The sequence below is a fragment of the Pusillimonas minor genome, from assembly GCF_014237865.1.
In the GTDB taxonomy this organism is placed as follows: domain Bacteria; phylum Pseudomonadota; class Gammaproteobacteria; order Burkholderiales; family Burkholderiaceae_B; genus Neopusillimonas; species Neopusillimonas minor.
In genome coordinates, this window is record NZ_JACJUU010000004.1 from 57,112 (window position 1) to 170,432 (window position 113,321).

Sequence of the window (113,321 nt, forward strand, 5' to 3'; positions counted from 1 at the left end):
CCCCCAGGCGAGGCGACAGCAGGCCAGGCGCATATACCCACAACGCAACCGAAATCAGGGCCCAGAGCACACCGGCCGGGTATAACGGCCGAAAGCCCATTTCGAGGAGGGCTTGCCATGACGGGCGGCCGCGTCCGGCAGGCGCGGGTTCGGCGATGTTGAAAATTTCAGGCACGGGCAACCTCGCGCAAGGGCGCGTTGGGGGCGTTGTGCAGCTGGTAGCCGTACCACAGGCTGCGCGCGATGCGTTCGGCAAAGGTTTCGGCTTTTTCGGCCATGGCGCGGTTGGGCAGCGTGGCCAGCGTGCTGTGGAAGAGATCGAGCCAGTGACCAAACAGCTGCGCCGTCAGGCCGGGCAGGGCAATGTGCTTGGGCATGGGGGTGCCTTCGTAGGTGCCCGTGCCCCGCAGCATGGATGACCAGAAGTCAACCATGCGTTGCAGGTGGGTGTCCCAGTCGTGAATGTGATGGTTAAAAATGGGGCCTAGCTGGTCATCTTGCCGGATCCGGTCGTAAAAAAGATGAACCATTTGCCGAATTTCGTCTTCGGTGCAAAGTGTGTCTCGGGTCGACATAAGCAGGCCTTTCTATAAGATAACTATTAAATATATCTTATTGGCGAGTGTGATGAAACGTCAATAGTTTTTTCTGGAATCGATAAACTGTAAACTGGCTGTTTGGCCAGCGTAGCGTTGTCGTCTTCTGAATATGTCGAACCCAGAGTCTATTAGTTGTGTTGTACCTTGCCTGAACGAGCATGCCAACCTTGGAGTGCTGATTCCCGGCTTGATTACTGTACTTAAAAAGCTGACACCGCGCTACGAGATTATTGTGGTCGACGATGGCAGCACCGATGCCACGCCCGAACTGGTCAACCGGCTGGCGGCGGCTCACCCCGAAATTGTTTACCTGCAGTTGTCGCGCAACTTTGGCAAAGAAAACGCTCTTAGCGCCGGGCTCGAGGCAGCGCAAGGCCAGGTGGTGGTCAGTATGGATGCCGACCTGCAGCATCCACCGGCGCTTATCCCCGAAATGCTGGCGCGCTGGCAGGCGGGCGCCGACATGGTCTATGGCGTGCGTGCCAGCCGTCACGACGAATCTGCCTTCAAACGTGTTGGCACCAAATTGTTTTATCAGCTTATGCGTACGCCCGGCGGTGTGCGGGTGAAAACGCGGGAGACTTCCGGCTGATGGACCGCTCGGTCGTTGATGCCTTGCTGATGCTGCCCGAACGCAATCGTTTCATGAAAGGCTTGTTTGCCTGGGTAGGCTTCAAGGCCGAGCCTTTTTATTATCATCCGCCCGAGCGGCTGCACGGCACCAGCACCTTCAAGCCGTTTAAGTTGTTCGGGTTTGCCATAGACGGCCTGACGGCATTTACGACCTGGCCGCTACGCGTATTAAGCGTGGCAGGTATTGTGATTTCGCTACTGGCCTTTGCGTTTGGGGCGTTTACGGTCATCAAGCATTTGTTGTTTGGCGATCCGGTGCAAGGGTTTACCACGTTGGCCACCGTTATTTTGTTTTTTGCGGGTGTCAACCTGGTGTCGGTGGGCGTGCTGGGCGAGTACATCGGGCGTATTTTTGGCGAGGTTAAAAACCGCCCCGTGTACATCGTACGCAAGCGCCACGGGCAGGGGCTTACAACGCCGGGAGATATCCCCGACAGTGAGGTTTAAGGGGCGTTAACTGCGCGCCGCGCATTGCAAGCGTCAAAACCAACAGTGGGCCGGGTGCGTTTAATTGGCATTGCAAACGTGGCGTCGCTTATACCTTTTGCGCGCCCGCCTGCCTGAATGCCCAGAACCGGCCGGCGACAAAGGTCAATACGGCAATTGCAATCAAGATCAGCGCCAGCAGTACGTCGTACCGTATGGGTGTGGCATGCAGCAACAGGGCATAAGCCACTTCGTTAATACCAAAGCCGGCCGCCGACACGGCAAAGAATCGCCGCAGTGCCTGGCCAAGCGGCGCACCCTGGTGCCTGAAAGTCAGGGTATAGTGCCCGGCAAACGATACGCAAAACGCAACCAGCCAACCCGCTACGTTGGCCAGCAATGGGGCTAGCCCCAGTAACGACACCGCAGCCACGACGACCAGCCAATGGGTTGCCGCGGCGGCACAGCCTACTAATACAAACCAGGCCACCTGGCCCATTAATTTCTGCATGATGAGTTCGCAAGACAAGCAGGCCAGCAATGGCGACCTGAAACCGCTCATTGTATGCGCCGACGACTTCGGCATGAACCCTGCCGCCAATCGCGCCATTCTGGCTCTGGCCGACGCAGGGCGTTTAAGCGCCACCAGTTGCCTGGTCGATGGCCCTTGCTTTGCGCAAGGCGCAGCGGCTTTGCGGGCCCGGCAAGTGCAAAAGGGTCTGCACCTTAACTTCACCGACAACCTGGGGCAGCCCGGGCTGCATCAGCCGTTAAAGGCGCTTATTTGCGACGCCTACCTTTATCGTCTTGATGTCGCGGCCGTGCGGGCTCAAATCGTGCGTCAGCTTGACCGTTTTGAAGCCGTAATGGGGCAGGCACCTGACTATGCCGATGGTCATTTGCATGTCCATCAACTGCCGCAAATTCGTGACGAGCTTGTGTTCGAGTTGTCGCGCCGGTACGGACACAAGCCCGGGTTCTGGCTGCGCAGCACCCAAATGCGTTCGCAACCCGCCATGCCGGCAGGCCTGCGTTTCAAGGCGCGCGTCATTCAGGCCTTGGGTGCGGGTGCGTTGGTTAAGTTGGCCCGCGAAAGCGGCTTCCAGACCAATCCGCGTTTTCTGGGGGCGTACGACTTTCAGGGCGGTGCGGCTGCGTATGGCCGTTGGCTCGATGCCTGGGTGTCGGTGGCCCAACCCGGCGACGTCATGATGTGTCACCCCGAACAGGCGCAAGTGGATGATGCGCGCATCGACCCGCAACGCAATGCTGAATTTACCCTGTTGCACGGCCCGGCATTTGCCAACGCGCTTAGCCGTTACGGCGTGCGTGTGCAGGTGTAAACTGGAAGGCGAATATTTATTTTTTGCAGTGGCACACACGCCGCTGCCGTCAGACGGAGCAAATAAAATGGCTGTACCTGTTAACCCCCTTACCGATAGCTTTTCGGTTGCCCCGCAATTGGCGCCCGAAGATATGGCTGCCGTGGCTGCGGCCGGCTATAAAAGTGTCATTATCAATCGTCCCGATTTCGAAGGTGGTGCCGATCAGCCCACGTCGGCCGATGTGATTGCCGCGGCAAAAGCTGCAGGCTTGCAGGTTGAGTATCAACCTGTCGTCAGCGGCGCCATCACGGCCGAAGACGTCGCCCGCTTCTCTCAGTTGCTCAATACCTTGCCCGGCCCCGTATTGGCGTATTGCCGCAGCGGTGCGCGGTGTACCAATCTGTTCCGTGCCGCTACTTCTTGATTCAGCGCAAACTACGGCAGAATCCCGACTTTATTTTTTTAACGTCCGTTCGTACCATGGTGTACCAACATTAATCCCTGCAAAAGGCCCAACCCATGTTCAAGAAAATTCTTATCCCTACCGACGGCTCTGCACTTTCGGCACAGGCTGCCAACAAGGGTGTATGTTTTGCTAAAGAAATCGGTGCCGAAGTTGTTGCGTTGCACGTTTCGCAACCGTTTGCCGCAACGGTCGGGTTCGACGGCATGGCCGCTGCCTACGCCATTACCGACGAAGACTACGATAAAACCGTCGCCGAACAAGCCGAAAAATATCTGCAGGCTGTTGCCGATCGTGCCGATACGGCGGGCGTCAAGGTCAGCAAGGTTGCCACTACCAATTTCAATGTGGCCGACGGCGTTGTACACGCTGCTGAAGAAAACGGTTGCGACCTGATCTTTATTGGTAGCCATGGCCGCAGTGGTTTGTCGCGTTTGCTGTTGGGCAGCGTAACAGCCAAGGTGCTTAGCCTGGCTAAAACAGCCGTGCTGGTTTACCGCGTCAAAGAAGATAAATAACCCGTCGGCGTGCCGGTATCGCGTGTATTGCGGGCCGGTGCTACGGGTGTTGCCGCTTGTGTGCCACATGTTGTGCGGGCACAAGCGGCATTTTTATGCCTGCCTGTCGGGCGTTAAGCAGTCGTGGCGGTTTTGGGCGTCAGGCGGTCGCGATGCTGCGTCAGGGCTTCGAGTGCAATGGCGTTCAGTTCGATGTTCGGGGTTTTGCCATCGGGGTGGGCGGCCAGGTAGTCGAGCAGCGCCTTACGCATGCGAGGTTCCCAAAACTTCTGGATATGGTTGGTCACGCCTTCAATGCCTTCGGCCCGATCGGGCATGGCATTGAAGAAATCGCCAATCCGGTTGGCCAGTTTGATCAAGTGGTCGATATTGTTCACGAGGGGCTTCCTTCGCTGGAAAGATATTCGGGGTGGGCGTACGCGGTAAAAGCGTTTTGCCGGGTAAAACCCACCAGTAAAACATTCAGGTTGTGTGCCATTTGGGCAGCATAGTGTGTGGGCGCAGATACCGCCACGACGGCGCCGATGCCCGCTGCGGCCGCCTTCTGGACCATCTCGAAGCTGGCCCGGCTTGAAATGACGGCAAAGCCCTCGGTTGTATCTTGACCTTGTCGGGCTAGATGGCCAATGAGTTTGTCGAATGCGTTATGACGGCCGACGTCTTCGCGTACCGACAGTAGTTGCCCTTGCATGTCGGCCCAGGCAGCGGCATGCGTGGCGCCGGTTTGTGCATGAACAGGCTGGCTGTCGCGCAGGCGACCTGCTGCGGCCAACACAGCGTTTGGGTTGATGCGTGCCGCGCGACCGGGCAGGGCGGGCAGCTTTCTTTCGACATCGCTCAGGCTTTCAAGGCCGCACAGGCCGCAACCGGTGCGCCCTGCCAGGCTGCGGCGACGTTGTTTAAGGTCGTTGATACAGGCCGAGGCAATAGTGACCTGAACAACAATGCCGTTGTCTTGTTCGTGTGTTTCGATGTCGTAGATGTCGGCCGGCCGACGAATAATACCTTCGGTCAGCGAAAACCCATAGGCCAGGTCTTCGAGGTTTAGCGGCGTGGCCAGCACGGTGGCATGGCTGATGCCGTTGTACTCGAGGGCAATGGCCGTTTCTTCGGCGAGTATGTCGGTGTCGGGCTGCAGCCCGGCTGTGCCCGCGCAGTATCGCCAGACGGCAGACGACACCCCGCCGCCCGTCGCCGGCGTGGGGGCGCCGGTGAAGGTGGGTGCGGGTGTCGAGGCCGGCTGGGTCATGCGGGAGAAGCTCAGTTTGAAGGCGCAGGTTCTTTGATGCGCTTTTCAAGCAGGTCGTGCTGCATATCGGTAAAGCGCGTCCAGTGGGCCTGCCAATCGGACGGTTGCGTGACCCGGCGCACTTGTACTGCAGTGACCTTGTACTCGGGGCAGTCGGTGGCCCAGTCGGAGCTGTCGGTGGTGACGACGTTGGCGCCCGACTCGGGGTGGTGGAACGTGGTGTAAACCACGCCGGGCTGGACGCGGTCGGTGATTTCGGCGCGTAAGGCTGTTTCGCCCGACCGGCTTTGAACGGCAACCCAATCGCCCATGCTGATGCCACGCTCTTCGGCATCGTGCGGGTGAATTTCCAGTACGTCTTCGTGGTGCCACAAGACGTTGTCGGTGCGCCGGGTTTGAGCCCCCACGTTGTACTGAGACAAAATGCGCCCGGTGGTAAGCAGCAGCGGGAACTTGCGCGTACTGCGCTCGTCGCTGGGTACGTACTGGGTAATGACGAACTTGCCCTTGCCGCGCACGAATTGGTCAATGTGCATGATGGGGGTGCCTTCGGGGGCGTCTTCGTTGCAGGGCCACTGAACACTGCCGCCCAACTCGTCGATCCGTTTAAACGAAACGCCTGTGAATGTCGGTGTCAGGCTGGCGATTTCGTCCATGATTTCGCTGGGGTGCTTGTAGTTCATGGGGTAGCCCAGCGCATTGGACAATGCGCAGGTGGCTTCCCAGTCGGCCAGGCCGGCCTGGGGTTCCATGACCTGGCGTACCCGCGAAATACGACGCTCGGCGTTGGTGAAGGTGCCGTCTTTTTCCAGGAACGACGAGCCCGGCAGGAATACGTGGGCGTACTTGGCGGTTTCGTTCAGGAAAATATCCTGGACGATGATGCATTCCATCGCGCTGAGGGCCGCAGTAACGTGTTGCGTGTTGGGGTCAGACTGGACGATGTCTTCGCCCTGGCAATACAGCGCCTTGAACGAGCCGCTAAGGGCCGCGTCGAACATGTTGGGAATACGCAGGCCGGGTTCGGGTTGGATGGTGACGCCCCAGGCCTGTTCGAATTGCTGTCGGACGGCGTTGTCGGATACATGGCGGTAGCCGGGTAGTTCGTGCGGGAACGAGCCCATGTCGCACGAGCCTTGCACGTTGTTTTGCCCGCGCAGCGGGTTGACGCCCACCCCTTCGCGGCCGATATTGCCGGTGGCCATAGCCAGGTTGGCAATGGCCATGACGGTGGTGGAGCCCTGGCTGTGCTCTGTTACACCCAGACCGTAGTAAATAGAACCGTTGCCGTGGGTGGCGAACAGGCGGGCCGCGCCGCGCAAGTCGTTGGCATTGACCCCGGTGATCTCGGCCATGGCTTCGGGCGAGTTTTCGGGGCGCGATACAAATTCACGCCATTCGTTGAAGGCCTTGGTCTCGCAACGCTCGGCAACAAAGGCTTCGTCGATGAGGTTTTCGGTGGCAATAACGTGTGCCATTGACGTGAGCAGGGCGGTGTTGGTGCCCGGCCGAACCGGCAGGTGGTAGTCGGCCTTGATGTGCGGCGAGCTGACCAGCTCGATGGTGCGTGGGTCGATGACAATAAGTTTGGCGCCCTGACGCAGGCGGCTTTTCAGGCGCGAGGCAAACACGGGGTGCGCCGCGCTGGGGTTGGCGCCCATGACGATGACGACGTCGGTGTGCATGACCGAGTCGAAGGTTTGCGTACCGGCCGATTCGCCCAGCGTGGTTTTAAGGCCGTAGCCGGTGGGCGAGTGGCAAACGCGTGCGCAGGTGTCGACGTTGTTGGTGCCGAAGGCGGCACGAACCAGCTTTTGCACGAGGTAGGTTTCTTCGTTGGTGCAACGCGACGATGTAATGCCGCCTACCGAGTCGCGGCCGTATTGGTTCTGGATGCGGCGAATTTGCGAGGCTGCGTAACCGATGGCTTCTTCCCAGCTGACCTCACGCCATGGATCGGTGATTTTCTCGCGAATCATGGGTTTGAGGACGCGGTCTTTGTGTGTGGCGTACCCCCAGGCAAAACGGCCTTTGACACACGAGTGGCCGCGGTTGGCTTTGCCGTCTTTCCAGGGCACCATGCGTACGACTTCCTGGCCTTTCATGTCGGCCTTGAAGGCACAGCCGACACCGCAGTAGGCGCAGGTTGTGACCACTGAGTGTTCGGGCTGGCCCATCATGATGACGGTTTTTTCCATGAGCGACGATGTGGGGCAGGCCTGGACACAGGCGCCGCACGACACACAGTCGGACTCAAGGAAAGTATCTTTCTGGCCGGCGGTAATGCGCGACTCGAACCCTTTGCTGTCGATGGTAAGTGCAAATGTGCCCTGGATGTCTTCGCAGGCGCGCACGCAGCGGCTGCAGACGATGCACTTGGACGGGTCGTACGCAAAGTAAGGGTTGGAGGCGTCGGTTGTATCGTTGAGGTGGTTGGCGCCGTCGTAGCCGTAGCGCACGTTGCGCAGCCCCACAACGCCGGCCATGTCTTGCAGTTCGCAGTCGCCGTTGGCAGGGCAGGTCAGGCAGTCGAGCGGGTGATCCGAAATGTACAGCTCCATGACGTTGCGACGCATGTCGTTGAGCTTTTTGTTTTCGGTGATGACCACCATGCCTTCTTCGACGGGCGTGGTGCACGACGCCGGGAAGCCGCGCCGGCCTTCGATGTGCACCAGGCACAGGCGGCACGAGCCGAAGGCTTCGAGCGAATCGGTGGCGCACAGTTTGGGGATATTGATGCCCGTTTCGGCGGCGGCGCGCATGACCGAGGTGCCTTCGGGCACCTGAACGGCCTGGCCGTCGATGGTGAGGTTGACCAGTTGGGTGCTGACCCGGGCGGGTGTGCCGAAGTCACGGTCGCGTTTGGCAATGGTTTCTAGCATGGTTGGCTCCGGTATCAGGGGTTGGCGGGCGCGGTTGCGTCAAGGCCAAAGTCTTCCGGGAAATGGTTTAGCGCCGAAAGGACAGGGTAGGGTGTCATGCCGCCCAGGGCACAGAGTGACCCGCCCAGCATGGTGTCGCACAGGTCGCGCAGCAGGTGCACTTGCTGTTCGCGCTGGTGGTTGGCCCGGATTTTTTGAATGACTTCGGTACCGCGAACGGCGCCAATACGGCAAGGGGTACATTTGCCGCATGATTCGACGGCACAGAACTCCATGGCGTATTCGGCCAGGTGCGACATATCGGCTGTGTCGTCGAAGGCGACCAGGCCACCGTGGCCGACCATGGCTGATATGCCGATGTAGGCTTCGTAATCGAGGGGGACATCCCATTGCGATTCGGGCAGGTAGGCGCCCAGCGGGCCACCCACCTGAATGGCCTTGAGCGGCCGGCCGCTGGCGCTGCCGCCGCCGAAGTCGTACAGCAGTTCGCGCAGGGTAATGCCAAAAGCCCGTTCGACCAGGCCGCCTTGCTTGAGGTTGCCCGCCAGCTGGAAAGGCAGTGTGCCCATGGAGCGGCCCATGCCGAAGTCGCGATAGTAGTTGGCGCCTTTGGCCAGAATGATGGGTACCGTGGCCAGCGAAATAACGTTGTTGATGACGGTGGGTTTGCCGAACAGGCCCTTGATGGCGGGCAGGGGTGGCTTGGCGCGCACCAGGCCGCGCTTGCCTTCAAGGCTTTCAAGCATCGACGTTTCTTCGCCGCAAATGTAGGCGCCGGCGCCAATACGCACTTCGAGGTCGAAGTGACGACCGCTGCCGCCGATATCGTGGCCCAGCCAGCCGACGGCGCGTGCGTTGTCGATGGCGCTGTTCAGGGCAGCTGCGGCGTGGGGGTATTCGGAGCGCAGGTAGATATAGCCCTGGGTTGCCCCGACTGCCAGGCCGGCAATGGTCATGCCCTCGATAAGCGTGTAGGGGTCTCCCTCCATGATCATGCGGTCGGAGAACGTCCCCGAGTCGCCTTCGTCGGCGTTACAGGCAATGTATTTTTGGTCGGCCGGGGTGTTCAGCACCGTTTTCCATTTGATGCCGGTGGGGAAGGCTGCGCCGCCGCGGCCTCGCAGACCCGACTGCGTGACTTCTTCGACGATCTCGGCCGGCGTCATGCCAATAGCGCGCTTCAGGCCCTCGAAGCCGCCGTGCGCCTGGTAGTCGGACAAACTGAGCGGGTCGGTAATGCCCACGCGCGCAAAAGTAAGGCGTTGCTGGTTTTTGAGGTAGGGAATGTCTTCGGTCGGGCCATGACACAGGGCGTGATCGCGCTTGCTCAGATGCCAGCCAGCGTCGAACAGCCCGGCGACATCGTCGGCATCGACGGGGCCGAAGGCCACGCGGCCTTCGGGGGTGTCGACTTCGGCGAGCGTTTCGAGCCAGAGCAGCCCGCGCGAACCGTTGCGCACCAGTTCGATGTTGATGCCACGGCGGTCAGCCTCGGCCTGGATGGTGTTGGCGACGGCATCGGCGCCCACGGCCAGAGCGGCCGCGTCTTTGGGGACGAAAATTTTCACGGTTGCAGTCATGGTCAGGCCCCCTGTTCGGCCAGCAGGCGGTCGAGTTTGGCGGGTGTCATGCGGGCATGTGGCTTGCCGTTAACCATGACGGCCGGTGATTGGGCGCACAGCCCAAGACAATATACCGGTTCAAGGGTGACCTTGCCGTCGGCGCTGTTTTCGTGGAAGTCACAGCCCAGTTTTTGACGGGCATGGTCGATGAGCGATTGCGCGCCCATGGCCTGACAGGATTCGGCCCGGCACATTTCGAGGACGACCCCGGCCGGCGCCTGAGTGCGAAAGTGCGGGTAAAAACTGATAACGCCATGGATCTCGGCCCGCGACAATTGCAGGGCTTGCGACAGCACCGGCACGGCCTCGTCGGGAATGCAGCCCAGTTCGTGCTGGACGGCGTGAAGAATGGGCAACAGGTTGCCGGGCTGGCCAGAATAGGTGTCGAGTGCGCGTTGCGCGGCAAAGCGGACCGGATCTTCGGGGGTTGACATGGGGGAGTGTCCTTTGCAAGGGGCGGATGCTTTATTATGTTTATTGGTGCATAATAAAAAACGTTTATTTGCAATAATCTACCGCGTTAGTCCCCCCGATTCAATATGAAATAAATGACATATAAATTTCAAGCGCGCCTGAACTCAGAATGGACGCTCGAGTCGCCCGACGGCGCGCGGTTCCCGCTGGGTGATATTTTGCGTTTGCTGGCTGCCATCGAGGCCACCGGCAATATTGCCGGCGCCTGTCGCGAATGCGGTGTGTCATACCGGCATGCCTGGGGTCTGTTGCGTCGCGCCGAGGGCGTTTTCGAGGCCGGGCTGCTAGAAACCAGCCGGCGGCAAGGGACGAAGCTGACCCCTTTTGCGCACCATTTGTTGTGGGCCAACCGGCGCATGGAAGCACGGCTGGCGCCGACGTTGCAAAGCATGGCGTCTGAACTGCAAGAAGCACTCGAAAGCCTGCACCCGGAAATCCGCCCGCGTTTGCGTTTGCATGCCAGCCATGGTTTTGCCGTCGAGGGGTTGATTCAGCAGGCCAGCGCCCACGAAATGTTGTCTATTGAATTGCGCTACCGCACTGCGACCGAAGCGCTGGCGTCGTTAACGCGCAACGAATGCGATCTGGCCGGGTTTCAGGTGCCGGTGGGTGAGTTCGAACACGCCATTCTGGAGCACTACAGCCCTTGGCTAAATGCCGACCAGCACTGCCTTATTTACCTGGCGCAGCGCGATACCGGTATGTTCGTGCAGCCCGACAACCCTAAAAACATCCACTCCATCGCCGATCTGATCAAACCCGATGTCCGGTTCGTCAATCGCCAGATTGGTTCCAGCACGCGTTTTCTGGTGGGGCTGATGCTGCGGCGTCTGGGTATAGACCCGCGTCAGGTCAATGGCTACGACAGCAGCGAATTTACCCACATGGCCATTGCAGCGCATATTGCCAGTGGTATGGCCGATGTGGGCATTGGCGTCGAGACCGCCGCCTGGCGCTGCGGGCTGTCGTTTATTCCCCTGGCCAAAGAGCGCTACTTTTTTGCCGTCAACCGTGACAGCCTGACGTCGTCTTCCATGCGTCAACTGCTGGCATTATTAAACGGTGAGCGGTATCGTAAGTTTGTATCGGGCCTGGTGGGTTACGACGCGGGGCAGATGGGCCAGGTCATGACCCTGAACGAAGCGTTCCCTCAATTGGCGGGAAAGGCGGCCTGAAATCATGAATAACAACCACAAAGACAAAGCAATGAGTAAAGTCATTTTTATGGCCAAGGGCGTGCCCGATGTGCAGGGCGAGCTGCCTTATGTTGACTGGCAGCCCGGGCAAGCGTTGGTCGATACCCGGCAGCGGCCCCTGCGCGATCTGCGCATTTCGGTCACCGATCGTTGCAACTTCCGGTGTACGTATTGCATGCCGCGCGAGGTGTTCGACACCGACTATCCGTTCATGCCGCATTCGTCGTTGCTTAGCTTCGAGGAAATTACCCGGGTGGCCCGTGTGGCGGTGGGTTTGGGTGTGCAAAAAATCCGGCTAACTGGCGGTGAGCCTTTGCTGCGCAAAGACATCGAAAAGCTGGTGGCGATGCTGGCCCAGCTGAAAACACCCGAGGGCAAGCCCCTTGAGCTGACATTAACGACCAATGGCACGCTGTTGCGCAAGAAGGCTCGGGCACTGAAAGACGCGGGTTTGAAACGCGTTACTGTCAGCCTCGATGCCCTCGACCCGACATTGTTCGAGCGTATGAGCGATAGCCAGGTGTCGGTCGACACCGTGCTCGACGGCATCGAGGCGGCCGCCGACGTCGGCCTGGCGCCGGTCAAGGTCAATATGGTGGTGCGCAAAGGCCTGAACGACGATCAGATCATGCCGATGGTGCGCCACTTCCGTCACAGTGGGCATATTCTGCGATTTATCGAATACATGGATGTCGGCTCGACCAACGGCTGGGACTTGTCCGAAGTCCTGACCGGGCGCGAAATGCTCGATCGCATTGGCGCCGAGTTTCCGCTGGCGCCAGTGCAGGCCGATTATGTAGGCGAAGTCGCCGAGCGCTGGCGCTACCTTGATGGTGCGGGCGAAATCGGCGTTATTACCAGCGTGTCTCATCCATTCTGCGGCGACTGTTCTCGCGCCCGCATGTCGCCTGAAGGTAAGTTGTTCTTGTGCCTGTTTGCCGATCAGGGCTACGACTTGCGCACGCTCGTGCGCAGCGGCGGGTCCGACGCCGAACTGGCCGGGCATATTGCCGGCATCTGGACGGGCCGGGCCGATCGCTACTCAGAAGTGCGCGGCAAAGCCGGTACAACGCGGGCCAAAATCGAGATGAGCTATATCGGTGGCTGACACGCTCCCCCCGACACCGGCCAATATCACCGGCCTGATTTTGGCCGGGGGGCAGGCCACGCGTTTCCAGCGCGTGGGCGAACCCTGGGCAGACAAGGGGCTTGCCCTGTTAAAAGGGCGGCCGCTGGCATCGTATGTCCACGACTACCTTGCCCCCAGGGTGGCGCAGGTGTGGGTCAGTGCCAATCGTAATGCCGAGGCTTACGCGGCTTACGGCAACGTGGTGGCCGATGACCCCGTGTATGGCCCCGATGCCGGGCCCCTGGCCGGGGTAGCCAGTGCGTTGGTGGGCGTGCAAACGCCCTGGATGCTGGTGTTGCCGGCCGACACGCCGTGCGTGCCTGCCCATTGGGCTGACCGTTTGGCCGACGAAGCAAGCCGCCATGCCGTGTTGCTGGTCAGCGCGCGTACGCCGTCGCAGTCGTTTCCGTTGTGCATGCTGGTGCACCGGTCGCTGGCCGCGTCGTTACGTGCTTACTTGCTGGGCGGCGACCGCAAGGTGCGGTTATGGCAGCAACAGGCAGGGGGGCGCGAAGTGTGCTTCGATGCGCACGAGCGCGAATTTTTGAATATCAATACCCCCGAGTCGCTGGCGCAGGCCGACCCGGGGTAAAAGTCTTAAGACAGCCAGTGGGCAAAGTCGTAGTAGGCCACGATGTCGTCGTCGCCCACCACCGTATTGACCGGAATGCGCGCCAACCCCGAGGCCCAGGGCAGGGCACTGATAATGGCCGAACCTTGCAGCGCGTAGGGGACCAATACCGGCATGCCTTTGGCGTTGGGTTTGCACTGCACGCGTAAAAATTCTTCGCGGGTTTCGTGAAACTGGCTGTGCGTGCGCAAACGCCCATAACCTACGGGCGGCAAAACATTGGCGCGCCCTTGCAGGCGCCGAACCAGCGGCGATACCAATAAGGCAAACACCACAAAAGCCGATACCGGGTTGCCGGGCAGGCAGACCACCGGCTTGTTTCGTGCTGTGGCCAGGGCCACAGGTTTGCCGGGTTTCATACACACTTTCCAGAGGTCGAGCTTGCCGCCCAGCAGTTCCAGTGTGGGCTTGACGAGGTCTTTTTCGCCCACCGAAACACCGCCCACCGTCAACACCAGATCGCAGTCTTCAAGCAGCGTCTGGAAAGCGGCTTCGATGGCTTCGTGGGTGTCGGCGGCGTGCAGCGTATGCACGACATCGGCGCCCATGTGTTGGACCAGGCCGGCCAGCATGGCGCCATTCGAGTTGTAGATTTGTGCAGGGCCCAATGGCTGGCCGGGGGCGACCAGTTCGTCGCCGGTGGTCAGAATGCCGATACGCAGGCGCGGCCACACCTGAACTTTGTGGATGCCTTGCGAGGCCAGCATGGCCATTTCGGGGGCGCGCACCACCGTACCTGCAGACAGCACAACCTGGTCTTGCTCGACATCTTCACCGCGCAGCCGAACATGAGCACCCTGGGCTGGCGGGGTTGTGATGGTCAGGGTGTTGTCTTGTTCCAGCGTGTCTTCTTGCATGACAACGGTGTCGGCCCCTTCGGGCATGACACAGCCGGTAAACAGACGAATGGTTTGCCCGGGTTTAAGGGCTTGTGGTGACTCGCCCGCAAAACAGCGTTGCTGTATGGGCAGGGCCTTGCCAGGGGCGTAATCGGCGTAACGGATGGCGTAACCGTCCATGGCGCTGTTGTCGGCCGGGGGCAAGTCGACGCGGGCGACGATGTCTTGCGCCAGCACGCGGCCAAACGTTGCAGACAGCGCGCAGGTTTGGGCCGACGCAGGCGCGCTGCCGGCTTCTGAAAGGCGGCGTTGGGCCTCGTCGAAGTCAAGCATGGCGTTATTCATGTCTTGTTTCCGGGCTTAAGATAGTGGGTGGCAAAGTTGCAGGGGCGGTGCGTGCTGTCGAGCTGCTCTTTGATGATGCGCTCCCAGGCGGTGTGGCAGGCACTGGTCGACCCTGGCATGCAGAAAATAAGTGTGTTGTTGGCTGCTCCTGCAAACGCGTCGGATTGCAGCGTAGAGGTGCCAATATCGAGATACGACAAATGGCGGAACAGTTCGCCAAACCCGGCAATGGTCATGTCGAGCAAGGGCGTAATAGCGGCGCCAGTTGATTTCTGATGAGAAAACCCGGTGCCGCCGTTGGTCAGAATAATGTTGATATCGGGGTCGGCGACCCAGTCGCTGATAATTTTGCGAATGTGGTAAATGTTGCCACTGCTGATCTCGCGGCGCACGCACTGGTGGCCGGCTTCGGTCAGGGCATGGTCAAGGTAGTCGCCCGAGGTGTCGTTGTCTGGGGTGCGTGTGTCGGAAATAGTCAGCACCGCGCAGTTCAGGGCAACTTTTGGGGCTTGGGTATCGGCTTTACTCACGATGACTCCTTCGCGTTGTTCGGGGTGTCGTGCGCCCATTGGGCGGTTTTCTCGGCGTCTGATTCGCGCTGTTGCACCCAGAAGCGTTCACCCGAGGCCAGGGTTTCACGCTTCCAGAAGGGGGCACGTGTTTTCAGGGCATCGATGATAAATTCGCAGGCCCGGAACGCGTCGCCCCGGTGTGCGCTGGCAACGCCCACGTAAACAATCTGTTCGCCGTTGTGCAGTTCGCCAACACGATGAACGACGGTGGGTTCGGGCACCTGCCAGCGCTCAATGGCCTGTTGGCAAATGTCGGTAATTTCGCGTTCGCACATGCCCGGGTAGTGCTCAAGAAACAGGGTGTGTGTGCCCTGGCCTTCGGTGTAGTCGCGCACATAGCCGGTAAAGGTGACCAATGCGCCGGCCTGGCCGGCATGGCGCTTGCGCAGCGCGGCTGTCAGTTCGGCGGCGTTGAAGTCTTCGGTTTGGACAATAACCATATCAGCCCCCCGTGACGGGTTCGAACACCGCGACTTCGTCACCCGGGTTGATGACGACCGAATGCTTGACATGAAACTGGTTGACGGCAAGCTTGAGGCGCTGGGCCGGCGCTAACTGCGGGTAACGGGCCTCGAGCTGCTCGAGCCATTGGGCGCCGGAAACAGGTTCGGCCAAGGGCCACGACTCGAGGCGCGTGCCGGTTAGTTCGGCGACCTGGGCGAAATAAAGAACGTTAATTGCTGTGCCACTCACCGCTTTTTCCTCCGGATTTATGAATCAGCCTGATGGTTTCCAGAATGATGCCTTTGTCGGCGGCTTTACACATATCGTACACCGTTAATGCGGCGATGCTGCAGGCTGTCATGGCTTCCATTTCGACGCCGGTTTTGGCGTCGGTGCGGCAGGTGGCCGAGATGGTAATGGTGTGCGTGGCGTCGTCGAGCGCGAAATCGACGCCGGCAAAACTGAGGGGCAGGCTGTGGCAAAGGGGGATGAGCTCGGCGCAGCGTTTGGCGGCCAAGATGCCGGCAACGCGAGCCGTGTTCAGGACTTCGCCCTTGGCGTTGTCTTTGGCGGTGAGCAGGGCAAACGCCTGCGCGCTCATTTTGACGCGGCCTTGCGCGGTGGCGCTGCGTTGCGTGGGTGTTTTATTGCCGACGTCGACCATTTTGATTTGGCCGGATTCGTCGAGGTGGCTCAGGGTGAGCGCTTCGTCTTTGTTCATCGTCTCGGGATTGCTGTCTTTATAAAAGACTAATGATATACGCAATGCCGATATGCTTTGACGACTGCGACTGCGACTGCGACTGCGACTGCGACTGCGACTGCGACTGGGATAGCGATAGCGACTGCCATTGCTAACGTGACGCCAGCTCTGGCTGCGTTGTGGGCGAAGCGCCGCTGTTGCGTCAGCCCGGGGTCAGGGCGTGACGGATTTTGGCGTAGTCGATGACCTTGTCATGATGAAAGCCGCGCAGCAGGTGGTCGTGACGCGGCACAATAATGGCGGCCCGGCGTTTGACCAGCGTTTGGCCTTCAATCACGCCGCGTTCGAACAGCGGGTCAAATTCCTCCAGCGTTAAATTGTGCTCGTCGGCAAAGCGCGTAAAGTTCTGGCGAGCGGTCATGCGGTGCAGGTTGGCATCGGGCAGGTCAGCGCCAAACACGCAGGCCGCGCCATTGGTGGCGCCGGCCATAACCACCCATTGCTCGAAAGAAATGCACAGCTGGCGGTCGGCGGCAGCGTAGGCCGATCCGTAGGTGGCCATCGATAAAATGGCGGCAGAAATCTTGGGCAAGATCATGAGTGTCGTCCGGTTGCAATAACGGGCGTGTATGCTTTTCAAGACCACGATTCTGGCAGGGTTGCGTTACAAGGCCATGACGTGCTGGTATTAGAATGTTTATTTTTTCAATGATTTATCTCGGAGACCGCCATGACAATCAAAACCGGTGACACCCTTCCTGAAGGCACACTGACCGAATTCATCGAAATCGAAACGCAAGGTTGCAGCCTGGGGCCTAACGCGTTTAAGGTTTCCGAACTGACCAAAGGCAAGAAAATTGCTGTGTTTGCGGTACCCGGGGCGTTTACCCCCACATGTTCGGCACAGCACGTGCCCAGCTACCTCGAGCACCACGACGCATTGAAAGCCAAAGGCATCGATGAAATTTGGTGCGTGGCCGTCAACGATGCTTTTGTCATGGGCGCCTGGGGCCGCGACCAAAAAGTCGACGGCCGTATTCGAATGATGGCCGACGGCAGCGGCCTCTGGACACGCGCGCTGGGCCTTGAGCTTGACCTGGTCGAGCGTGGCCTGGGCGTGCGTTCGCAGCGCTATTCAATGGTGGTCGACAATGGTGTCGTCACGCAGCTTAATCTTGAAAACGGCGGTGGCTACGCAGTCAGCGATGCCGCCACCATGCTCAAGCAACTGTAATCTTCTTTTTTTTAAGGCAAGCATGATCAATACGCAAGGAATCAACACGGCATGATGGGTGCCGTTGTCTCGTTTTTTTCGTTGTACTTTGCAACGCTGTTGTTGTTGCTGGGTACAGGTTTGTTCAACACCTACCTGGGTATTCGTCTGGCCGAAGCCCAGGTGTCGGAAGTGTGGGTGGGTGCACTGATTGCGGTGTACTACCTGGGCCTGGTACTGGGGGCCCGAAACGGCCACCGGCTGATTGGCAGGGTGGGTCACATCCGGGCATATGCGTCGTCGGCTGCCGTGGTTACGGTGGCGGTACTGGCGCAGGCGCTGGTCGACAACCTGTGGGTCTGGGTGGGGCTGCGGTTTCTGGCCGGGCTGGCCATGGTGACGCAGTTCATGGTCATCGAAAACTGGCTGAACGAACAAACCGACAATGCCTTGCGCGGTCGTGTCTTTGCGTTTTACATGGTGTTTTCGGGGTTGGGTACGGTGTTGGGGCAGTTTTCGCTCACGCTGTTCCCCGACCTCGACTACCAGCCGCTTATTTTTGCCGCCATGTGTTCGGTGTTGTGTTTGTTGCCGGTGGCACTAACACGGCGGCTGCACCCGGCCATCCTCGAGCCGGTACCCATCATGCCGCGCTATTACCTGTCACGCGTCCCCATGTGCCTGGCGGTGGTGTTCCTGACCGGGGCGCTGACGGGCGCGTTTTACGGGCTGGGGCCGGTATTTGCCTATAAGCAAAATCTGTCCAGCGATCAGGTGGCCATGTTTGTGGCCGCCGCCGTTGCCGCCGGCCTGGTGTCTCAGTGGCCTTTGGGCTGGCTGGCCGACCGCATGAACCGGGCTTCTTTGTTGCGTTTCAATGCCATGGTCCTGCTGCTCATCAGTGTTCCGTTATGGGGCTGGTTTGTGCTGCCTTATTGGGCGCTGCTGGTCATTTCTGCGGTCTTCGGTATTTTTCAGTTCACGCTTTACCCCATTGCGTCGGCATTTGCCAATGACAACGTCGAGCCCGAACGCCGTGTGGGGCTAAGCGCCATACTGCTGATGGTGTACGGTTTGGGTGCGTGCCTGGGCCCGCTGATCGTGGGCGGTGTCATGCGCGAAATCAACCCCAATATGTTCTTTGTGTTTGTGGCGGTGTGTTCGGCCATGCTGGTGCTGTATGTTCGGCCGCAGTCGGTGACCGGGCAGAATCTTAGTCAAGACGCGCCAACGCAGTTTGTACCCATGACCGATCTGCAAACAGCGCCGGTGGTCGCGGCGCTCGACCCGCGCGTCGACCTTGAAACCGATATTTCGCACGAAGTGGGGCCGGAAACCGGGGTAACAGACAGTGCATCGTCGCCTGATGGCGCTGATGCCGGGCCTGCTGATCAGGCCGGGTCGCGATCTGGTCTGGCGATGGAGTCTGGCCACGTTGATTCGGGTGAAGGGCAATCCGAAGCCGAGTCTGCCGACCTTTTGCCGCCCCGTGTCGACCCTAACGTGGCGCACACCAACCTCGAGGTGACTGCGCCCGGGTCAGGCCCGGAAGAGCACCCAGACAGCCCCGACCGCAAGCCCAATCCCTAGTTTGTTCGGGGTCGTTAACCGCTCGCCAAATAGCAGCGCACCAGTGAGCGTTCCCAAAACAATCACGCCGATATTCATCGACGCAAACACCAGGCTGGGGTTCTCGGGAAATGTCTGGTGGGCGCGAATATAAAAGTAAATATTACCGAAGTTCAGCAGGCCCAGCGCTACGCCGCCATTGATGCCGGCTATGGTCCAGGGGCTGCGGCGCACGGCCAAGCCCACAAACATAATGATACCGGCCAGCGCAAAAGCACCCAGAAGGGTTGTGGAGAACGCCTGGCCTTGCCTGGCCAGGGTTTTGAACAAGATGTCGATGGCACCATAGCCCGCCCACACGCCTAGCAGGCAGGCGATGGTGGTCAGGCCGACTGCAAATCGGCCTGCCGGCCGTAATAACAACCCGGCCAGCGCAGCCAGCGCCAGTATCACGCCCATTAGTTTGGTTGTGCTTAACGCCTCGCCGAACCATAAAAATGCCGCCAGCAGCGGCACAACCAATGACAACCGTTGTGCCGCGTCGCTAAGGACAATGCCCGCGTGCCGTACTGCCGCCGCCATGATTAAAAACACTGTGGGCAACACGACACCCAGCGCGCCCAGCAGCCACCACTGGTGTGACGGGGTCAGCAGGGCAGGTATTGAGGGTTTAAGCAGCGCCAGGCACAGTACCGATGCAACCACGTAGTTGACGGCAATAGCCTGGCCAATATGAACCCCGCGGCTGCGGGCTATTTTTAGCAGTACAGAAACCGCCACACTGCAGCAAATGCTCAGGGCAAGGGTAGTCATGGCGTTTTATGGCAGTATGCGGCTTGTTGCCGGATCAGGGCATGATGTTGTGAACCGACGAGCAGGCGTTGACCGCCTGGCTTGTTTGACACGATGGGCGGCGCGGCCTGGAGCGTGTGTGATGCGTTGCATGGTGCACCGCCGGGTGTCTGGAATGACTCGCCGCGCAGTGCAACATAAGGGCGTTTAGTTTAGTTGTGCGGGTGCGAGTGGTGGGTATCAGCGTGCAAGCCCAACCGCTCGAAGAGCTTCTGGTCTTCGACGAACTGCGGGTTGCCCGTGGTGAGCAGTTTTTCACCATAAAAAATGGAATTGGCGCCGGCCATGAAGCACAAGGTTTGCATGGTGTCGCTCATTTCTTCGCGCCCGGCCGAGAGGCGGACATAGGTTTTGGGCATGGTGATGCGGGCAATGGCAATGGTACGCACGAATTCGAGCGGATCGATATCGGGGGTGTCGTACAAGGGGGTGCCTTCGACCTTGACCAGGTTGTTGATGGGGACAGAGTCGGGATACGGCGACATATTGGCCAACTGCACAATAAGCCCGGCGCGTTCGCGGCGCGATTCGCCCAAACCGACAATACCGCCACAACAGACATTGATGCCGGCGTCGCGCACGCGCTCGAGCGTGTCGAGGCGGTCTTGGTAGGTGCGGGTGGAAATGATCTTGCCGTAGAACTCGGGTGAGGTGTCAAGATTGTGGTTGTAGTAGTCGAGGCCGGCGGCCTTGAGCTGTTCGGCTTGGCCGTCTTTGAGCATACCCAGGGTAACGCAGGTTTCAAGGCCCAGGGCTTTGACTTGCCGCACCATGTCGGCAACGGCATCGATATGGTGGGCTTTGGGCGAGCGCCAGGCGGCCCCCATGCAGAACCGCTGTGCACCGCTGGCTTTGGCTTCGCGCGCCGCTTGCAATACCTCTTCGATGGGGAGCAGGTCGTCTTTCTCGACGGGCGTGTCGTAGCGCGAGGACTGCGGGCAGTACGAACAGTCTTCGGGGCATCCGCCGGTTTTGATAGACAGCAGGCTGGACAGCTGCACGGCGCTGGGGTCGTGGTGCTGACGGTGCACAGTTTGCGCCTGATACATCAGTTCGGGAAACGGCAGTTCGTAAAGCGCAAGCACCGATTTGACCGACCAGCGATCGGCGGCGTTGTTTGTGCCCGCGGCTTCGTTACGAGAAATGGCGACAGCTTCCATGGAAACCCACATAAAAATAATTAACCGGACTGTATGTTAGTGAGGGCTTGTGACGCGGGCAAGTGTGGCGGAATTTAAAGTTCGGTTAAGTTGTTATGAAAATTATTCAAATTTAATTAATTTCTTTTATTTTTCATTTAAATTTGATCTGAACAAGGTGCAATTCCATGCCGTCATCAATGGTAAGTAATTGTAAAAATGACGTCGGCCGGGGTTACCCGCTATCATCATGCCTTTTGCTTGGCGGAGATTTGACGCATGAGTTTGTACACGAAAGAGGTCACCATCGAATGGGGTGATTGTGATGAAGCCGGAATCGTGTTTTATCCCAATTATTTCTACTGGTTCGATTGCACGTTCCAGGGGTTGCTGCGTAGCCGTGGCCTAAGCCAGCGCGACATTCGTCACAAGCTCAAGGGCGTTACGCCATTGGTCGACGTCGGCGCCCAGTTCCGTTCGCCCGGGGCTTATGACGACGTCATTACTATTGAAGCCGGTGAAATCGAATGGGCAGAACGTCGTTTTCGTGTGCCTTACACCGTCAAGTGCGGTGACCGCCTGGTGGCCACCGGTCACGAGCTGCGTGCCTGGGCCCAGTACACCGAAGATGGCGGCATTAAAGGCGCCAGCGTACCTGACGAGTTCAAGGCTTACTTTAAATAGCTAATCGTACGACCCGGCAGGGCGACAGGCGCGCAAACCTTGGCAAGGCAGCCATGGCCCGGTGGGTAAATAATTATTGGCTAATGCTTTTTAAGCAGCCAGGGCATCGGCCCAGGGGCGTGCCGGCGCCTGAATAGCGGCCAGCAACTGGTCGGTCTCGGGCAGCAAGTGTTCGATATAAAACCTGGCCGTTTCTATTTTGGCGTTATGCCAAGGGCCAGCGTTGGCGGCCTGGGCTGCGGCAATCGCGCACCGCGCCCACAAATAGGCCAGCACCGTATGGCCGGCCAACCGCAGGTAGGCCACACTCGCCTGCAAGGTCAGCTCGGTGTTTTCGGTGTAGCGCAGGGCCAGATGCCGGGTGGCCGCATCCAGTTTTGCAACGGTGTTCAGGGCAGCCTGCGTAAAAAAGGTGTGTTCGGGGTGTTGTGCTGCGGCCCATTGCTTAATGGTGTGCAGCAGCAGGCCCAGCCGTTGTCCGTTGTCGGCCAGCACTTTGCGGGTTAACAGATCGTGGGCCTGAATGCTGGTTGTGCCTTCGTAGATGGTGGTTACACGCACGTCTCGCACCAGTTGTTCGATACCTGTTTCGGCAATAAACCCGTGCCCGCCGAACACCTGCAACGCGTTGTACGTGCTGGTTTGCGCGTTCTCCGTCAGGAAACCCTTGATGACAGGCGTGAGCAGCCCGACCAGGTTGGCCGTGTCTTGACGGGTTTGGGCGTCGGTGGCCCAGTCGGCCTGGTCAATGAGCAGGGCCACCCAGTGCACAAAGGCGCGCCCGCCCTCGGTAAACGCTTTTTGCGTTAGCAGCATACGCTGCACGTCGGGGTGGTTGATGATGGGGGCGGGTTGCCCGCCGTTTGCAGCACGGCCTTGCCGACGCTCTTGGGCGTAGGCCAGTGCATTCTGGAAGGCCAGATCGCTAATGCCAAGGGCTTGCAGGCCCGACAGCAGTCGTGCTTCGTTCATCATGGGGAACATGGCCGCGAGCCCTTTGTTGGGTTCGCCCACCAGCCACCCTTGGGCCGATTCGAAACGCAAGCTGCAAGTGGCGCTGCCGTGCAACCCCATTTTGTGTTCGATGCCATCGCAAAAAATGGGGTTGGCTTGGCCGTCGTCGAGTATTTTTGGCACCAGAAACAGGCTGAGCCCGCGTGACCCGGCTGGCGCGCCGGCAATGCGGGCCAGTACTAAATGCGCAATGTTTTCGGTCAGGTCGTGGTCGCCGCCACTGGCAAAGATTTTTTGCCCGGTGATACGGTAGCTGCCGTCTGGCGCGGGCTCGGCCCGTGTGCTTAACAGCCCGATGTCCGACCCGGCGTGAGGCTCGGTCATGCACATAGAGCTGGTCACCTGGCCGGTGGCCAGCAAGGGCAGCCAGCGGCGTTGCAGGCTTTCGGTGGCACTATGCCGCAGGCAGGCCGATGCGCAATGATGAATCGCAGCGTACATGACGAAGGCATGGCTGGCGGCCGAGAGGATTTCGTTGGTGATACTGAAGACCAGCCGGGGCAAGGCCTGCCCGCCGTCGGCTTCGTCGGCGCACATCGAGGGCCAGCCCAGTTCGCAATATTGCGCATAGGCCTGTTTGAAGCCTGGGGGGGTGACCACCTTGCCATCTTGCCAGGTGCAACCCGACTGGTCGGCCGTGTGGTTCAACGGCAAGACCTGCTCGGCAGCAAAACGCCCCGCTTCGTCGGCAATGTGCAGCAATACGTCGGTACCCACCCCGCTGTAACGGGGGAGCGCCGACAACACCGCATTGGCGTCAAGTACGTCGTTCAGGATGAACGCAAGGTCTTGCGAAGGGGGCGTGTAGTGCAGCATGATCAGCGGGGGGCCAGGCGTGTTGCGCCGTCAAGGCGGATGACTTCACCGTTAAGGTAGCGGTTGCCAATAATGTGGCTGGCCAGGTCGGCAAACTCGGCCGGCTGCCCCAGACGGTTCGGGAACGGAATCGAGCTGGCCAGCGAGGCCTGGACTTCGGGGCTGGCGGTGTAGAGCAGCGGGGTCAGGAAAATGCCGGGGGCAATCGACATGACCCGTACGCCAAATTGCGCGAATTCGCGCGCCAGCTGAATCGTCAATGACACCAGGCCGCCCTTCGAAGCCGCGTAGGCCGCCTGACCGATCTGGCCTTCGTAGGCTGCGACCGATGTGGTGAACAAGATAACGCCACGCTCTTCGCCGATGGGGTCGCTGGCGATCATGTCGGCCGCCGCGAGGCGGGTCATGTTGAAGCTGCCCACCAGGTTCAGGTTGATGACTTTGGTGAAGTCTTCGAGGGGCATGGGCCCGCTTTTCCCGACCACGCGTTTGCCTGTGCCGGCGCCGGCACAGTTGACCAGCACGCGCGCAACGCCGTGCTTTGCGCGGGCCTGGGCAATAGCGTCTTGCGCGCTGTCGGGGCTGGTGACGTCGCATTCTATAGCCAGGCCACCGATGCGTGTGGCCACGTCGCGGGCGCGATCCATTTGAATATCAAGAATGGCCACCTTGGCGCCCTGGGCGGTCAGGCGCTCGGCCGTGGCTTCACCCAGGCCGGACGCGCCGCCGGTGATGATGACGGGGGTATCTTTCATGTCCATGTTTCAGTTCCTTAGCAGCAGCCGTCTTGTGTAGGGGGCTTGAGGCGCGCATAGCGGCCATACACCGGGTCTTTGTCCAGGCCCAGCAGGCGTACGGCGTTGTCGCGCAAAATAAGCGGCTTGACTTCGTCGCGGATGCCGATTTTGTCGAAATCTTCGAGCCAGCGGTCGGGCGTCATGACGGGGAAGTCGGAGCCGAACAGCATTTTGTCTTTCAGGATGGTGTTGGCGTATTGGACCAGAATGGGCGGGAAGTATTTGGGCGACCAGCCGGACAGGTCGATATATACCTGAGGCTTGTGTGTGGCCACGGCCAGTGCATTTTCTTGCCACGGGAACGATGGGTGGGCAATGACAATGGGCATGTCGGGGAAGTCGACCGCGACATCGTCAAGGAACATGGGGTCGGAGTACTTTAAACGTACGCCGCCACCGCCGCGCATGCGCGCGCCAACGCCTGTTTGGCCGCTGTGGAAAATAGCGGGTAGGCCGGCTTCGGCGATAACTTCGTACAAGTCGTAGGCGGCGCGGTCGTTGGGGTAGAACTCTTGTGCCGATGGGTGAAACTTGAAGCCGCGAATGCCAAATTCGTTGATCAGGCGGCGGGCTTCGCGGGCACCCATTTTGCCGCGCATCGGGTCGATACTGGCAAACGGGATAAGCACGTCTTTGTGCTTGGCCGTTTCTTCGGCGACTTCTTCGTTCGAGATGCGGACTTGACCGTTGGCCCGTTCGGTGTCGACCGTGAAAATGACCGCCATCATGTTGCGTTCACGGTAGTAGGCAGCCGTTTCTGCGATGGTGGGGCGGGGCATTTTTTCTTTGAAGTACTCGGCCATGGCCTTGTCGAAGGCAATGGCCACTTCGTCGGGCGGGTTGCGGGTCGAGACGGTTGCGTGGATGTGGATATCGATCGCAACGAGGGGCTTCTGCTCGGTCATACAGCGTCCTTTCAGGCAGTTACAGAATGAGGTTGGGCCAGCATGACCTGATCGTCGTCAGGTTGCGTGGCGTAAAGTTTTTCGACCAGCGCGGCGCGGGTTTTCAGCATGGTGCGCTGGTTGATCGAGCCCTTGTCGGTCATTTCGCCCAGCTCCATAAGGGCCGGGTCGCGCAGCAGCAGCGCCCGCACAACCCGGTTCGAGCTGCCCGTGCCTTGTGCGGCAAGCTGGTTCAGCAGGTTTTGGGCCCAGGCTTTGACGTCGGGATTGGTGGCAATTTCGGCCAGTGGTGCGCCTTCGGTCAGGGCGGGTGACAGCGCTGTGGCGGTGGGCAAGAGCAATATCATCATGCCCAGCTCGTCGCGGTCGTGGCCGGTAATGACGGCGTCGTGAATGTACGGTGCGCCGGCCGCGATGATTTGCGAACGCATGGCCCCGACATTGACCCAGGTGCCGCTGATCAGCTTGAAGTCTTCGGCAATGCGGCCATTGAAACGCAGGCCGGCGCTGGGGTTTTGGTCGTCGATCATGATGGCGGCATCGCCGCTGCAGAAGAATCCTTCTTCATCGAAACTTTCGGCGGTCAGGTCGGGCTGACGCCAGTAACCCGGCGTGATGTTGGGGCCACGGTAGCGAACTTCGGTTTTGTCGCCGCAAGGCGCCAGTTTTACATCGCACCCGGGTGCCGGGATGCCAATAACGCCGGCTTGCCAGTTGGGGACGTGCGCCGAAATGGCAAAGGGCGCGCTTTCGGTCATGCCCAGGCCAGTGGTCATGGGGATACGGGCGCCCACGGTTTGAATGGCCAGTTCGTCGATGGTTTTTTTAAGCGGTGCAGGCAGTGCAGCGCCGCACGGGAAGATAAGCCGCATTTTGCGGAAGAAGCATTCGCGCAGTACCGGGTCGCGTTTCATTTCGTGGGCCAGTACTTCAAGCCCCTTGGGTACCGAGTAATACATGGTCGACGGGACTTCGCGCAGGTTGCGCAGTGTTTCAACCATGCCTTCGGGCGTGGGCTTGCCTTCGTCGATGTACATGGTGCCGCCGTTGTAAATGACGACGCCAATGTTGTTGTTGCCGGCGGCCGTGTGGTGCCAGGGCATCCAGTCGACCAGTACCGGGACTTCTTCACGCAGGAAGGGGTAGCACTGCAGCAGCATTTGCTGGTTGCTGGTGACCATGCGCTGGGTGTTGATAACCGCTTTGGGCAGCTTGGTCGAGCCCGAGGTAAACAGGAATTTGGCGATGGTGTCGCCGGTAATGGCCTGATGCGCGGTGTCGACCTGGTCGGTGACGTCGGTGGCTTCAAGCGCACTGAAGGGTGTGCATGTGCGCCCGTCGATGCTGCCTTCGACGAAAATCAGTTCAACGTTTTCGGGGATGGCAATTTTAATGGCGTGTTCGTAGCGGGCGGCATCGTAGGCAAAAACAGCGCCGGGCGTGAGCAGGTCGGCGGCATGACGGACGCGTTCGGCGCTTTTTGACAGCAGGGAATAGGCCGGCGAAATAGGCGCGAACGGGATGCCGACGTGCTGTGCAGCCAACGCCAGCAGGCCATGTTCGATGCTGTTCTCAGACAAAATCATGAGCGGCCGTTCGGCGCTAAGGCCACGGTTGATCAGGGCCTGCCCCAGATGCTGCATGCGTTTCACAGCGTCTTTGTAAGTTAAGTGGCGCCACTGGCCTTGCCTGTCGCGCTGCGCCAGCAAGGTGGCGTCGGGGCGCTCGGCAGCCCAGTGCAGCAGGGGTTCGGTATAGCAGCGCGGGTAATCTTGCAGCGGGTCGGTGCTGCGCATAATCGAGCTGCCATCGGGGCGTTGCTCGAGGCTGGCTTCGTGGGGGCCCAACGAAAGGGCGCGAAATGCGGCGTTATCTGTGGTCATGGTTTGTCTCCTTGTCCTGCTTAACCCAGGCTTACTTTGGCGGCGCGTTTTTCAAGAAAAGCATTGACGCGCTCTTTGGCCTCTGGGGCGCCCTGCGTAATCGAGGCCATCAGGGCCTCGGTGAACAGCCCATGCGACATGGGTTGTTCAGCAATCAGGGGTAAAGCATTCATGATAGCGAAATTTGAAAGGGGTGCGTTGCCGGCTATTTTGCGGGCAAGTTCGCGCGCCTTTTCCATGGCCTGACCTTGGGGTGTGACGTAGTGGGTCAGGTTGATGGCCAGGCCTTCTTTGGCATCCAGTACATGCCCGGTCAGCATCATTTCGGTCACGCGTGAAAAGCCGATGAGCTTGGAGACGCGTACCGACCCGCCACCGCCCAGGAAAATACCGCGCTGGCCTTCGGGCAAGCCAAAGTATGTGGTGTCGTCGGCGACGCGCACATGGGCGGCCGAGGCCAGTTCAAGCCCGCCGCCCACCACTGCACCTTGCATGACGCAAATGACCGGGAAGCGGCCAAACTGGATTTTCGAGAACGCTTCGTACCACTTGAAGGAGTGCTGCACGCCCTCGGCAGTCGTCGTTTCAGACAGTTCGGACAGGTCGAGGCCGGCGCAAAAATGCACGCCTTCGCCGGCCAGAATGGCGACGCGAACCGTGTCGGGCAGGTTTTCGAAGGCCTGGCGTAACTGTTCGACAACGCGCAGGCTCAGGGCATTGCGCTTTTCGGGGCGGTTCAGGGTAAGCGTGGCGATGTCGTCTTCGACCTGGACCTTGACCAGAATTTCGGGGTTGGTGTTTTGAGTCATGAGTATTTCCTTTAAATTGGGTTTACGCCGTGACGGGCGCGGTATTCTTTGAGGCAGAGATGCCCAGATAGCTTTCGGCGATTTTCGGGTTCTCGGCCAGCGCGCCGGCTTCGCCTTCCAGCACAATACGTCCGTTCTCTAATACGTAGCCATAGTTGGCCAACCGAAGCGCGGCGCGGGCGTTTTGTTCAATCAGCAAGGTCGAGACGCCGTGTCCGCGCAGGCTGCCGACCACTTCAAGTACTTCTTTGACGATTCGCGGCGCCAGGCCCAGGCTGGGTTCGTCGAGCATGAGCAACCGGGGTTTGCCCATGAGTGCGCGGCCTACGGCCAGCATCTGGCGTTCGCCGCCCGACAGCGTGCCGGCCAACTGGCTGGCGCGTTCGGCAAGTCGCGGAAACAGCGAAAACACCCAGTCCAGCTGATCCATGGGTTGGCTTTCGCGCGCGCGGTGGCGTCGGAAGCTGCCCAGTTGCAGGTTGTCGAGTACGGTCATGTCGGCAAACAGGGCGCGCTGTTCGGGTACCAGCGACATGCCGCCCATGACTCGTGCTTCGACGTTTTTACGGGCTAAAGACTGGCCTTCGAAGCGGACATCGCCAGTGCTGCGGATGACGCCCATGATGGCATTGAGCAAGGTAGATTTGCCGGCCCCGTTCGGGCCGATGACCGTCACGATGCTGCCATGCGGCACATTTAACGACACCTCGTGCAGGGCCGTGACCTTGCCGTAGCCGGCGCTGAAGTTGCTGATTTCAAGAATGGGGGCAGCAGTGTTCATTCGACACCCCCAAGATAGGCTTCAAGGACGGCAGGGTTGGTCTGGATGGTGGCCGGCGGGCCTTCGGCAATTTTCTGGCCAAACACCATCACCACAATATGGTCGGTTAACTGCATGACAAACTCCATGTCGTGCTCCACGATCAAGATACCCATTCCCTCATCGCGCAGACTGGACAGCAGCTGGGCCAGCGCTTCCTTTTCGAAGGCGCGCAGGCCTGCCGCCGGCTCGTCGAGCAGCAACAGCACCGGGTCGCAACACAGGGCACGTGCAATTTCAAGCAAGCGCTGCTGGCCCAAGGCCAGGTTACCCGCTTCGGTGTACATGTGTTCCTCAAGCCCCACGCGCTTCAGGGCATGGGCGGCCTCTTGAAGAATCGAAGCTTCGGTACGCCGGTCGGTGTGCAAAGTGGCAGACACTACACCGACATCGGCCCGCAGATGAGCCCCCAAGGCGACGTTGTCGAGCACCGTCATGTTGGGAATTAATTTGACGTGCTGAAATGTGCGGGCCACGCCCATCGCGGCAATGTCGCGCGAGGTTTGAGTCTCGATGCGTTGCCCCATGAACGACACGGTACCGTCGTTGGCGTGCAGCAGGCCGGTGACCAAATTGAACGTGGTCGATTTGCCGGCGCCATTGGGGCCGATCAGGCCGACGACCTCGCCGGCTTTGACCTGAAAGCTGACGTTGTCGACCGCAACCAGGCCGCCGAAGGTTTTGCGAACCCCCTGGACGTCGAGCAGTGCGGTACCTTTGGCCGTGGGCGCCCGGCGTGGCAGGGCAGGGGCCGTTGCCAGCGGGGGTGGTGTTTTGCGTGGCAACAGACGTGTTATCCAGGGCCACATGCCATCGGGGGCGAAGCGCAACAACAAGATCAAAATCAGGCCAAAGACGAGCCATTCGAAGTTGCCGGCCGTGCCGAACAGGGCAGGCATGAGCACTTGCAACTGGTCTTGGAGCAGCTTGACCACGCCGGCACCCAGGATGGCGCCCCACACGCTGCCGATCCCGCCGACAACCAGCATGATCACGTATTCAAGACTGAAGGTCAGCCCGAAAGGTGTGGGGTTGATGGCGCGTTGCAGGTGGGCAAACAGCCAGCCCGAGACCGAGGCAAACAGCGCGGCGATGACAAAGATGAGGATCTTCATGCGGGCCGTGTTCACGCCCATCGATTCGGCCATTTGCACGCCGCCCTTCAAGGCACGGATGGCGCGCCCGGGACGGGAGTTCAGCAGGTTGAGCATGGCCCAGCAACCGATAGCCAGGCAGGCCCAGATCAGCCAGTACATGGCGCGACCGTTGTCCAGGTCCCATCCAAACAAGGGTATGGAAGGCAGGTTGGCAATACCGTCGTACTTGCCCAGCCCTTCGACGCTGCCGAACAGGTAATACAGGGCAATACTCCAGGCAATGGTGGCCAGCGGCAGGTAGTGGCCCGACATGCGCAACGTAATGGCGCCAATGATGTAGGCGCTGCCGCCGGTAATAAGCAAGCCGGCAAGCAGTGTCAACCAGGGCGAAAAGCCGTACTGGGTGGTGAGTACGGCCGTGGCATAGGCGCCGATGCCCACAAACGCGGCCTGGCCAAACGATGTCAGGCCGCCTATGCCGGTAAGCAACACCAGGCCGACGACGACCAGGGCATACAGGCCGATGTAATTGGCTTGTGTGATCCAGAAGTCGGGGACGGGCAGGAAGGGTACGCTGGCGATGAGCAGCCAGATCAACAGGGTAAGGCGGTTCATTAGTGATCCTCCTCGTGAGTACCGCTGCGCAGCGACAGCCACAGCAGCACGGGGACGACCAGCAGGAAGACAATGGCTTCTTTATACGCACTGGCCTTGAACGACGAGAATGATTCGACGATCCCGATGCCCAGTGCGCCGACGAGTGTCATGGGGTAGCTGACCAGCCCGCCGAAAATCGAGGCGACGAAGCCTTTAAGGCCAATGAGCAGACCCGAGTCGTAATAGATGGTGACGATGGGGGCAATGAGCATGCCGCACAGCGCGCCGATAAAGGCGGCGATGGTGAAGGACAGCTTGCCCGAAAACGACACTGAAATGGCCAGCAACCGCGCGCCGACGTTGTTTGAAGCGGCGGCGCGCAGCGCCTTGCCCCACAGCGTGCGGTTAAATACCACCGCCAGTGCGATGATCAGCAAGGTGGTGACGGCCACCACAATGACGTTCTGGCCATTCATGCGCAGCCAGCCCAGGCTGATAGAGCCATCCCAGAACACCGGCGTACGGTAGCCTTCGACGCCGAAGAAAATAAGGGAAAAGCTGACCAGCACAAAGTGGATGCCCACCGACACAATAAGCAGAACCAAAATGCTGGCATTGGCCATGGGCTGATACACCAGTCGGTAAATAAGCGGGCCCAGGGCGGTTACGATGATCAGGGCAATAAGACACTGAAAGAAGAACGGGAGCTGGCTGGATGCCGCCCACACGGTAAGCGCGGCCAAGGCCAGCGGGGCAACCACGTTTGTCAGCGCAATTCGCCCGATCTGACGGTAGTCGCGGTCGCGGTGGGCTTCGAGGGCGTCGAACAGGCCGGCCAGCAGGGCCATGCCAACCAGCAGCCACACCGTGCCAGGGACTTTGCCCGTGTTGAGCCAGGCCAAAGACAAGGCGCCATAGACGACGAACTCGCCTTGCGCAAAAAACATGACGCGCGAGACGGCAAAGACCAGGACCAGCGCCATACCGAGCAGCGCATAGATGGCGCCCGTCGTGATGCCGTCCTGAATCAGAATCGCGCTGATTTGGAAGGAGTTCATGGTGATACCAGGGAGGATGTTGCCGAAACACCCCGCACAACCCAGTGGGTTGTGCGGGGCCAGAGGACGTGCAAGCCTGGGGTTTTAGTTGGACAGTTTCCAGTCGTTGCCGTTGGGTGTAATGATGACCCGGGCGTCGGGCCCAAAGCCCCAGTGATCTTGCGGGGTGTACTTGAGCATACCCTTGGTGGTGGCAATTTCGCCGTAGTTTTCAAGTGCGTCGCGCAGCGCCGTGCGGAACTCGGGTGTGCCGGGCTTGGCGGTTTTAAGCGCCACTGGTACGACTTTTTCCAGGATCAGGGCAAAGTCGTAAACGTGGGCGGCAAACTGGGTGCGGGTGCCGGCGCCGAATTTGTCTTCGTAGGTTTTCACGAATTTGACGGCGTTGGCCTTGCCGGGATGGCTGTCGGGCAGCTGTTCGGCAACTTGCTCGGGGCCGGAGCTGACCAGGGCACCCTGGGCGTCTTTGCCGGCAAGGCGCAGGAAGTCGGGCGAGACTGACGCGGCGGTATGATAGATTTTGCCTTGGTAGCCACGCTCTTTTAGTGCTTTTTGGGGCAGGGCGGCACCGCCACCTACGGCAACTACCACGACGGCGTCTGGGTTGCCGGCAACAACGCTCAGGGCCTGGCCGGCGACGCTGTTGTCAGCGCGGGTAAAACGCTCGATGGTGGTCAGCTTGATACCGGCCGCCTCGGCCTTTTCTTTGAAAGCCTGCAGGTACGATTCGCCGTAGGCGTCAGACAGCCCCAGGAAGGCGAGTGTTTTAACGCCGTTGGCTTTCATGTGTTCAAGCAAGCCGTCGGTGTAGTATTTGGCGTGCATCACGACGCGAAATGTCCAGTAGTCTTTGCCTTCGGGCAGCTCGGCCGGGGCCGGCGACAACTGGGGTACTTTGGCTTCGTTGGCTACCTGGGCCAGGGCGATGGTTGCCGGTGTGTTGGCGGCGCCTACCATCAGGTCAACCTTGTCTTCTACAAAGCGCCAGCCGTTTTTTGTGGCTGCGGTCGGGTCGCCGGCATCGTCCAGAATGGTAACCACAAGCTTTTCGCCGGCAATTTCGGCAGGCCACAATGTGGTGGCATTGCGTACAGGTACGCCCAACGATGCGCCGGGACCCGTGAGCGAGGTGCTGACGCCGATGGTGATGTCGGCCAAAGCGGCCTGCGACATGAATGCCGAGGCAAGGGCAACCGCGACTGCGCTTTTGAGTTTCATGGTTTGTCTCCTGATGCTGTTTTTATGTGGGTAAAGCAGGTATATTGTTAATGCGGTTAACAATGAACTTATGTTATATATTTGACGAATTCTCTTCTATAAGTGCAAACCCTTGGTTAACGACAACATCTCTAATGACGGCGCGCCAACGACCGAACTTGATCCGCCACTGACGTACGTTGATTTGCAGCGCGATTCGCTGGGCTATGCCATCAAGCGGGCGCAGGTGCGTTCTTACGAAGTGCTGTTTCGGGTGCTCGGCCCCGATTCTTTGACGCCTGGTCGTATGACGGCGCTAAGTATTGTGGCTACCCAGCAGGGCATTAACCAAACGGTGCTGGCCGAAATGCTGGGTATTACCCGGGCGGGTGTGGTGAAGGTCATCGACTCGCTGGAGTCGTTAGGGTATGTTGAACGCCAGGCTATACCTGAAGACCGGCGTAGTTATGCGCTGGCAGTGACGCCGGCGGGGTATGCCGAGCTGAGTCGCCTGAATACGCTGACGCGGGGCTACGAGAAAATGATTGCCTCGAAGCTGACGGCGGATGAGCGCAGGTTGTTGATGACGTTGCTGGATAAGGTGGCAACTGATTAGTGGCGGGCGCGGAGTTTTCGAAATCGACCAGCCCCAGGCTGGTCGAAAACGATTCGCGCAAACAAAAAGCCCTGCATTTTTCAATGCAGGGCTTTGGAATTTCTGGCGGAGCGGACGGGACTCGAACCCGCGACCCCCGGCGTGACAGGTCCGTTATCAAAGTCAATGTTTATGCGGGTTTCGAGCCAAATCGTATTCCAAAAAGTGTCAAAAACGTGTCGATTTCATGCGGGTTTGCAGACTTTTATTCCAAAGTTTTTGACTCGAAACCTTGGGCCCAGCCCTAGGCAGGCTCAAGTACGCGCATCTCAATGTGCAGTCCAGCGGCAGCGGCCATATTGACCAGTGCATCAAGACCAAAAACATTGATTTTTCCACGCATCAGGTCAGAGACGCGGGGCTGGGTCACGCCAAAAATCTTGGCGGCTTCGGCTTGACTCATCTTGGCGTGGACTATGTGGTGCCTAAGCGCCGTCATCAGGGTTGAACGAAGCTTCATGTTTTCCGCGACTTCCTGAGTGTCTTCGATGGCATCCCAGATGCTGGCAAATCGTTGGTTGCTCATTTGCTTAGTTCCTGCAATAGGTCTCGATAACGTTTCGAGGCCAGATCTATATCCGCCTTGTTGGTTTTCTGCGTCTTTTTCTGAAAGCAGTGGATCACATAGACGGCATCGGCGAACTTGGCGATGTAGATGACCCTGAAAGCGCCCTCACTATCGTGAACGCGGATTTCTTTGACACCTTGGCCCACTGCTTTCATAGGCTTCCAGTCGTCCGGCTCCCAACCGTTTTGCACCTGATCGATCTGGTAACCCGCTTCGCGCTTGGCAGAGGGTGGGAAGGCGCGAAGATCATCAAGTGAGGTTCCGAGGAACTCGACAGGCTTGGATGGCGGCATGCGAGATTTATACAATATTTTGTATTTTCTGGCAAGCTCAATGCCATCTCTTTACTGTCGTAGCGGCTGCTGGCTCAAAGATAGGCAGGGAGCGTTCTCTAAGGGGAAGCCCTTGGGAAAGAACTCGCTACCTATCGCAGGCATGTACGGGCCCAGAAACGTCGTTTTTTGTGCATCTGGAATACGTTTTGCGTTCCCCGGCTGAACCCGCACTAGCGACCGGCCGTTTTCGACCGAGGCTGTGTGAAAACGCATCAGACACTGACCTCGGCAAAAAATTGACCTCTCAGATCGCACTGTATGCGTTTTTCTTGACTAGGTTAATGGTGAGAAGACCCCTGAATGTCATACTTCAACGAGTTTTCACACAGCCTCGACCCGAAGCGGTCGTTGGGCGTTGAAGAAAGCTGTCGTTCAACGTAGGTGTCAATGCCGGTTGAAATCTGACCCGGTGGGTCAGTACTACACCGGCGCTAACACATAGACGCGAGAAGGTAGGGAACCAGCTTGGTGCTGACCATGCATGAAATATCTCCCTGATTTGAGTGTGTTAATGGATTCAGGGCTTGTGGCGCCGAGCAGCGGGTGGGGGCGCTCTCTGATGGGAGGCGTTTGCGAAAAGGGCCGCTATGTTTCGCAGGCATGGCAGGGTCGTCTGAACGTCGCTCGTTGTGCTCCCGGAGTGGGTATTGCGCATTGCGCATCGCATAATGAGCGGAGTGTAATGCGCACCCATTCGGGTGCATAAATCAGTAGGGGAGAGGGGGTAAGAATACCGGCGGCATGGGCCGGTATTCTTTAAGGTGACCCAACTCGGAAAGCTACGCCTGGCGCGGCTTTCCAGCCAGCCCGAAAGTCGGATAGTCCAAACTTTGGAACGAAAAACCCGACTTTGGAATATAAATCAAGACGAAAAAAAAGCACTTACATTACGTAAGTGCTTGATTTTATTGCATTCTTTGGCGGAGCGGACGGGACTCGAACCCGCGACCCCCGGCGTGACAGGCCGGTATTCTAACCAACTGAACTACCGCTCCGCAGCGGTTTGGTGCCTAACCAATGCCAAAAAACTTGGCGTCCCCTAGGGGATTCGAACCCCTGTACCCACCGTGAAAGGGTGGTGTCCTAGGCCTCTAGACGAAGGGGACAGGACAATTTTGCGTTGCGCAGTATAACATAAAATTTTACGGCGCGTTCTTTGCGGGTTTTTGGTGGAGGTAAGCGGGATCGAACCGCTGACCTCTTGCATGCCATGCAAGCGCTCTCCCAGCTGAGCTATACCCCCTAAAACCGGCCAACACTTTGTTTAACTTTCGTTAAAACTTGGTGCTGTCCTGCAAAGAAGTGAAATTATGCACGAGTTTTTTTTGTTGTGCAAGTCGGTTGGCGAAATTTTTTTAAAAATCGTTATTTTTTTACGTCGAGGCACAGTATGTGCGGATCTCGACACAAAAAACGCCGGCTTCTGGTACAGGCCCGTGTTGTGCCAAGTACCGCTGTGGGCCACCGGGTATCAGGGCGAGGGTGGTGTCGTAGCGACGGCTTTGCTCGGGGTGGGCATTTGTTTGCATGTGCGTTGACCAAAAGCAAGCGAATGCACTATTACTCGTTCATAATTAAAGGTTAATTTTTTTGATTCTCCAGGTTATGTCAGAGCTATTAATGCAGGCGCCCGCCGCGTGTACCGACCCGCTTTCTGAAGAAAGTTCTTTGTTCAGGGGGCTGGCCGAGAACGCCATGGTGGGCGTCTATGTGGTGTATCAGGGCCGGTTTTTGTATGTCAATGCCAAGCTGCTCGATATGCTGGGGTATACGCGCGCCGAGATGCTGCAGCGTATGTCGTTGTTCGACATCGTGGCCCACGACGAAAAGCACCTGGTTGAAGCGCACCTTAAGCGAACGATATCGGGCGAAATCTCGCAGTTTCATTACGAACGCAAGGCACTGAAAAAAGACGGCTCGTTTATTGACGTCGAAGTGTATTGTTCGCGCATGGTGTTTGGCGGCCAGGTGGTGCTGGTCGGTTTGATGCTTGACATCACCCAGCGCAAGGCCGACGCTGAATCGGCCCACCTCGCTTCGCTGGTGTACAAGCACAGCAGCGAAGCCATGGTCATTACCGACGCTAATGGGGTCATCATTACGGTTAATCCATCGTTTACCGATATCACCGGGTACTCCCTCGACGAGGTCTTGGGGCAACGGCTCAATATTCTTAGCTCCGGTCGTCACACCGAAGCCTTCTACCGCGAAATGTGGGGGCAATTGGCTAAAACCGGCAAGTGGCGGGGCGAGATCTGGAATCGCCGTAAAAATGGCGAAGAATACGCCGAAAGTCTGGTGATCAATACGTCGTATAACGACGACGGCTCGGTACGGTGTCGTATCGGAGTTTTTTCCGATATCACCACCAAAAAAGAGAGCGAACAGTTTATCTGGCGCCAGGCTAACTACGATTTCCTTACGGGTTTGCCCAATCGCAAGCTGCTCGAAGACCGTCTGGCCATCGAACTGGCCCGCGCGCACCGTTCAAAAACCGAGGTTGCCCTTATTTTTCTTGACCTGGACTTTTTCAAAGAGGTCAACGACAGCATGGGGCACGCCATGGGCGACGAGCTGTTGCGGCAGGTGGCTCGCCGGCTGACGCAGTGCGTTCGCGAGGCCGATACGGTTGCCCGCTTGGGCGGCGACGAGTTTGTGATTATTGCCGGTGGCCTGGCCGATCACGCGGTGGTGCGTCGTATTTGCGAGCAGGTGCTGCAATCATTGGCCAAGCCGTATCGACTTAAAGATCAGTTGGCCTATGTGTCGGCCAGCGTAGGCGTTGCGTTTTACCCGGGCGACTCGAAAGACCAGGAACAGCTGATGCGGCATGCCGATCTGGCCATGTATGCGGCCAAAGATGCCGGTCGAAGCCAGTTTCGTTTTTACGACATCAAGATGCATGAGGCGGTGCGCGAGCGCTGGCAGTTGTCGCGAGACTTGTTGGGTGCCCTTGAAAAAGGCCAGTTCGAACTGCATTACCAGCCGGTTATCGACCTGGCCACCGGCCGTATTGCCAAAGCCGAGGCGCTTATCCGCTGGCGTCATCCCGAGCGGGGCTTTGTGAGCCCGGCCCAGTTCATTCCGTTTGCCGAAGACAACGGCATTATTATTGGTATTGGTAACTGGGTGTTCGACGAGGCCACCCGCCAATTGATGGCCTGGCGCGATATGGGGTTTGAAGACTTCAACGTAGGCATCAACGTCTCGCCCGTGCAGTTGCGTGGCGAGGGGCTCGACCACCGTCAATGGTTGCAACGTTTGCAAGACCTGGGCCTGCCGCCAGGCCAATTGGTGGTCGAACTTACCGAGCGCGTGCTTATGGACGTGGCGCCCATTGTTACCGAAAAACTTCTGGCGTTTCGCGACGCTGGCGTTCAGGTGGCGCTCGACGATTTCGGTACCGGCTATTCGTCGCTGTCGTATCTTAAAAAGTTCGACATCGACTATCTGAAGATCGACCAGTCATTTGTGCGTAATCTGGCCGAAGGTTCTGAAGATATGGCACTGTGCGAGGCGATGATCATGATGGCCCATAAGCTGGGTTTGCAAGTCATTGCCGAAGGCGTCGAACTGGCTCATCAGCGCGATTTGCTTAAAGGCATCGGTTGCGACTTTGGTCAGGGGTATTTGTTTTCCAAGCCCGTACCCGCCGCCGCATTTACCGAACTACTGAAGTCGGGCCTTCCGGCCAACTAACGCGGCCGCGGCCAGGCACAGCAGTGCCAGCAGCAGGGCCGGCGTATTGCCCCAGCGCACATAGGGCGTAATGCCCTGGGTGCCTTGCACTTCAACATCAAGTACGCCCGGTTGCCGGGGCGTTAATACGGCCCTGACCTTGCCGTCCGGGTCGATGGCGGCGGTCATGCCGGTGTTGGTGGCGCGCAGCATGGGGCGCGCCGTTTCAAGTGCGCGCATGCGGGCAATTTGAAGGTGCTGCTGTAACGCCCACGACTGGCCAAACCACGCCAGGTTGCTGACATTAACCAGCAGGCTGGCGCCTGGGTCGGTACCGTTTGCCGATCGTACGCCTTCAATAATTTCTTCGCCGAATACGTCTTCGTAGCAGATGTTGGGCGCAATATATTGCCCGGCAATATTGAAAGAAGACTGCCGGATTTGCCCCCGGTTGAAGTCACCCAACGGGATATTCAGGGCGTCGACAAACCAGCGGAACCCGGGCGGAATGAATTCGCCAAACGGCACCAGGTGATGCTTGTCGTAGCGGTAGCCTGCCGTGCCTGCTTGCAGGCTGGCCAGCGGTGTTGCCCCGTTAAATGCAATGACGCTGTTGGTGTAACGATCTTCGCCATTATTCGTGTGTAGCGGTATCCCCATCAACAGGGTGGCCTGCCGGGCGTTGGCCACGTCAAGCCAGCGTTGCCAGGTTTGCGGCGCGATGCGGTTCTGGAACAAGGGCATGACGGTTTCGGGCAAGATAATCAATGCCGGGTTGGCACCGGCCTCTTTTGGGGGCAGGCCCGCCAGATGCAGGTAGGTGTCGATGCCTTGCTGCAAATGATTGGGGTCGAACTTAAGCGATTGCTCGATATTGCCTTGCACCAGCCTGACCAGCATGGGGCTGCCCAACGGCTGCCACCAGCGAATTTGCGCCAGGCCAAGGCCCCCAATGACCAGCCCGATGGCGCAAACAACTGTCATGGCCGCAGGTGATTCGTTGGGTGATTTCTGGGCCTGCATCAGTAAGGCAATGGCCCCCGCCGCAAACGCTGCAACCCAAGCGACGCCATACACCCCCAGCACCGATGCCCACCCGCTGAACGGGCCGTCGGCGTGGGCATAGCCAATGTTCATCCAGGGGAAGCCGGTGAACAAGGTGCCCCGTAGCCATTCGGCAAGCATCCAGAGCGAGGCCCAGGTGGTTGCGGTGAGCAGGAACATTGCAAAACCAGCAGAGGCAGAAAGCGCCGGGGATTCAGTCTTTGAGGCGGGCGTCTCGGCCTGCTTGGCATGGCTTGGCGCGTCGATATGTTCTGCCGCAGCAGGCGCCTCTGTTCGCTGTGTGGCGTCGGGCTTGGCGATGGCCGTTATTGCGCGCGGTGCGGCCAGGCGCGTTAAAAACGGTCGGCAAAACTTATAAGTAAGACCGGTGGCCAGCGCAATAAAGAGCGCCTTGCCTGCTGCCAGTACCAGTACCGCCAGCCCCGACAACACGGGGTGCAGGCCACCGTAGGTGTGCAGGCTGATGTGTATCCAGTACAGCCCCAGGGCAAAATTACCCAGACCAAACAGAAAACCGCTGAAGGCGGCCTGGCGTACCGTGCCGCAGCGCCATACCCATAAGGCCAGAAAGGTGAGCGTGAGTACTTGCACGTAAGGCAGTAGCCAGGCGGGCAGGGGGCCGTCGGAGAAACTGAAGGCATGGGCCGCGCCAATCAGTAACGGCTGCAGAGTGCGCCGGGCCCGATTCAGCCCGGCGAAAAAGTTACTGCGCATCGGAAGGGTTCAGCAGGGAGGTTTCGTCGTGTTGAATGTTAAGCCACAGCACGCGCTTGGCGTCGGCGCCGACCACGGTGATGTTGAGACCCTCGCGGTTAATGGTGTCGCCCCGGCGGGGAATATGCCCCAGCTCTGCCGTGATCCAGCCCCCCAGGGTGTCGTAGTCGTCGTTGGGCAAAGTGGTATTGAAGGCCCGGTTGAAGACGTCGATTTCGGTGATGCCCATGGCGCGCCAGTTATTGCTGCCCGTCTGGAAGATGGTTTTTTCGGCTTCTTCGTCGAACTCGTCTTCGATGTCGCCGACGATTTGTTCCAGGACGTCTTCCATGGTGACCAGGCCCGCAGTGCCACCGTGTTCATTGATGACAATGGCCAGGTGGTTGCGATTGTTGCGGAACTCGTGCAACAGCACGTTAAGCCGTTTTGACTCGGGGATAAACACTGCTGGCCGCACCAGCGGGCGCAAGTCAATAGACGGGTTGGTGATGGTGAGCAACAAGTCTTTGGCCAGCAAAATGCCCACAATGTTGTCGCGATCGTTCTCGTAGATTGGAAAGCGCGAGTGACCGGTTTCGATGATTTCGGGCAAGAGCTCGGCCAGCGGCTTGCTGATGTCGAGCATGTCCATTTTGGAGCGCGGCACCATGATGTCGCCCGCAGTTTGGTTGGCGACGTCGAGGGCGCCGGAAATCATGGAAAACGAATCGTCGTCGATGACATGCCGGTCGTGGGCCGTTTCGAGCAGCGCACGAATGTCTTCGCGGTTTTCGGGTTCGGGACGGATGCGTGAGACCAGACGGCCCAGCAAGGATTTTGACGCCGGTTTACCCGGTCGGGGTTCTGTTTCGGGAGGTTGTGAGTCTGACATTGTCAGGAAGACGAGTTGATCAAGCCCCTAGCATAACGGAAATTTGTGACGATTTCAGGGGGCGGATGCCCTAGGTGTTGTATGGGTCCGGAATGTTCAGCCGCGCCAGCAGTCGGGTTTCGAGCAATTCCATTTCGTGGGCTTGTGCATCGTCGAGGTGATCGTAGCCCAGGGCGTGCAGCACACCATGAATGGTCAGATGGGCGGCATGGTGCAGCACGGGCTTGCCGTGTTGCCGGGCTTCGTCGAGCAGCACGGGGTAACACAACACAATGTCTGCACGCAGCGTGCCTACCGGGTCAACCCCGTACTCGAACGTCAGCACATTGGTGGCGTAGGCTTTCTCGCGAAACTGATTGTTAAGCTCGCGCCCCTCGTCGGTGTCGACAATCCGCAGACTGAGTTCGACGCGCTCTGCCTCGGGTTCGACCCATTGGTAAACATGGTTTAGCGCGCTTCGAACCCAGTTGCGCAAGCGCCAGCGCGGCAACTCGGGGGCGCTGGTGCCGTACTGAACCGACAGGCTGAAATCAGGGCGTGGCGGGCTTTGCATTGGCTTTTTCGTAGGCGTCGACAATGCGGGCGACCAGCGGGTGGCGCACGACATCGCGGCTGGTGAATCGAGTAGTGGCAATGCCTTGCACCGACGTCAGTACGTCGAGCGCGTGGGTCAGGCCGCTGGGGTTACCTTTGGGTAAATCGATTTGAGACGGGTCGCCATTGATGACGGCCTTGCTGCCAAAGCCAATACGCGTCAGGAACATTTTCATTTGTTCCGGCGTAGTGTTCTGGGCTTCGTCGAGAATGACAAACGCATGGTTCAGTGTACGGCCGCGCATATAGGCTAGCGGGGCGATCTCGATGGTTTGCTTTTCGAACAGGCGTTGGACTTTTTCGAAACCCATCAGGTCGTACAGGGCGTCGTATAGGGGGCGCAGGTAAGGATCAACTTTTTGGGCCAGGTCGCCTGGCAAAAAGCCTAATCGTTCGCCCGCCTCGACTGCGGGGCGGGTGAGCACCAGGCGTTGTACTGATTCGCGCTCGAGGGCGTCGATGGCACAAGCCACGGCCAGCCAGGTTTTGCCCGTACCGGCGGGGCCCACACCAAAGGTGATGTCGTGCTTGAGAATGTTGTTGAGGTATTCACGCTGGCGGGGCGTGCGCGGCCGTAGGTCGGTGCGCCGGGTACGCAAGACCAGGTCCGAGCTCAGGTCGTCGACAGGCGGGATCTCGGGTAACGGCTCGGGCGGCTCGGGTTCGGCAGGCAATTGTGTTCGGCCAGCGCCCAGTTCGACCAGGCCCAACTGAATATCATCGATGGTCAAGGCTTTATGCACGGCCCGATCATGAAACCATTGAACGGCTTTGGCTGCAGCCTTGGCTTGCTCGCCTTCGATGGAGATTTGACTGCCACGACGGCTCAGGGTGACATTCCAGCCTTCAGCAATTTGGCGCAGGTTGTCGTCGAGCGGACCGCACAGGTTGGCCAGGTGCATATTGTCGCCGTCGAGGCGCAATGTTACGGCCTTGCCGCGTCGGGTTTGTGTCATGAGTGCAGTTCGCCTTTAAGCGTATTGGTGTTGGCTTGGGTTACCTTAACGTCAACCATTTGGCCAATCAGCGCCGCCGATGCCGGGAAGTTGATGATCCGGTTGTTTTCGGTGCGGCCCATCAGTTCGTTCGGGTCGCGACGCGACGGGCGTTCGGCCAGTACACGTTGCACTGTGCCCACCATGTCGGCGCTGATCGCGGCGGCATGTTCGTTAATTAGCGCCTGCAGACGGTACAGGCGCTCGAGCTTCTGTTCTTTGGTGGTGTTGTCTTCGAGGTCGGCGGCAGGTGTGCCCGGGCGCCGCGAGTAAATGAATGAAAATGACTGATCGAACCCCACATCGCGGATAAGCTTCAGGGTTTGTTCGAAGTCTTCTTCGGTTTCGCCGGGGAAGCCCACAATAAAGTCGGACGAGAGCGTCATGCCAGGGCGGGCAGCGCGCAGGCGGCGCACAATAGACTTGAACTCGAGCCCGGTATAGCCCCGTTTCATGGCGGCCAGTATGCGGTCGCTGCCGGCCTGAACAGGCAGGTGCAAGAACGGCACAAGCTTGGGCAGCTCGCCGTGCGCCTCGATAAGGCGAGTTGTCATTTCTTTGGGGTGCGAGGTGGTGTAGCGGATGCGCTCGACCCCCGGAATATCGTGGATGTATTCAAGCAGCATGGCGAAATCGGCGATCTCGCTTGTGTCGCCCATAGGCCCGCGATACGCATTGACGTTCTGCCCCAGCAGCGTAATTTCTTTAACGCCCTGGTCGGCCAGGTCGGCGACTTCGGTTAACACGTCGTCGAACGGGCGGGAGATTTCTTCGCCACGGGTGTAAGGTACGACGCAGAAAGTGCAGTATTTGCTGCAGCCTTCCATGATCGACACAAAGGCGGTTGGGCCTTCGATGCGGGCAGGTGGCAGGGCATCGAATTTTTCGATTTCGGGAAAGCTGATGTCGACTTGCGAGCGCCCTGTACGGCGCCGCTGTTCGATAAGTTGCGGCAGGCGATGCAAGGTTTGCGGCCCGAAGACGACATCGACATAGGGTGCCCGATGCACGATAGCCTCGCCCTCTTGGCTGGCGACACAGCCGCCCACACCAATGACGAGGTTGGGATTCTGCTGTTTCAGGTGCTGCACGCGGCCCAGGTCTGAAAAGACTTTTTCTTGCGCCTTTTCGCGTACCGAACAGGTGTTGAACAGAATAACGTCGGCTTCTTCGGGGTTCTGGGTAATTTCCAGGCCACGATCGCCGCGCAGCACGTCGGCCATTTTGTCGGAGTCGTATTCGTTCATCTGGCAACCAAAGGTTTTGATGAACAATTTGCGTGGGCCGGCGGCGTTGCTGGTTTTGGGCAGGTTAATGCGCTTGAGGGGAGTTTCTTGCATGGCTTTAGCCGTAACGGGTGTTTATCCCGGGGGCATGAATAGTGGAAAACCCTTTATTTTAACGTGTACCGGATTTTTTCAGGCGATTTGGTTGACCAAACCTACGTCAGTGGCTCGTTCATTGATTTTGCAGGGTCGTTGACGTCACCCATTGTGCATATAATGGTCTTGACCCATCATGGAAATAAACTAATAACACCAGGGTCTATTGAATTGGTGTGAAGATTTTCCCGATTTACACAAGGAGGTTGTCATGTCTGAACAAATCAATGTGCCGCGTCGTCGCGTTATGGCTGCAGCAGGTGCTGCGGCTGCCTGGGTGGGTGTTGGCGGGGTGGCGCGCGCCGACTCCACCGAGCCGGCCTCGCAATCGAACCCAGGCCCGGTGTCGGCAGCCAAACCGCTGCCCGACTACGCCAAATGGAAAAACGCCGATAGCCTTATCGTGCATAGCGCCAACACCATCGAAACGCGTCGCGACGCCTTTGGCAGCAGTGTGGTTACCCCGCTCGATCGTCTGTTCGTTCGCAACAACGTCAGCCCCCCATCCGAATCCATCATGGCCGACCCTGATAGTTGGGCGCTCGAGGTTAACGGCGTAGGTAAGCCAGCGACGCTAACCGTAGCCCAGCTCAAAACGCTGGGTTTGCAGGCCCTGCCCATGGTGTTGCAGTGCTCGGGCAACGGTCGTGCCTATTTTCCACATAAGCCAGGGGGCACCCAATGGCAGGTTGGGGCCGCCGGTTGCGTTATTTTTACCGGCGTGCCGGTAGCTGCAGTCGTAAAGGCCCTGGGTGGTGTGGCCGACGGCATGGTCTACATGACGGGCACGGGTGGTGAAGAAATCCCCGCCGGGCTCGACCCCAATACCGTACGCGTCGAACGTTCGGTACCCCTCGAAGCTATGAAAGACGCTATTTTGGCCTGGGAAGTCAATGGCGAGCCGCTGCCTTTGGCGCATGGCGGCCCATTGCGGTTGATTGTGCCCGGCTACACCGGCGTAAATAACGTCAAGTACCTGAAGCAACTGGCTTTTACCAAAGAACAGTCGCCGGCCAGCATCCAGCAAAACAGCTATCGCATGACCGATATTGGCGTCAAAGGCGGGCCAAAATTCCCGGCAGTCTGGGAAATGCCGCCTAAATCGTGGGTCACGTTGCCGTCCGACCCTGCCAAGCCCATTAAGGCAGGTAAGGTCGTCATTACCGGTTTGGCTATGGGCGGTGTCGATGCCGCCACCAAAATCGAGGTTTCAGTTAATGGCGGTAAAGATTGGCAAGAGGCGCAGTTTGTTGGGCCCGACCTGGGTAAATACGCCTGGCGTCAGTTTGCCCTTACGGCAGACTTAAAACCGGGCAGCTACAATATTGCCAGCCGCACCACCAACGCCAAGGGCGAAACCCAACCGGCTGACCGCGTTGAAAACAATCGTGGCTACAACAACAACAGCTGGCGCGACCACATGGTCGCCATCAAGGTCGTTTAACAAGGAAACACAATGAAATTTGCAGCATTAGTTGCCGCTGCTGCGTTGTCCATGGCAGGCGCGCCTGCCATGGCCGACGATGCGCAGTTGGCTCGTGGTAAAGAACTCTTCATGAGCAAGGCTGTACCCGCCTGTGCGGTTTGTCATACGTTGGCCGATGCCGGCGCCAAGGGTGCCATCGGCCCTAACCTCGACGAGCTTAAGCCCGACGCAGCCCGTATCATGAAAGTGCTTAAAGAGGGCATGGGTACTATGCCGTCGTTTGCAGCAACGCTTAACGCCGCCGACATGGAAGCCGTTACAGCCTACGTGGTGCATGCTACTTCCAAGTAAGCCTGGCCTGAAACGGCAATAAAAAAAATGCCCCGGTTTTGTTAACCGGGGCATTTTTTTGGGTATTGCTACCCGCATGGTGCATAAGTTGGCAAGGTCGTGTGCAGCGGTACGCTAATAAAACACGCGGCCGACAAAAAAATCAGCCTTCCTCGATTTCTGCTGCCGGGTCGTCTTTTTTAACCGGCTTGACCAGGTCTTCGCGTTTGACGCCCAGCCACATGGCAATGGCCGCGGCCACGAAAACCGACGAATAAATACCGAACCAGATCCCGATGGTGAGTGCCAGTGCAAAATAGTGCAGGGTGGGACCGCCGAAAATCAGCATGGAAATCACCATGATTTGCGTGGAGCCGTGGGTAATGATGGTTCGGGAGATGGTTTGCGTGATGGCCCCGTCAATGACTTCGCTAACAGACGCTTTGCGTTGTTTGCGGAAGTTCTCGCGGATGCGGTCCATGATAACGACCGATTCGTTCACCGAGTAGCCCAGTACGGCGAGGATCCCGGCCAGAACCGCCAGCGAAAACTCCCATTGGAAGAAGGCGAAGACCCCCAGGATAATGACCACGTCGTGCAAGTTGGCGACGACGCCTGCCACCGCGAATTTCCATTCAAACCGCATGGCCAGGTAAATCATGATACCGATGACCACGCACAACAGGGCCATCAGGCCGTTGTTGACCAGCTCTTGACCAATTTGCGGCCCGACAAATTCGACGCGGCGTAGTTCGACATCGGGGCTCTGGGCTTTAAGTGCTTCGAAAACGCGCTCGCTTTGCTGGGCAGTGTCTTCACCTTCGCGTATGGGCAGGCGAATCAGGACGTCTTGCGATGTGCCGAAGTTCTGGACCTGATAGTCGGTGTAGCCCAGACCGGTCAGGCTGCCCCGGATCTGGTCAAGCTGGGCGGTTTGCTGGTAGTGGGTTTCCATGACTGTGCCACCGGTGAACTCGATGGACAAATGAAAACCGCGTGTGGCAATGAAAAACACCGCCAGCAAAAAGGTGATCAAACTGATGAGGTTCAGCACCAATGCGTGGCGCATGAACGGGATGGTGCGGTGGATGCGGAAAAATTCCATGGTGTCGTTGCCTGATACTTGAGTTGCTGGGGGCGCTTAGTCTTGTTTCGGCTTCCAGATTTGGCCGATAGAAATGCTTTGCAGCTTGCGCTTGCGCCCGTACCACAGGTTGGCCAGCGCACGTACGCCCACCACCGAAGAAAACATTGACGTCAGAATGCCGATGCAGTGGACGACGGCAAAACCTCGCACCGGGCCCGAGCCGAAGGCTAGCAGGGCCAGGCCCACAATAAGCGTGGTCAGGTTGGAATCGAGAATGGTTGCCCAGGCGCGCTCGAAGCCTTGGTGAATGGCTTGCTGCGGCGGCAACCCTGCCCGAAGCTCTTCGCGGATACGTTCGTTGATGAGGACGTTGGAGTCGATGGCCATACCCAGAGTAAGGGCGATAGCCGCAATACCGGGTAGGGTTAGCGTGGCTTGCAGCATAGACAGCGCGGCCAGCAAGAGTAATACGTTGAAGGTCAGGCCCAGCGTCGAGAAAATGCCGAACAGGTGGTAATAGACCATGATGAACACGGCCAGGGCAATAAACCCGTACAGGGTTGAGTAAAAACCCATTTTGATGTTTTCGGCGCCTAGGCTGGGGCCAATGGTGCGCTCTTCGATGATGTTCATGGGCGCAGCCAGCGAGCCGGCGCGCAGCAGCAAGGCGATGTCGGCGGCTTCCTGGGCATTCATGCTGCCGGTAATTTGCACCTGACCCCCGGGGATTTCGCTGCGGATAACGGGTGCGGTGACAACCTGCCCTTTGCCTTTTTCGAAAAGCAGAATGGCCATGCGCTTATTGATGTTGTCGCGGGTCACGTCGCGGAAAATGCGGGCGCCTTTGGCATCGAGCGTCAGGTTGACGGAGGGCTGTTGCGTTTGCTGATCGCGGCCGGGTTGAGCGTCTTGCAGGTTTTCGCCCGTAAGAAGGACCTGACGGCGCAGCAGCAGCGGGCGCCCGTCGGTGTCTTCGAAGCGCTCGAGCCCAAAGGGTACGGTGCCTGCAGCAAGTGCATTTTGCGCCGACTGGGAGTCTTCGACCATACGGATTTCGAGCGTGGCGGTACGACCCAGAATTTCTTTGGCCTTGGCAACATCTTGAACGCCGGGCAACTGAACAACGATACGATCGGCGCCTTGTTGCTGGATGACCGGTTCGGCCACACCCAGTTCGTTGATGCGGTTATGCAGCGTGGTGATGTTTTGCTTGAGTGCGTTGTTCTGAACTTCGGTAACAGCGGTGTCGGTCAGGCGGCCGGTGAGTACTTCGGTGCCGCCGGCGCTGGACGTCGTGAAAACCATTTCTGGCAGGCGAGTGCGCAAGGCCGTCAGGGCGCTGTCGCGCGCCTGGGCGCTGGCAAAGCGCGCCACCACCGAAAGGCCATCACGCTCGATGCCTGCGTTTTCGACGCGATTTTCGCGCAAAATTGTACGTACATCGTTTGACAGGGCATCGTAGCGGCCGGTTAAGGCGCCTTGCATATCGACTTGCAGCAAGAAGTGCACGCCGCCGCGCAGGTCGAGGCCCAGATACATGGGGTTCGCCCCAAGTGCGGTCAGCCAGTCGGGCGAGGCCGATAGCAGGTTAAGGGCAACGGTGTAGCTTGGGTCGGCCGGGTCGGGGTTGAAGGCCTTTTCGAGAACGTCGCGAGCCTTGAGCTGGGTGTCGGTCGAATCGAAGCGGATGCGAACGGCGCCCACTGGGCCATTTTGTTCGAAATAGGCGCCCGTGGCGTTGATGCCCTCGGTGCGCAAGACGTCTTGGGCCCGCTGAAGCGTACCCATATCGACTTTGACCGATGTTTTCGCTCCTGCGATCTGGACGGCCGGTGATTCACCGAAAAAATTGGGCAGCGTGTAGATAAACCCGATGATGACGGCGGCCAGGACGATCAGGTACTTCCAGAGAGGATAGCGATTCATGGTGAGTCGGTGATTAAGACATGAACAAGCCCCGGCGCATTAAATAATGGCCGGGGCGACGATAGGCGCAATGCGCTTAAAGCGATTTGATGGTGCCCTTGGGCAGCACCGAAGTGACAGAAGCGCGCTGCAGCAGCACTTCGACGGGCTTTTCGGCCAACGAGGAGACTTCGATGGTGATGTAGCTGTCGGTGACTTTGGTGACTTTACCCAGCAGGCCGCCGGACGTGATGACCTCGTCGCCTTTGGCCAGATTGGCCACCAGGTTGCGGTGCTCTTTCTGACGCTTCATTTGGGGGCGAATCATCAGGAAGTACAGAATCACGAACATCAGGATGATGGGCAGCATACCCATCAGGGCGTTACCTTCGGCGGGGGCCTGGGCGATAATCTGTACAAGTGTGTCTGTGGCGGACATTCAATGACTCCTGGGAATAAAGTTAATTTTCTATTGTAGCGATATCTGGCTAGCTGATGCCCCGGGCACGATCTTCGTGAAATTTCGCTTTCCATTGGGCAAATGTACCTGCTTCTATGGCTGCTCGCATTTCGGCCATTATCTTTAAGTAAAAGTGCAGATTGTGCAAGGTGTTCAAGCGGGAACCGGTGATTTCATTCGCCTTTTGCAGGTGGTGCAGGTAGGCGCGTGAAAAGTGCGTGCAGGTGTGGCAGTCGCAGCTGGGGTCGAGCGGGCGGGTGTCGTCCCGATAGCGTGCGTTACGGATCTTAATGTCGCCGTAGCGTGTGAACAGCCAGCCGTTGCGAGCGTTACGGGTGGGCATGACGCAATCGAACATGTCAACGCCCTGGCTCACACCCTCGACCAGGTCTTCGGGTGTGCCGACGCCCATCAGGTAGCGCGGCGCGTCTTTGGGCAAGCGCGGCGCAACGTGCGCCAGAATGCGCATCATGTCTTCTTTGGGCTCGCCAACAGACAAACCACCAATGGCATAGCCATGAAAACCGATGTCGACCAGCCCGGCCAAAGACTCGTCGCGCAAAGACTCGAACATGCCGCCCTGCACAATACCGAACAGGGCATTGGGGTTTTCGAGCTGGTTGAAGGCGTCGCGTGAACGCTTGGCCCAGCGCAACGACATGCGCATCGACCGCGCGGCTTCTTCGGCCGTGGCAGGGCGCCCGTCAATGCTATAGGGCGTGCACTCGTCAAACACCATGGCAATATCGGAATTGAGCGAGCGCTGGATGCGCATGGACTCTTCGGGGGTAAGGAACAGGCGCGCGCCATCGATGGGCGAGGCGAACTTTACCCCTTCTTCGGTAATTTTGCGCAGCCCATTCAGGCTGAACACCTGAAACCCGCCCGAGTCGGTGAGGATGGGTTTGGGCCATTGCATGAAGCCATGCAGGCCGCCATGCTTTTCCATGATTTCTGTGCCGGGGCGCAGCCACAAATGAAACGTATTGCCCAGCACGATTTGTGCGCCAATGTCGTCGAGCTCGTGCGGCAGCATGGCTTTGACGCTGCCATAAGTGCCCACCGGCATGAAAATAGGTGTTTGTACAACCCCGTGGTTAAGCGTGATTTGGCCGCGGCGTGCCTGGCCGTCGGTGTTAAGCAGTTTGAAATTTAGGCCGGTCATGAGTGTGGGCTTTCGATGAGCATGGCATCGCCGTAGCTGAAAAAACGGTAACGCTGGGTTACGGCATGGGCATAAGCCTGACGGATGGGTTCGATACCCGCCAGTGCCGACACCAGCATCATGAGCGTCGAGCGAGGCAGATGGAAGTTGGTGATCAGGGCATCGACCAGTTTAAAGGTGTAGCCCGGCGTGATGAAAAGGTTGGTGTCGCCGGTCAGGCTGTTTTCGTTGTGGCCCGACGCCAGCAACGCAGCGGCCGATTCGAGCGCGCGCACGCTGGTGGTGCCGACCGCAATGACGCGCCCCCCGCTGGCGCGTGCCTGGCGGATGCGTGCGATGACGTCTGCGTCGACACTGAAGCGTTCGTAGTGCATGACGTGTTCGCTGATGTTGTCGACACGTACCGGCTGGAATGTACCTGCGCCCACATGAAGGGTGACGTAGCACTGCGCAATGCCGGCGCCAGCCAGGCGATCGAGCATGGGCTGGTCGAAGTGCAACCCGGCGGTTGGCGCGGCGACGGCGCCGGGTTGCCGGGCGTACACCGTTTGGTAGCGCTCGTCGTCTTCGTTGTCGGCGGCGTGCTCAATATAGGGGGGCAGGGGTGTGGCGCCGAACTGGTCGAGCAGGGTCAGGGCGTCTTCGGGAAACTCGACCTCGAAAAGTTCGCCCTGGCGACCCGTCACCGTCATGGTGAAAGCGTTGGCGATGCGCAGCCGCGTACCGGGTTTTGGCGATTTGCTGGCCTTGATATGAGCCAGCCCCCGGGTGGCGTCGGTGATGCGTTCGACGAGTAGTTCGACCTTGCCGCCGCTTTCTTTGTGGCCGCGCAGGCGCGCCTTGATGACTTTGGTATTGTTGAACACCAGCACATCGTTCGGGCGCAACAGGCCGGGCAGGTCGGCAAATTGCCGGTCATGCAGCTGGCTTGCCGCGTTTAGGTGCAGCAAGCGGCTGGCCGTGCGTTCGGCCGCCGGTTTCTGGGCAATCAGTTCGGGGGGGAGTTCGTAATCGAACGCCGCCAGGTCTAGGTCGTGTGTCACGTAATGGCGCAAAAAATAAGCGTTGTTTTTGGTACCGGGGCAAGCGGCGAGGTGGGGCGCGTGCCCGGGCAAGGGTAACCCACTATTTTAAGCGCTTGTGTCAAAATTGCAGGTGAGCCAGGTGTGCGGTCAATTCCGTCGGCTGGCGTAGGGTCAAAACGGGCTTGGTTTTATGGTGCTGGGGGTGTCAGGCATGGTTTCAGGGGCGGTTACGGCGGGTTTCGCCAAATGGCAAGGTTTTCGTGCTGTGCGTGCCTTGGCGGGGGCTTTGGCGTTGGCGTTCTTGGCCGGCGGGGCCTTCGGGCAAGGCTTGCCGCCCGAGCTCCAACAGGCGTGGCGCGCAACGCGGCTTGCCGAAGCCGATGTGTCTATCGTCGTGCAAGAGCTCAATGGCCCGCGGCTGGTGTCTATTAATGCCGACCAGGCCCGCAATCCTGCGTCGGTCATGAAAATGGTCACGACCTGGACGGCCCTTTCAGGGCTGGGGCCCGAGTATCGCTGGCGTACCGCGTTTTTTGCCGACGGCGATGGTCGACCCGACACCCAGGGCACTTTGCACGGGCCGCTGTACCTGAAAGCAGGCGGCGATCCTTTTTTAAGTGTTCAAGAGCTCTGGTCACTGTTGCGCGAACTGCGGCTTCGTGGCATTAAAAATTTGTCGGAAGTGGTTGTCGACCGGTCCTTGTTCGGCCGTGTTGCCATCGATACCGGCGCCTTCGACAACGCACCCGATCGCCCGTATAACGCCAGCCCGGACGCCCTGATGGTAGGGCTGGGCGCGGTCCGTTTGTCGTTCCAGCCCGATCCGGTAGCCCGGAAATGGGTCACGGTGATCGACCCGCCTTCGCGCAACATCCGGGTCGTGGGCGAGGTCGAATGGACGGATCAGGTATGCCCGGGCTCCCCCCGTGTGGGGGTGGTTGTTGTACCTGCCGGTAGCGAGGCAACACTTCAGGTCTCGGGCGCTGCGGCGGGCTCTTGCGGCGAATTCAGCGTTTATCGCGTTGCACTCACGCAGCCGGCGCACTTCGAAACCTTGTTCCGGTCGTTGTGGTCCGAACTGGGCGGCACTTTGGGTAAAGGGTTTCGCGATGGCGTCACACCATCCCGCGCGGCATTGGTGGCGTGGCACGACTCCGAAACCTTGTCCGACACTATCCGGCACGTGAACAAGTACAGCAATAATGTTATGGCGCGGGCCTTGCTATTGACGCTCGGGGCCGAGCAGCTGGGCAACGGGGCGACACCGCAAAGCGGGGCGCAGGCCGCCATGGCTGTTTTGCGTGAACAAGGGGTGGATACCCGCAGCTGGCTGATCGATAACGGGGCAGGTTTGTCGCGCGAGGCCCGGCTGACGGCCAACGGTCTGGCGCAAATGCTGACGGCCGCCTGGAATTCGCCCATGATGCCGGAATTCATGTCGTCGTTGGCTATTGTGGGCGTCGACGGTACCGTGCGGCGCCGTCTGCGGTCTGACGAAGCCCGGGGGCGTGCCCATCTTAAAACCGGCACTTTGCGCGATGTGCGTGCCGTCGCCGGTTATGTCATGGGGGCCAGCGGCAAGCGGTACCTCATGATAAGCATGGCTAACGGCGAGCGGGCTACCGCTATCCGGCCATTCGACGACGCCCTGATCAGTTGGCTCAGCGAGCGCTGATCAGGGCGTTGTCCGATCGATCTGTCCTTTGGCATTGGCGAAGGGCCGGGGTGGTCGCCAACGGTTGTCGGCAAACGCATTAAACTTTCATAAAACGATCACCGATATTTATTGCAGGAAGCTGTTATGCCCATCCATGAAATTCGCCACCCCCTGATTCGCCACAAATTGGGCCTGATGCGTCGCGCCGATTTAAGCACCAAAAATTTCCGCGAAATGTCGCAAGAAATTGCGGCCTTGCTTACTTACGAAGCCACCAAAGACCTGCCGCTCGAGCCTAACCGGGTTCAGGGGTGGTGCGGCGAAATCGAAGTCGAGAAAATTGCCGGTAAAAAAGTGACCGTGGTGCCCATTTTGCGCGCAGGTATTGGCATGCTCGACGGCGTGCTAACGTTGGTGCCGGGCGCCAAAGTCAGCGCTGTCGGTATTGCCCGCAACGAAGAAACCCTTCAGGCCCAAACCTACCTCGAGCGCCTGGCCGGCTCGCTTGAACAACGTCTGGCCCTTATTGTCGACCCCATGCTGGCCACGGGCGGCTCGATGGTGGCTACTATCGATATGCTTAAAAAGGCGGGTGCAGTTAATATCCGTGCCCTGGTGCTGGTGGCAGCGCCCGAAGGTATCAAGGCCGTCGAAACCTCTCACCCCGACGTGCATATTTACACCGCGTCCATCGATAGTCACCTTAACGAAGACGGCTACATTATTCCGGGTTTGGGCGACGCCGGCGACCGCATTTTTGGCACTCGCCAGAAAGAAGACTGACGCCAAAACACGGGCATCACGCTTAAGCTTTTTTGCCGGCCTTTAACAATTGTCAATTTTTCCGGGCCTGATTGCGTTAGTATGAATACTGATACACAACCTTTCCAAGGAGAGTTTCATGGCCAAGAATGATTTGAAAGCGCAAGAAGAAGAGTTCATCGACAGCGTCAAAGACAGTCTCGATGACGCCGAGAAGTTGCTACGCGAAGCTGCGCAAGCAACCGGTGATAAAGCCACCGAACTGCGCGAGCGTGCCATGCTCTCGTTGCGTCGCACCCGCGAAGCCCTTTACGACACCCAAGACGCCATGCTCGAACGCGGTCGCCGTGCTGCCCGTGCTACCGACGAGTACGTTCACGACAATCCCTGGCAGGCTATTGGCATTGCCGGCCTGACCGGCTTGCTTATCGGCATGCTCATCAGCCGCCGCTAAGCCGGGCGTCACGCCTTATGGCATTACGTCAGTCCGTCAGCGACCTGTCCGTAACGTTTCTTTCGGCGGTTCGCACCCGCCTCGAGCTTTTCTCTCTCGAGGCGGCCGAGCAGCGCGCCCGTCTGGTCAGCTTGCTGGCCATGGCGTTTGGCGCGCTGGTGTGTCTTACGCTGGCCTTGTTTGTTTTTACATTGCTGGTAGCCCTTTACTTCTGGCCTACCGACTACCGCTACATGGCCCTGGGTGTGTTGGCACTGCTGTACGCCATTGCCGGGGGCGGTCTTTTTTGGGCGGTGCGTCATGCACTGGTTAACGGCCCGCCACCTTTTTCAGCTACCCTCGACGAACTGCGCCGCGATGCCGATTTGCTGGCCCGGGTGCGTGAGCCTGCCCGTGCTTCGGCCGACAGTAGCGCACCTGACCGTTTACAGGGGGGGCTATGAGCAAGCGTATGTCGCGTGCCGAGGCCCGCGAATTGCGTATCGAACTATTGCGCGCTCGCGCCGCCATCGAGCGTCAAAACTTACGCAAGTATTCGGCGGGCCTGGCCAACGATTTGTCGCCAGGCAATTTGGTACGCGGCGTTTTGCCGCGTGGCCTGGGTCAGGGCGGGGCCGGCAACCTGCTCATGCAAGGGGTGGGGCTGCTCACGCGTTACCCGTTTCTGGTGTCCAGCGTTACGGGGCTGTTGTCGGGCCGTGGCCGAGGGAAAGCCGGCAAGCGACTATTCCGGGCGCTGTTGGGCGGCTTGCTGGGGTGGCAAGCCTTGCGCATGGCCCGGCGTAACAAATCGTCGGGTGCGGGTTAATTACAGGCCACAGGCCCGGTTTTACAGGCCCAGTTCGCCCCACATGTCGTCAACCCGTTTTTTCACGTCGTCGTCCATGGCAATGGGTACGCCCCATTCGCGCTGGGTTTCGCCCGGCCATTTGTTGGTGGCGTCCATGCCCATTTTGCCGCCCAGGCCCGACACGGGCGAAGCAAAGTCCAGGTAATCAATTGGCGTGTTTTCGACCAGCACGGTGTCTCGTACCGGGTCCATGCGTGTGGTCATGGCCCATACCACCTCTTGCCAGTTCCGGGTGTCGATATCGTCATCGACCACCACAATGAATTTGGTGTACATGAACTGACGCAATACGCTCCACAGGCCAAACATGACCCGCTTGGCATGGCCGGGGTACTGCTTGCGTATCGACACTACAGCCAGGCGATAACTGCAGCCCTCGGGGGGCAGATAAAAATCGACGATCTCGGGAAGCTGGCGCTTCAGGAGCGGTACGAACACTTCATTCAGGGCAACGCCCAGTACGGCGGGTTCGTCGGGGGGCTTGCCGGTGTAGGTGCTGTGGTAAACCGGGTTGCGCCGCATGGTAATGCGCTCCACGGTAAACACCGGGAACCAGTCTTGTTCGTTGTAGTAGCCGGTGTGGTCGCCGTAGGGCCCTTCAAGTGCCATTTCATAGGCGGCCCCTTTGGGCGGGTTGACGCCGTCGGGGACAGACAGCGGCATGGCCTCGGGGTGGTCGGCCGGCAAAATGTGGCCTTCAAGCACAATTTCGGCGTAAGCGGGTACCGACAGGTCGCTGCCGATGGCTTTGGTCAGCTCGGTGCGCGACCCGCGCAACAGCCCCGCAAACTGATACTCGGACAGGCTGTCGGGTACCGGTGTCACGGCCCCTAAAATAGTTGCCGGGTCGGTGCCCAGGGCCACGGCGATGGGGAACGGCTTGCCGGGGTTGGCCAGGGCGTGGTCCCGGAAATCGAGCGCGCCGCCCCGGTGCGATAACCATCGCATGATGAGTTTGTTGCGCCCGATGAGCTGCTGACGGTAAATGCCCAGGTTTTGCCGCTTGGCGTTGGGGCCGCGGGTAATGACCAACCCCCAGGTCAGCAGGGGGGCAACGTCGCCCGGCCAGCAATGCTGCAGGGGGATGTCATTCAGGTTGACGTCTTTGCCTTCCAGAACAATGTCGTGGCAAGGGGCGCCTTTGACATTCTTCGGGCTCATGTCCCAAAGCGCCGACTTGAGCATCGATACCTTGGCCAGGGCATCTCTCAGGCCTTTAGGGGCTTCGGGCTCGCGAAGCGACGCCAGCAGTTCGCCGATATCGCGCAGGGCGCCAACCTCTTCAGCACCCATGCCCAGGGCTACCCGGCGCGGTGTGCCAAACAAATTGGCCAGTACCGGCATTTTGGCGGGCGCATTGTTGTGCGTGGCGTTTTCAAACAGCAAGGCCGGCCCCTGGTTGCGCAAAACCCGGTCACTGATTTCCGTCATTTCGAGTTTGGTGGAAACCGCGGCCTTGATGCGCTTGAGTTCGCCATTGGCTTCGAGTTGCGTTATAAAGTCGCGTAAGTCACGATATTTCAAAAGACTCTCCAGGCTAGGCCCATGGTGCAAATCAATTCGGGTGCGGCGCTTGGCCGTGCGTTTCGAAGTTTACGACATCAGCTCAGTGAGCTGGTACACGTGTGCGCGGTTTATCTGGGTCTTGCTGCACTGGTTACGTTTGCGCTAAGCATGACAGTGCCCGCCTTGCGCGAGCAAACCCGGCAGGTACATACCGCGCTGTTGTCCAGTTTGCGCCCCGCAGCTTTGCAAGACGACCTGCTGGCCGAACCCGGCCGCGTGTTTTCGGTTGATCGGTTGTTGGGCCAGTATCAGTCCGGCGAAGCCAGGCCGCTGGTCACCGATGGTCAGTTGTCGGCGCCGGCCTCGGGCCAGCCTGCGGTCGAACAGCCGTTCTCTCAGGTGCTGGCCGATGTCGACTCGTACGCTATTCCTGGTGTAAACCGTGCCCAAAGTCAAGCGTTGCGCAGCTACATAGCGCGTAAATACCGCATTGCGCACAAGGCGGCAGGGGTGCTTATTCAAAATGTCTTCAGTGTGGCCCGCGAACGCGACCTCGACCCGCAGCTGGTGCTTGCCGTTATCGCCATCGAGTCGCGTTACAACCCGTTTGCCGAAAGCCATGTGGGGGCGCAAGGCCTGATGCAGGTCATGCCCCGGGTGCACAAAGATAAATTTGAAGAATTTGCCGAGGGGATTGATGCGGCTTTGAACCCGTTGGCCAACATTCAGGTCGGCACCAAAATTCTGTACGACTGCATCAAGCGTCGCGGTTCAGTGCAGGGCGGTCTGGCATGTTACGTGGGCGCCACCGGCCCAAGCGACGGTGGTTATGGGGCTAAAGTACTGGCCGAACGGCGCCGCATCGCGCTGGCGTCGGGTATCCCTGTCGAACAATAGCGCGACGGCCCTGGCCTGGTGCAAGTACCAGCCTGTGCGGCCGCCGCTGTTGGGTTAACCCAAAAACTTCCGCATCCGGTCAACAGCTTCCTCAAGGCGATCGAGCCCCAGCGTATACGAAAACCGCAGCATACGATGCGCATGAAACGGACCGAAGTCGCGCCCGGGTACGGCGGCGACGTGCGCCTGTTTTAAAAGGCGCTGAGAAAAGTCTTCGCTGTCGGGGCTATGCTGGCTGATATCGGCATAGATATAAAATGCACCATCAGGCGTTACCGGCACATGCAGACCCAGCTGCTCGAGCTGTGGCAGCAGGTAATCGCGTCGTTGCTGAAAAGACAGGCGGCGGTTTTCGTAGATGTGCATGACGTCGGGCTCGAAGCAGGTCAGGGCTGCATGTTGCGCCAGGCTGGGGGCGCAGATGGTCAGGCTGGCCGCCAGGCGGTCGACGGCTTCGATCATGTCGGGCGGAATGATCATCCAGCCCAGTCGCCAGCCCGTCATATGAAAGTACTTCGAAAAGCTGTTGATAATGATGATGTCGTCATCGAGTACCAATGCGCTTTGCGGGCGATCGCCGTAATACAACCCCAAATAAATTTCATCCATGATGATGAACCCGCCGTGGCTGCGCACTTCAGCGACCAGCGCCTTTAGTTCGTCGGGCGCGATACGCGTACCGGTGGGGTTGCTGGGCGACGCAATCAGTACGCCGCGTGTTGCCGGCCCCCAGTGGCGACGCACATCTTCGGCCGAAAGCTGAAAACGTTGCTCGGGGGTTGAGGGTATTAAACGCGGGATACCGCCTGCACTGACGATGAAATTCTGGTTGGCGGGGTAGGAGGGATCGGGCAACAAGACTTCGTCGCCCGGGTTGATCAGGGCCATGGCGGCCAGCATCAGTGCGCCCGATGCGCCGGCGGTAATGACCACGCGCGATGCATCGACAGGCGCTTCGAATGCGGCGCCGTAGTACTGGGCAATGGCTTCGCGCAGCGCGCTTAGGCCCAGCGGCGGTGTGTACCCCGAAAGCCCGGCCACCGAAGCGCGGTTCAGCGTGTCGACCACCGGACCGGGCGCCGTGAAGTCGGGCTCGCCAATGCCCAAGCTTATAACGTCGTGCCCTTGGGCATTAAGGGCGTTGGCTTGCTTGAACAATTCGACGGCGTAGAATGGCAAAACTGCGTTGCATCGCTGGGCCAGATGAGGCATTTGGGGTCTCTGTAGTAGGCACTGTATCGGGTCAAGGCATTATTAAATCTCATAAAGCGGTACAAAGGAAATCAGCAATGGAGTCTTCATCCCGTCGGGCATTTTTTACGGGGCGTCGTGTTGCAAAAACGGCCTGGGGCCAGTTCAGTCAGCGCTTGCGCCGGGTGGTGGGCGGTACGTTTTACGACGATGGCGAATACGACGGTTATGGTCGGGGGCGCCTGGTGGTTCAAGGTGTAGCCGATGCGCGCCACGCGCGCGAGCTTTGCGCCGAGTACGGCATCGTCATGGTGCTCGACGGTATTGACTACCCTACCTTGCCGGTTGGCCAGTCTGTGTTGCGCGTCGACCCCGGCCGCGAAATGACCCAGTGTCAGCCCATGCCCGACGCGTCGCATCTGTGGTTTGTGCAGCCGGGCTGCCTGGTGGGCGAATTGCAGCAAGCCGGTTTGCAACAGTTCGACGCGTTTCCCAGTTATTTGTCGGTCGCGGCGTGTATTGCCGACCGCACCCTGATGAACTGGCCGACACGCCAAACCTGGCGATCGGGCCTGTCGCTGGCGTCGGTGGTGCTTGCCGATGGCACTACCGGGGTGCTTGGGCCGTTTGGCGCCGATAACAAGCAACCGCTGGGCAGCCTGACGCTGCAAAGTCTGGTGCCGCAGCTGTTTCGTCTGGCGGCCGACGCGCCGGCGCGCGAATGCGCCGAAAGCGAATACTGGCCGGGCCGGTATCGTCTGGACGCACTCATGCCCGAAGCGGGTCGGGTACTGAATTTGTCGCACTTGCTGTTGGGGCATGGTGGCGACCTGGCCTGGGTCGACTGGATGGTCTTCGAGGCGTTGCGCGACCCGGTTTCTCCGCCTGTACTTAAAGACTGGGGCAAGCAAGCCGGCGAGCCCGGCGATCACTGGTATACCGCGCAGGGGCTTGATCTTCAGATCAAAGGGATGTTCGACCCCTGTGGTATTTTTCCCCATCCGGGTCAGGACCTCTGATATTTTTATGACGGGTTCTGCGTAATAATCCCCGCCAATGCCCCGGCGCTGTAAAAGCGGGGCTAGAATGGGAACCCGTCATTCTTCGTTCATTCTGGTAAAGATCTATCATGGAAGAAAATCTGCGCAAAGCGGCCCTCGAGTACCACGAGAAAGGCCGCCCCGGCAAAATCGCTGTCACACCCACAAAACAGCTCTCCAACCAGCGCGACCTGATGCTGGCCTACTCGCCGGGGGTGGCTGCCGCCTGCGAAGAAATCGTGGCCGACCCTAACAATGCGCATCGTTATACGGCGCGAGGTAATCTGGTCGGGGTCATTACCAACGGTACCGCGGTGCTTGGCCTGGGCAACATTGGCGCATTGGCGTCCAAGCCGGTCATGGAAGGCAAGGCCGTGCTGTTCAAGAAGTTTGCCGGCATCGATGTCTTCGATATCGAAATCAACGAATCTGACCCAGACAAACTCGTCAACATCATTGCCGGCCTCGAACCTACATTCGGTGGCATCAACCTTGAAGACATCAAGGCGCCCGAATGCTTCGAGGTCGAGCGCAAGCTGCGCGAACGCATGAGCATCCCGGTCTTTCACGACGACCAGCACGGTACGGCCATTTGCGTCGCTGCAGCCTTTATCGGCGCGCTCAGCGTCGTCAACAAAAAAATCGATCAGGTCAAAGTTGTGGTGTCGGGCGCCGGTGCAGCCGCGCTGGCCTGTCTTGACCTGATGGTCGACCTGGGGCTGCCGGTGTCCAATATCTGGGTGGCCGACATAGAAGGTGTTGTGTACAAGGGGCGCACCACGCTGATGGACCCGGAAAAAGCGCGGTACGCGCAAGATACCGATGCCCGTAAATTGGGCGACATTATTGGCGATGCCGATGTGTTCTTGGGTTTGTCGGCCGGGGGCGTGCTTAAGCCCGATATGGTTAAACGTATGGCCGCCGACCCGATCATCCTGGCGCTGGCCAACCCCAACCCTGAAATCCTGCCTGAAGACGCCCATGCGGTGCGTGGCGATGTCGTGATGGCAACCGGCCGATCCGACTACCCCAACCAGGTCAACAACGTGTTGTGCTTCCCGTATATTTTCCGAGGGGCGCTCGACGTTGGCGCAACAACCATTACCCGTGGCATGGAAAAAGCCGCCGTGTATGCCATTGCCGCCTTGGCCCAAGAAGAGCAAAACGATGTCGTGGCAGCCGCTTACGGCACGTACGGCGTCTCGTTCGGCCGCGAATACCTCATCCCCAAGCCTTTCGACCCGCGTCTGATACTGCGTATTGCCCCTGCGGTTGCCAAAGCCGCCATGGACGACGGTGTGGCGACGCGCCCCATCGAAGACTTCGAGGCCTATGCCGAGCAGTTGCAGCAGTTCATGTACCGTTCCGGGTCTTTCATGAAGCCGATGTTCTCGGCGGCAAAAGCCATGGTGCGCGACGGTGGCAAGGCGCGCATTGTCTTTACCGAAGGTGAAGACGAACGCGTGTTGCGTGCGGTTCAGATTGTTGTCGACGAGAAACTGGCCAAGCCCATTCTGGTGGGTCGCCCCGAGGTGCTCCAGGCCCGCATCAAGCGTTTCAATTTGCGGCTGAAACTGGGCGAAAACGTCGAAGTCACCAACCCCGACTGGGATGAGCGCTTCCACAACTACTGGACGACTTACTGGGAAATGATGTGTCGTCGCGGCGTCAGCAAAGAAATGGCGCGTGTCGAAATGCGCCGCCGCCTGACTTTGATTGGCGCCATGATGGTGCGCATGGGCGATGCCGATGGCATGATTTGCGGCACCGTCGGGTCGTATGCCGACCACCTGCGTTTTATCGACGAAGTCATTGGCAAGGCGCCGGGGGCAAATACCTACGCGGCCATGAATATCCTGCTGTTGTCCGAACGCACGGTTGCTCTGGCCGACACGCACGTCAACGACGACCCAACGGCCGAGCAGCTTGCCGAAATCACGATTGCAGCGGCCGAACAAATGCGTCGTGTCAATATCGAACCCAAAATCGCGCTGTTGTCGCGGTCTAATTTTGGTACAGGCAGCTCGTCGTCGGGCGGCAAAATGCGCCGTGCGCTCGAGCTGGTTCACGAACATGCGCCCGACCTCGAGGTCGATGGCGAAATGCATGGCGATTGCGCGCTCGACGAGTCTCTGCGCGAGCGTATTCTGCCCTCGACAACCCTGAAAGGGGCGGCCAATTTGTTGATTTGCCCCAACGTCGACTCAGGAAATATTGCTTACAACTTGCTGAAAACTGCGGCAGGTGGCAATGTGGCGGTGGGCCCGTTCTTGTTGGGCGCCAACGCTCCGGTTCACATCCTGACGTCAAGTTCAACCGTTCGCCGTATCGTCAACATGACGGCTATGGCCGTTGTCGACGCCAACACCCGGGATTTGACCAAGTAATGCGTTTTAACTATTTGTCAGAGGCGCACTCATGACTCAGACCGCGTTGGAAAAAAAGCTGAAAAAGGGCGGCCAGTTCGACGCCGCTACGGTCACCCAAGAAGCGCTTGCCGGCCAGGCACAAGCCCTGGGGCTGACCTGGAGCGTGGTCGAATGTGACCGCGCGCGCAGCCGCTCTGCGGTTTTGCGCGCCGTGGTCAAGGCGGTCGACTTCCCCGAGTTTTTTGGTAGCAACCTCGATGCCCTTTACGATTGTCTGTGCGATACCGTTATCGACCAGAAAGCGGGCCTGGTGCTTTGGTTTCACAACCTGCACTCGGGTGACCCGGCCTTGGCCGAAGACGCCAAAGCCATTGCCTCGGTCTGCGAAGACGTGGTCGAGTATGCGGCCAACAACGGGCGTGTTTTTGCTTTCGTCATCGAGCATGCGGGCAAGCACCCCGACCCTGAACCGGGCGTTTCGCCCATGCCGTATTCAGGCAGTTAGTCTTTTTAAGCCGGGCTCGCCCCGGCTTTTTTGCGTGCGCCCGGCTTGTTGGCGCATATCGGTGGGTGTCTGGGCGGTTAGTGCCAGCCCAGCAGGGCGCTAATGGCCGAAATCATCGCCAGTCCTGCGGTCTCGGTACGCAGTACGCGGGCGCCAAAACTGATCTGCGTCGCGCCGTGCTTCAGTGCCGTGGCTGTTTCTTCGTCGGACCAACCGCCTTCTGGTCCGACAAGCAAGGTAATGTGGGGTGTGGTCAGGCCAGCAACGGCCTGAGCCAGCGTGGTAGATGACTGCGGGTGACACAGTAGGGTCAGGCCCGCTGTGCCACTGGCCAGAAAATCGGCCAGTGAAACCGGAGCGGTTACCGTAGGCAGACGGTTTCGACCACATTGCTCGCAAGCCGACTGTATGGTCTTTTCCCAGTGTTGCAGGCGTTTTTCGGTACGTGGCCCCGATAGTTGCAGTACGCTGCGGCGGGCCGCGATAGGCACAACCTGGGTGGCGCCAAGTTCGACGGCTTTTTCGATGATCCAGTCCATTTTGTCGCCGGACGCCAGGCCTTGCGCCAAGGTGATGTGGCCCGGCAACTCACGCTCTATCGGGTCTTTGTCACCCAATTGGGCGAAGGCGTGCTTGCCGTCGATGTGCAATATGGCCTGGTATTCTCCCCCCGTCCCATCGAACAGAGTGATAGGGCTGTTGTTTTTTAGCCGCAATACGCGTACGGCGTGATGCGCCAAGGCGTCGGGCAGCGCCATGGTGTGCTGCGCGGTTAACGGGGTGGGGCAATAGAAACGTGGCATGAATGTGGGTGTTGTCAGGTGATCAAAAGCGATGCGGATGCAGAAATCGCAGGCTTTACGTCGGTGTCGACAAGTGTATCGGGTTTGGCCGTAACAAGTTAATTCTTACCACGGTGTTAAAATGCCGGGCTTTACAACGCTAATTTATTGGGGTTTGCCCTAGTGTTTTGCGGGCATGCCCACGTTTTGCGAGTACTAAATGAGCCAATCGCCCACTCAAGATTCATCTCTGGCCAATGCCGTCCGAGCCCTGGCCATGGATGCAGTCCAGCAAGCCAAGTCGGGCCACCCCGGCGCCCCTATGGGTATGGCCGACATTGCCGAAGCCCTCTGGACGCGCCATTTGCGTCATAACCCGGCCGATCCGGCATGGGCCAACCGCGACCGTTTTGTATTGTCCAACGGTCACGGTTCCATGCTTATTTACGCGCTGCTGCATTTAAGTGGCTACGATCTTCCCATCGAAGAACTCAAAAACTTCCGGCAGCTGCATTCCCGTACGCCGGGCCACCCCGAAGTGGGTATTACCGCTGGCGTTGAAACCACAACCGGCCCGTTAGGCCAGGGTGTGAGCAATGCAGTGGGCATGGCCCTTGCCGAGGCCCTGCTGGCCAAAGAGTTCAACCGTGACGGTCATAATATTGTTGACCACTTCACGTATGCCTTTGTGGGCGATGGCTGCCTCATGGAAGGTATCTCCCACGAAGCGTGCTCGCTTGCCGGTACGCTCAAGTTGTCCAAGCTGATCGTTTACTACGACGACAACGGTATCTCTATTGACGGTAACGTCGAGCACTGGTTTGGCGACGATACCCCCGCGCGCTTTGAAAGTTATGGCTGGAATGTGATCCGTAATGTAGACGGGCACAACGTGATGGCGGTCGATCAGGCCACCGAACAGGCCAAACAGAATGCAGCCCAAAACAAGGGCCCCACGCTTATTTGCTGCCGTACGGTGATTGGCAAAGGCGCGCCCAACATGGAAGGTTCCGAAAAGGTACACGGAGCGCCATTGGGGGCCGACGAAATTGCTGCGACTCGTGCCGCCCTGAATTGGCCGCACGCGCCGTTCGAAATTCCGGCTCACATCTATCAACGTTGGGATGCCCGGGTCAAGGGTCAGCTCTGGCAGGGTGAGTGGGACACAGCCTTTGACGCATACGCCCAGGCCTATCCGCAACTGGCGGCCGAATACCAACGCCGCATGAAAGGCGACTTGCCCGACGGGTTCGAAGGTCAGGTTCGGGCATTCATTCGCGCTACCGCCGAGCGCGCCGAAACCGTGGCAACGCGCAAGGCGTCGCAACTGGCCATCACCGCATTGGTCGACGTACTGCCCGAAATGCTGGGCGGCTCGGCCGACCTGACCGGTTCAAACTTCACCGACTGGAAAGGCGCACAACCCGTTCGTGCGACTGAAAACGGCCTGCAGTTTGGTCGCCATATCAATTACGGCGTGCGCGAGTTCGGCATGGCTGCCATCATGAATGGCGTTGCCCTGCACGGTGGCTACCTGCCGTTCGGTGGCACATTCCTGACATTCTCCGATTACTCCCGCAATGCGCTGCGCATGGCGGCGCTCATGAAACAGCGGGTCGTTCATGTGTTTACGCACGACTCTATCGGTCTGGGCGAAGACGGCCCCACTCACCAGTCGGTCGAGCATGCCGCCAGCCTGCGTCTTATTCCCAATTTGCATGTCTGGCGTCCTTGCGACACCACCGAAACAGCCGTAGCCTGGGCGCAATCGGTGACGCGCCCGGCCAGCATTGGCATGAATGTGCGCGACGGTGGGCCATCGGCGCTTTTGCTGTCGCGTCAAAACTTGCCTTTTGTCCAGCGCGACGACGCCACAATCGGTGCCATTGCCCGTGGTGGTTACGTATTGTCCGACGCCGATGCTTTCAAGGCGGTCATCATCGCAACCGGCTCTGAAGTCGAGCTGGCGTTGGCGGCGCAAACGCAACTGGCCGAGAAAGGCGTTGCCGTGCGCGTCGTGTCGATGCCCTGCACCGAACTTTTCGACGCACAAGACGCCGCCTGGAAGGCAAGCGTATTGCCCGCCGGTATTCCGCGTGTGGCTGTCGAGGCCGGTGTAACCGCTGGTTGGTACAAGTACGTTGGCCTGGAAGGCGCTGTTGTCGGTATCGACACTTACGGCGAATCGGCGCCGGCAGGGGTATTGTTCAAGCATTTCGGTCTGACTGCCGAGCGCGTTGTTGCGGCTGTCGAACAGGTTTTATAAACAGGAGATTTACCATGGCAATTCGCGTAGCGATTAACGGATACGGGCGTATTGGCCGCAACATCTTGCGTGCCCACTACGAAGGCGGCAAAAAACACGACATCGAAATCGTGGCCATCAACGATCTGGGCGACCCTAAAACCAACGCTCACTTAACACGCTACGACACCGCGCACGGTAAATTCCCCGGCACGGTTGAAGTCGACGGCGATTACCTGGTCGTCAACGGCGACAAAATCCGTGTGCTGGCCAACCGTAACCCGGCCGAATTGCCCTGGGGCGAACTCGGTGTCGACGTCGTGCTCGAGTGCACCGGCTTTTTCACCACCAAAGAAGCTGCCGGCGCGCATATCAAGGGCGGCGCCAAAAAGGTCATTATTTCGGCCCCCGGTGGTAAAGACGTCGATGCGACGGTTGTATACGGTGTCAACCACAACGTCCTTAAGGCATCCGATACCGTTATCTCGAATGCATCGTGCACCACCAACTGCCTAGCTCCGCTGGTATTGCCCCTGCACCAAAAACTGGGTGTGGTTAACGGTCTGATGACCACCATTCACGCCTACACGAACGACCAGGTCCTGACCGACGTTTACCACGCCGACCTTCGCCGCGCCCGCTCGGCCACATCCAGCATGATCCCCACCAAAACCGGTGCGGCTTCGGCAGTTGGCCTGGTATTGCCCGAACTGAACGGCAAGCTCGACGGCTACGCCATGCGCGTTCCCACCATCAACGTGTCCATCGTCGACCTGTCCTTCGTGGCTGCGCGCGAAACATCGGTTGAAGAAGTCAACGCCATCCTCAAAGAGGCTGCAGCCTCCGGCCCGCTCAAAGGCATCCTCGACTACAGCGAAGAGCCTCTGGTGTCGGTCGATTACAACCACACAGCGGCATCGTCCACCGTCGACGCCGGCCTGACCAAAGTGTCGGGCAACCTGGTCAAGGTCTGCTCGTGGTACGACAACGAGTGGGGTTTCTCGAACCGCATGCTCGACACCACAGTAGCCCTGATGTCTGCCAAGTAAGCTGCTGGTTCTTTTGCAAAGGGCGGGGACTCCCCGCCCTTGCGCTATCTGTCAATTTCGTTTTCCCCGCCGCCCATGCCCAACGTCCAAACTCTTTCCGCCCTGGTTAAAGCCGATCAGTTGTCTGGTAAACGCGTGTTTATTCGCTCCGACCTGAACGTTCCTTTCAACGACAACCGCGACATCACCGAAGATACGCGTATCCGTGCCTCTATTCCTGCAGTGCGCATGGCGCTCGACGCCGGTGCCGCGGTTATGGTGACTTCGCATCTGGGTCGCCCCACCGAAGGTACCGTAACGGCCGACGACTCCCTGGCGCCTGTGGCGCGTCGCATGTCCGAATTGTTGGGCAAAGAGGTCAGGCTGGTTGCCGATTGGGTCGACGGCGTCGATGTTGCTCCCGGTCAGGTGGTCATGCTCGAGAATGCACGTTGCAATGTGGGCGAAAAGAAAAACGATGAAGCCCTGTCGCGCAAAATGGCGGCATTGTGCGATGTTTACGTAAACGATGCCTTTGGTACGGCCCACCGCGCCGAAGCTACCACGCACGGTATTGCGCGTTTTGCCCCGGTGGCATGCGCCGGCCCCTTGCTCGAGGCCGAACTCGACGCCCTGGGTCAGGCGCTTGAACAGCCCAAGCGCCCCATGGTGGCGATTGTCGCCGGCTCAAAAGTCTCGACAAAGCTGTCAATTTTGCGTGCGCTGGCCGACAAGGTCGACCAACTGGTGGTGGGTGGCGGTATTGCCAACACTTTTATGCTGGCCCAAGGGTTGCCTATCGGCAAGTCGCTGGCCGAACCCGACCAGGTTGAAGAGGCCCGCGCAGTGATCGACATCATGCAAAAGCGCGGTGCCGGCGTGCCTATCCCCACCGACGTCGTCTGCGCAAAGTCGTTCAGCGCCGATGCCCAGGCCACCGTCAAGGCGTCCGCCGATGTCGCCGAAGACGATATGATTCTGGACATTGGCCCTGAGACGGCGCAAACGCTGGCCGGCATCCTTAAGCAGGCCGGTACCATTGTCTGGAACGGCCCCGTGGGTGTTTTTGAATTCGATGCGTTCGAAAACGGCACCAAAGTTGTCGCACAAGCCATTGCCGATTCCGCCGCGTTTTCAATTGCCGGGGGTGGCGATACCCTGGCGGCCATTGCCAAGTACAACATTGCCGACAAGGTTGGCTATATCTCGACCGGTGGTGGCGCCTTCCTCGAATTCCTCGAAGGCAAGGTATTGCCCGCCGTCGACGTTTTGCAACAGCGCGCAGCCGGTTAAGGCTGGCCGGCAGGCTGGCATAACCGACGGCATTATTCATGCCGTCGGTTATGGCCGCTGCGGTTGCGTATTTATCTTTGTCTTACCCAGGAGCCCCTTCATGACGACCGCGAAACGATTGGTTCGTACGCATCCCGACCAACTGTTGGTGGGCCTCGTGTCCATTTCCGATCGCGCCTCGTCGGGCACCTACGAAGATCAGGGTATTCCGGCGCTTCAGGGGTGGCTTGAGGGGGCGTTGGTCAACGGGGCGCAGTTCGAGACTCGCCTGATTCCCGATGAGCAAGCGTTGATTTCGCGCACGCTGACTGAATTGGTGGACGAGGTTGGGTGCGACCTGGTACTGACCACCGGTGGCACCGGACCGGCGCGTCGCGATGTCACGCCCGAAGCCACGCTGGCAGTCGCTACCAAAACCATGCCGGGTTTTGGCGAGCAAATGCGCCAGATCAGCCTTAAATTCGTACCCACCGCGATTTTGTCGCGGCAGGTTGCCGTCATTCGCGAAACCGCCGATCACGCGGCGCTGATCATCAACCTGCCTGGCCAGCCAAAAGCCATTCGGGAAACCCTCGAAGGCCTGAAAGACGACCAGGGTAATACACAGGTTGCGGGCATATTTGCCGCGGTGCCTTATTGCATCGACTTGATCGGCGGCCCCTACACCGAAACCCACGAACACGTCGTTAAAGCCTTCCGTCCCAAGTCGGCGGTTCGGGTAAAATGACAACCATTCTTTATTCAATCTGATCAGGAGTCTTTCCATGGCCCTCGTTTCCATGCGTCAGCTGCTCGACCACGCTGCCGAAAACGGTTACGGTATCCCCGCATTCAACGTCAACAACCTTGAACAGGTTCAGGCCATTATGGAGGCCGCCGACGAAACCAACAGCCCGGTCATCATGCAGGCTTCGGCAGGGGCGCGTAAATATGCCGGCGAAGGCTTCCTGAAGTACCTTATTCAGGCGGCTGTCGAAAGCTACCCCCATCTGCCCGTTGTCATGCACCAAGACCACGGTCAGTCGCCCGCCATCTGTCAGGGCGCTATCAACCTGGGTTTCACCAGCGTCATGATGGACGGCTCGCTTAAAGAAGACGGCAAAACCATTGCCGACTACGACTACAACGTCGACGTTACCCGTAAAGTGGTCGACATGGCTCACAAGCTGGGTATTACCGTCGAAGGCGAACTGGGCTGCCTGGGCTCGCTCGAAACCATGCAGGGCGACAAAGAAGATGGTCACGGCGCCGAAGGCAAGCTGACCATGGACCAGCTCCTGACCGACCCCGAACAGGCGGCCGATTTCGTGCGCCAGACCCAGCTCGATGCCTTGGCCATTGCCATTGGCACCAGCCACGGCGCCTACAAGTTTTCGCGCAAGCCCACCGGCGACATCCTGTCTATCGCCCGCATCAAAGAAATCCACCAGCGTTTGCCCAACACGCACCTGGTCATGCACGGTTCGTCCAGCGTTCCCCAAGAACTCCTTGCCGAAATCCGTCAGTTCGGCGGCGACATGAAAGAAACCTACGGCGTGCCTGTCGAAGAAATCCAGGAAGCCATCAAGTTCGGCGTTCGTAAAATCAACATCGACACCGACATCCGTCTGGCCATGACTGGCGCCATTCGTCGTTTCATGGCCGAGAACCCCGGCAAGTTCGACCCGCGCGAGTACCTTAAGCCCGCTCGCATTGCCGCCAAGCAAATTTGTCTGCAGCGCTACGAGCAATTTGGTTGCGCCGGCAACGCCAGCAAAATCAAGCCTGTTGCGCTCGACGAAATGGCGCGCAAGTACGCGGCCGGTGAACTTGCCCAGGTAGTGCAGTAAATGTCAGCCTTGCTTCAGTCGTCCATCAAGTCCTTGCCGCTGCTTGCGCGCGGCAAGGTGCGCGACATGTATGCGGTCGGCGACGACAAGCTGCTTATTGTTGCTTCCGACCGCATTTCGGCATTCGACGTCATTCTCGACGACCCTGTCCCAGGCAAGGGGCAGGTGCTGACCGACCTGACAGAATTCTGGTTGAAGAAACTGGCGCACATTGTGCCTAACCACAGCACCGGTGTCCGCCCCGAAGACGTCGTGCTGCCCGAAGAGCGTGACCAGGTCGTTGGCCGGGCCATGGTCGTCAAGCGGCTCAAACCCGTCATGGTCGAAGCTGTCGCCCGTGGTTACCTTATTGGCTCGGGCTGGAAAGACTACCAGGCAACAGGTGCGGTGTGCGGCATTGCTTTGCCGGCAGGGCTTAAGCAGGCCGGTCGGTTGCCGCAGCCTATTTTTACGCCTGCAGCCAAAGCCGAGGTCGGCGCTCACGACGAAAACGTTGACTTTGCACACGTCGTGCGCGAAGTCGGCCAGGAAATGGCCGAGAAAATCCGCGACATCACACTGCGGTTGTACAGCGAAGCCTCTGAATATGCCGCCACCAAAGGCATCATCATTGCCGACACCAAATTCGAGTTCGGCCTTGATGACCAGGGTGTGCTGCATTTAATGGACGAAGTCCTGACGCCAGACTCGTCGCGTTTCTGGCCTGCCGCCGGTTACGCCGAGGGCACCAGCCCGCCATCGTTCGACAAACAGTTTGTGCGCGACTGGCTCGAGACCCAGGTGTGGGACAAAACGCCGCCCGCGCCGCGTTTGCCGGTCGATGTCATCGAGAAGACGGCGGCCAAGTATCGCGAAGCCCTGACACGCCTGACGACCTGATCATGACTACAGCCAACACTGCTTCTAGTCAGCCCATTGTGGGCGTCATCATGGGTTCATCCAGCGACTGGGATGTCATGAAGCACGCAACCGATATGCTTGACGCGTTTGGTGTGGCTTACGAAGCCCAAGTGATTTCGGCGCATCGTATGCCAACCGACATGGCCGAGTACGGCGCAGCAGCCCGGGCGCGTGGTTTGCGCGCCATTATCGCCGGTGCGGGCGGCGCTGCCCACTTGCCCGGCATGATGGCGGCCCTTACGCCGGTCCCGGTGTTTGGCGTGCCCGTGCCGTCGCGTTATTTGCGCGGTGAAGACTCGCTGCTGTCTATTGTGCAAATGCCAAAGGGCGTGCCTGTAGCCACCTTTGCCATTGGCGAGGCCGGCGCTGCCAATGCGGCGCTGCACGCTATCGCATGTCTGGCCACAACCGACACGGCACTGGCCGATCAACTCGATGCCTTCCGTGCCCGCCAAACTCAGGCGGCACGCGATATGGTCGTTCCTCCCGTTTAACACACGACTATGACTGCAATTCAGCATTCCATGCCTGTGCCGCCCGGTAGCTGGCTTGGCATGGTAGGCGGTGGCCAACTGGGTCGCATGTTTTGCCACGCTGCACAAAGCCTGGGTTATAAGGTGGCTGTGCTCGACCCTGCGGCCGGTTGTCCGGCAGGGGGTGTTGCCGACCGCCACATTCAGGCCGCCTACGACGACCCGACGGCGCTCGAGTTGCTGGGTAGTTTGTGCGCAGCTGTCAGTACCGAATTCGAAAATGTCCCGGCCGACAGCCTGCGTCGTCTGGCCAGGCATTGCGCCGTCAGCCCCTCGGGCGACGCCGTTGCCGTGGTGCAAGACCGAATCCTTGAAAAGGCGTTTATTACGCAAGCCGGCGTACCCGTTGCACCGTATTGCGCCGTTACCGATCGCTCGCATATCGCCCAGGCACCTGCCAATTTGTTCCCGGGCATACTGAAGGCGGCCCGGCTGGGCTACGACGGCAAGGGCCAGGCGCGGGTAACTTCGCGCGAAGCGGCGCTTGAAGCTTTTGATGCCTTTGGTGGCGTGCCTTGCGTACTTGAAGCCATGTTGCCGCTGGCCGACGAAATTTCGGTGGTCATGGCCCGTGGCTACGACGATGCGTGCGTCGTGTACACGCCCGCGCACAACGAGCACCGTGACGGCATTCTGGCCGTTTCTACAGTCGACCCGGCAGCTGTACAGGCACGCCAGTCACTGTACGCGCAAGCAGCCCAGGCGGCCCGGCGCATCGCAGGGCAACTTGATTACCGCGGCGTATTGTGTGTCGAATTTTTTATTCTTGACGACGGCAGCCTGGTGGCCAACGAAATCGCTCCGCGTCCGCATAACAGCGGCCACCACACCATCAATGCCTGCGTATCCAGCCAGTTCGACCAACAGGTCAGGGTCATGACAGGCTTGCCCTTGGGTTCGGCGCATAGTCATAGTGCGTCGGTCATGCTTAACATATTGGGCGATTTATGGTTCGATGCCGCCGGCCAAACACGAGAGCCCGATTGGGCCGGCGTATTGCGCTTCGATCATGCCCACTTGCATTTGTATGGCAAGGCCGAGGCGCGTAAAGGCCGAAAAATGGGCCATATTACCGTGACTGGTGCAACGCTTGGTCAGGCCCGCGAGCAAGCGGCAGGTGTTGCCCGTGTGCTGGGCTTGGCCTATTCATGACGCGTTCCGCCGGCCCTACCGACATCGATGCAGCTGCGCGTCGACTGGTCTCTGGCGGGCTGGTGGCGTTTCCTACAGAAACGGTCTACGGGCTGGGTGCCGACGCCGAAAACCCGGCGGCGATCGCTGGTATTTACGCGGCTAAAGGCCGGCCTTCCGACCACCCCGTGATTGTCCACCTTGCGCCGGGGGCCGACCTGGCTCATTGGGCAAAAGACATCCCCGACCTGGCCTATGCGCTGATAGACGCGTTCTGGCCGGGTCCGTTAACCCTCATTTTGCGCCGTGCCGATCACATCCCTAGTGCGGTCAGCGGGGGGCAGGATACGATTGGTTTACGGTGCCCGTCGCACCCGGTGGCCCAGCAGTTATTGGCCCATTTTGCCCGGCTTAAAGGCGGGCAGGGCGGGGTGGCTGCCCCCTCGGCCAACAAGTTCGGGCAGGTGTCGCCGACAACGGCCGATCACGTCCGTGCCGAATTCCCCGAGCTTGATGATTCCCGTCTGATCGTGCTCGATGGCGGTGCCGCCCAGGTGGGTATCGAGTCGACCATTCTGGATGTGTCGCGGTTAGGTAAGGGTGTGTCGCCGGCGCTGCTGCGACCGGGGCATATTAGTGCCGCCCAAATTGCCGACGTCATCGGCGTCATGCCGTCATTGCAGGCAGGCACCGATGCGCCGCGCGTGTCGGGTTCATTGAAAGCGCACTACGCGCCTCATACACCGTTGGTGTTGCTGGGGCGCGATGAGATCGAGGCCGCGGCGCAGCGCCTCGTTGCTAAGGGTTCATCGGTCGTGGCCGTGGGGTTTGGTAACCCACCCGTCGGGTTTGTTCCTGCCGATACGGCGCTGCGCCCCGCGGGGAAAAACGAAGGCAGCCGTGACCCCGGCATCGTTTTAGTGGGTAACGCCCGCTTGCTGTGGGTTCAGGCACCAGAAGACCCGCACGCCTATGCGCATGCACTTTACGCACAGTTGCGTGCCATCGACACGCTGGGTGCAGACCAGATTATGCTGGAGCGCCCGCCGGAAACTGAAGCGTGGCGCGCTGTGAATGACCGTATCGGGCGCGCCGCCGCCGCGTTTGGCGGCTGACGCCCGATATTATTCAGATGGCGGTGATGTACCCCCGCTGTGTTGACCCGGACGCTTAAACGCCCAGATACCGCGTCAGCAGGTCGGGTTGGTTAATTAGCGTAGCACTTTCTTTTTCTTCAACCACCACACCCTTTTCAAGTACAACGCAACGGTCGGTGTTGGCCAGTACCTTGCGATAGTTGCGGTCGACAATCAGGGTCGCCACACCGGTTTCGCGGATGGTGCCGATAATGCGCCAGATTTCAGCGATGATCAGCGGTGCCAGGCCTTCGGTGGCTTCGTCAAGAATCAGGATGTCGGGGTTGGTCATGAGGGCGCGACCGATGGCCAGCATTTGCTGCTCGCCCCCCGACAGCTGTTGACCGCCATGTTGCAGGCGTTCGGTCAGGCGCGGGAAGGTTTCCAGCACCCGCTCGTATGTCCAGTCGTTGCGGCCGTTAACGCCGGGGCGGGCCGCCACCAGCAGGTTTTCGCGAACGTCGAGGTTGGGGAAAATACCGCGCCCCTCGGGCACATAGGCAATACCCTGGCGTGCGACCTGATGCGGCTCTGACCGGGTGTGGTCGGCGCCGCGAATTTTGATGCTGCCCGCCGTGGGCCGGATATGGCCCATGAGCGTGCGGATAAGCGTGGTTTTACCCATGCCGTTGCGGCCAAGCAGGCCGATGGACTCGCCGGCATTGATTTGCAGATTGACGTCGAACAGAATGTGGCTTTCGCCGTAATGGGTGTTGATGCCCTGGGCGTCGATCAGGACGGTCATTCTTCTTCTCCCAGGTAAGCGGTTTGTACGTCGGGGTTGTTCCGGATGGATTCGGGGTCGCCGTGCGCAATGACACAGCCGTTAACCATGACGGTGATTTCGTCGGAAATACGGAAAACGGCGTCCATGTCGTGTTCGACCAGCAAGATGGCGTGTTCTTTTTTTAGAGAATCGAGCAGGTTCAGCATGCGGTCGGTTTCTTCGGCACCCATGCCTGCCAGCGGCTCGTCGAGCAGCAGTACTTTGGGGTGGGTGGCCAGACACATGGCGATTTCAAGCTGGCGCTTGCCGCCGTGTGACAACAAGCCAGCAGGCCGATCGGCGAATTCGGCCAACCCGGCCAGTTCGAGGGCGCGGTCGGCGGCTTCGTTGCTGTAGGTGCACTTACTGGCCGGGAACGCCCATCTCCAGAATTTTTGATGGTTGGATTGGGCCGAAATACGGCAGTTTTCGTGAACACTGAGCGACGGGAAAATGGTGGTGCGCTGATAGCTGCGCCCCAAACCTGCCCGGGCGCGGTCGGGCTGCGGCCAGCGGGTGATGTCTTTGCCCAGCATGGTGATATTGCCTTCGTTGGGCGGGATCTCGCCCGACAGGACGCTGACCAAGGTTGATTTCCCGGCGCCATTGGTGCCAATGACGGCGTGTACAGACCCCTGGTTAAGGTCAACCGAAACCCGGTCGATGGCCACCAGCCCACCGAAGCGGCGTGTGATGTTCTTGGCCGATAAGAGTGTTGTAGACATGCGTAATACCTTTACTTGGCCGTTGCCGATGAGGTGGAACGATTGCGGCGGGCGCGAAGTTGCTCGGGGAGGCCGATGAGCCCTTTAGGCATGAAGGCGACGAGCGCAATAATGGCCAGACCAAACGTTAAGTGCCAGTGGATGGCGAACGACCCGAAGATGGCTTCAGACTGGAAGACTTCTTGCAGCAGAATAAGGCCAATAGCCCCGATAACCGCGCCCCAGAGACGGCCCATACCCCCCAAAATCACCATAAGCAACACCAGGCCGGATTGCTCCCAGGCGAGTAGTTCGGGGTTGACGTAGCCATCTTTGACGGCATACAGCAGGCCGGCCAGGCCACCGAATGCGGCGGCAATGACGTAGGCAGTAAGCTTGTAGCCAAACGTCGAGAATCCGGCAGCGCGCATGCGCTGCTCGTTGACATGGATGCCCGTAAGCGCGGCGCCAAAGCGCGAGCGCATCAGCATGGCCAGAAAGCCCCAGGTGAACAGCAGGCAAGCCAGCGTAAACAGATAGAAGGTGTAGCTGTTGTCGATATTAAGAATGACCCAGTCGCCGATGCGAAGCTCGGGGCGCACGTACAGGTAGATGCCGTCGCTACCGCCGCCCAGCTTGGTGTCGTGGAACACGTAGTAAGCCATTTGCGCAAAGGTCAGCGTTACCATGATGAAGTAAATACCTTTGGTGCGCAGGGCGAGTGCGCCGGTAATAACGGCATAAGCCATGGCGCACACAATGGCGGCGGGGATAACCCACAGCATGTTGCCCGACGCGTATTCGGGCGAAAGCAGGGTGACCGCATAAGCCGAGATGCCAAAAAATGCCGAATGCCCCAGGCTGACCAGCCCGGTGCAGCCCACCAGTAATTGCAGGCTAAGCGCAAACAGCGAATAAATCATGATCTTGATGATCAGGGCGGTGTAGTAGTCGGCGGTAACCATGGGCAACAAGGCCGTGATGATGACCAGAACCGGCACCAGAAGGGTACGAAATGAGGATTGCATACGTCGTTAGCCTTGCTTGAACAGCCCCTCGGGCTTGAATAACAGAATGGCGGCCATCATGAGATAGACCAGAACCCCAGCGGCTTGCGGGAACAGAACCTGGCCGAAAGTGTCGACAAAGCCAATTAGCATGGCGGCAACAAAAGCCCCCTTGATTGACCCGATGCCGCCGATAACGACCACGACGAAGCAGATGATAAGAATGGCATTACCCATGCCCGGATACACCGACGAAACCGGTGCGGCGATGGCGCCGGCCAGTGCAGCCAGTGCAACGCCCAGCGCGAAAACAATACGGAACAAACGGTTGATGTCGATGCCCAGCGAATTGATCATTTCGCGGTTGCTGGCGCCGGCGCGGATCATCATGCCCAGACGGGTGCGGGCCAGCAGCCAGTACATAAGCAGCGCAACCACAATACATACGGCCGAGATGAACAGGCGGTACGTGGGGTAGGTCATGACGTCGCTAAGCGCAATGGTGCCGCTGAGCCAGTCGGGCGGAGATACGCCGTGAACGTCGTTGTCGATGATAATGCTGCGCAGTTCTTCGAAAACGAGAATCAGGCCGTGTGTCATGAGCAGCTGCTGTAGGTGCTCGCGGGTATACAGGTAACTGTAAAACGCCCACTCTAGAAAGTAGCCCAGTATGGCGGCCAGTACGATGCACGCCACCAGGGTGGTTACAAAGCCTCCGCCCAAATACTGAGCCACAAGGGGCTCGAGGGCGAAGGCCATGTAGGCCCCGATCATATAGAAACTGCCATGCGCCAGGTTGATGATGCCCATGATGCCGAAAATGAGCGTAAGCCCGCTGGCAACCAGGAACAGCAACAACCCGTACTGTATGGCGTTAAGACACTGAATTAAAAATATGACCGGGTCCACGTGGCCTCCTGCTGATTTATTGTTATTAGTTCATTTTGCAGCCAACCGACGGATCGGCCAGCGCTTTTACTGCAACCTTCACAGGTACGTTGTCTTCGCCTTTAACTTCGCGCAAGTACATGTCTTGCACAGGGTTACCCGACTTGGACAGCGTGAACTTGCCGCGAGGGCTGTCGATGGTAGCGTTGCGGATGGCATCGCGCATCTGGTCTTTTTTGGCAACGTCGCCACCGACGGCTTTCAAGCCGGCGTCGAGCATTTGCGCGGCGTCGTAGCCTTGTACCGCGTAAACGTCAGGCGGCAGCTTGGGGAAGTTCTTTTTGTAGTTTTCGCGGAAGGCGTTGTCGCGTTCGGTATTCAGGCCGTCGGCGTAGTGCAATGTCGTCAGCAGACCTTGTGCCGATTCTCCCTGAGCTTTCAGGGTGCCGTCGGTCAGGAAGCCGGCGCCGACCAGTTCGATATCTTTGCGCAAGCCGGCCGCAGCGTAATCTTGTACGAACTTGACCGCACCACCGCCTGCAAAGAAGGTGTAGACGACATCAGGTTTGGTGGCCGCGATTTCGGTCAGCAGTGGCTGGAACTCAACCTGCGGGAAGGGCAGTGTCAGGTGCTTGACGACCTTGCCGCCGGCCTTTTCAAAGGACTCTTTGAAACCGTCGGTGGACTCTTTGCCTGCGGCGTAGTTCCAGGAAATGGTGACCGCTGTTTTGTGGCCTTTTTCGGCCGCGGCGGCGCCCATGGCGTAGCCCGGCTGCCAGTTAGAGAACGACGAGCGGAAAACGTTTTTGCTGCACAGGGGGCCAGTGATGGCGCCCGCACCCGCGTTAGGGATAATCAGGGTAGTGTCGGAATCGGTGGCGGCCTTGGCCAGCGCCATGGCCACGCCCGAGTGCACTGTGCCGACCAGAATGTCGACCTGGTCGCGCTTGATCAGGCGGTTGGCGTTATCGGGGCCCTTGGACGGGTTGGATTCGTCATCAACACGGAAGTAGGTGATTTCCTGGCCTGCAAGTTTGCCGCCTTGTTCCTGAACATAAAGTTTGAAGCCGTTTTCGATGGCCTCGCCTAATTGCGCAAAGGTGCCGCTGTAGGGCAGCATGAAGCCGACCTTGACTTCGGCGGATGCAGCACCTGCGCCAAAAGCCATCGCGACGGCGAGGGCGGTACCTGTCAATACTTTCTTCATTTGTCTACTCCTTGGTGTTGTCAATAAAGGTACTGCTGGAAACGCGTTAACGCGTAGAAAGAACCCTGCGGGTTAATTGTTATTTGTTGTCAGCCTGAATCGGGTTCAGGCTTGTTATGAAATTGATCAGTGCCGCATTGAGTTGTTCTGGCTGGTCTTTGTGCGGCGAATGACGGCAGTCGTCAATGATACAGAGTTTGGTATTACTGACTACCCGGTGAATCCCTTGTATTTGATCGAGTGTGCCGTATTCGTCGTCCTTGCCCTGAATGGCCAGAACCGGGCAACGGATATCTGGCAAATACTTTTCAATATTCCAGAGTTTGAACTCGGGGTTGAGCCAGATATCGTTCCAGGCCCAGAATGTCAGGTCGGGGTTTTGGTGATAGCGCGCAAACTTTTGCGGCAAATCGGTGTGTAAGTAGGCCTCGCGCGCCTTCGCGATGCTGGCAATAGTAATGTCTTCGACAAAAATATGCGGCGCCGCCACTGCAATGGCTTTAGTGCGTTCGGGGTACATAGCTGCATACAACAGCGCAATCGAGCTCCCGTCGCTATGACCATAAAACACGGGCTTTTCGTTATCAAGCCCGAGCGCGGCAAGCACGGCTGGCAGGAAATGTTCGGCCTGGGTGTGCATGTAGCTGACCGGCCATTTTTCGTCGGCTGGCCTGGGTGTGCTTTGACCATAGCCATAACGCGAAAACACCAGACCTCGGCAGTTGGCCAGCGCGCAAAGCTGTTCGGGCCAGTCGCGCCACAGTGCTACCGAACCCAACCCTTCGTGCAAGAAAACGATGAGGTCTTTGTCGGTTTTTTCGGGCGACAAAAGTCGGCATTCAATGTCATAGTCGCGGCCTTGCACCGTAATGTTCACCATACGGTCAACCGCATTCAGCGAGCCCTGCATATCTTATTGCTCCTGGCGCTGACGCAGACGGAAACGCTGAATTTTGCCGGTGGCTGTTTTGGGCAGCTCGTTGACAAAATGTATGGTGCGGGGGTACTTGAACGGGGCCAACTGCGATTTAACGTAGGCCTGCAGTTCGGTTTCAATTCCGCCGTCGGCTGTTTTGCCTTCACGAAGTACGACGTAAGCCGTTGTTTTGACCAGCCCTTGGTCATCGGTTACCCCAATGACGGCAGCCTCGAGTACCGACTCGTGTTCGATCAGGACGTTTTCAACTTCGACCGGGGAAACATACTGCCCGCTGACTTTGATCATGTCGTCGCTGCGGCCGGCGTAGGTATAGTAGCCCTCGGCATCGCATACGTACTTGTCGCCGCTTTTCAGCCAGTCGCCCAACATGGTTTCGCGGGTTTTGGCCCGGTTGTTCCAGTACATGATGGCCGCGCTGGGGCCCTTGATGTACAGGTCGCCGATGCTGCCGGCCGGAACCGGCTTGCCGTGGTCGTCGCGCAGTTCGATCTCGTAACCTGGCACCGGTTTGCCGGTCGTGCCATAGCGTACGTCGCCGGCCTGGTTAGAGATGAAGATGTGCAGCATCTCGGTTGAGCCGATGCCGTCGAGAATATAGCAGCCAAAATGACGGGTGAAGCGATCGCCCAGGTCTTTGGGCAGCGCCTCGCCGGCGGATGCACAGACGCGCAGCTTGACGTCGGTGCGGGCCGGCAAGTTGGGCGAGGCCAGCATGCTGGCATACAGCGTAGGCACGCCGTAAAACACAGTAGGTTTGTGCTGGGTCAGGCGTTTGAAAACCGCATCGGGGGTGGGGCGTTCACCCATAAGTACTACCGTTGCGCCCACCGACAACGGGAAGGTCAGGCCGTTGCCCAGCCCGTAGGCAAAAAACAGCTTGGCTGCTGAAAACACGACATCGTCTTCTTTCAGGCCCAGTACCGGCTTGCCGTAGAGCTCGGCCGTGTGCCACAGGTTGGCGTGGCAATGCACGACCCCTTTGGGCTGGCCGGTCGAGCCAGAGGAATATAACCAGAACGCGATTTCGTCGGCTTTGGTGTTGACGGCGGACTCTTGGGGCGCGCGGTCCATGAGCGACTCGAAGCTGTCGATGCCGGCCGGCAGCGTGTTGCCGCCTTCGGCTACCACAATGTGGCGAACCTCGTTGCTGGACTGGCTAACCGCTTGCTGTACGGTGTCGAGCAGCGCGGGCGAGGTGAAAATAGCCTGTGCGCGGCTGTGCTCGAGCATGTAGGCGTAGTCTTCGGCGGTGAGCAGGGTATTGACGGCGACGGGGACGACGCCGCCATGCAGGGCGCCCAGAAACACCACGGGCCAGTCGATGGTGTCGTGCATGACGAGCAAAATTCGCTCTTCACGGCGGATGCCCAGGTTTTTAAGCAACCCTGCGAAGGTCGAGACGCGGGTCGCGAGTTCGCCGTACGTCATGCGACGGTTGTCGTCGATGTAGGCCGTTTTGTCGGCGCGCGGTTGGTTGAGCTCGGTGAGGTACCGGGCGTAATTCAGTTCTGCAGGGCAGGCTTGCATTGTTTTGTCTCCAAAATGAATCAGTACCCGGCGTCTTGTGTTTATTTTTATGTGACGCCGGGGGCAAGTGTTTAGTTCACGATTTTTTCGAGTACCCCGGGAGCGCCTTGAACGGCGGACAACCGATGGTAGAAACGCAGGGCGCGCAGCCCGCCCAGTTCTTCGCCGCCACCGGCGCGACCCGGGCCGCCGTGATTTGATTGTGGCATCACGTTACCGTGGCCGGTGTGTACTTTGGCCACATCGTTATTGATCAGGTGGACACGGCCGTGGCTTTCGGCCAGGCTAATTGCCGCTTGGGCCAGGAAGTCGGGGTCGTTACTGTACACCGAGGCGACCAGCGACCCCATGCCGCGTCGGGCCAGCGCCAGGGCGTGGTCTGTATCGCGATAGGGCATAAGGGTAGCGACGGGGCCGAAGACCTCCATCTCGTGGACCAGAGGGTGGGTATCGGGGTTTTGCGTACCGAATACGACCGGCGGAACAATGGCGTGCTGGTTGCCTTCGGCCTGAATCTTGATGTCTTGACGACCGTCGAAAACAATGTCGCTGCACGCTTCGAGCTTTTGGATGCCGGCCACGATGGCATCGCGTTGGGAGGCGCTGACCAGGCTGCCCATACGTATGCCTTCGAGGCGTGGGTCGCCCACGGTAATGCCTTTGAGTTTGTCGGCCAGTGCCGCGGCAACGGTTGCGTAGCGGGCCTGGGGCACCAGAATGCGACGGATGGCGGTACATTTCTGGCCTGACTTGATGGTGAGTTCGCGTACCACTTCGCGAACCAGCAAGCCCATCGCGTCGTCGTCGGCGTCTGGACCTAGCAGCGCACTGTTGACGCTGTCGGTTTCGGCATTGAAACGCACGCCTTCCAGTTTGATTTTCGGGTGGTTGCGCAGCGAGGCTGCGGTGTCGGCCGAGCCGGTGAACGAGACGACATCGAGCGAATCAAGGGCTTCGAGCATGTTAGCCGGGCGGCCGCACACAATATTCAGGGCGCCGCCAGGCAAAATACCGGCATCAATTACGTCTTTGACCATTTCGTGGGTTAGCCAGGCTGTGGCCGACGCGGGTTTGATAACCACGGGCACGCCCGAGAGCAACGCGGCGGCGGCCTTTTCCCAGAGCCCCCACGACGGGAAGTTGAATGCGTTGATGAACAAGGCCAGGCCACGCACCGGAACCAAAATGTGCTGTGTGGCAAAGGCGTTATCGCGCGCCAGGGCGTCGGCAGTGCCGTCGGCCATGAGCTGGCCGGCTGTAAGCTTACCGCCTAGCTTGGCGTAGTAAGACAACGTATAGATGCCACCGTCGACATCGACGGCGCTGTCGTTTTGCACGGTGCCCGAATTTTTTAGTGAAATATCGAAATACTTGTCGCGATTGGCCTGAAGAACCTTGACGATGGCCCCAAGAAGTTCGGCCCGCTGCGCATAAGACAAGGCGCGCAATGCGGTGCCGCCCTGGTTGCGGGCAAATGCGTAGGCGGCTGCCATATCGATGCCGTCGGCACCGACCGTGGCCAGGGTTTCGCCGGTTACCGGGTCGAGTACCGGGCTGCCTGCGCCGGCGCCTTCTTGCCAGCGACCTTCAAGATAGTTTGCGAGTTTATTCATGACGATATTCTTTACAGTGGGGCGGGCATAAGCCATCGGGGTTAACGTTGTGCCCGCACGGTGCATGGGCACAACAAGGGCGAGCCATATTTGCCTGGCGGCTGTTGGGACTGCGCGGCCGGGCCTGTGTTAGGCGTCAGCGCCGGGTAAATTCAATAGCGCCCTGGGGCAGCAAATACAGCACCAGCGCGCGGCCTTTGCGCACGGTGGGGCTGTGGGCGGTGTCGGGGCCGTAAACCAGCCAGCCTGCCGGGTGGCCGTCGAATTCGGCGCCTTCGTCGATGGGCATGATCAAGTCGATTTCGCCATTGGGGTGGCGATGATGCGGACCGGCCAGATCGTTCATGTCGACGACATCGACAGAGTAGCCGTTGAGAGATTCGGCCGGCTTGATGACGCGCCCGTAACGGATGCCGCCCCCTTCGTACTGGCACATCCAGCCTTCGGCGACCCCGGTTTTACAGGCTGTGACAATGTCGTTGTACACCGACCCGCCGGCCGGGAAGGCGGTGTTCAGGTCGTTTTGCAAAGTTTTGTCGAGGGTGCGCGGGCCGATATGGTCGGTAACCTGCTTGATCAGCTGATGAAATGTCTCGGGGTTCATTGTTATGTTTCCTGTTCTGCCGGCGCGATACGCAAAATATTGCAATGCTGACTTGGCATTAAACTGCTTGCTGCGCAGGTCAGATTATCGCGACAAGGTTAAAAATTAGGGCTTTTCTTCCAGATTGTCAAGCATTATGATGCATGTAAAACCATTCATTAGGGTTAATCAGAGTGAACAATAAAGCACTAAGGCCACCGCTCGAAACCCGCGAAGACGCGGCTGGGCACGACCGAGACCCCTACCTGATTGCCTTGGGCGAGCGTGTCCGCAGCTTGCGCTCTATACGCGGCATGACGCGTAAAGAACTGGCCCGGGCGGCGCATGTGTCTGAGCGTCATTTGGCCAACCTCGAGCGTGGTTTGGGTAATGTCTCTATCTTGGTGCTTTTGCAAATTGCCAAGGCTTTTAATTGCGTGCTGGCTGAAATCGTCGGCGACGTCACCACATCAAGCCCCGAATGGCTGCTGATTCGCGAGTTGCTTCACGGGCGCTCTGAGCCTGATCTGCAGCGCGCCCGTGAAGCGCTCGCCCAATTGTTTTCCGGTCAGGCGGGACAGGCCGGAAAAAACCGCAGCAAACAGATTGCTTTAATCGGCTTGCGCGGGGCAGGTAAATCATCCATCGGCCGTATGCTTGCTGCCGACATCGGTTACCCGTTTATCGAGCTTAGCGACGAAATCGAACGCGTCGCGGGCTGCGGCATTCTTGAAATCCACAGCCTTTACGGGCCCACCGCCTATCGGCGCTACGAAAAGCGCGCCCTCGAAGAGGCGCTTCAGTTGTATCCTGAAATGGTTCTGGCAACCCCGGGTGGTATCGTGTCCGAACCGGCCACCATGAACGTACTGCTTTCGCATTGCTACACCGTATGGCTCAAGGCCACACCCGAAGATCACATGGCCCGGGTCATGGCCCAGGGCGATTTCCGACCCATGGCCGGCAACAACGAAGCCATGGCCGACCTCAAGCGCATTCTGGCCGGGCGTGAGGCGTTTTATTCCAAGGCCGACTACGTGTGCATGACCAGCCAGCTCAGTCTGTCAGAAGCTTTCGAGGGACTGCGCAACCATATCCGCGAAGTGGCGGGGCTTTCGCTGGTCTAACTGCACTTTAATGCCGACATGCATTTTTTTGCATGAACCGTGTTGACGACCCGCTAATGTTGCATTATTATGCACACAAATCCATTAGATGCATTATTATTCAGGTTACCAAAGAGGAGACCCTTCCATGACTGAAGCCGCATCCCGCGTAGAGTTTCGCACCGACCCCAGCCAGTACAAACACTGGGACCTCAGTTTCGACGGCCAGGTTGCCACGCTGGCAATGGACGTCAACGAAGACGCTGGATTGCGTCCCGGTTACAAGCTGAAGCTCAACTCTTACGACCTGGGGGTCGACATCGAGCTGCACGACGCCCTGCAACGCATCCGTTTCGAGCATCCCGAAGTCCGCACCGTGGTGCTGACCAGCAAAAAAGATCGCATTTTCTGTTCCGGCGCCAACATCTTCATGCTGGGCCTCTCGTCGCACGCCTGGAAGGTCAACTTCTGCAAATTCACCAACGAAACCCGTAACGGCATTGAAGACACCAGCCGTAACAGCGGCATCAAGTTCATTGCTGCAGTTAACGGCGCATGCGCCGGCGGTGGTTACGAAGTCGCCCTGGCTTGCGACGAAATCCTGCTCGTCGACGACCGCTCTTCGGCGGTGTCATTGCCCGAAGTCCCCCTGTTGGGCGTATTGCCCGGTACGGGCGGTCTTACCCGTGTTACCGACAAGCGTAAAGTGCGTCACGACCGCGCCGACATCTTCTGCACGCTGGTAGAAGGTGTTCGCGGCGAACGCGCCAAAGAATGGCGTCTGGTCGACGACATCATCAAGCCCGCCCAGTTCGAAGAAGGCGTTAAACAGCGTGCCGCCGAACTGGCCGCAACCAGCGATCGCCCCGCGGACGGCAAAGGCGTTGCACTGACGCCGCTCAAGCGCGAAGATGCCGCCGACTCAATCACGTATCAGTATGTTCAGGTGGTCATCGATCGCGAATTGCGTACCGCCACACTGACCGTCAAGTCGCCGTCTGCCGATGTGCCTGCCGATATCGCCGGTATCGAAGCCCAGGGCGCTGCCTGGTGGCCGCTGCAAATGGCCCGCGAGCTCGACGACGCCATCTTGCAACTGCGTACCAACGAACTCGATGTCGGTACCTGGGTGCTTAAAACCGAAGGCGACAGCGCACGTGTGCTGGCGGCCGACGAAACCCTTAAAAAGTTTGCCGATCACTGGTTCGTACGCGAAACCACCGGCATGCTGCGTCGTACGTTGGCGCGTCTCGATGTCACCTCGCGCTCGTTGTTCGCGCTTATCGAGCCAGGTTCGTGCTTTGCTGGTACGCTGCTCGAACTCGCCCTGTCGGCCGACCGTACCTACATGCTCGACGACCCCGAAACCGATACCCCTGCCCAGATCGTGGTCAACGACCTCAATTTCGGCACCTACCCCATGGTCAGCGCGCAGTCGCGCCTCGAGCGTCGCTTCTACGAAGAAGTGCCGGCACTCGACGCCGTACGTGCTGTCATGGGTCAGAAACTGTCGGCGCAAGACGCCGAGAAACTTGGCCTTATCACCTTCGCACTTGACGATATCGATTGGGCCGACGAAGTGCGTATCGCACTCGAAGAGCGCCGTGCCCTGTCGCCCGATTCGTTGACGGGTCTCGAGGCCAACCTGCGCTTCGGTGTCAAAGAAACGATGGAAACCCGTGTGTTTGGTCGCCTGTCGGCCTGGCAAAACTGGATTTTCTATCGGCCCAATGCTTCGGGTGACAAAGGCGCCCTCAAGCTGTACGGCAAAGGTGAGAAACCCAGCTTCGACTGGAATCGTGTGTAAGTCTGCGACGATTGAAACTAACAGGAGTCAACAAGATGTCCGGTATCAACTACTCAGAGAAAATCCCCAACAACGTCAACTTGTCCAGCGACCGCACGCTGCAGCGCGCGCTCGAACACTGGCAGCCCAACTACCTCAAGTGGTGGGCAGACATGGGTCCCGAATCGTCGCAGAACATGGATGTTTACCTGCGTACGGCAGTCAGCGTCGACCCAAGCGGCTGGGCGCATTTCGAACACGTCAAAATGCCCGACTACCGTTGGGGTATCTTTTTGACACCGCCTGAGCAAGATCGCAAGATCCACTTCGGTGAGCACATGGGCGAAGCCGCCTGGCAAGACGCGCCCGGCGAATATCGTGCCAATCTGCGCCGCATCATCGTCACGCAGGGCGATACCGAACCTGCTTCGGTCGAGCAGCAGCGCCATCTGGGCTTGACCGCGCCTTCGCAATACGACCTGCGCAACCTGTTCCAGGTCAACGTCGAAGAGGGTCGCCACCTGTGGGCCATGGTGTACCTGCTGCACCGTTACTTTGGTCGCGATGGTCGCGAAGAAGCCGATGCACTGTTGCAGCGTAACTCGGGCAGCGAAGACAGCCCCCGTATTCTGGGCGCATTCAACGAAAAAACGCCTGACTGGCTCGCGTTCTACATGTTCACGTACTTTACAGACCGCGATGGCAAGTTCCAGCTGTGTGCACTGGCCGAGTCGGCCTTCGACCCGTTGGCTCGCACCACCAAGTTCATGCTTACCGAAGAAGCGCACCACATGTTTGTGGGCGAGTCGGGCGTATCGCGTGTATTGCAGCGTACCGCCCAGGTCATGAACGAGCTCAAGACCGAAGATCCTGCCGCGATCCGTCGCGCCGGCGTCATCGATCTGCCGACTATCCAGCGCTACCTGAACTTCCACTTCAGCGTCACTGTCGACCTTTTTGGCGCCGATCAGTCGTCCAACGCCGCTACTTTCTATACCACCGGCCTGAAAGGTCGCTACGAAGAAGGCAAGCGTACCGACGATCACGTCCTGAAGAGCGACACCTATCGTGTGCTGGAAGTTAAAAACGGCCAGTTGAACGAAGTCGAAGTCCCCATGCTCAACGCGCTGAACGAAGTATTGCGTGACGACTACATTAAAGACTCGATGGCTGGCGTGGCTCGCTGGAACAAGGTGCTCGAGAAAGCAGGCGTCGACTTCCGTCTGACCGTGCCGCATAAAGCGTTCAACCGCAAGATCGGTACCTTGTCGGGTATTCGTGTCTCGCCCGATGGCCACGTGCTGACCGAAGAGCAATGGAACGCGAACGTCGACACATGGCTGCCTACCCCCGAAGACCGCGCATTCGTGGCGTCGTTAATGGGCCGCGTTGTCGAGCCTGGCAAATTCGCCAACTGGATCGCACCACCGGTCATGGGCATTAACCGTCAACCCATCGACTTCGAATACATCCGCTTCAACTAACTGATGTACTGGTGGTAATCTCGTAATCGGGCGGGTGCGCTTGGCATCCGCCCGATTATCGATTTAGCATTTGTTTTATATAAAAGTCGCATAGGCCGGCAATCTCGCCGCTGTGCGTCCAGCTAGGAGACTCCTGATGACAGCAGCGTCGGCCGTTACCGTAAAAAAACAGCACCTGATCGACCCTGAAATCTGTATTCGCTGCAATACATGCGAAGAAACCTGTCCGATCGACGCGATCACCCACGACAGCAACAATTATGTGGTTGACGCCGCCATTTGTAACGACTGTATGGCTTGCGTGCCGCCGTGTCCCACAGGCGCCATCGACAACTGGATTCAGGTCATCAGCAGCAATACTTACTCAATCGAAGAGCAGTACACCTGGGACGAACTGCCCGAGCCCCAGGAAGTGCCCGAAGGCGTTGCCGAGGCCTTGTCCGAGCCGGTCGATGCGTCGGTAGCCGATGCCCGTTCGACCACGGTGGCCAACGACGCGACCGACCTCGAAAACGTACCTTTCACCGCAGCCGGGTCCACCATCCCGCCCTGGTCGGCGGCGCATCCGTACGTTAACTTGTACACACACAAAAACCCGGTGTCGGCCACTGTTGTGGGTAATTACCGTGTCACCGGCAGCGATACCGAAAGCGATATTCACCATATTGTGCTCGATTTCGGCGACAACCCCATGCCGGTCCTCGAAGGGCAGTCCATTGCCATTTTCCCGCCCGGTACCGACGCCAAGGGGCGTGCGTATCATGCGCGCCAGTACTCTATTGCCAGCCCGCGCGACGGCGAGCGTCCGGGGTATAACAACGTTTCCATTACCGTCAAGCGCGTCACCGCCGACCACGATGGCAATGCCGTCAATGGGGTGTGCTCAAACTACCTGTGCGACCTTCAAAAGAACGATGTCGTCAAGGTCATCGGTCCCTTCGGCAATAGCTTCCTGATGCCCGATTTACCCGACGCCAATCTCATCATGATCTGCACAGGCACGGGCGCGGCGCCCATGCGTGCCATGACCGAGCGTTGCCGCCGTCTGGCCAAAGACAACAAATACGACGGCACGCTAATGTTGTTCTTCGGGGCGCGTACCGAGCGCGAACTGCCGTATTTTGGTCCGCTCATGAACCTGCCCAAAGACTTCATCGACGTCAATCTGGCGCTGTCGCGTGACGCCGACAAACCCAAGCAGTATGTGCAAGACCTCATCCGCGAACGCGCCGACGATGTCCTCGATTTGCTCAACGACAGCAAAACCTGCATTTACGTATGCGGTCTTAAGGGCATGGAAGAGGGCGTGCTGGCAGCCTTTAAAGACATTGTCTCGGCCAGCGGCCAGAAATGGGAAGACGTCCACGCTGAACTGAAAGCCAAAGGTCGGCTACACTTCGAAACTTACTAATTCCGAACTTCCTAGATACAGGTTGTGTGAAATGAAATTCAGTGAGTTTCAAGTGGGGCAGGTGTTGCACCACCCGCCCGTCGTTCTTTCTGAACCCGAAATGATCGACTTTGCCAAAAAGTACGATCCGCAGTGGTTTCATACCGACCCGGCAGCTTCTAAAGACGGCCGCTGGGGCGGCGTTATTGGAAGCGGCTGGTTAACCTGCAGCCTGGCCATGCGTATGGCTGTCGATGCCGTTCTGTACGACTCCGAAAGCTTTGCATCGCCAGGTGTTGAAAAAGTCCGCTGGATTCTGCCCACGCGCCCGGGCGATGCCCTGCGACTTGAAATGCGCGTCGACTCGGTACGTGTGTCGTCGTCGCGCAGCGACCTGGGTATTGTGCGCTGGACATGGAGCATGTTTAACCAGCGCGACGAGCAGGTGCTGGAGCTTGAAGCCACCAGCCTGTTCGACTTGGGTTCCGCCCCCCAGGCCTGACCTTTTACTGCCCCAGCGCCAGGCCCTCGCGACGAGGGTCTGCGCCGCCGTAAAGGCGGCCGTCCGGGGTACGCACAACGCCTTGCAGGCCGCTGGGCATGGCACGTTCGGTAACCCGGTGCCCCATGGCTTTTAAAGTAGCCACAACCCCTGTCAACGACGTGTCGGCTTCAATTTCGGTGCCGTAGTTGCGGCTGCCGCGGTTGGGCAGGTTAATGGCCTGCTGTATATCCAGCCCGTACCCCAGTACTCCCAGCAGCGTCTTGGCGACATAATTAATGATGGCCGTGCCTCCTGGCGCGCCGATGGCCATATGCAGGGCATCGTCTTTAAACACCATCATGGGTGACATGGCGCTTTTAGGGCGCTTGCCGGGTTCGACCCGGTTGGCCAACGGGCGGCCGTGCTCGTCGACCCCCGCCAACGAAAAGTCGGTGAGCTGGTTATTTAGCAAGAAACCGTGAACAAACAGTTTGCTGCCAAAGGCCGACTCAACCGAAGTCGTCATCGACACGGCGTTGCCGTTGGCGTCGACGATTGAGACGTGGGTTGTTGAGGGTGTGTCGGGGCTGTTGTCGGTGCCAAACCTTGCCAGGTCAGCGCCTGGTGGTTGCCCCGGCCGGGCTTTAGGTATGGCGTGGTCCGGGCGGATCAGTTGCGCCCGCTGTTGCAGATAGTCGGGGTCCAGCAAGCCTTGTACGGGCACGGGCACAAACGCCGGGTCGGCAATGTAGATATCGCGGTCGGCATAAGCCAGCTTGCCCGCCTCGGCAAAGTAATGAACGGCCTGCGCGCTGTCAGGTGCATAGTCCAGAATGGGCGTGTGTTCAAGTATTGACAATATTTGCATGACCGCAATGGGCCCGGAGCTGGGTGGGGGCGGGCCGCATAACCGGTAGGCCAGATAGGGTGCGCACAGCGCCTGGCGCTTTATGGGCCGATACGCCGCCAAGTCAGTTAGCGACAAGTCGCCGGGGCGATCGTGTGACTGAACAGCCTGTACGACAGCCTGGGCGACCGGACCGCGGTAGAACGCATCGACCCCTTCGGCGGCGATACGGCGATACAACGCGGCCAGCGCGGGGTTTTTAAGCGTATGCCCGACAGGCCAGGGTTTGCCGTTTGGTGCGTAAAAGTAGCTGCGGGCGCTGTCGCTGCGGTACAGACTGCGGCTGCCTGACACCAGGGTATGCAGGCGTGGCGACACCGCAAAACCTGATTCGGCCAAACGGATGGCCGGTTCGAAAAGTGTTGCCCAGGGCAGACGGCCGTGTTCTTTGTGCATCAAGGCCAGGCCGTGCAGCAGGCCGGGTACGCCAACCGACAAGCCGCTGTTGACCGCGTCACCATAGTCAAGAACACTGTCGTTGTCATGAAAACGTGACTTCTGTGCGTGCGCCGGTGCGGTTTCGCGCGCATCGTAGACCGCGAGTTGCGCGTTGGGCTTATCGTAGGCAAGTATGAAGCCGCCCCCGCCAATGCCTGAAGACTGCGGTTCGACCAGCGTGAGCACCCATTGGGCGGCGATGGCGGCATCGGCGGCGCTTCCGCCGGCCGCAAGGATGTCAAATGCTGTCCGGGTGGCCAACGGGTTGGCGGTAGAGGCCATGAAGGTTGATGCCGTTGCCAGGGCGTGGTCACCACGCCCGGTTGCCGCCTCCGGGTCTGGCGGCGGTTCGTTCGGGTTAAGGGCCGAGCAACCTGCACCCAGAATTAGTAAAAGATTTGCGCAACAGTGTTTGAGTGCCGACCCGAGTCGCATCAGGTGTCCTTCTTTTGTGATGTAGGTAAATCGGCGACCAGTTCGGTCAACCATTGTTCAAAGGCCTTCAGGGCGTCGCCTTGTTCGACATAGGCAGGGTAACTGAAGTAGTACGACTGCCGCATGGGCAAGGCGCCTTCAAAGGGCACAGCCAGTTCGCCGCTGGCCAGGGCTTCGCGCGCCAGAAAACGCGGTATTAACCCCACGCCCAGGCCCGCCTGTACGGCGGCCAGCACCATGGTGAAGAGTTCGTAGCGGGGCCCGGCGGCAATAGAGGGGCTGTAGGCCAGGCCTTGGGTACGATACCAGTCACGCCACGCATCGGGGCGCGACATCACGTGCAAGTGGGTTAACGACGACAGGCCTTCCGGGCTATTTCTGGCGGCTTCGTACAGTTGCGGGATGCAGACGGGCAACATGGCTTCTTCGTCGAACAGTTTGATACCCCGCGTACCGGGCCAGGGTTGTTCTGCATGGTAAATGGCCGCGTCGAAGGGGTGATCGGCAAACTGAAACGGTAGCGTGCGCACCGACAGGCTGACGGCAATATCGGGGTGCCGGGCACGTAACTGGGGCAAACGCGGGATCAGCCACGTGGTGGCCAGGGTGGGCAATACGGCAATGTGCAGGCTGTGGCCAACGCCCGCGCGCGACATCAGGCCTACGGTGTCTTTTTCAAGCTGCTCAAGGTGGTGTCGCACGCGCGCGGCGTATTCGGCGCCCGCGTCTGTCAGGGCGATACGGCGCCTAACGCGGTTGAACAGCGCCACGCCCAGGCGTTCTTCAAGGCCCGTCACCTGGCGGAATACGGCACTGTGGGTAAGTGAAAGCTCTTCGGCCGCCCGCGAGAACGACCCCAGACGTGCGGTGGCTTCGAAGGCCTGCAACGCCCCAAGATTGGGTACACCGTTTCTCATTGTTTTCCCGCAATAGATTCAACGTGCGCATTTGTCACGACATTGTGCAATTTTATCAATTGCATTGTGCTTATAACTCACATAACCTGTTGCTACTCGCCGCAGTCCGCTTGTCAGCGGCCGTTTTTTCGGCAAAAATACTTTAAACCTAAACATATCCCTACGGAGCACCTCATTATGTCATCGGCCCCCTCATTCAACTGGGAAGACCCCCTGTTGCTCGACTCGCAACTTACCGAAGAAGAGCGCATGGTGCGCGACGCTGCTTATGCGTACGCCCAAGACAAGCTGGCCCCTCGCGTCCTCGAGGCTTTCCGTCACGAAAAAACCGATGCCGCCATCTTCCGCGAAATGGGCGAGCTCGGCTTGCTCGGCGCCACCATCCCCACCGAGTACGGCGGTTCGGGTCTGAACTACGTGTGCTACGGCCTTATCGCCCGCGAAGTCGAACGCGTCGACTCCGGCTACCGCTCCATGATGAGCGTGCAGTCGTCACTGGTTATGGTACCCATTAACGAATTTGGCAGCGAAGCGCAAAAACAGAAGTACCTGCCCAAGCTGGCCAGCGGCGAATGGATCGGCTGCTTCGGCCTGACCGAACCCAACCACGGCTCCGACCCCGGCGGCATGGAAACCCGTGCTGTAAAAACCGCCAGCGGCTACAAGCTGTCGGGCGCCAAAATGTGGATCACCAACTCGCCTATCGCCGATGTTTTCGTAGTGTGGGCCAAGTGCGTCGGCGGCGACTTCGACGGCAAGATCCGCGGCTTCATCCTTGAAAAAGGCATGAAAGGCCTGTCGGCCCCTGCCATCCACGGCAAGGTCGGCTTGCGTGCTTCTATTACGGGCGAAATCGTCATGGACGAAGTCGAAGTCAGCGACGAACAAATGATGCCCGGCGTCAGCGGCTTGCGTGGCCCGTTCACCTGCCTGAACTCGGCGCGTTACGGTATTGCCTGGGGTGCTTTGGGTGCCGCCGAATTTTGCTGGCACACCGCACGTCAGTACACACTCGACCGCAAGCAGTTTGGCCGCCCTCTGGCACAAAACCAGCTTATTCAAAAGAAACTGGCCGACATGCAAACCGAAATCACGCTGGCATTGCAAGGTTGCCTGCGTTTGGGTCGCATGAAAGACGAAGGCACCGCTGCCGTCGAAATCACGTCCATCATGAAGCGTAACTCGTGCGGCAAGTCGCTCGACATCGCTCGTTTGGCGCGCGATATGCTGGGCGGTAACGGTATCTCCGACGAGTTCGGTGTTGCCCGTCACCTGGTCAACCTCGAGGTCGTCAATACCTACGAAGGCACCCACGACGTTCACGCCCTGATTCTGGGTCGTGCACAAACCGGCTTGCAAGCGTTCTTTTAATACGTTTTCGGCCCTGGGCCGGCGGCCTGGCCCGCCGGCTGTCCAAATAAAAACCCCCAAGCTTTTTAGTGAAGCTTGGGGGTTTTTGTATGGGGCGGCTTGCTGGCGCTGCGATGACGTTAACGTTTTTCAGAGGCCTGCAGCTATCGCCGCTACCTTGCGGCTTGGGTGTTAACGGAACACCACCGTGCGGTTCTCATTGAGCAAAATGCGATGCTCGACATGGCTGCGAACCGCGCGGGCCAGCACCAGGGATTCGACATCGCTGCCGACCTGGGTTAATTGCTGTGCGCTCATGGCATGGTCGACACGTTCGATGTCTTGCTCGATGATTGGACCTTCGTCCAGGTCGGACGTGACGTAGTGGGCAGTGGCGCCGATAATTTTCACGCCACGGGCATGTGCCTGATGGTAGGGGCGTGCACCCTTGAAGCTGGGCAAGAAACTGTGGTGAATGTTAATGGCCCGGCCAGACAAGGCCTTGCACATTTCGGGCGACAAAATTTGCATGTAGCGGGCCAGTACGACCAGGTCGATTTTTTCTGATTCGACCAGGTCGAGAATTTTTGCTTCTTGCTCGGCCTTGGTTTCGGGGGTGACCGGGAAGTGATGGAACGGCACGTTGTGGGCTGCGGCCATACCGGCGTGGTCGTTATGGTTCGACACGACACCCACCACGTCGACATTCAACTGACCGCTATGGGTGCGGAACAGCAGGTCGTTAAGGCAATGTCCTTGCTTGCTGGCCAGAATCAGCAATCGGGCCTTGCGTTTGGCATCGTAAATACGTGCCTGCATTTCGAATTTCTCGGCGACGGGCGCAAACCGGGCTTCCAGGGCGTCGGCGTCGTGGTGTTCGGGCAACTTGAAATGCACTCGCAAAAAGAAGCGCTCGACTTCAGTGTCGCCGAACTGCTGCGCGTCGATAATATTGCCGTGAAGGGACAGCAACCAGCCGGTGACGCTGTGCACGATACCAATACGGTCTGGGCAAGACAAAGTCAGAATGTAGTCGTTCATTGTGGTGTGTTTCAGGTAAGTGTTCGAGTCTCTGGTTGCCGGCATACCCGGTGTGCAATGGCCAGGCTCGCGGTCAGGCCGGGTGATTCTATCCCCAGCAAATGCAGCAAGCCTTTAACGCCGTGCGTTTCAGGGCCGGCAATAACGAAGTCTGCGGCAGGAGCGCCTGGGGGTACTATTTTAGGGCGTATTCCTGTATAAGCCGGAACCAGCGCATCGTCGGGCAAATTTGGCCAGTATTGTCGCACGGCGGCGTAAAAGGCGGCGCCCCGACCCGGGTCAAGGCGGTAGTCTATGGTGTCGACCCATTCGGTATCCGGGCCGAAGCGGGCCTGGCCGGCCAAGTCCAGCGTTAAATGTATGCCCAGTCCGGCGATGTCGGGCATGGGGTAAATCAGTCGTGAGAAGGGCGAGCGGCCCTGCAGCCCAAAGTAGGTGCCTTTGCAGTACCACGCTTTGGGCATAGGGTGCTGTGTCTGCCAGGGGAGTCGGGTGGCGATGTCGGGCGCGTGCAGCCCTGTTGCGTTGATGACGTTGCGCGCTGTCAGTGTGGTGGGTGATTCACCCCCAAAAGACAGCCGGAACAGGCCCGAGTTGAGTAGGTCGCCATGCGTTAAGGGCGTGCGAAATACTACCTGGGCGCCCTTGTGCTGTGCATCGCCCAGCAAGCTCAGCATCAGGCCGTGGCTGTCGATAATGCCGGTTGAGGGTGACCACAGGGCGGCCGTGCATTGCAGCTCGGGCTCAAGTGCCTTGGCCTGTTCGCCCGACAGCCATTGCAGGTCTTGCACCCCGTTTTGCTCGGCCTGACGCGCCAGCGCTTTAAGTTTATCCAGTGGGTTGGCCGATGTGGCCACAATCAGTTTCCCTGTTTGCCGGTGGGCAATGCCATATTCGCGACAGTGCGCGTACAGCAGGGCTTTGCCTTCAATACACAATCTGGCCTTGAGGCTGTTGGCGGGGTAATAGATACCCGCATGAAGGACCTCGGAGTTGCGGGCGCTGATACCGGTGCCGAACTGGTCTTCGGCCTCGACGATAAGGACGTCTCGCCCTTGCTGTGCTAAGGATCGTGCAATGGCCAGCCCAACGACGCCAGCGCCCAGAACGACACAATCAATATCGGCCACAGGTTACGGGGCCAGACGCTGCAAGGCCCATTGGCCGTCGGGCTGTTGGGTAAAACACAGCCTGTCGTGAAGGCGCGAAGGGCGACCCTGCCAGAACTCGACGCGATGCGGCGTCAGCCGATACCCGCCCCAGTGTGTGGGCCGGGGGGGCTGGTTGCCCAGTTTGGCAGTGAAATCTGCAACACGTTGCTCGAGGGCGTCGCGGCTGATGGGCTGGCTTTGCGGTGACGCCCAGGCGCCAATGCGCGACTCGAGTGGGCGGCTGTGAAAGTATTCGTCGGATTCTTCGGCCGGTACTTTTTCGACAATCCCTTCGAAACGCACTTGTCTTTCGAGTTCGGGCCAGAAAAACAAGAGCGCGGCGCGTGGCGACGCATCGAGTTGTTGACCTTTGTCGGAGTCGTAGTTGGTAAAAAAAACAGGGCCGCGGGCGTCGAACCCTTTGAGCAGGACGATACGGGCCGAGGGTTGACCATTCTGGACAGTGGCCAGAGTCATCGCGTTGGGCTCGGCAACTTCAGCCTTCAGGGCGTCGTTAAACCACGCGCTGAACTGCTCGAAGGGGTTGCTGGCGATGGCGTTTTCAAGCAAGACGCCTTTGCGGTACTGCTGTCGGATATCGGCAATGGACATGTGGACGATGAAATATGAGTGAGCGTTTAAAGGCGACGTAGGGGCTTAGGACGGCGCTGCCCCGTTCAGTTGGCGTACCAGGTCGTCAAGCTTGCGATCGTGAATACCGGCGTCTTTGAGCGCGCGGTTGGTTTCAATGACGTACTCGATACACGGTCCATAGGTACCATGCGCTCGCCGCACAATGTCGACCAGCTGGTGTGTTTGCAGGCCGCGGACGTAACTGTCTTTGGTTTTGTCCATGGTAAATACCAGGGCGCCGACGGCGCCATGCGGCGTATGACAGCCCAGGTGACGCGGCACGTAGGCGCCGCTGGGCATTTCGCGTTTCCAGAGTTCGTCGAGCACGTCGGGGACATGCCTGGCGGCAACCCGATACACCATGCCGCGGCACGAGCCCCCGTTTTCAAGGCCGAACACCAGGCCGGGCTGCTCGGGCGTGCCCCGGTTGATGCGCGACCACAGGCACAACGAACGATGATAGCCGCGCACCAGCGCCAGCCGCCGCTCGACATATTCGAATTCGGGTCGCCAGACCAACGAACCATAGCCAAAAACCCACAGGTCGTGGCCTTTTTGCCAGTGTTTCAGATAGTCTTCAAGCGACGCGCGCCGCTCGTCGTCGGTCAGGCGCCGAAAGGCATGGGGGTTGGGGATATGGCCGGGGGGTGAAAAGGGCTGCGATTGTGTCACGATACTTGCCGGAAACTTCGGGTGCCGCGGATCGGGCATGGTCTAATAGTAATACGACCCGACCCACAGTTCCATGATGTCATGATGCAAATTCCAGAACCTGTTGATACAGAACGACGCTTCGGCGGCCTGGCGCGCTTGTATGGCGACGATGCCCCGGCCATTTTGCAGGGGGCGCATGTTGCCGTAGCAGGCTTGGGGGGCGTGGGTTCGTGGTGTGCCGAAGCACTGGCGCGTTGTGGCGTGGGTGCGCTTACCCTGGTCGATCTCGACCATATCGCCGAGTCCAATATCAATCGTCAGCTGCATGCGTTGTCGGCAACGCTGGGGCAGTCCAAGGTGCAAGCCATGGCCGACCGGGTCGCGGGTATCAACCCCGGTTGCCGGCAGGTGCTGGTCGACGACTTCGTATCCCCAGAAAACGTTCAGACGTTGTTCCCCGACGATGTCGATGTCATCATCGACTGCACCGATCAGGTCTCGGCCAAGCTGGCCATGATTCTCGAAGCGCGTCGTCGAAAAATTGCCGTGGTGGTTTGCGGCGGGGCGGGGGGTAAAACGGCCACCACAGCGCTGCGGGCGTCCGACCTGTCGGTTACGCAAAACGATGCCTTGTTGGCAAAGTTGCGCAATACCTTGCGCCGCCAGCACGGCTACCCACGGGCGGCCGCAGCTGCGGGTAAGGCGCCGCGTCGCATCCCTAAAATGGGCGTGCGCGCGGTCTGGTTCGACCAGCCCGCCATCTTGCCCTCGTTGTGGCAAGCCGGCGAAGCGGCATCCGGCCCGCAAGGCTTGTCGTGCGCGGGCTATGGCTCTGCCGTGATGGTGACGGCAACCATGGGGATGGCCGCCGCCGGCGAGGCTATTCAGTGGTTGCTGACCCGCCGCTTTCCATAAACGCTTTCAGTACCCGCCCGGTGTGCGACGTGTCGGCGCCGGCCATCAGTGCTTCGGGCGCACCCGCCATCACGAGTCGGCCACCCTGGGTACCGCCTTCGGGGCCCATGTCGACGATCCAGTCGGCTTCTGCAATGACATCAAGGTTGTGCTCGATAACAACCACGGTATTGCCCGCGTCGACCAGTCGGTGCAAGACGTGTGTCAGCTTTTCAACGTCGGCCATCGACAACCCGACGGTCGGTTCATCGAGCACATAAAGCGTGTGCGGTGCGCTTGACGCGCGCCCGGTGGTGATGACGCCGTCGGTCAGGCGGGCTTTGGTCAGTTCTGTCACCAGCTTGATACGTTGCGCTTCGCCGCCCGACAGCGTGGGCGAGGGCTGGCCCAGTGTCAGGTAACCCAACCCCACGTCTTGCATCAGTTTGAGCGCACGCAAGGTTTTTGGATGTGCTGCAAAATGTTCGATGGCGTCGTCCACATCCATTTTCAGCAAGTCGCCTGCGCTTTTATCTTGCCATTTGACATCCAGTGTGTCGCGGTTGAAGCGTTCGCCGTTGCAGGCATCGCAAGGTACCTTGACGTCTGGCAGGAAGCTCATTTCGATGGTGCGCAACCCCTGGCCTTCGCAGATGGGGCAGCGGCCTTCGCCGGTATTGAAGGAAAAGCGTGCCGCACCCCAGCCACGCAGTCGTGCATCGCGCGTACTGGCGAACAGCTTGCGGATGTCGTCCCAAAAGCCCACGTAGGTGGCGGGGCAGGAACGCGGTGTTTTGCCGATAGGCGTCTGGTCAACTTCGAGCACGCGGTCAATGATGTCGTAGCCGGAAATTTGCGTGCAGCCTTGCCATTCGGGGGTGGTTTTTTTACCGACGACACGCGCCAGGTTGTCGAGCAGGACTTCGCGCGCCAGGGTCGATTTCCCCGAACCCGACACGCCGGTAATGATGCTCAGGCGGCCGATGGGGATGTCGACGTCAACATCTTGCAGGTTGTGCAAGCGGGCGCCTTTCAAGTGTATCCAGCGGTCGTGTCCATTAACGTCGCGTCGTGGTCGCGCCGGATGTTGTACGGGGTGTTTCAGGTAGCGACCCGTCAGCGACTGGGGGTCGTTCATCAGGTCTTCGACAGTGCCTTGCGCCACGACGCGGCCGCCGCGCACCCCGGCGCCCGGGCCCATGTCAATCACGTGTGCCGCGCGACGGATGGTGTCTTCATCGTGTTCGACAACGACCAGGGTGTTGCCATTACCTTCGAGTTTGGCCAGGGCATTGAGCAGAATTTCGTTGTCGCGCGGGTGCAGGCCGATGGTGGGCTCGTCGAGCACATAACACACCCCCTGAAGGTTGGACCCCAGTTGGGCGGCCAGCCTAATACGTTGTGCCTCGCCGCCAGACAGCGTGGGGGCGGAGCGGTCGAGCGCCAGGTAGCCCAGGCCGACGGTTTCCATGAAATTCAGGCGCCCTTTGATTTCGGTCAGAATGTCGCGGGCGATTTCGGCTTCGCGCCCGCGGCTGACAAGGCCGCTGAAAAAAGTTTGCGCCTCGGCGACCGACTGTGCCGTAAGCTGGGTAATAGATTTGTCGCGCCACCGGAATGCGCGTGCCTGCGGGTTAAGCCGTTCGCCGTTGCAGGCTTTGCAGGGCTGGGCTTCACCTTCGTACCATGCGTTCCATGCGGTTTCTTCGCCGGTCTGGGTGTCGTCAAACCCTTGCAGATGCAAACCGGTACCGAAACAACTGGTGCACCAGCCGTGCTTGGAGTTGTACGAGAACATACGCGGGTCGGGCTCGGGGAAGCTGGTGCCGCAGCACGGGCAGGCCCGCTTGACCGAGAAATGGATTTGCGCCGGGTGGTCGGACAGCAGATGCATGTTGCGTTCAAGCGAGGCGGTCTGGTGCGTTAACGGCGACAACACACTCAGGCTGCCGTGCCCGAACTCCAGGGCAGTGCGCAAGGCACGGCGCAGTTCAGTTTCGTTGGCCGGGTCAACGACCAGGTCGGCCACGGGCAGCTCAAGGGTGTGTTCTTTGTATCGGTCGAGCCGTGGCCAGGGGCTGACCGGCGTAAATTCGCCATCGACACGCAAGTGCGTGTAGCCTTTGCCGGCGGCCCATTTGGCCAGATCGGTGTAATAGCCTTTACGTGCGGTCACCAGGGGCGCCAGTATCCCGATGTGTTCGCCTTTGTTGTCGCGCAAAATTTGCGCGGCGATCTGGTCGGCCGTTTGCGACTGCACAGGCACATTGCAGTCGGGGCACATCTGCGTGCCCAGCTTCACATACAACAGGCGTAAAAAGTGGTGTATTTCGGTCATGGTGGCCACCGTCGACTTGCGGCCGCCGCGGCTGGTGCGCTGCTCAATGGCAACGGTGGGCGGGATGCCGTAAATGGCGTCTACGTCGGGCTTGCCCGCCGGCTGGACAATGGCGCGGGCGTACGCATTTAATGATTCGAGGTAGCGGCGCTGGCCCTCATTGAACAGAATATCGAAAGCCAGCGTCGATTTGCCCGACCCCGATACCCCCGTAATGACGGTAAACGTGTCGCGCGGGATTTGAACGTTGACGCCCTTCAGGTTGTGTTCCCGGGCATTCAAAATATCAATGGTTCGCGACGTCTCTCGGTAAGCCGGGGTGGGTTCGGCCAGCGGGGCAACGGCCGCAGTGCCTGCGCCCGAAGTCGCATTGCCTGTGTCGCTGTAGCTTGTGGCATTGGCATGTGCTGCGGGGGACGTTGCCACGCCCGCGCCAACGATAGACCGCTCGTATTCGGTTAATGCCTTCCCGGTATGTGATACCGGGTGCGCCATCAGGTCGGCAGGCGTGCCGGCGGCCACAATCTGCCCGCCCGCATCACCGCCTTCCGGCCCCAGGTCAATGACCCAGTCGGCTGCCCGGATCACATCAAGGTTGTGCTCGATAATCAGCAACGAATGCCCAGCCGCCAGCAATTTGCGAAACGCGCGCATCAGGCGGGCGACATCGTCGAAATGCAGGCCGCTGGTGGGTTCGTCGAATAAAAACAGACTGCCTTTTTTAGCCACTTTGGCCGAGGATATCCCGCTGCGTGACGCGGCGGCCAGATGTCCGGCCAGTTTCAGGCGTTGGGCTTCACCGCCCGACAGGGTGGGTACGGGTTGCCCCAGCTTGACATACTCCAGGCCGACGTCGGCCAGTGGGCTCAGCCCCCATTGCACGTCGCGCAGACCGGCAAAGAAATCAAGCGCCTCGCGCACCGTCATGTTCAGCACGTCGTCGATAGACGCCGTGCGGCCTAAATGCTCAACACGAACCTCAAGAATTTCGGGTCGGAACCGTTTGCCGTCGCAGTCGGGGCAGCGCAGATACACATCTGACAAGAACTGCATTTCGACGTGCTCGAAGCCAGTGCCGCCGCATGTCGGGCACCGGCCGTCTCCGCTGTTGAAGCTGAAGGTTCCTGGTGTGTAGCCGCGCTCTTTGGACAGGTCGGCCTGTGCGAAAAGTTTGCGGATGGCGTCGAACGCACCCACATAGCTGGCCGGATTCGATCGGGCGGTTTTCCCGATGGGGGTTTGGTCGACCATGACCACGTCGGCGATTTGCTCGGCGCCCAGCAGGTGGTCGAACTCGCCTGGCGCTTCGGTGGGTTTGCCCTGACGTTTAAGCAAGGCCGGATACAAGACATCTTGGATGAGGGTGGACTTGCCGGAGCCAGAGACACCGCTGATGCAGACAAGCCGCCCCAGGGGAATGGACACCGACACGTTCTTGAGGTTGTTGGCGCGGACGCCCTCCAGCAACAGTTTGGGTGTGGCGGGCTGAACAGCCAGCGGGCGGGGCGCTTCGACCCGCAGCCGGTTGCCCAGGTAGTTGCCGGTGAGCGTGTCGGCTTCGCGCAGTTGCGCGGGTGTGCCGTCGAATGTAATGTGCCCGCCGCGTTCGCCCGGCCCGGGGCCGATGTCCAGAATGCGGTCGGCGGCCACCATGACTTGCGGGTCGTGTTCAACCACAACCAGGGTGTTGCCGTTGTTGCGCAGGCGGTGCATGACTTCGACAATGCGGTTCATGTCGCGGGGGTGCAGGCCGATGGAAGGTTCGTCGAGAACGAACAGGGTGTTGACCAGCGATGTACCCAGGGCGGTCGTGAGGTTGATACGTTGTACTTCGCCGCCCGACAAGGTGCGGCTTTGGCGGTCGAGCGATAAATAGCCCAGGCCGACGTCGCACAGGAAGTCGAGGCGGGTGCGCACTTCGGTCATCAGAAGATCAAGCGCGGCATCAAGCGCATCGCCGAAGCTGAGCGTCTGGAAGAAACTGCGGACCTGCTCGATGGGCAGGCGCATCAGATCGTGCAGACCAAGCCCGGGCAGTGCATTCAGCTTCGCATCGTCAAACTGTGCGTGAACCGGCTTGAAGCGGGGGTAAAGCGGGTTGACCGGCACATACGATTCGCCCAGTCGCCACAAGGTGGCGTCGGGCTTGAGCCGGGCGCCGCCACAGCTTGGGCAGGGCGTGTAGCTGCGGTATTTCGACAGCAGCACGCGCACATGCATTTTGTAGGCCTTGGTTTCAAGCCAGTCAAAAAAACGTTGCGCACCATACCACTGCGTTTTCCAGGCTTGCGGGCCGCCGCGCCAGGCCGGGTCCCCCTGAATGACCCAATGCCGCTCTTCGGGCGACAGTGCTTTCCAGGCGACGTCCAGGCGTATGCCTGCCGCGCCGGCATAGTGCTGCATTTCAGCCTGGCACTCTTTGTAGCTGGGGCTTTGCCAGGGCTTTATAGCCCCTTCGCGTAGGGTTTTGGTCTCGTCGGGTACCACCAGGCCGTAATCGATGCCCATGACCCGACCAAAGCCCCGGCAAGCTTCGCATGCGCCCAGTGGCGAGTTGAACGAGAAGGTGCTGGGCAGCGGCCGGGCATAGTCGATATTGCATTGCGCGCAATGCAGCCGGTTGCTAAAGCGCCAGGCGCTCTCGGGGCCCTCGGCGCTGTCGGAGGCATAAACGGTGATATGGCCGTCGCCTTGCCTGAACGCGGTTTCAAGGGCCTCGGCCAGGCGACCCGGGTCGACATTGCTAAAGCGGAAACGATCCTGGATGACATGCAGGACACGTCTGGACGTCGGGGCAGTTGTGCCTGATTTTTTGGCGGCCTTGCCTTTTTTTTGAGGCGCATGGCTTGTGGCATCGGCGGCGATATCGACCGTTTCTTCGTGGTGGATGCGGGTGTAGCCTTGCTGGTCGAGAAAGCCGCGGATTTCGTCTTCGGTAAAGTTGGCCGGGATACGGATAGGAAAGGTGATGACCAGACGCGGGTCGGTGCCGGCGGTACGTTCGGCCAGGGCGTGGCGCACGGTGCCGGCGTCGTCTTGTATGACCTGGTTGCCGCAGCAGTGGCAGTACAACTGCCCCATGCGGGCAAACAGCAGTTTCAGGTGGTCGTTCAGCTCGGTCATGGTGCCCACGGTGCTGCGCGAATTGCGCACGGGGTTGACCTGGTCGATGGCGATGGCCGGCAGTATGCCCTCGATGCGGTCGACCTGGGGCTTGTCCATGCGGTCGAGGAACTGGCGCGCGTAGGGTGAAAACGTTTCAACGTAACGTCGTTGGCCTTCGGCGTACAGGGTGTCGAACGCCAACGAACTCTTGCCCGACCCCGACACCCCGGTAACGACCAGCAGTTCGCCGGTATTGATGGTGACGTCAAGGTTTTTCAGATTGTTCTGGCGGGCGCCGAAAATGCGAATTGAAGAGCTCATAGGTGACAGCAGCTATAGGGGATTTGGGGCAACGGCCAAGTTTACGGTAGAATGGTGGGTTAGTTGTAGTTCAAGACCCGCTATTCGGAGAATTCATCATGGCAGAAGTCAAGCGTAACCGGCGCAACACGATCGAACGTCGTTGCCTGGGCAAAGCGTTCAAGCGTTTGTTTATTAAATCGCCCAAAGGCGTATTTAAAATGCTCGAAAAAGTAAAAAAGGCCTGATTCCAGGTGCTTTTTTATAAAACCCGGTCTTTTGGCCGGGTTTTGTTTTTTGGCTCGGGTATGTTTGCCTCAGAGCGTAGCGCGCTAGCGTGAACCGGTGCCCAGCTTTTTTGCGTAGCGTTGGCTGCTGCCCCGCTGCGCGTTGCGGTTAATGCAAATTGGGGGGCGCCCGATGCGGGCTGAACGCATCGCCCTCATTGGCATCGTCGTCGTCGTCGTCGCTATCGTCTTCATCGTCGTCAAGGTCGGGCAAGGGCTCGTCGCTTAGCTCGAAGGGCAAAATGCCGCCGATGTCATCGCTCCAGGCCACCTCTTCGCCTTCATGGTCCACCTTGATGAACCTGACGCCTTCCAGATCTGACAACTGTATGGCCCACAGATATTCGCAGTCATAGACTTCGTCTTTGATGTCCATGCCCCCTTTGTTGCCAATGATGCGGGCATTTTGGCCGCCAATCGCCACAATCACGTGGTTGTCGGCCTGGTCGGCGACATCGAGCGGGATGCCGAATACGACCCATTCGAAGCCGGTTTCGTCAGCATCAATAATTTCGGCCAGCACGGGCTTGCCAATGTAGGCGCTCAGCGCGTCGGCGGTGCGGCCCAGGTAATCGATTTCTTCGTCGGTAAATGTCAGCGGCTGCGGGGGCGTTAATGTGTTGGCCATGGCTTGCAATCTTCGGGTCAAACCGCCATTTTAGTTTTATTTACCAAGACGGCCTACAATCGTCTTTTGTCTTACTTTTACGGGTTCCTTTCATAGCATGGCTCAATACGTTTACACCATGAATCGCGTGGGCAAGATCGTGCCCCCGAAACGACAGATTCTGCGTGATATTTCGCTTTCTTTTTTCCCGGGGGCCAAAATTGGCGTGCTCGGTCTGAACGGTTCAGGTAAATCGACACTGCTGAAGATCATGGCGGGTGTCGACAAAGAAATTGAAGGCGAAGCCGTGCCCATGCCGGGCATCAAAATAGGTTATTTACCCCAAGAACCGCAACTGAACCCCGAGTCCACGGTGCGACAGGCGGTTGAAGAAGGTTTGGGCGATGTGTTCGAAGCGCGCAAGCGCCTTGACGCCGTCTACGCGGCCTACGCCGAGCCCGAGGCTGACTTCGACGCGCTTGCGGCCGAGCAGGCCGAACTTGAGGCCGTGATCGCAGCCGCCGCATCCAGCGGGGCCGACGACATCGAAACCCAAATGGAAATCGCCGCCGACGCCTTGCGTCTTCCGCCTTGGGATGCCGTTGTCGGCAAATTGTCGGGTGGTGAGAAGCGCCGTGTCGCCCTGTGCCGGTTGTTGTTGTCCAAGCCCGACATGCTTTTGCTCGACGAACCCACCAACCACCTCGACGCCGAGAGTGTCGAGTGGCTGGAAGTGTTTTTGCGCAAGTTCCCGGGTACCGTTGTGGCTGTAACCCACGATCGCTACTTCCTGGACAACGCTGCCGAATGGATTCTGGAACTGGATCGCGGTCACGGTATTCCCTGGAAGGGCAACTACAGTTCGTGGCTCGAGCAAAAAGACAACCGTCTGAAGCAAGAAGAGGCCAGCGAGTCGGCCCGTCAGCGCACCATCAAGAAAGAGCTTGAATGGGTGCGTCAAAACCCCAAAGGCCGTCAGGCCAAGGCCAAGGCGCGTCTGGCTCGCTTCGAAGAGCTGTCGTCTCACGAATACCAGAAGCGCAACGAAACCCAGGAAATTTTCATTCCTGTGGCCGATCGCCTGGGTAACGAAGTGATTGAATTCGACGGCGTCAGCAAAGCATTTGGCGACCGTCTGCTCATCGATAACCTCAGCTTTAAAGTCCCTCCAGGGGCTATCGTCGGCATTATTGGCCCTAACGGCGCCGGTAAATCAACGCTGTTCCGCATGATTTCAGGTGTCGAACAACCCGACTCGGGTACGGTAAAAATCGGGCAAACCGTCAAGGTGTCGCATGTCGATCAGTCTCGCGATGCCCTGGCCAACGACAAAACGGTCTTTGATGCGTTGTCCGATGGCGCCGATCTGATCACGGTGGGCAAGTTCGAGATGTCGTCCCGTGCGTATCTGGGGCGCTTCAACTTCAAGGGCAGCGACCAGAACAAGCAGGTCGGTAATTTGTCCGGGGGCGAACGCGGCCGCTTCCACCTGGCCAAAACATTGATTGCCGGCGGCAACGTCCTGATGCTCGACGAACCTTCGAACGACCTTGATGTCGAAACACTGCGTGCGCTTGAAGACGCCTTGCTCGAGTTCGCCGGCACAGTCATGGTCATCAGCCACGATCGCTGGTTCCTTGACCGTATCGCAACGCATATTATGGCGTTCGAGGGTGATTCTCAGGTGGTGTTCTTTGACGGCAACTATCAAGAATACGAAGCCGACAAGAAGCGTCGTTTGGGCGAAGAGGGTGCAAAACCAAAGCGTATACGCTACAAAGCACTCAAGTGAGTTGTTACAAATTGCGGGGTGCCAATTGTCCGACAATGGGCGGGCGTCTCCGCAGTTACGCTGTTACGGTTCTGACGTTAGCCTTAATTTTTCTTGGGTTGCCTGTTCATTTCCTGATACATTGTTTGCGTAAGTTCACATTTGACGCCCGAAATTTTGGCAATCTAGAGTCATCGCAGACATCAACCTGCACATTATTCAGGAGGTCATCATGACATTGACGACAATTACAAAACTTGCTGCTGTTGCTTTGGTTTCAGTAGCCGCCGCCGGCTGTTCTAGCTGGGACAGCATGAGCAGCCGCCAGAAAGGCGCAGTCACCGGCGCCGGTGTAGGTGGTGTGGCGGGTGCAGCCATTACCGGTGGTAGTGTGTTGGGCACCGTGGGTGGCGCGGCAATTGGTGGTGTGGTCGGCGATCAAATCGGCAAGCATCAGTAAACCAGTAGTTGCTTCAGGCAAGAACGGTCACCTTTGCGGGTGGCCGTTTTTTATTGGGGCGCATTGCTGTTGCTGCGCTGATCGGGGGCCATGGGCCGCAGGCATCGCACGGCCCCTTTGGGGCTGCCCATCGGCCAAACGCCGCGCGAGGCGATTGCGGAACTCACGGGATCGGCCAGCCCCCGGCTGGTCGAAAACGCTCCGTTCGAACAGCCGCAATCTTGCCTCCTCGCGCAACGCTTTGCCGATGGCGTGCTCAAAGCCTGCAGCCCATGGCCCCCGATCAGCGCCGGGTTATCGTAATTCGTTCGTTGCTTGCTTTTCAGCTATCGTTAATTACCTGACACCTTATAGCTGACATTCTATAACTGACCTCCTCTACTTGAGATCCGATGCCTGGGCATTCTGCATCCTATGCCTTTTTGATGTTTACTTTCTACGTTCGACGATTGAGGACGTTTTTTCAGGACCTGAGTGCGTTTATTCAGGCCCGAATATGTTGTGACCCTTAGGTGCCGGTTTGGCCTGGGTGGGCCCAAGGGCTTGAGCACGCCGTCGAACGGGCGTCGACCGAGGATGCAAGTGCGCGACTGTTTGAGCCGGCGGTTTCGACCCACTGGGTCGTGCCGGCGAGTTTCGCGCACGCCTCGGGCAGCGTTCGTTTGGCGGGTAGCCCCGCAGGGGCCGTGCGATGTCCCGCCGGGCCTGCCCAGGCCAAACCGGCGCCTGCAAGCACTCAGACAACCTAACTCAGCATTAACTGCCGCAGAATAAAAAAACGGCCACCGAAAAATGGTGGCCGCTGTTTGGGTAACGCGTTTAAACCCGCCGCGCCTCGACTTGCGGCATTTCGATCTTGACCTCGAGTACCTCGAGCGAATCGTGTCGGTCGACGTTGACCTTGATGTCGTCCGGATTGATTTTCACGTACTTCGAGATGACCTCAAGCAGCTCTTTTTGCAGCTCGGGCAAAAAGTCGGGCGCTTTGCTGTCGCCACCGCGTTCGTTAATAAGAATAAGTTGCAGCCGGTCTTTGGCCACACTGGCGGACGTTTTCTTTTGGCCGAGCAGGAAAGACAAAAAAGACATATCACTTCCCCCCGAACAGGCGCTTCAGGAACCCGGGCTTTTCGTAGTCGATGAAACGCAGCGGCTTTTCTTCGCCCAGATAGCGAGCTACCACATCCTGGTAGGCCAGCGAGACATCGCTATCACGCATGTGAATGGCGGGCACGCCCTGGTTCGAGGCCTGCAATACCATTTCAGATTCGGGAATAACGCCGATGAGTTTGATGCGCAAGATGTCTTCGATGTCTTGCAAAGACAGCATCTCGCCGTCGACCACACGCTTGGGGTTATAGCGGGTAAGCAGCAAGTATTCTTTGATGGGCTCGTCGCTGTGAATGGCGCGGTGTGATTTGGACGACAAAATGCCCAGAATGCGGTCAGAGTCGCGAACCGAGGAGACTTCGGGGTTGGTAACGACGATGGCATCGTCTGCAAAATAAGACGCCATCAGCGCGCCAGTTTCGATACCCGCGGGTGAATCGCAGACAATGTATTCGAAACCCATGTCTTTCAGGTCGTTCAGGGTTTTTTCAACGCCTTCTTTGGTCAAGGCGTCTTTGTCGCGCGTTTGTGACGCCGGCAAAATGTAAAGGTTTTCAAGTTGCTTGTCGCGAATGAGCGCTTGCTTGAGTGTTGCTTCGCCCTGGATGACATTGACAAAGTCGTACACCACCCGCCGTTCGCAACCCATGATGAGGTCGAGGTTACGCAGGCCGACGTCGAAGTCGATAACGACGGTTTTGTGCCCCCGCATGGCCAGGCCGGAAGAAAAGCTGGCACTGGTGGTTGTTTTCCCCACACCGCCTTTGCCGGAAGTTACTACAACAATTCGCGCCATGACGATATCAATCCCTTAAGTGTTTTTGTGAATCACGTAATCGTAATGCAAAACCGCCGCAACATGGCAGCGGCGCCTACCCTTTTGTACCAAGCGGCACAATCTGTAAAGTTTCGCCCTCGAGCTGGACGATGGCGGGTTGGTTTGCCAACGCTGGATCAAGCGCCGATTCGACCACGCGATACACGCCCGCTACCGCGAGAAGCTCGGGGTTGAGCTGGGTGGTGAATATTTTTGCGCTGGTATCGCCACGCGCGCCCGCCATGGCTTTGCCCCGCAGCGGGCCGTAAACGTGGATATTGCCGTCGGCAATGACCTCGGCCCCCTGGCTGACCATGCCAATGACGATCAGATCGGTGCCCCGCGCGTAGATGCGCTGGCCCGACCGTAACGGCCGGTTGATGACCATGGTGGCCGTGGGCGGGTTGCCGGCTACTGCGGCCCCGGGTTGGCCTGACGAGGTCGTTGTGCTTTGGCCACCGGTCGGGGCGGCTGTTGCGCCGGTTTCAGCGGGCGTGCTTGCAGGTTCTGTTTTGGCCGATTGAGCGTCTGTTTTGATTTTGGTCGAAGGTGCAGCAGGCTTGGCGACGACGGGTGGAGGGGCTGTTTCGGCGGGCGCCGGCGCCCGGGTTGCCGGGGCGCTGGACAAGTCGACAGGTTCGAGGCCGCATTCGCCGGCCAGCTTGAGGTTGTTGTCGTTGGCCATGACGCCGATAGGGCGCAACTGGTGTTCGCGCAGCGCACTGACCAGTGCGGGCCAGTCGACGGTGTCGTTCAGGCCTTGCGCATCGATAACCACGGCTTCGTTTTCGAAGAAACTGCCGGCGTCGGCCATGCGCTGGTCAAGCGACGCCAGCAACTCGGACAGATCGGCGCTGTGCAGCACAACGCGTACGGCATAGAGCGTGGCGCTTTTGAAGTCGAGCGCCAGAGGATTTTTTTTATGAGACGAGTCAGTCACAGCATTAGGTAACGGTAGCAGTCATTAGATTTGTGTGGAAGGCAACGCCATGGGTTTGGCGTATTTTGCCTTCAGTGCCAGGGGGATGCAATGTGTCTTAGACCCAGGTGTCACGCAGCGTCACGGCGCGGTTCAGCACGGGTTTTTCGGGGGTCGAGTCGACACGGTCGGCCACAAAGTAGCCCAGACGCTCGAATTGCCAGATTTTGTCGGGCGAGGCCACCGTGCCGGGTTCGAGCCAGCCTTGGACGACCTGGAAGGAATCAGGATTAATGGCTTCGAGGAAGTCTTTGTCGCCCGCATCGGGGTGCGGGTCGGAGAACAGGCGGTCGTAGAGCCGGATTTCGGCCGGGATGGCGTGTGCGGCGCTGACCCAGGTAATGTTGCCTTTGACTTTGACAGCCGACGAGCCGGGCGTGCCGCTTTTGGTGTCGGGCATGTACTCGGCGTGGACTTCGGTAATGTTGCCGTTTTCGTCTTTGACACAGCCGGTGCAGGTGACGATATAGCCATATTTGAGCCGAACAGTATTGCCCGGGAAAAGCCGGAAATATTTTTTGGGCGGGTCTTCGCGGAAATCGTCGCGTTCGATCCAGAGTTCGCGGCTGAACGGGAACTCGCGTTGCCCGCCTTCGGGGTCGTGCGGGTTAAGCGGGGCGTGGCACAGCTCGGTTTGGCCTTCGGGGTAGTTGGTAATTACCAGTTTGACCGGGTCGAGAACGGCCACACCGCGGTCGGCGATGGGGTCGAGGTCATCGCGCAGGGCTTGCTCGAGAATGCTGTAGTCGATGCGGGAATCGGCCTTGGACACGCCCAGACGTTCGCAGAACAGACGGATGGCGGCCGGGGTGTAGCCGCGTCGACGCAAGCCGGCCAGCGTCGGCATGCGGGGGTCGTCCCAGCCTGCAACGTGGCCTTCGCGTACCAGTTGCAGCAGCTTGCGCTTGCTGGTGACGACGTAGCTTAGGTTAAGACGCGCAAATTCGTACTGGCGCGGCAATGGCTCGGCCAGCTGGCCGAGTTCGACAAGGCGGGCAAGTATCCAGTCGTAAAAGGGCCGCTGGTCTTCGAATTCGAGGGTGCAAATACTGTGCGTGATGCCTTCGAGTGCGTCTTCGACAGGGTGCGCCCAGGCGTACATGGGGTAAATGCACCAGGCATCGCCCGTGCGATGGTGATGCGCATGGCGAATGCGGTAAAGCACCGGGTCGCGCATATTCATGTTGGGCGAGGCCATGTCGATTTTGGCGCGTAGCGCCATGCTGCCGTCGGCGTGCTTGCCTTCACGCATTTCTTGCAGCAACTGCAGAGACTCGTCGGCCGGGCGATCGCGCCAGGGCGAATTGGTGCCCTTTTCGGTCAGGGTGCCGCGCGTGGCGCGCATTTGCTCGGGGTTTTGCTCATCGACGTAGGCATAGCCGCCGCGAATCAGCGCTTGCGCAAAACCATACATGGTTTCGAAGTAGTCGCTGGCGAAGTAAAGGTTGGTTTCGCCGTTGTGCTCCCAGTTGAAGCCCAGCCATTGCACGGTGTCGATGATGGCGCGTACGTACTCGTCGTCTTCTTTCTCGGGGTTGGTGTCGTCGAAACGCAGGTGGCATGCCCCTTGGTAGTCGCGTGCCAGGCCAAAGTTAAGGCAAATACTTTTGGCGTGCCCGATGTGCAAGTAGCCGTTGGGTTCGGGCGGAAAACGCGTGCGGATCTTGGCGACGTCGGGCTCGCCTTGCTGCTGCACGGCGGCGGGGCCGGGTATGCCGGCCCAACGCTTGCCCGCAAAGCGATGGCTTGCCAGGTCGTTTTCGATAATAGTGCGCAGAAAGTTTGAGGGGGCAGGTGAGCTGGATTCGGTCGACATAGAAGCGGGCACGAACGTGCGATACATGGGAGCAATACAAAAGAAGCATTTTGCCACGTTCTGCACTATTTGCCTGTCTACCCGTCCGCGGTTAGCATTATGTGGCGTCCAACTTTGGCAAATCATGACGAACTCACCACTTTGGTTGTCCCAGCTCCAGTTTTTTTTCAGTCTGGGTTTTCTGGGGCTGTTTCTTTTGACGCAGGTCGGGCTGGCCTGGGTACTGGTTTTTTTCAAGCTGCGTGCCCGGGGCGGGGTTCAGTCGCGCTACGTGGCGGCGTACCGGTTTTGGGTCAGGGTGTTTGCGCTGACGGCCATACTGGTGATGGCCGCCGGCGTGCCTGTGCTGGTGCAGCTGGGCAGTGTCTGGCCCGGGCTCATGAGCAAAATAGGTAATGTGGCCGGCCCGTTAATGGCTGCCGTCATTATTACCACCTTCGTTTTTAAATCATGTTTTCTGGGGGCGATGCTGTTTGGGCAGCGCCGCATGTCCGACGCGCTGCACACCCTTATGGTTGTGCTGGTTGCCATAGGCCTCACGCTCGCGTTGGCCTGGGCAATGGTGTTGATGTCCTGGATGCAATCCCCGGCAGGGGCCGACTTGGCCGATGGCCAGTACCGTGTGGTTGACTGGTATGCCTTGGTCTTTAATCCCTTTTTCCTGTGTTTCCTTGGGTTGGCGCTGGTCATTTCGGCGTTGGTGGCGGGGTTCCTCATGATGGGTGTAACAGCGCGACACTCGTTGCACCACACGGTCGACGATACCGATCGCAGTGTTTTTCAAACGGGTCTGGGTCTGGCGGCGGCCGGCAGTGTGTTGCTGTTTGTCCTTTTGGCCGTATACGGTGTGCAGGTCGCGGCAACGCAGCCGGCCAAAGCCGCTGCAACGGCTGCCTACTGGGTCTCGGGCTCCGCGCCCGACCTTCCGCTCCTGGCCTGGCCCAGCGAATCCGGTGCACGCAATCTTTTTTCAGTGGAGTTGCCTGACCTGGCGCGACCTTGGCTGGGGGTTGATGAAATCGGTGTGTCGTTGGGGCTCGACAAGTTCGCAGGCATGCATGCGCCGGTGGCGCTTACGTTTTGGTCCTGGCGTTTGTTGGTGCTGTTGGCGGGCGGCGTGTTCTTCTTCAGCTGGCTTACGTTGCTTTATGTGCGTCGTCATGCCTTCGAACTGACGGCACTGCCGCAGGGGTGGCGGCGCGGGCTGTCGGCGTGTCGCTATGTGGGTTGGGCGTTGTTGGGCCTGCTTATGGTCCACGTCTGGCTGGGTCAGGCGCCTTTTGCGGTATATGGCACTGTTACGCTGGCCGAAGTGGCGGTCTCTGAAAGCACCGACATCTTGTTTGCGACCACGCTGGCCTATGGCGTTGTGTATGTGCTGCTGTTGGCCGGCTTTATTCAGTTATTGAATTATTCAGTGCGTTATGGCGTGGTGCCTGTGGCGCGACGCAGGGGGCGCGCATGATCGACACACTGGTTGCCCTGTTGGGCATCGACGCCCATGCGCCCGAATTCTGGATGCCGCTGGTGTTTATGGCGGTGTTCTACGCCATTATTGTGGCGGGCACCGTCCTCGATGGTTTTGACATCGGGGTGGGGTGTCTGATGCCGTTTGCCTCGGCTGAATTGCGTCCGCGCATGCTTGCGTTGCTTAGCCCATGGCGCGATGCCAACGAGTTTTGGCTGCTGCTGGGGCTGGGGCTGTTCCTCACGACCTTCCCCAACGCCTGGGGTACGGTCATGCAGGCTTTGTATCTGCCTATGGTCTTGCTGGCCATTGGCGTCATGGTGCGTTCGGCGGCCTTCGAGCTCCGGCTGCGTGCGCCCGTGCATTTGCAAAACCGCTGGGCACTGGCCTTTGCGTCGGGGTCGTGGTTAACGGCTTTCGCGCACGGGTTTTTGCTGGGTCGTATTGTTGTGGGTTACGAGCCGGGAACCGGTTACTTCTGGTATGCGGTTTTTGTGGGGGCTTGTGCTGTTGCGGCCTACAGTTTGCTGGGCGCAACGTGGCTCATCATGCGCGAACCGGGCGAGCTGCGCATTCGGGCGGCCTGGTGGGGGCGGCAATCTGTACGCTGGGCGGCAGCGGGGTCGGTGGCGGTGTCGTTGGTTTTGGCCTTTGCCAACACGGGCGTATTTTTGCGCTGGAGCGACGGCCCGCAATGGGCCGTTGTTGTCGGGCTTTGGGTATTTACGCTGGTCAGTTTCATGACCATTGAAATGAGCCTGCAACGCACAATTCAGTACAGCCATCGGGTGACGGCGCTGCCCTTTGTCATGACGTTGCTGGTCTTTTTGATCACGCTGGGCGGCCTGGGGTACAGCTTTTTCCCGTATCTGGTCCTTGACGATATTACGGTCTGGGACGGCGCTGCATCGGTCGAGACCTTGCGCCTGGTTCTGGCGGCGGTGGTCGTGGCCTTGCCTGTGGCGCTGGTGTTCAATATTTGGGTGTACTGGCGGATGTTCGGTTTGTCCAAGGCGCCCAAACCGCCGCAGTTCAGGCTTTAACTTGCCTGCCTGGGCAGCATGGGCAGGGTAATGGTTATGGCCAACCCGCCCGACGCCGCTTCGCCCAACGTCATTGTGCCCTGATGAGCCTTCACAATGGCCTCGGAAAGCGCTAGCCCCAACCCCACCGAGCCGGTCAGCGTACGGGCGTCGTCCAGCCGTGAAAACGGCCGTAAAGCCTCGGCGCGACGTTCGGGATCAATGCCCTTGCCATGGTCGGCAATGGTGATGACGGCGTGGTGTTGGGTTGCCGATAGCGAAACCTCGACAGGCGGGGCCGCGTGGTTAAGGGCATTGGTGACAAGGTTGTCTATCAGCCGGGCCAGTGCGGTGCGATCGGCGCTGATCATGACGGGTGTGTCTGGCAATGCGGTCATGTGCACTTCGCTGCCGGCGCTTTCCCAGGCACTGATTTGCTCTTCAAGCCAGTGGTGCAGGTCAAGCGGGGCAAA

107 protein-coding genes and 3 tRNA genes (2 of these 110 only partly in view) are annotated in these 113,321 nt (G+C 59.0%); 45 read left to right on the forward strand and 65 right to left on the reverse strand.

What is annotated here, in order from left to right:
- Both GTU67_RS06965 and GTU67_RS06970 read right to left on the reverse strand, forming a co-directional pair.
- Positions 1-175, reverse strand: partial view of an NnrS family protein gene (locus GTU67_RS06965; RefSeq protein WP_346726997.1) — the 5' end (the start) only. The gene continues 1,088 nt to the left of window position 1, outside the view; only the first 175 of its 1,263 coding nucleotides appear in the window; its start codon is at positions 173-175; the stop codon falls past the left edge of the window.
- Positions 168-575: a group III truncated hemoglobin gene (locus GTU67_RS06970; RefSeq protein WP_185779382.1), complete on the reverse strand. Its 408-nt coding sequence runs from the start codon at positions 573-575 to the stop codon at positions 168-170. Before GTU67_RS06970 ends, GTU67_RS06965 begins: the two co-directional genes overlap by 8 nt.
- 133 nt (positions 576-708) lie before the next feature.
- Here GTU67_RS06970 and GTU67_RS15330 point away from each other — a divergent pair, with 133 nt between their 5' ends.
- Positions 709-1,191, forward strand: a complete 483-nt coding sequence (locus GTU67_RS15330) for a glycosyltransferase family 2 protein (protein ID WP_249417616.1) — start codon at positions 709-711, stop codon at positions 1,189-1,191.
- On the forward strand, positions 1,191-1,679 hold the full coding sequence (locus tag GTU67_RS15335; RefSeq protein ID WP_249417617.1) for a hypothetical protein: 489 nt from the start codon (positions 1,191-1,193) through the stop codon (positions 1,677-1,679). Before GTU67_RS15330 ends, GTU67_RS15335 begins: the two co-directional genes overlap by 1 nt.
- An 88-nt stretch (positions 1,680-1,767) precedes the next feature.
- On the opposite strand, the gene GTU67_RS06980 is transcribed toward GTU67_RS15335, so the two are convergent.
- Positions 1,768-2,169, reverse strand: a complete 402-nt coding sequence (locus tag GTU67_RS06980) for a GtrA family protein (protein WP_185779383.1) — start codon at positions 2,167-2,169, stop codon at positions 1,768-1,770.
- Here GTU67_RS06980 and GTU67_RS06985 point away from each other — a divergent pair.
- The 3 genes from GTU67_RS06985 (at position 2,168) to GTU67_RS06995 (ending at position 3,964) form a co-directional block, all read left to right on the forward strand.
- On the forward strand, positions 2,168-3,001 hold the full coding sequence (locus tag GTU67_RS06985) for a ChbG/HpnK family deacetylase (protein ID WP_185779384.1): 834 nt from the start codon (positions 2,168-2,170) through the stop codon (positions 2,999-3,001). The genes GTU67_RS06980 and GTU67_RS06985 overlap by 2 nt on opposite strands.
- A 67-nt stretch (positions 3,002-3,068) precedes the next feature.
- Entirely contained in the window at positions 3,069-3,407 is a 339-nt protein-coding gene (locus tag GTU67_RS06990) for a protein tyrosine phosphatase family protein (protein WP_185779385.1), read from the forward strand.
- Between the two features lie 95 nt (positions 3,408-3,502).
- Positions 3,503-3,964 (forward strand): universal stress protein, encoded by a 462-nt coding sequence (locus GTU67_RS06995; protein ID WP_185779386.1) that lies wholly within the window; start codon positions 3,503-3,505, stop codon positions 3,962-3,964.
- A gap of 113 nt (positions 3,965-4,077) precedes the next feature.
- Here GTU67_RS06995 and GTU67_RS07000 read toward each other — a convergent pair whose 3' ends face one another.
- The 5 genes from GTU67_RS07000 to GTU67_RS07020 are packed head-to-tail and all read right to left on the reverse strand — an operon-like array spanning position 4,078 to position 10,151.
- On the reverse strand, positions 4,078-4,341 hold the full coding sequence (locus GTU67_RS07000; protein WP_185779387.1) for a formate dehydrogenase subunit delta: 264 nt from the start codon (positions 4,339-4,341) through the stop codon (positions 4,078-4,080).
- A complete protein-coding gene (gene fdhD, locus GTU67_RS07005) occupies positions 4,338-5,213 on the reverse strand; it encodes a formate dehydrogenase accessory sulfurtransferase FdhD (protein WP_185779388.1) in 876 nt (291 codons plus the stop codon). Before fdhD ends, GTU67_RS07000 begins: the two co-directional genes overlap by 4 nt.
- Positions 5,214-5,224: 11 nt before the next feature.
- Positions 5,225-8,095, reverse strand: a complete 2,871-nt coding sequence (gene fdhF, locus GTU67_RS07010; RefSeq protein WP_185779389.1) for a formate dehydrogenase subunit alpha — start codon at positions 8,093-8,095, stop codon at positions 5,225-5,227.
- Between the two features lie 14 nt (positions 8,096-8,109).
- Entirely contained in the window at positions 8,110-9,675 is a 1,566-nt protein-coding gene (locus tag GTU67_RS07015) for a formate dehydrogenase beta subunit (RefSeq protein WP_185779390.1), read from the reverse strand.
- A gap of 2 nt (positions 9,676-9,677) precedes the next feature.
- Positions 9,678-10,151: a formate dehydrogenase subunit gamma gene (locus tag GTU67_RS07020; protein WP_185779391.1), complete on the reverse strand. Its 474-nt coding sequence runs from the start codon at positions 10,149-10,151 to the stop codon at positions 9,678-9,680.
- Positions 10,152-10,265: 114 nt separating this feature from the next.
- Here GTU67_RS07020 and GTU67_RS07025 point away from each other — a divergent pair, with 114 nt between their 5' ends.
- From GTU67_RS07025 to mobA, 3 genes are read left to right on the forward strand one after another with little or no spacing between them, the layout of a single operon-like run.
- The gene (locus GTU67_RS07025) at positions 10,266-11,366 is read left to right on the forward strand and encodes a substrate-binding domain-containing protein (RefSeq protein WP_185779392.1); all 1,101 of its coding nucleotides are present in this window, start codon (positions 10,266-10,268) and stop codon (positions 11,364-11,366) included.
- Between the two features lie 31 nt (positions 11,367-11,397).
- Positions 11,398-12,495 (forward strand): GTP 3',8-cyclase MoaA, encoded by a 1,098-nt coding sequence (gene moaA / locus GTU67_RS07030; RefSeq protein ID WP_185779393.1) that lies wholly within the window; start codon positions 11,398-11,400, stop codon positions 12,493-12,495.
- Positions 12,488-13,108 (forward strand): molybdenum cofactor guanylyltransferase MobA, encoded by a 621-nt coding sequence (gene mobA / locus GTU67_RS07035; RefSeq protein ID WP_185779394.1) that lies wholly within the window; start codon positions 12,488-12,490, stop codon positions 13,106-13,108. Before moaA ends, mobA begins: the two co-directional genes overlap by 8 nt.
- Positions 13,109-13,113: 5 nt before the next feature.
- On the opposite strand, the gene GTU67_RS07040 is transcribed toward mobA, so the two are convergent.
- From GTU67_RS07040 to GTU67_RS07065, 6 genes are all read right to left on the reverse strand, one after another.
- Complete coding sequence (locus tag GTU67_RS07040) at positions 13,114-14,319, reverse strand: molybdopterin molybdotransferase MoeA (protein WP_185779565.1); 1,206 nt, start codon at positions 14,317-14,319, stop codon at positions 13,114-13,116.
- Between the two features lie 8 nt (positions 14,320-14,327).
- Complete coding sequence (gene moaB, locus GTU67_RS07045; RefSeq protein ID WP_346726998.1) at positions 14,328-14,861, reverse strand: molybdenum cofactor biosynthesis protein B; 534 nt, start codon at positions 14,859-14,861, stop codon at positions 14,328-14,330.
- The gene (locus GTU67_RS07050; protein WP_185779396.1) at positions 14,858-15,343 is read right to left on the reverse strand and encodes a molybdenum cofactor biosynthesis protein MoaE; all 486 of its coding nucleotides are present in this window, start codon (positions 15,341-15,343) and stop codon (positions 14,858-14,860) included. The genes moaB and GTU67_RS07050 overlap by 4 nt, the downstream gene beginning before the upstream one ends.
- Position 15,344: 1 nt before the next feature.
- Entirely contained in the window at positions 15,345-15,596 is a 252-nt protein-coding gene (locus GTU67_RS07055; protein ID WP_185779397.1) for a MoaD/ThiS family protein, read from the reverse strand.
- Positions 15,577-16,068 (reverse strand): cyclic pyranopterin monophosphate synthase MoaC, encoded by a 492-nt coding sequence (gene moaC / locus GTU67_RS07060; RefSeq protein WP_185779398.1) that lies wholly within the window; start codon positions 16,066-16,068, stop codon positions 15,577-15,579. Before moaC ends, GTU67_RS07055 begins: the two co-directional genes overlap by 20 nt.
- Positions 16,069-16,252: 184 nt before the next feature.
- Positions 16,253-16,648, reverse strand: coding sequence for a hypothetical protein (locus GTU67_RS07065; protein ID WP_185779399.1), 396 nt, complete (start codon positions 16,646-16,648; stop codon positions 16,253-16,255).
- Between the two features lie 132 nt (positions 16,649-16,780).
- On the opposite strand from GTU67_RS07065, the gene GTU67_RS07070 reads away from it, so the two are divergent.
- Together GTU67_RS07070 and GTU67_RS07075 are read left to right on the forward strand one after the other, a co-directional pair.
- Positions 16,781-17,284: a peroxiredoxin gene (locus GTU67_RS07070; RefSeq protein WP_185779400.1), complete on the forward strand. Its 504-nt coding sequence runs from the start codon at positions 16,781-16,783 to the stop codon at positions 17,282-17,284.
- A 51-nt stretch (positions 17,285-17,335) separates the two neighbouring features.
- Positions 17,336-18,853, forward strand: coding sequence for an MFS transporter (locus GTU67_RS07075; RefSeq protein ID WP_185779401.1), 1,518 nt, complete (start codon positions 17,336-17,338; stop codon positions 18,851-18,853).
- Here GTU67_RS07075 and GTU67_RS07080 read toward each other — a convergent pair.
- Together GTU67_RS07080 and bioB are read right to left on the reverse strand one after the other, a co-directional pair.
- Complete coding sequence (locus tag GTU67_RS07080; protein ID WP_185779402.1) at positions 18,803-19,645, reverse strand: EamA family transporter; 843 nt, start codon at positions 19,643-19,645, stop codon at positions 18,803-18,805. The genes GTU67_RS07075 and GTU67_RS07080 overlap by 51 nt on opposite strands.
- A gap of 191 nt (positions 19,646-19,836) precedes the next feature.
- Positions 19,837-20,844, reverse strand: coding sequence for a biotin synthase BioB (bioB, locus tag GTU67_RS07085; RefSeq protein ID WP_185779403.1), 1,008 nt, complete (start codon positions 20,842-20,844; stop codon positions 19,837-19,839).
- Between the two features lie 258 nt (positions 20,845-21,102).
- Between bioB and GTU67_RS07090 the strand changes: the two genes are divergently transcribed.
- Positions 21,103-21,507, forward strand: a complete 405-nt coding sequence (locus GTU67_RS07090; protein ID WP_093969330.1) for an acyl-CoA thioesterase — start codon at positions 21,103-21,105, stop codon at positions 21,505-21,507.
- Positions 21,508-21,597: 90 nt separating this feature from the next.
- On the opposite strand, the gene GTU67_RS07095 is transcribed toward GTU67_RS07090, so the two are convergent.
- The 9 genes from GTU67_RS07095 to GTU67_RS07135 all read right to left on the reverse strand — a co-directional run bounded on the left by GTU67_RS07095 (position 21,598) and on the right by GTU67_RS07135 (position 32,521).
- Positions 21,598-23,337, reverse strand: coding sequence for an acyl-CoA dehydrogenase (locus GTU67_RS07095; RefSeq protein ID WP_185779404.1), 1,740 nt, complete (start codon positions 23,335-23,337; stop codon positions 21,598-21,600).
- A gap of 2 nt (positions 23,338-23,339) precedes the next feature.
- The gene (locus GTU67_RS07100; RefSeq protein ID WP_185779405.1) at positions 23,340-24,098 is read right to left on the reverse strand and encodes an SDR family NAD(P)-dependent oxidoreductase; all 759 of its coding nucleotides are present in this window, start codon (positions 24,096-24,098) and stop codon (positions 23,340-23,342) included.
- 11 nt (positions 24,099-24,109) lie between these two features.
- The gene (locus GTU67_RS07105; RefSeq protein ID WP_185779406.1) at positions 24,110-25,039 is read right to left on the reverse strand and encodes an amidohydrolase family protein; all 930 of its coding nucleotides are present in this window, start codon (positions 25,037-25,039) and stop codon (positions 24,110-24,112) included.
- Between the two features lie 11 nt (positions 25,040-25,050).
- Positions 25,051-26,922 carry a feruloyl-CoA synthase gene (locus GTU67_RS07110; RefSeq protein WP_185779407.1) on the reverse strand — a complete coding sequence of 624 codons (1,872 nt, stop codon included), beginning with the start codon at positions 26,920-26,922 and terminating at the stop codon, positions 25,051-25,053.
- 20 nt (positions 26,923-26,942) lie between these two features.
- Positions 26,943-27,731: a crotonase/enoyl-CoA hydratase family protein gene (locus GTU67_RS07115; protein ID WP_185779408.1), complete on the reverse strand. Its 789-nt coding sequence runs from the start codon at positions 27,729-27,731 to the stop codon at positions 26,943-26,945.
- Positions 27,732-27,753: 22 nt separating this feature from the next.
- Entirely contained in the window at positions 27,754-28,512 is a 759-nt protein-coding gene (locus tag GTU67_RS07120; protein WP_185779409.1) for an ABC transporter ATP-binding protein, read from the reverse strand.
- Positions 28,509-30,263, reverse strand: coding sequence for a branched-chain amino acid ABC transporter ATP-binding protein/permease (locus GTU67_RS07125; protein WP_185779410.1), 1,755 nt, complete (start codon positions 30,261-30,263; stop codon positions 28,509-28,511). The genes GTU67_RS07120 and GTU67_RS07125 overlap by 4 nt, the downstream gene beginning before the upstream one ends.
- Entirely contained in the window at positions 30,263-31,303 is a 1,041-nt protein-coding gene (locus tag GTU67_RS07130) for a branched-chain amino acid ABC transporter permease (protein ID WP_185779411.1), read from the reverse strand. The genes GTU67_RS07125 and GTU67_RS07130 overlap by 1 nt, the downstream gene beginning before the upstream one ends.
- A gap of 84 nt (positions 31,304-31,387) precedes the next feature.
- The gene (locus GTU67_RS07135; RefSeq protein WP_185779412.1) at positions 31,388-32,521 is read right to left on the reverse strand and encodes an ABC transporter substrate-binding protein; all 1,134 of its coding nucleotides are present in this window, start codon (positions 32,519-32,521) and stop codon (positions 31,388-31,390) included.
- A gap of 112 nt (positions 32,522-32,633) precedes the next feature.
- Here GTU67_RS07135 and GTU67_RS07140 point away from each other — a divergent pair, with 112 nt between their 5' ends.
- Positions 32,634-33,116, forward strand: coding sequence for a MarR family winged helix-turn-helix transcriptional regulator (locus GTU67_RS07140; RefSeq protein ID WP_221893305.1), 483 nt, complete (start codon positions 32,634-32,636; stop codon positions 33,114-33,116).
- Between the two features lie 283 nt (positions 33,117-33,399).
- Here the strand turns inward: GTU67_RS07140 and GTU67_RS07145 are convergent, their stop codons facing one another.
- From GTU67_RS07145 to GTU67_RS07165, 5 genes are all read right to left on the reverse strand, one after another.
- Positions 33,400-33,681 (reverse strand): helix-turn-helix domain-containing protein, encoded by a 282-nt coding sequence (locus GTU67_RS07145; RefSeq protein WP_053244314.1) that lies wholly within the window; start codon positions 33,679-33,681, stop codon positions 33,400-33,402.
- Positions 33,678-34,016, reverse strand: a complete 339-nt coding sequence (locus tag GTU67_RS07150) for a type II toxin-antitoxin system RelE/ParE family toxin (RefSeq protein WP_185779413.1) — start codon at positions 34,014-34,016, stop codon at positions 33,678-33,680. Before GTU67_RS07150 ends, GTU67_RS07145 begins: the two co-directional genes overlap by 4 nt.
- Positions 34,017-34,976: 960 nt before the next feature.
- Positions 34,977-35,053 (reverse strand) — tRNA-Asp (locus tag GTU67_RS07155).
- 35 nt (positions 35,054-35,088) lie between these two features.
- Positions 35,089-35,164: transfer RNA gene (locus GTU67_RS07160), tRNA-Glu, on the reverse strand.
- A gap of 61 nt (positions 35,165-35,225) precedes the next feature.
- Positions 35,226-35,301: transfer RNA gene (locus tag GTU67_RS07165), tRNA-Ala, on the reverse strand.
- Positions 35,302-35,663: 362 nt separating this feature from the next.
- On the opposite strand from GTU67_RS07165, the gene GTU67_RS07170 reads away from it, so the two are divergent.
- Entirely contained in the window at positions 35,664-37,757 is a 2,094-nt protein-coding gene (locus tag GTU67_RS07170; RefSeq protein WP_221893306.1) for a putative bifunctional diguanylate cyclase/phosphodiesterase, read from the forward strand.
- Here GTU67_RS07170 and lnt read toward each other — a convergent pair.
- From lnt to miaB, 5 genes are all read right to left on the reverse strand, one after another.
- Positions 37,728-39,515 carry an apolipoprotein N-acyltransferase gene (gene lnt, locus GTU67_RS07175; RefSeq protein ID WP_249417618.1) on the reverse strand — a complete coding sequence of 596 codons (1,788 nt, stop codon included), beginning with the start codon at positions 39,513-39,515 and terminating at the stop codon, positions 37,728-37,730. The genes GTU67_RS07170 and lnt overlap by 30 nt on opposite strands.
- Positions 39,505-40,386 (reverse strand): CorC family transporter, encoded by an 882-nt coding sequence (locus GTU67_RS07180; RefSeq protein WP_185779415.1) that lies wholly within the window; start codon positions 40,384-40,386, stop codon positions 39,505-39,507. The genes lnt and GTU67_RS07180 overlap by 11 nt, the downstream gene beginning before the upstream one ends.
- A gap of 70 nt (positions 40,387-40,456) precedes the next feature.
- Positions 40,457-40,939: an rRNA maturation RNase YbeY gene (ybeY, locus tag GTU67_RS07185; RefSeq protein WP_185779416.1), complete on the reverse strand. Its 483-nt coding sequence runs from the start codon at positions 40,937-40,939 to the stop codon at positions 40,457-40,459.
- On the reverse strand, positions 40,917-41,936 hold the full coding sequence (locus GTU67_RS07190; RefSeq protein ID WP_185779417.1) for a PhoH family protein: 1,020 nt from the start codon (positions 41,934-41,936) through the stop codon (positions 40,917-40,919). Before GTU67_RS07190 ends, ybeY begins: the two co-directional genes overlap by 23 nt.
- A complete protein-coding gene (gene miaB / locus GTU67_RS07195; RefSeq protein WP_185779418.1) occupies positions 41,933-43,315 on the reverse strand; it encodes a tRNA (N6-isopentenyl adenosine(37)-C2)-methylthiotransferase MiaB in 1,383 nt (460 codons plus the stop codon). The genes GTU67_RS07190 and miaB overlap by 4 nt, the downstream gene beginning before the upstream one ends.
- 253 nt (positions 43,316-43,568) lie before the next feature.
- On the opposite strand from miaB, the gene sorT reads away from it, so the two are divergent.
- Positions 43,569-44,801: a SorT family sulfite dehydrogenase catalytic subunit gene (gene sorT, locus GTU67_RS07200; protein ID WP_185779419.1), complete on the forward strand. Its 1,233-nt coding sequence runs from the start codon at positions 43,569-43,571 to the stop codon at positions 44,799-44,801.
- 12 nt (positions 44,802-44,813) lie between these two features.
- Positions 44,814-45,134 carry a SorU family sulfite dehydrogenase c-type cytochrome subunit gene (gene sorU, locus GTU67_RS07205; RefSeq protein ID WP_185779420.1) on the forward strand — a complete coding sequence of 107 codons (321 nt, stop codon included), beginning with the start codon at positions 44,814-44,816 and terminating at the stop codon, positions 45,132-45,134.
- Positions 45,135-45,276: 142 nt separating this feature from the next.
- Here sorU and secF read toward each other — a convergent pair whose 3' ends face one another.
- The 5 genes from secF to queA form a co-directional block, all read right to left on the reverse strand.
- Positions 45,277-46,218, reverse strand: a complete 942-nt coding sequence (gene secF / locus GTU67_RS07210; protein ID WP_185779421.1) for a protein translocase subunit SecF — start codon at positions 46,216-46,218, stop codon at positions 45,277-45,279.
- Between the two features lie 36 nt (positions 46,219-46,254).
- The gene (secD, locus tag GTU67_RS07215; protein WP_185779422.1) at positions 46,255-48,126 is read right to left on the reverse strand and encodes a protein translocase subunit SecD; all 1,872 of its coding nucleotides are present in this window, start codon (positions 48,124-48,126) and stop codon (positions 46,255-46,257) included.
- A 76-nt stretch (positions 48,127-48,202) separates the two neighbouring features.
- Complete coding sequence (gene yajC, locus GTU67_RS07220) at positions 48,203-48,544, reverse strand: preprotein translocase subunit YajC (protein ID WP_093969309.1); 342 nt, start codon at positions 48,542-48,544, stop codon at positions 48,203-48,205.
- A gap of 49 nt (positions 48,545-48,593) precedes the next feature.
- Positions 48,594-49,730 (reverse strand): tRNA guanosine(34) transglycosylase Tgt, encoded by a 1,137-nt coding sequence (gene tgt / locus GTU67_RS07225; RefSeq protein WP_185779423.1) that lies wholly within the window; start codon positions 49,728-49,730, stop codon positions 48,594-48,596.
- Positions 49,727-50,773 carry a tRNA preQ1(34) S-adenosylmethionine ribosyltransferase-isomerase QueA gene (gene queA / locus GTU67_RS07230; RefSeq protein ID WP_185779424.1) on the reverse strand — a complete coding sequence of 349 codons (1,047 nt, stop codon included), beginning with the start codon at positions 50,771-50,773 and terminating at the stop codon, positions 49,727-49,729. The genes tgt and queA overlap by 4 nt, the downstream gene beginning before the upstream one ends.
- A gap of 193 nt (positions 50,774-50,966) precedes the next feature.
- On the opposite strand from queA, the gene dacB reads away from it, so the two are divergent.
- From dacB to GTU67_RS07255, 5 genes are all read left to right on the forward strand, one after another.
- Positions 50,967-52,430 carry a D-alanyl-D-alanine carboxypeptidase/D-alanyl-D-alanine endopeptidase gene (dacB, locus tag GTU67_RS07235; RefSeq protein ID WP_185779425.1) on the forward strand — a complete coding sequence of 488 codons (1,464 nt, stop codon included), beginning with the start codon at positions 50,967-50,969 and terminating at the stop codon, positions 52,428-52,430.
- Positions 52,431-52,556: 126 nt separating this feature from the next.
- A complete protein-coding gene (gene upp, locus GTU67_RS07240; RefSeq protein ID WP_185779426.1) occupies positions 52,557-53,195 on the forward strand; it encodes a uracil phosphoribosyltransferase in 639 nt (212 codons plus the stop codon).
- 118 nt (positions 53,196-53,313) lie between these two features.
- Positions 53,314-53,628 (forward strand): ElaB/YgaM/YqjD family protein, encoded by a 315-nt coding sequence (locus GTU67_RS07245; RefSeq protein ID WP_185779427.1) that lies wholly within the window; start codon positions 53,314-53,316, stop codon positions 53,626-53,628.
- Positions 53,629-53,645: 17 nt separating this feature from the next.
- Positions 53,646-54,071 carry a phage holin family protein gene (locus GTU67_RS07250; protein ID WP_185779428.1) on the forward strand — a complete coding sequence of 142 codons (426 nt, stop codon included), beginning with the start codon at positions 53,646-53,648 and terminating at the stop codon, positions 54,069-54,071.
- Positions 54,068-54,436, forward strand: coding sequence for a hypothetical protein (locus GTU67_RS07255; protein WP_185779429.1), 369 nt, complete (start codon positions 54,068-54,070; stop codon positions 54,434-54,436). The genes GTU67_RS07250 and GTU67_RS07255 overlap by 4 nt, the downstream gene beginning before the upstream one ends.
- Before the next feature lie 21 nt (positions 54,437-54,457).
- Here the strand turns inward: GTU67_RS07255 and GTU67_RS07260 are convergent, their stop codons facing one another.
- Positions 54,458-56,002 (reverse strand): UbiD family decarboxylase, encoded by a 1,545-nt coding sequence (locus tag GTU67_RS07260; RefSeq protein WP_185779430.1) that lies wholly within the window; start codon positions 56,000-56,002, stop codon positions 54,458-54,460.
- A 21-nt stretch (positions 56,003-56,023) separates the two neighbouring features.
- On the opposite strand from GTU67_RS07260, the gene GTU67_RS07265 reads away from it, so the two are divergent.
- Positions 56,024-56,881, forward strand: a complete 858-nt coding sequence (locus tag GTU67_RS07265; RefSeq protein WP_185779431.1) for a lytic transglycosylase domain-containing protein — start codon at positions 56,024-56,026, stop codon at positions 56,879-56,881.
- Between the two features lie 54 nt (positions 56,882-56,935).
- On the opposite strand, the gene GTU67_RS07270 is transcribed toward GTU67_RS07265, so the two are convergent.
- Positions 56,936-58,093: a pyridoxal phosphate-dependent aminotransferase gene (locus tag GTU67_RS07270; RefSeq protein WP_185779432.1), complete on the reverse strand. Its 1,158-nt coding sequence runs from the start codon at positions 58,091-58,093 to the stop codon at positions 56,936-56,938.
- 77 nt (positions 58,094-58,170) lie between these two features.
- Between GTU67_RS07270 and GTU67_RS07275 the strand changes: the two genes are divergently transcribed.
- From GTU67_RS07275 to GTU67_RS07285, 3 genes are all read left to right on the forward strand, one after another.
- Positions 58,171-59,091 carry a hypothetical protein gene (locus GTU67_RS07275; protein ID WP_185779433.1) on the forward strand — a complete coding sequence of 307 codons (921 nt, stop codon included), beginning with the start codon at positions 58,171-58,173 and terminating at the stop codon, positions 59,089-59,091.
- A gap of 110 nt (positions 59,092-59,201) precedes the next feature.
- Entirely contained in the window at positions 59,202-61,499 is a 2,298-nt protein-coding gene (locus tag GTU67_RS07280) for an NADP-dependent malic enzyme (protein WP_185779434.1), read from the forward strand.
- A gap of 31 nt (positions 61,500-61,530) precedes the next feature.
- The gene (locus GTU67_RS07285; protein ID WP_185779435.1) at positions 61,531-61,986 is read left to right on the forward strand and encodes a barstar family protein; all 456 of its coding nucleotides are present in this window, start codon (positions 61,531-61,533) and stop codon (positions 61,984-61,986) included.
- Between the two features lie 77 nt (positions 61,987-62,063).
- On the opposite strand, the gene GTU67_RS07290 is transcribed toward GTU67_RS07285, so the two are convergent.
- Positions 62,064-62,789, reverse strand: coding sequence for a 16S rRNA (uracil(1498)-N(3))-methyltransferase (locus GTU67_RS07290; protein WP_185779436.1), 726 nt, complete (start codon positions 62,787-62,789; stop codon positions 62,064-62,066).
- Positions 62,790-62,988: 199 nt separating this feature from the next.
- Here GTU67_RS07290 and tkt point away from each other — a divergent pair, with 199 nt between their 5' ends.
- The 9 genes from tkt to GTU67_RS07335 all read left to right on the forward strand — a co-directional run bounded on the left by tkt (position 62,989) and on the right by GTU67_RS07335 (position 72,842).
- Positions 62,989-65,034, forward strand: a complete 2,046-nt coding sequence (gene tkt / locus GTU67_RS07295; protein ID WP_185779437.1) for a transketolase — start codon at positions 62,989-62,991, stop codon at positions 65,032-65,034.
- A 14-nt stretch (positions 65,035-65,048) separates the two neighbouring features.
- The gene (gap, locus tag GTU67_RS07300) at positions 65,049-66,062 is read left to right on the forward strand and encodes a type I glyceraldehyde-3-phosphate dehydrogenase (protein WP_185779438.1); all 1,014 of its coding nucleotides are present in this window, start codon (positions 65,049-65,051) and stop codon (positions 66,060-66,062) included.
- Positions 66,063-66,137: 75 nt separating this feature from the next.
- Entirely contained in the window at positions 66,138-67,334 is a 1,197-nt protein-coding gene (locus GTU67_RS07305) for a phosphoglycerate kinase (RefSeq protein WP_185779568.1), read from the forward strand.
- Positions 67,335-67,434: 100 nt separating this feature from the next.
- Positions 67,435-68,061 carry a molybdopterin adenylyltransferase gene (gene mog / locus GTU67_RS07310; protein WP_185779439.1) on the forward strand — a complete coding sequence of 209 codons (627 nt, stop codon included), beginning with the start codon at positions 67,435-67,437 and terminating at the stop codon, positions 68,059-68,061.
- Positions 68,062-68,098: 37 nt separating this feature from the next.
- On the forward strand, positions 68,099-69,163 hold the full coding sequence (gene fba, locus GTU67_RS07315; protein WP_093969291.1) for a class II fructose-bisphosphate aldolase: 1,065 nt from the start codon (positions 68,099-68,101) through the stop codon (positions 69,161-69,163).
- Complete coding sequence (locus GTU67_RS07320; protein ID WP_185779440.1) at positions 69,164-70,042, forward strand: phosphoribosylaminoimidazolesuccinocarboxamide synthase; 879 nt, start codon at positions 69,164-69,166, stop codon at positions 70,040-70,042.
- Between the two features lie 2 nt (positions 70,043-70,044).
- Complete coding sequence (purE, locus tag GTU67_RS07325) at positions 70,045-70,557, forward strand: 5-(carboxyamino)imidazole ribonucleotide mutase (protein ID WP_185779441.1); 513 nt, start codon at positions 70,045-70,047, stop codon at positions 70,555-70,557.
- Positions 70,558-70,566: 9 nt separating this feature from the next.
- Positions 70,567-71,748 (forward strand): 5-(carboxyamino)imidazole ribonucleotide synthase, encoded by a 1,182-nt coding sequence (locus tag GTU67_RS07330; RefSeq protein ID WP_185779442.1) that lies wholly within the window; start codon positions 70,567-70,569, stop codon positions 71,746-71,748.
- Positions 71,745-72,842 (forward strand): L-threonylcarbamoyladenylate synthase, encoded by a 1,098-nt coding sequence (locus GTU67_RS07335; protein ID WP_185779443.1) that lies wholly within the window; start codon positions 71,745-71,747, stop codon positions 72,840-72,842. Before GTU67_RS07330 ends, GTU67_RS07335 begins: the two co-directional genes overlap by 4 nt.
- A 55-nt stretch (positions 72,843-72,897) precedes the next feature.
- Here GTU67_RS07335 and GTU67_RS07340 read toward each other — a convergent pair whose 3' ends face one another.
- The 9 genes from GTU67_RS07340 to GTU67_RS07380 all read right to left on the reverse strand — a co-directional run bounded on the left by GTU67_RS07340 (position 72,898) and on the right by GTU67_RS07380 (position 82,119).
- Positions 72,898-73,608 carry an ABC transporter ATP-binding protein gene (locus GTU67_RS07340; protein ID WP_185779444.1) on the reverse strand — a complete coding sequence of 237 codons (711 nt, stop codon included), beginning with the start codon at positions 73,606-73,608 and terminating at the stop codon, positions 72,898-72,900.
- Positions 73,605-74,354 carry an ABC transporter ATP-binding protein gene (locus GTU67_RS07345; protein WP_185779445.1) on the reverse strand — a complete coding sequence of 250 codons (750 nt, stop codon included), beginning with the start codon at positions 74,352-74,354 and terminating at the stop codon, positions 73,605-73,607. Before GTU67_RS07345 ends, GTU67_RS07340 begins: the two co-directional genes overlap by 4 nt.
- An 11-nt stretch (positions 74,355-74,365) precedes the next feature.
- Positions 74,366-75,298: a branched-chain amino acid ABC transporter permease gene (locus tag GTU67_RS07350; protein WP_430459004.1), complete on the reverse strand. Its 933-nt coding sequence runs from the start codon at positions 75,296-75,298 to the stop codon at positions 74,366-74,368.
- A gap of 69 nt (positions 75,299-75,367) precedes the next feature.
- Positions 75,368-76,249 carry an ABC transporter permease subunit gene (locus GTU67_RS07355; RefSeq protein ID WP_185779447.1) on the reverse strand — a complete coding sequence of 294 codons (882 nt, stop codon included), beginning with the start codon at positions 76,247-76,249 and terminating at the stop codon, positions 75,368-75,370.
- A 25-nt stretch (positions 76,250-76,274) separates the two neighbouring features.
- Positions 76,275-77,435: an ABC transporter substrate-binding protein gene (locus tag GTU67_RS07360; protein ID WP_185779448.1), complete on the reverse strand. Its 1,161-nt coding sequence runs from the start codon at positions 77,433-77,435 to the stop codon at positions 76,275-76,277.
- A gap of 79 nt (positions 77,436-77,514) precedes the next feature.
- A complete protein-coding gene (locus GTU67_RS07365; RefSeq protein WP_185779449.1) occupies positions 77,515-78,345 on the reverse strand; it encodes an alpha/beta fold hydrolase in 831 nt (276 codons plus the stop codon).
- A 3-nt stretch (positions 78,346-78,348) separates the two neighbouring features.
- The gene (locus GTU67_RS07370; protein ID WP_185779450.1) at positions 78,349-79,902 is read right to left on the reverse strand and encodes a benzoate-CoA ligase family protein; all 1,554 of its coding nucleotides are present in this window, start codon (positions 79,900-79,902) and stop codon (positions 78,349-78,351) included.
- A gap of 71 nt (positions 79,903-79,973) precedes the next feature.
- A complete protein-coding gene (locus GTU67_RS07375) occupies positions 79,974-81,515 on the reverse strand; it encodes a 3,4-dehydroadipyl-CoA semialdehyde dehydrogenase (RefSeq protein WP_185779451.1) in 1,542 nt (513 codons plus the stop codon).
- A 136-nt stretch (positions 81,516-81,651) separates the two neighbouring features.
- A complete protein-coding gene (locus GTU67_RS07380; RefSeq protein WP_185779452.1) occupies positions 81,652-82,119 on the reverse strand; it encodes a DUF4863 family protein in 468 nt (155 codons plus the stop codon).
- A gap of 173 nt (positions 82,120-82,292) precedes the next feature.
- Here GTU67_RS07380 and GTU67_RS07385 point away from each other — a divergent pair, with 173 nt between their 5' ends.
- From GTU67_RS07385 to GTU67_RS07405, 5 genes are all read left to right on the forward strand, one after another.
- Complete coding sequence (locus tag GTU67_RS07385) at positions 82,293-83,225, forward strand: shikimate kinase (protein ID WP_185779453.1); 933 nt, start codon at positions 82,293-82,295, stop codon at positions 83,223-83,225.
- A gap of 127 nt (positions 83,226-83,352) precedes the next feature.
- Complete coding sequence (boxC, locus tag GTU67_RS07390; RefSeq protein ID WP_185779454.1) at positions 83,353-85,011, forward strand: 2,3-epoxybenzoyl-CoA dihydrolase; 1,659 nt, start codon at positions 83,353-83,355, stop codon at positions 85,009-85,011.
- Between the two features lie 35 nt (positions 85,012-85,046).
- Complete coding sequence (gene boxB, locus GTU67_RS07395; RefSeq protein ID WP_185779455.1) at positions 85,047-86,474, forward strand: benzoyl-CoA 2,3-epoxidase subunit BoxB; 1,428 nt, start codon at positions 85,047-85,049, stop codon at positions 86,472-86,474.
- A 136-nt stretch (positions 86,475-86,610) separates the two neighbouring features.
- Positions 86,611-87,885 (forward strand): benzoyl-CoA 2,3-epoxidase subunit BoxA, encoded by a 1,275-nt coding sequence (gene boxA, locus GTU67_RS07400; protein WP_185779456.1) that lies wholly within the window; start codon positions 86,611-86,613, stop codon positions 87,883-87,885.
- 31 nt (positions 87,886-87,916) lie between these two features.
- The gene (locus GTU67_RS07405) at positions 87,917-88,366 is read left to right on the forward strand and encodes a MaoC/PaaZ C-terminal domain-containing protein (protein WP_185779457.1); all 450 of its coding nucleotides are present in this window, start codon (positions 87,917-87,919) and stop codon (positions 88,364-88,366) included.
- Between the two features lie 4 nt (positions 88,367-88,370).
- Here GTU67_RS07405 and ggt read toward each other — a convergent pair whose 3' ends face one another.
- Both ggt and GTU67_RS07415 read right to left on the reverse strand, forming a co-directional pair.
- On the reverse strand, positions 88,371-90,128 hold the full coding sequence (ggt, locus tag GTU67_RS07410; RefSeq protein WP_185779458.1) for a gamma-glutamyltransferase: 1,758 nt from the start codon (positions 90,126-90,128) through the stop codon (positions 88,371-88,373).
- Positions 90,128-91,045, reverse strand: coding sequence for a LysR substrate-binding domain-containing protein (locus GTU67_RS07415; protein WP_185779459.1), 918 nt, complete (start codon positions 91,043-91,045; stop codon positions 90,128-90,130). The genes ggt and GTU67_RS07415 overlap by 1 nt, the downstream gene beginning before the upstream one ends.
- Before the next feature lie 177 nt (positions 91,046-91,222).
- On the opposite strand from GTU67_RS07415, the gene GTU67_RS07420 reads away from it, so the two are divergent.
- On the forward strand, positions 91,223-92,416 hold the full coding sequence (locus GTU67_RS07420) for an acyl-CoA dehydrogenase (RefSeq protein WP_185779460.1): 1,194 nt from the start codon (positions 91,223-91,225) through the stop codon (positions 92,414-92,416).
- 171 nt (positions 92,417-92,587) lie between these two features.
- Here GTU67_RS07420 and purU read toward each other — a convergent pair whose 3' ends face one another.
- From purU to GTU67_RS07440, 4 genes are read right to left on the reverse strand one after another with little or no spacing between them, the layout of a single operon-like run.
- On the reverse strand, positions 92,588-93,436 hold the full coding sequence (purU, locus tag GTU67_RS07425) for a formyltetrahydrofolate deformylase (RefSeq protein ID WP_185779461.1): 849 nt from the start codon (positions 93,434-93,436) through the stop codon (positions 92,588-92,590).
- An 11-nt stretch (positions 93,437-93,447) separates the two neighbouring features.
- A complete protein-coding gene (locus tag GTU67_RS07430; RefSeq protein WP_185779462.1) occupies positions 93,448-94,566 on the reverse strand; it encodes an FAD-dependent oxidoreductase in 1,119 nt (372 codons plus the stop codon).
- Between the two features lie 3 nt (positions 94,567-94,569).
- Positions 94,570-95,199, reverse strand: coding sequence for a pyridoxamine 5'-phosphate oxidase (gene pdxH, locus GTU67_RS07435; protein ID WP_185779463.1), 630 nt, complete (start codon positions 95,197-95,199; stop codon positions 94,570-94,572).
- A gap of 45 nt (positions 95,200-95,244) precedes the next feature.
- The gene (locus GTU67_RS07440; protein WP_430459005.1) at positions 95,245-95,895 is read right to left on the reverse strand and encodes a gamma-glutamylcyclotransferase; all 651 of its coding nucleotides are present in this window, start codon (positions 95,893-95,895) and stop codon (positions 95,245-95,247) included.
- 81 nt (positions 95,896-95,976) lie between these two features.
- Here GTU67_RS07440 and GTU67_RS07445 point away from each other — a divergent pair, with 81 nt between their 5' ends.
- The gene (locus GTU67_RS07445) at positions 95,977-96,789 is read left to right on the forward strand and encodes a tRNA threonylcarbamoyladenosine dehydratase (protein ID WP_185779569.1); all 813 of its coding nucleotides are present in this window, start codon (positions 95,977-95,979) and stop codon (positions 96,787-96,789) included.
- Here the strand turns inward: GTU67_RS07445 and uvrA are convergent.
- Positions 96,755-102,532: an excinuclease ABC subunit UvrA gene (gene uvrA, locus GTU67_RS07450; RefSeq protein ID WP_185779465.1), complete on the reverse strand. Its 5,778-nt coding sequence runs from the start codon at positions 102,530-102,532 to the stop codon at positions 96,755-96,757. The genes GTU67_RS07445 and uvrA overlap by 35 nt on opposite strands.
- A gap of 98 nt (positions 102,533-102,630) precedes the next feature.
- Here uvrA and GTU67_RS15500 point away from each other — a divergent pair, with 98 nt between their 5' ends.
- Positions 102,631-102,759, forward strand: a complete 129-nt coding sequence (locus GTU67_RS15500) for a hypothetical protein (RefSeq protein WP_255416184.1) — start codon at positions 102,631-102,633, stop codon at positions 102,757-102,759.
- Positions 102,760-102,907: 148 nt separating this feature from the next.
- Here the strand turns inward: GTU67_RS15500 and GTU67_RS07455 are convergent, their stop codons facing one another.
- The gene (locus GTU67_RS07455; RefSeq protein ID WP_185779466.1) at positions 102,908-103,426 is read right to left on the reverse strand and encodes a hypothetical protein; all 519 of its coding nucleotides are present in this window, start codon (positions 103,424-103,426) and stop codon (positions 102,908-102,910) included.
- Positions 103,427-103,523: 97 nt separating this feature from the next.
- Between GTU67_RS07455 and ettA the strand changes: the two genes are divergently transcribed.
- Positions 103,524-105,197 carry an energy-dependent translational throttle protein EttA gene (gene ettA, locus GTU67_RS07460; protein ID WP_185779467.1) on the forward strand — a complete coding sequence of 558 codons (1,674 nt, stop codon included), beginning with the start codon at positions 103,524-103,526 and terminating at the stop codon, positions 105,195-105,197.
- A 211-nt stretch (positions 105,198-105,408) separates the two neighbouring features.
- On the forward strand, positions 105,409-105,636 hold the full coding sequence (locus GTU67_RS07465) for a YMGG-like glycine zipper-containing protein (RefSeq protein ID WP_185779468.1): 228 nt from the start codon (positions 105,409-105,411) through the stop codon (positions 105,634-105,636).
- Positions 105,637-106,455: 819 nt separating this feature from the next.
- Here the strand turns inward: GTU67_RS07465 and minE are convergent.
- The 4 genes from minE to GTU67_RS07485 all read right to left on the reverse strand — a co-directional run bounded on the left by minE (position 106,456) and on the right by GTU67_RS07485 (position 110,358).
- Entirely contained in the window at positions 106,456-106,725 is a 270-nt protein-coding gene (gene minE / locus GTU67_RS07470) for a cell division topological specificity factor MinE (protein WP_185779469.1), read from the reverse strand.
- A 1-nt stretch (position 106,726) separates the two neighbouring features.
- The gene (minD, locus tag GTU67_RS07475) at positions 106,727-107,542 is read right to left on the reverse strand and encodes a septum site-determining protein MinD (protein WP_185779470.1); all 816 of its coding nucleotides are present in this window, start codon (positions 107,540-107,542) and stop codon (positions 106,727-106,729) included.
- A 76-nt stretch (positions 107,543-107,618) separates the two neighbouring features.
- The gene (gene minC / locus GTU67_RS07480; protein WP_185779471.1) at positions 107,619-108,503 is read right to left on the reverse strand and encodes a septum site-determining protein MinC; all 885 of its coding nucleotides are present in this window, start codon (positions 108,501-108,503) and stop codon (positions 107,619-107,621) included.
- Between the two features lie 97 nt (positions 108,504-108,600).
- Positions 108,601-110,358, reverse strand: coding sequence for a glutamine--tRNA ligase/YqeY domain fusion protein (locus GTU67_RS07485; protein WP_185779570.1), 1,758 nt, complete (start codon positions 110,356-110,358; stop codon positions 108,601-108,603).
- Positions 110,359-110,482: 124 nt separating this feature from the next.
- Between GTU67_RS07485 and GTU67_RS07490 the strand changes: the two genes are divergently transcribed.
- Entirely contained in the window at positions 110,483-111,823 is a 1,341-nt protein-coding gene (locus GTU67_RS07490) for a cytochrome ubiquinol oxidase subunit I (RefSeq protein WP_185779472.1), read from the forward strand.
- Positions 111,820-112,869, forward strand: coding sequence for a cytochrome d ubiquinol oxidase subunit II (locus GTU67_RS07495; protein WP_185779473.1), 1,050 nt, complete (start codon positions 111,820-111,822; stop codon positions 112,867-112,869). The genes GTU67_RS07490 and GTU67_RS07495 overlap by 4 nt, the downstream gene beginning before the upstream one ends.
- Here GTU67_RS07495 and GTU67_RS07500 read toward each other — a convergent pair.
- Positions 112,866-113,321: the 3' end of an ATP-binding protein gene (locus GTU67_RS07500; protein ID WP_185779474.1), read on the reverse strand. 978 nt of this gene lie beyond the right edge of the window; only the last 456 of its 1,434 coding nucleotides appear in the window; the start codon falls outside the window, past its right edge; the stop codon is at positions 112,866-112,868. The genes GTU67_RS07495 and GTU67_RS07500 overlap by 4 nt on opposite strands.

Coding starts and splice junctions, on each gene's coding strand:
- ybeY (WP_185779416.1), bottom strand. CDS start 40,939: ATGCAAAGCCCGCCACGCCCTGATTTCAGCCTGTCGGTTCAGTACGGC.
- GTU67_RS07490 (WP_185779472.1), top strand. CDS start 110,483: ATGACGAACTCACCACTTTGGTTGTCCCAGCTCCAGTTTTTTTTCAGT.
- GTU67_RS06985 (WP_185779384.1), top strand. CDS start 2,168: ATGATGAGTTCGCAAGACAAGCAGGCCAGCAATGGCGACCTGAAACCG.
- ggt (WP_185779458.1), bottom strand. CDS start 90,128: ATGCGACTCGGGTCGGCACTCAAACACTGTTGCGCAAATCTTTTACTA.
- GTU67_RS07465 (WP_185779468.1), top strand. CDS start 105,409: ATGACATTGACGACAATTACAAAACTTGCTGCTGTTGCTTTGGTTTCA.
- fdhD (WP_185779388.1), bottom strand. CDS start 5,213: ATGACCCAGCCGGCCTCGACACCCGCACCCACCTTCACCGGCGCCCCC.
- GTU67_RS07135 (WP_185779412.1), bottom strand. CDS start 32,521: ATGAAACTCAAAAGCGCAGTCGCGGTTGCCCTTGCCTCGGCATTCATG.
- GTU67_RS07415 (WP_185779459.1), bottom strand. CDS start 91,045: ATGAGAAACGGTGTACCCAATCTTGGGGCGTTGCAGGCCTTCGAAGCC.
- GTU67_RS07485 (WP_185779570.1), bottom strand. CDS start 110,358: ATGTCGACCGAATCCAGCTCACCTGCCCCCTCAAACTTTCTGCGCACT.
- yajC (WP_093969309.1), bottom strand. CDS start 48,544: ATGTCCGCCACAGACACACTTGTACAGATTATCGCCCAGGCCCCCGCC.
- purE (WP_185779441.1), top strand. CDS start 70,045: ATGACTACAGCCAACACTGCTTCTAGTCAGCCCATTGTGGGCGTCATC.
- mog (WP_185779439.1), top strand. CDS start 67,435: ATGACGACCGCGAAACGATTGGTTCGTACGCATCCCGACCAACTGTTG.
- GTU67_RS07380 (WP_185779452.1), bottom strand. CDS start 82,119: ATGAACCCCGAGACATTTCATCAGCTGATCAAGCAGGTTACCGACCAT.
- GTU67_RS07405 (WP_185779457.1), top strand. CDS start 87,917: ATGAAATTCAGTGAGTTTCAAGTGGGGCAGGTGTTGCACCACCCGCCC.
- GTU67_RS06980 (WP_185779383.1), bottom strand. CDS start 2,169: ATGCAGAAATTAATGGGCCAGGTGGCCTGGTTTGTATTAGTAGGCTGT.
- GTU67_RS07275 (WP_185779433.1), top strand. CDS start 58,171: ATGGAGTCTTCATCCCGTCGGGCATTTTTTACGGGGCGTCGTGTTGCA.
- miaB (WP_185779418.1), bottom strand. CDS start 43,315: ATGCAAGAAACTCCCCTCAAGCGCATTAACCTGCCCAAAACCAGCAAC.
- moaC (WP_185779398.1), bottom strand. CDS start 16,068: ATGAACAAAGACGAAGCGCTCACCCTGAGCCACCTCGACGAATCCGGC.
- GTU67_RS07320 (WP_185779440.1), top strand. CDS start 69,164: ATGTCAGCCTTGCTTCAGTCGTCCATCAAGTCCTTGCCGCTGCTTGCG.
- GTU67_RS07065 (WP_185779399.1), bottom strand. CDS start 16,648: ATGATCTTGCCCAAGATTTCTGCCGCCATTTTATCGATGGCCACCTAC.
- sorT (WP_185779419.1), top strand. CDS start 43,569: ATGTCTGAACAAATCAATGTGCCGCGTCGTCGCGTTATGGCTGCAGCA.
- GTU67_RS15335 (WP_249417617.1), top strand. CDS start 1,191: ATGGACCGCTCGGTCGTTGATGCCTTGCTGATGCTGCCCGAACGCAAT.
- boxB (WP_185779455.1), top strand. CDS start 85,047: ATGTCCGGTATCAACTACTCAGAGAAAATCCCCAACAACGTCAACTTG.
- dacB (WP_185779425.1), top strand. CDS start 50,967: ATGGTTTCAGGGGCGGTTACGGCGGGTTTCGCCAAATGGCAAGGTTTT.
- minD (WP_185779470.1), bottom strand. CDS start 107,542: ATGGCGCGAATTGTTGTAGTAACTTCCGGCAAAGGCGGTGTGGGGAAA.
- GTU67_RS07120 (WP_185779409.1), bottom strand. CDS start 28,512: ATGAACACTGCTGCCCCCATTCTTGAAATCAGCAACTTCAGCGCCGGC.
- GTU67_RS07070 (WP_185779400.1), top strand. CDS start 16,781: ATGACAATCAAAACCGGTGACACCCTTCCTGAAGGCACACTGACCGAA.
- GTU67_RS07455 (WP_185779466.1), bottom strand. CDS start 103,426: ATGGCCAACACATTAACGCCCCCGCAGCCGCTGACATTTACCGACGAA.
- GTU67_RS07080 (WP_185779402.1), bottom strand. CDS start 19,645: ATGACTACCCTTGCCCTGAGCATTTGCTGCAGTGTGGCGGTTTCTGTA.
- GTU67_RS06970 (WP_185779382.1), bottom strand. CDS start 575: ATGTCGACCCGAGACACACTTTGCACCGAAGACGAAATTCGGCAAATG.
- GTU67_RS07280 (WP_185779434.1), top strand. CDS start 59,202: ATGGAAGAAAATCTGCGCAAAGCGGCCCTCGAGTACCACGAGAAAGGC.
- GTU67_RS07345 (WP_185779445.1), bottom strand. CDS start 74,354: ATGTCTACAACACTCTTATCGGCCAAGAACATCACACGCCGCTTCGGT.
- fba (WP_093969291.1), top strand. CDS start 68,099: ATGGCCCTCGTTTCCATGCGTCAGCTGCTCGACCACGCTGCCGAAAAC.
- gap (WP_185779438.1), top strand. CDS start 65,049: ATGGCAATTCGCGTAGCGATTAACGGATACGGGCGTATTGGCCGCAAC.
- GTU67_RS07040 (WP_185779565.1), bottom strand. CDS start 14,319: ATGCTTGACTTCGACGAGGCCCAACGCCGCCTTTCAGAAGCCGGCAGC.
- GTU67_RS07370 (WP_185779450.1), bottom strand. CDS start 79,902: ATGCAAGCCTGCCCTGCAGAACTGAATTACGCCCGGTACCTCACCGAG.
- GTU67_RS07125 (WP_185779410.1), bottom strand. CDS start 30,263: ATGAACCGCCTTACCCTGTTGATCTGGCTGCTCATCGCCAGCGTACCC.
- GTU67_RS07020 (WP_185779391.1), bottom strand. CDS start 10,151: ATGTCAACCCCCGAAGATCCGGTCCGCTTTGCCGCGCAACGCGCACTC.
- GTU67_RS07255 (WP_185779429.1), top strand. CDS start 54,068: ATGAGCAAGCGTATGTCGCGTGCCGAGGCCCGCGAATTGCGTATCGAA.
- GTU67_RS15500 (WP_255416184.1), top strand. CDS start 102,631: ATGGCAGAAGTCAAGCGTAACCGGCGCAACACGATCGAACGTCGTTGC.
- GTU67_RS07130 (WP_185779411.1), bottom strand. CDS start 31,303: ATGAACTCCTTCCAAATCAGCGCGATTCTGATTCAGGACGGCATCACG.
- GTU67_RS07015 (WP_185779390.1), bottom strand. CDS start 9,675: ATGACTGCAACCGTGAAAATTTTCGTCCCCAAAGACGCGGCCGCTCTG.
- GTU67_RS07180 (WP_185779415.1), bottom strand. CDS start 40,386: ATGTCAGACTCACAACCTCCCGAAACAGAACCCCGACCGGGTAAACCG.
- GTU67_RS07375 (WP_185779451.1), bottom strand. CDS start 81,515: ATGAATAAACTCGCAAACTATCTTGAAGGTCGCTGGCAAGAAGGCGCC.
- GTU67_RS07445 (WP_185779569.1), top strand. CDS start 95,977: ATGCAAATTCCAGAACCTGTTGATACAGAACGACGCTTCGGCGGCCTG.
- GTU67_RS15330 (WP_249417616.1), top strand. CDS start 709: ATGTCGAACCCAGAGTCTATTAGTTGTGTTGTACCTTGCCTGAACGAG.
- bioB (WP_185779403.1), bottom strand. CDS start 20,844: ATGGAAGCTGTCGCCATTTCTCGTAACGAAGCCGCGGGCACAAACAAC.
- GTU67_RS07245 (WP_185779427.1), top strand. CDS start 53,314: ATGGCCAAGAATGATTTGAAAGCGCAAGAAGAAGAGTTCATCGACAGC.
- GTU67_RS07365 (WP_185779449.1), bottom strand. CDS start 78,345: ATGCAGGGCTCGCTGAATGCGGTTGACCGTATGGTGAACATTACGGTG.
- fdhF (WP_185779389.1), bottom strand. CDS start 8,095: ATGCTAGAAACCATTGCCAAACGCGACCGTGACTTCGGCACACCCGCC.
- GTU67_RS07285 (WP_185779435.1), top strand. CDS start 61,531: ATGACTCAGACCGCGTTGGAAAAAAAGCTGAAAAAGGGCGGCCAGTTC.
- purU (WP_185779461.1), bottom strand. CDS start 93,436: ATGAACGACTACATTCTGACTTTGTCTTGCCCAGACCGTATTGGTATC.
- tkt (WP_185779437.1), top strand. CDS start 62,989: ATGAGCCAATCGCCCACTCAAGATTCATCTCTGGCCAATGCCGTCCGA.
- GTU67_RS07350 (WP_430459004.1), bottom strand. CDS start 75,298: ATGGTTACCGCCGACTACTACACCGCCCTGATCATCAAGATCATGATT.
- GTU67_RS07145 (WP_053244314.1), bottom strand. CDS start 33,681: ATGAGCAACCAACGATTTGCCAGCATCTGGGATGCCATCGAAGACACT.
- secD (WP_185779422.1), bottom strand. CDS start 48,126: ATGAATCGCTATCCTCTCTGGAAGTACCTGATCGTCCTGGCCGCCGTC.
- GTU67_RS07265 (WP_185779431.1), top strand. CDS start 56,024: ATGGTGCAAATCAATTCGGGTGCGGCGCTTGGCCGTGCGTTTCGAAGT.
- moaA (WP_185779393.1), top strand. CDS start 11,398: ATGAGTAAAGTCATTTTTATGGCCAAGGGCGTGCCCGATGTGCAGGGC.
- GTU67_RS07090 (WP_093969330.1), top strand. CDS start 21,103: ATGAGTTTGTACACGAAAGAGGTCACCATCGAATGGGGTGATTGTGAT.
- GTU67_RS07115 (WP_185779408.1), bottom strand. CDS start 27,731: ATGACTCAAAACACCAACCCCGAAATTCTGGTCAAGGTCCAGGTCGAA.
- GTU67_RS07110 (WP_185779407.1), bottom strand. CDS start 26,922: ATGACCACAGATAACGCCGCATTTCGCGCCCTTTCGTTGGGCCCCCAC.
- GTU67_RS06995 (WP_185779386.1), top strand. CDS start 3,503: ATGTTCAAGAAAATTCTTATCCCTACCGACGGCTCTGCACTTTCGGCA.
- GTU67_RS07305 (WP_185779568.1), top strand. CDS start 66,138: ATGCCCAACGTCCAAACTCTTTCCGCCCTGGTTAAAGCCGATCAGTTG.
- minE (WP_185779469.1), bottom strand. CDS start 106,725: ATGTCTTTTTTGTCTTTCCTGCTCGGCCAAAAGAAAACGTCCGCCAGT.
- GTU67_RS07150 (WP_185779413.1), bottom strand. CDS start 34,016: ATGCCGCCATCCAAGCCTGTCGAGTTCCTCGGAACCTCACTTGATGAT.
- boxC (WP_185779454.1), top strand. CDS start 83,353: ATGACTGAAGCCGCATCCCGCGTAGAGTTTCGCACCGACCCCAGCCAG.
- GTU67_RS07495 (WP_185779473.1), top strand. CDS start 111,820: ATGATCGACACACTGGTTGCCCTGTTGGGCATCGACGCCCATGCGCCC.
- pdxH (WP_185779463.1), bottom strand. CDS start 95,199: ATGTCCATTGCCGATATCCGACAGCAGTACCGCAAAGGCGTCTTGCTT.
- GTU67_RS07095 (WP_185779404.1), bottom strand. CDS start 23,337: ATGCTGCACTACACGCCCCCTTCGCAAGACCTTGCGTTCATCCTGAAC.
- GTU67_RS07360 (WP_185779448.1), bottom strand. CDS start 77,435: ATGAAGAAAGTATTGACAGGTACCGCCCTCGCCGTCGCGATGGCTTTT.
- upp (WP_185779426.1), top strand. CDS start 52,557: ATGCCCATCCATGAAATTCGCCACCCCCTGATTCGCCACAAATTGGGC.
- GTU67_RS07340 (WP_185779444.1), bottom strand. CDS start 73,608: ATGACCGTCCTGATCGACGCCCAGGGCATCAACACCCATTACGGCGAA.
- GTU67_RS07330 (WP_185779442.1), top strand. CDS start 70,567: ATGACTGCAATTCAGCATTCCATGCCTGTGCCGCCCGGTAGCTGGCTT.
- GTU67_RS07270 (WP_185779432.1), bottom strand. CDS start 58,093: ATGCCTCATCTGGCCCAGCGATGCAACGCAGTTTTGCCATTCTACGCC.
- boxA (WP_185779456.1), top strand. CDS start 86,611: ATGACAGCAGCGTCGGCCGTTACCGTAAAAAAACAGCACCTGATCGAC.
- GTU67_RS07190 (WP_185779417.1), bottom strand. CDS start 41,936: ATGACACAAACCCGACGCGGCAAGGCCGTAACATTGCGCCTCGACGGC.
- GTU67_RS07420 (WP_185779460.1), top strand. CDS start 91,223: ATGTCATCGGCCCCCTCATTCAACTGGGAAGACCCCCTGTTGCTCGAC.
- lnt (WP_249417618.1), bottom strand. CDS start 39,515: ATGCGCAGTAACTTTTTCGCCGGGCTGAATCGGGCCCGGCGCACTCTG.
- GTU67_RS07100 (WP_185779405.1), bottom strand. CDS start 24,098: ATGGACATGAAAGATACCCCCGTCATCATCACCGGCGGCGCGTCCGGC.
- GTU67_RS06990 (WP_185779385.1), top strand. CDS start 3,069: ATGGCTGTACCTGTTAACCCCCTTACCGATAGCTTTTCGGTTGCCCCG.
- GTU67_RS07290 (WP_185779436.1), bottom strand. CDS start 62,789: ATGCCACGTTTCTATTGCCCCACCCCGTTAACCGCGCAGCACACCATG.
- GTU67_RS07250 (WP_185779428.1), top strand. CDS start 53,646: ATGGCATTACGTCAGTCCGTCAGCGACCTGTCCGTAACGTTTCTTTCG.
- ettA (WP_185779467.1), top strand. CDS start 103,524: ATGGCTCAATACGTTTACACCATGAATCGCGTGGGCAAGATCGTGCCC.
- GTU67_RS07075 (WP_185779401.1), top strand. CDS start 17,336: ATGATGGGTGCCGTTGTCTCGTTTTTTTCGTTGTACTTTGCAACGCTG.
- GTU67_RS07050 (WP_185779396.1), bottom strand. CDS start 15,343: ATGGTTATTGTCCAAACCGAAGACTTCAACGCCGCCGAACTGACAGCC.
- GTU67_RS07105 (WP_185779406.1), bottom strand. CDS start 25,039: ATGACCGAGCAGAAGCCCCTCGTTGCGATCGATATCCACATCCACGCA.
- GTU67_RS07025 (WP_185779392.1), top strand. CDS start 10,266: ATGACATATAAATTTCAAGCGCGCCTGAACTCAGAATGGACGCTCGAG.
- GTU67_RS07170 (WP_221893306.1), top strand. CDS start 35,664: ATGTCAGAGCTATTAATGCAGGCGCCCGCCGCGTGTACCGACCCGCTT.
- uvrA (WP_185779465.1), bottom strand. CDS start 102,532: ATGAGCTCTTCAATTCGCATTTTCGGCGCCCGCCAGAACAATCTGAAA.
- sorU (WP_185779420.1), top strand. CDS start 44,814: ATGAAATTTGCAGCATTAGTTGCCGCTGCTGCGTTGTCCATGGCAGGC.
- GTU67_RS07335 (WP_185779443.1), top strand. CDS start 71,745: ATGACGCGTTCCGCCGGCCCTACCGACATCGATGCAGCTGCGCGTCGA.
- secF (WP_185779421.1), bottom strand. CDS start 46,218: ATGGAATTTTTCCGCATCCACCGCACCATCCCGTTCATGCGCCACGCA.
- tgt (WP_185779423.1), bottom strand. CDS start 49,730: ATGACCGGCCTAAATTTCAAACTGCTTAACACCGACGGCCAGGCACGC.